Raw genomic sequence first — 113,824 nt, 5'->3', positions numbered from 1 at the left:
CTGATACCGCCCATGGAGTCCGCCCCTTGCGGATTCCGAGGGCGTTGCTGTGAATGTGCGAAAATTCTGACGTCAAAATCCATTTCCCTCTAAACCTCCTACGCTACTGGCTGTAAACTCCTACACGGCCGCCCACGTCGGGCCCTGCGAGCCACCGACCTCGACATGACCCGCACCCATGAAATCCGCCCCGACCTGGACGAAGGCATCGACCGCAAGGTGCTGGCCCAATTGCGCGCGCGATTCATGGCCCTCAACGAAGGCCGTATGGCCCGGGCCGTCGAGGGGCTGACGCCGCGCCAGCAAAGCGTGCTGAACCTGTTGCCGCTGTTCTTCCACGTCAACCACCCGCTGCTGCCCGGCTATGTATCGGGCAGTACACCAGCAGGCCTGTCGAATTTCGAGCCCGACCCGCAAGCCCTGGTAGAAGCCCAGCGCCTGACCCGCTCGTTCTCCTACAAGCCGCGCCACGGCAACCCGCCGCGGCCTATCCACGGCCTGTACCTGATGGGCAGCCTCGGCACCCTGGCCCAAGCCGATCAGAGCGATATGGACGTGTGGGTCTGCCACGCCGCGGACCTGACTGAAAGTGAGCTGGCCGAACTGCGCAAGAAATGCCAGCTGTTGGAAGCCTGGGCCCTGACCATGGGCGCCGAGGCGCACTTCTTCCTGATCGAACCGACACGCTTTGTGCTCGGTGAGCGCGACACGCAACTGAGTTCCGATGATTGCGGCACCACCCAGCATTACCTGCTGCTGGATGAGTTCTACCGCACCGCCATCTGGCTGGCCGGGCGTACGCCGATCTGGTGGCTGGTGCCGGTGTATGAAGAGACCCGCTATGCCGAATTCACCCACACGCTGATTTCCAAGCGCTTTATCCGCGCCGATGAAACCCTGGACCTTGGCCACTTGGCGCGCATCCCCCCGGGCGAATTCATCGGCGCCGGGCTGTGGCAACTGTTCAAGGGCATCGAGTCGCCCTACAAATCGGTGCTCAAGCTGCTGCTGACCGAGGTCTACGCCAGCGAACACCCGAACGTGCAGTGCCTGAGCCTGCGCTTCAAGCGTGCGGTATTCGCCAACCAGATGGACCTGGACGAGCTGGACCCTTACATCGTGGTGTACCGCCGCATCGAGGAATACCTCAAGGCCCGCAACGAGCCCGAGCGCCTGGAACTGGTGCGGCGCGCGCTGTACCTGAAGGTCAATCGCAAGCTCAGTGCCGGCCAGCGCACCACCAGCTGGCAAAGGCTGCTACTGGAGCGCCTGGCCCACGAATGGGGCTGGGACCAGCGCCAATTGGCGCTGCTGGACAGCCGTAGCCAATGGAAGGTGCGCCAGGTGGCCTCCGAGCGCCGGGCACTGGTCAGCGAGCTCAATTACAGTTATCGCTTCCTGACCCAGTTCGCACGGACCGAACAGACCGTCAGCCTGATCAACAAGCGCGACCTCAATGTGCTGGGTCGACGCCTGTACGCCGCGTTCGAACGCAAGGCCGGCAAAGTCGAGTTCATCAACCCGGGCATTGCCCCGGACCTGGCCGAAGACACCCTGACCCTGGTGCAATCGCCTAACCGCAAGGAGCCGGGCCAGCACCACTGGGGGCTGTACAACGGCAACCTCACGGCCCTGGAATGGGAGCACTTCGCGCCGATCAAGCGCAGCCGCGATCTGCTGGAGATGCTCACCTGGTGCCATCGCAACGGCGTGATCGACAGCAGCACGCGCCTGGCCTTGCACCCCGGCACCAGCGACATGACTGAGTTCGAGCTGTTCAACCTGCTGGGCAGCCTGCAACAAACCATCGCCCTGCCCCTGGCCAGCGTTGATGAAATCCGCCTGCTGCGCTCGGCGGTGCCCGAGGAGGTATTGCTGCTGATCAACGTCGGCGTCGACCCCCTCAAGCACCACCGCGACCTGAATATCCTGATGACCACCGAGCGCACCGACTCCCTGAGTTACGCCGGTGTGCGCGATAACCTGGTGCTGACCCTGGACCAGGTCACGCTCAATAGCTGGAACGAGGTGATGGTCAGCCGCTACGACGGCCCCCACGCCCTGCTCGACTGCTTGCGCGACTACCTCAACCAGTTGCCGCCAGACCACCTGCCACGCCTGCGCGTGCGCTGCTTCTGTCACAACCGTGCGCAATTCATTGCCCAGCGTGTGGAAGAAATCTTCGACACCGCGCAGAGCCTGCTGCTGGGTCAGGGCAACCACCGTTATTTGCTCCAGGTGCAGCAGCACTATCACGTCATGGAACTGATGCCAGGCCAGGCCACCCATGTGTCACTGGCGACCCAGGATGCGCTGATCGCCTACCTCAGCGAAGAACTGGCCAGCTACAGCCCGTTGCACCTGGACGCCATGGCCCTGGAGGACCATGACTTGGCACTGCTGCTGCCGATGGGCCTGGCCGACTGCGTGCAGGTGTTCTACCGGGTCAACGAAGGGTTCGCCGAGCTGTATGTGCTGGATGAATTCAACGCGCTCTGGCAGCAGCACTTGCCGTTCCATGATGAACAGAGCCTGCTGGCGCCCTTGCAGCGCTTCTTGCAGTCGATCATTTATCGCCGGGACGCGCTGTCGCCGCTGGACCCGCAAGAGCCGCTGGGCGCAGTGCAGATCCTGTATTACCAGCTATTGCCGTCGGGCAGTGGTCGCGCGCGCGGCATCGAGCCGCGGCCTGCGCCGTTGAACCCGGCGAACAAACCGTTTTATGACGTGCAGGCAATTATCGGCAAGGCAGCGCCGGGCCAGGTGGGGATCACCCTGTATTGCAATCAGCGGGAGTTTTCCGAGCTTGAGTTTGGCGACCAGCTGTTTGCAGTGGTCGCCCAGGAAATCGTCGGGCAACGCCGGGAAGTCGAACGTTACCGCTGCTACATCACCGACCTCGACCTCTCCGGCCTGCTCGGCGATGTGCAAAGCCCAAGCAACCTGTACCTGCGTTACAAGGCCGAACTTGAGCTGTCGCTTAACGAGGCACTGAGCCAGATTTAAAGAGGGAAGGCACCGCCGTCCTTGGGCTGGCCTTCCACGCTGAGCAACTCCAGCTTGAGGGTCTTGCCGCCGGGTGCCGGCCAGTCGATATGCTGGCCCACTTGCAGGCCCAGCAGGGCGCTGCCTACCGGCGCCAGGATCGAGATCTTGCCTTCGTCGGCGTTCGCGTCTTTCGGATAGACCAGGGTCAGGTGGTAGTCCTTGCCGCTGCCTTGCTCACGGCAATGCACGCTGGAGTTCATGGTCACGACACCCGCAGGCACTTCATCGTGACCAACCACGTCTTCGGCGCGGTCGAGTTCGGCTTGCAACGCTTCGACGCCGGGAGATTCGTCGCCCAGGCGGTCGATCAGTTGCTCCAGACGCTGCACGTCAAGACGGGTGAGGATGATGGACGGTGCGGTGGTCATGATTCAGGCAGACTCCTTTTTTCTGCACAAAAAAGCAAAACCCCGCCAGGAAAAGGCGGGGTTCTCACGGGCCTCGATGAGTTGAGGCGTACCCGGACACTACCACAGCGTCACAAATAAACAAGACGGCCTCAGGCGTTGGCCCGACGCTGCTCAGCCTCGGCACAGATCACTCGGCGCCGGGCATCGTCGGCGGAGCGCCATTCACGGATATCTTCCACGTGGCGAAAGCACCCGAGGCAGACCTTCTGCTCGTCCAGGCGACACAAACTGATACAAGGTGACGGCACCGCCGGGCTGACATTACTGAACAGCGGTTTCGGCGGACGTACGGCGACAGGCTGGGCCACGGTCAAATCTCGTCGAAGTCCAGCTCGACGCCGGCTTGTTCCAGGACCAGGCGCGCCAGTATTTCACCCAGCAGCTCTTCGCTTTTGTCGCATTGCCACTTGCCGCTTTCTTCGTCGTAGTCGAAGTGGATACCGCCCGAACGTGCAGCCAGCCACAACTGACGCAACGGCTCCTGGCGACTGAAGATCAGTTGGGTGCCGTTCTCGAACTTGACGGTCAGCACGCCGGCCGAGTTTTCCAGGTCCACGTCCAGGCCGCTGTCGTCGAAAATATCTTCCAGCGCCTGCTGGGTCGAATCCACCAGGTCGTGAAAACGGGCTTCGGTCAAACTCATTGTGGCAACCTCAAAAGTGTCTGGTTTTGCTCAAGCGCCGCACGATACGGGCGAGCCCCGCCGATTGCAAAGGATACCGATTTCAACACGATTGACGGCGTGAAATATCCTCAACCAGCGTAGTCCGCTTCCCAACTGTCTCGGCAAACCCCCGCCGGACGGGTATTCCAGCGCATAGGCAAGCTGGCGGGTGGTCGGTATACTCGGGCGCAATTAATGCATATTCAAGGATTTCGCCATGAAGCGCCTGATCTCTTCCCTTGCTGCGCTCGTCGCGGTCGCTTGCCTCGTTAGTGCCTGTGGTCAAAAAGGCCCGCTGTACCTGCCCGATGACAGCAAAGACCCGAATGAACAGGCTCAATCGTCGCAAAAACCAGCCAAAGCGCATAAGCACGACACCTACGAATAAGGGAACTCCATGGACGCTTTTAACTACCGGGACGGCGAGCTGTTCGCGGAAGGCGTGGCGTTGTCCGCGATTGCCGAGCGCTTTGGCACCCCGACCTATGTGTATTCCCGTGCGCATATCGAAGCCCAGTATCGCTCGTTCACCGACGCGCTCGATGGCGTGCCGCACCTGGTGTGTTACGCGGTCAAGGCCAACTCCAACCTGGGTGTACTGAATGTCCTGGCGCGCCTGGGCGCTGGTTTCGACATCGTCTCCCGTGGCGAGCTGGAACGTGTACTGGCTGCCGGCGGCAAGGCTGACAAGATCGTCTTCTCCGGCGTGGGCAAGACCCGCGAAGACATGCGCCGCGCCCTGGAAGTCGGCGTGCATTGCTTCAACATCGAATCCACCGACGAACTCGAGCGCCTGCAAGTCGTGGCCGCCGAGATGGGCGTTCGCGCGCCGATCTCCCTGCGCGTCAACCCGGACGTCGACGCCGGTACCCACCCGTACATTTCCACCGGTCTCAAAGAGAACAAGTTCGGCATCGCCATCGCCGACGCCGAAGATGTGTACATCCGCGCAGCCCAACTGCCGAACCTGGAAGTGCTGGGCGTCGACTGCCATATCGGCTCGCAACTGACCAGCCTGCCACCGTTCCTGGATGCGCTCGATCGCCTGTTGGCGCTGATCGATCGCCTCGGCGAATGCGGCATCTACCTGCACCACATCGATCTGGGCGGCGGTGTGGGCGTGCGTTACCGCGATGAAGAGCCGCCGCTGATTGCGGACTACATCCAAGCCGTGCGCGAGCGCATCGAAGGCCGCGACCTGACGCTGATGTTCGAGCCGGGCCGTTATATCGTCGCCAACGCGGGCGTGCTGCTGACCCAGGTCGAGTACCTCAAGCACACCGAGCACAAGGATTTCGCCATCGTCGACGCGGCGATGAACGACCTGATCCGCCCGGCGCTGTACCAGGCCTGGATGAATGTCACCGCCGTGACACCTCGCGACAGCGAAGCCCGCGCCTATGACATCGTTGGCCCGATCTGCGAGACCGGCGACTTCCTGGCCAAGGATCGTCAGTTGGCACTGGAAGAAGGCGATCTGCTGGCCGTGCATTCGGCCGGTGCCTACGGGTTTGTCATGAGTTCCAACTACAACACCCGCGGACGTACCGCCGAGGTGCTGGTGGACGGTGATCAAGCGTTTGAAGTGCGTCGCCGCGAGACGGTAGCCGAGTTGTATGCTGGCGAAAGCCTGCTGCCGGAGTAAGCCATGCTGCTGCGTTTTACCAAGATGCACGGGCTGGGCAACGATTTCATGGTCCTCGACCTGGTCAGCCAGCACGCGCATATCCTGCCCAAACACGCTAAACAGTGGGGCGACCGTCACACCGGCATTGGTTTCGACCAATTGCTGATCGTCGAGGCGCCGAGCAACCCAGAGGTGGATTTCCGTTACCGGATCTTCAACTCCGACGGGTCCGAAGTGGAACAGTGCGGCAACGGCGCGCGCTGCTTCGCACGCTTTGTGCTGGACAAGCGCCTGACCGCCAAGCGGCAGATTCGCGTCGAGACCAAAAGCGGCGTCATCGAGCTCGATATCCGCAGCGACGGCCAGATCAGGGTCAACATGGGCGAGCCACGCCTGGTGCCTGCGGACATTCCGTTCCAGGCCTCCGAGCAGGCCGCCAGCTATGCGCTGGACGTTGACGGCAAGACCGTCGACATCGCAGCCGTGTCCATGGGCAACCCCCATGCGGTGCTGCGGGTCAACGACATCAACAACGCGCCCGTGCATGAATTGGGGCCAAAGATCGAACACCACCCGCGCTTTCCGGCACGGGTCAACGTGGGCTTCCTGCAGGTGATCGACCGTTCCCGCGCGCAATTGCGTGTGTGGGAACGCGGCGCCGGCGAAACCCAGGCCTGCGGCACCGGTGCTTGCGCCGCGGCCGTGGCCGCGATCAGCCAGGGGTGGATGGATTCGCCACTGCTGATCGACCTGCCCGGCGGACGCTTGTCCATCGAGTGGGCAGGCCCTGGCCACCCGGTGATGATGACCGGGCCGGCCTCGCGCGTATACGAAGGACAGGTCCGTCTATGAGTGAGTCAAGCCAATGACCGATAAGCCTCAAGTACCCGCACAAGCAACCCCGAGCGACAGCCTGGAGGCCGCTACCGTCGCGGCGTACCTTGAGGCTAACCCGGACTTCTTCGTCGAGCACGAAGAGTTGCTGCCAGCCCTGCGTATTCCCCACCAGCGGGGTGATACCGTATCGCTGGTGGAGCGGCAGATGAAAATCCTGCGCGAGCGCAATATCGAAATGCGCCACAAGCTTTCGCACCTGATGGACGTCGCCCGCGACAATGATCGCCTGTTCGACAAGACCCGCCGCCTGATCCTGACCCTGATGGACGCTACCAGCCTGGAAGAAACGGTGATCGCCGTGGAAGACAGCCTGCGCCAGGACTTCCAGGTGCCGTTCGTGAGCCTGATCCTGTTCAGTGACAACCCGATGCCGGTGGGCCGCTGGGTCAGTGGTAGCGACGCCCAAACCGCCATCGGCGGGCTGCTGTCCGAAGGCAAGACCATCAGCGGCACGTTGCGTGAGCATGAGCTGGACTTCCTGTTTGGTGCCGAGCAGCGCAAACAGATCGGCTCCACCGCCGTGGTCGCCCTCAGCCATCAAGGCCTGCACGGCGTGTTGGCGATCGCCAGCCGCGATCCTCAGCACTACAAGAGTTCAGTCGGCACCCTGTTCTTGACCTACATCGCCGAAGTGCTGGGCCGCGTCCTGCCGCGCTTCACCACCGCCCTGCGCGCGGTGCGCTAGCCATGGAACGGCAACTGGACGCTTACTGCGCTCACCTGCGCAACGAGCGCCAGGTGTCGCCCCACACGCTGGAAGCCTACCGGCGGGACCTGAACAAGGTCCTGGCGTATTGCGAGAAACAACGGATCAGCAGCTGGAAGGCCCTGGATATCCAGAGCCTGCGCAGCCTGATCGCACGGCTGCACCAGGCAGGGCAATCCTCGCGCAGCCTGTCGCGCCTGCTCTCGGCGGTTCGCGGGCTCTATCACTACCTGAACCGTGAAGGCCTGTGCGATCACGACCCGGCCAACGGCCTGTCGCCGCCCAAGGGTGAGCGACGCCTGCCCAAGACCCTGGACACCGACCGTGCCTTGCAATTGCTGGATGGCGCCGTCGAGGACGACTTCCTGGCCCATCGCGACCAGGCGATCCTGGAGCTGTTCTACTCATCAGGGTTGCGTTTGTCGGAGCTGACCGGCCTGAACCTCGATCAACTGGACCTGGCGGACGGCCTGGTGCAGGTACTCGGCAAGGGCAGCAAGACCCGCGTCCTGCCGGTGGGCCGCAAAGCGCGCGAAGCCCTGCAGTTATGGCTCCCGCTGCGCCTGCTGACCAACCCGGCCGATGACGCGGTGTTTGTCAGCCAGCAAGGCCGACGCCTGGGGCCCCGGGCGATTCAGGTGCGGGTGAAAGCCGCCGGCGAGCGCGAGCTGGGGCAGAACCTGCATCCCCACATGCTGCGGCACTCTTTTGCCAGCCATATGCTGGAGTCGTCCCAGGACCTGCGCGCGGTTCAAGAGCTGCTCGGCCACTCCGACATCAAGACCACACAGATCTACACCCACCTGGACTTCCAACACCTGGCAACGGTGTACGACAGCGCCCATCCACGGGCCAAACGCATCAAGGGCGGCGACTCATGAGTATCAAGCTGATCACCTTCGACCTGGACGACACGCTCTGGGACAACGTACCCGTCATCATCAACGCCGAAGCGTCGATGCGCGAATGGCTGGCCACCCATGCAACCAAGGTAGGCGATCTGCCCTTGGAGCATTTCGCCAGCCTGCGTCAGCAAGTGCTGCAACGGCATCCCGAGCTCAAACACCGCATCAGCATCCTGCGCCACCGGGTGTTGATGCAGGCGTTTGAAGAAGCCGGTTACCCACAGCCGCAAGCCACGCAAATGGCGGATGTGTGTTTCGAGGCGTTCATCCATGCACGTCACCAGCTCACGATATTCCCGGAAGCCGAGCCGATGCTGCAAGCCCTGCGCCAGCACTTTTTGCTGGGGGTGATCACCAACGGCAATGCCGATGTGCAGCGTGTGGGCCTGGCGGATTACTTTCACTTTGCCTTGCGCGCTGAAGATATCGGCATCGCCAAGCCGGATGCGCGGTTGTTTCAGGAGGCGTTGCAGCGTGGTGGCGTGGATGCCAGTGCGGCGGTGCATATTGGCGATCATCCCGGGGATGACATCGCCGGGGCGCAGCAGGCGGGGCTGCGGGCAGTGTGGTTCAACCCGACGGGCAAGGTGTGGGAAGGGCACAAACGCCCGGATGCAGAGATTCGTAGCCTGAACGAGTTGCCGCCCTTGCTGCAGAGCTGGCAGTAACGCCGAAGATCAAAATAAGTGGGATCAAGCCCGCTCCCACGTTGATAGGGGGTGAAGCTTGAGAATTTGTTTCAGGCATGAAAAAGCCCGCAGCGACGGCGGGCTTTTCCTACAAGCAGGTGACTGACCTCAGATAGGTCGGCTGCCGTACTTGTTGTCCGGCTTCTTCGGTGGGTCTGCGACCACATTAGCCTCGACTTCCTGCACTTTACCGCCTTTAGCGAGGAACTCTTCCATCGCACGGGCCAGGGCATCACGCTCTTTGTTCTTGGCCTCAACGCTCGGCAATTCATCTACCGACACAGCCGCCTTGGCTTTGCCCTTGGCAGCCGGAACCGGTGCATCATCGCCACCGTCGTCGTCAGCAACGTCTTCCGCCGCCGCTTCAAGACCTTCTTCGGTGTCGTCTTCGTCACCTACTTCCAGTTCGTCGTTTTCCAGATCATCGTCGCTCATGTTCTACCTCATGACTTGCGAAAAGCAGATTAGTTATAGCCCAGCTTCACCCTCTGTCGACGGTTGCTGGAAAAAAATCAACATCCACTGGATAACCAGTGGCTTATGCCCCATCACCGTGCAAGGTGGCGAGGACTTTACGAGCACCGCCATGATCACGGTGCTCGCCCAGATAAACACCTTGCCAGGTCCCCATCGCCAAGCGGCCGGCCTTCACCGGCAAACTCAGCTGGCAGCCCAGGAGACTGGCCTTGAAGTGCGCCGGCAGGTCATCCGGACCTTCGTCGTTATGTTCGAACCCTGCGCGGCCTTGCGGCACCAGCGAGTTGAAATAACGCTCGAAGTCACGGCGAACCGCCGGGTCGGCATTCTCGTTGACGGTCAACGAGGCCGAGGTGTGCTGCAGCCACAAATGCAACAGGCCCACGCGACAGGCCTTCAATTCAGGCAAGCCGGCCAGCAACTCCTCGGTCACCAGGTGAAAGCCCCGGGGCTTGGCCCGCAGGGTAATCAGGGTCTGTTGCCACATAGAGTTCTCCGCCCATCGGCGCGCATTCTAGCGCGCTCTGGGAAAAAACAAAGTGCCGAATACGCCTACATGCCTGTAAGACATTGGCAGGCGGAAAAGTGCCAGGTGCGTCCCATTACAAACTGGGCGCAAAAACCGACACAGCTTGTTATGACTGACAAACGCCAGGCAAAAAAATGCCCGGCAAGCCGGGCATCTTTTTTTCGCGTACTTACAAGTTGTAGCCGCGCTCGTTGTGTTGCGCCAGGTCGAGGCCGACGGCCTCTTCTTCTTCGGTCACCCGCAGGCCCATGACCGCATCCAGCACCTTGAGGATGATGAAGGTCACGATAGCCGTGTAGATCACAGTAAAGCCGACGCCCTTGGCCTGGATCCAGACTTGTGCCGCCACGTCAGTCACGGTGCCGAAGCCGCCCAGTGCAGGGGCTGCGAACACACCGGTGAGGATCGCACCGACAATACCGCCGATACCGTGCACGCCGAACGCGTCCAGGGAGTCGTCGTAGCCCAGCTTGCGCTTGAGGCTGGTGGCGCAGAAGAAGCAGATCACACCGGCAACCAGGCCGATCACCAGGGCGCCCATTGGGCCCACGGTGCCAGCGGCTGGGGTGATGGCTACCAAGCCGGCTACCACACCCGAGGCGATGCCCAGTGCGCTTGGCTTACCATGGGTGATCCACTCGGCGAACATCCAGCCCAGCGCCGCCGCAGCGGTAGCGATCTGAGTGACCAGCATCGCCATGCCGGCAGTGCCGTTGGCCGCAGCAGCGGAACCGGCGTTGAAGCCGAACCAACCCACCCACAGCATGGCGGCGCCGATCAGGGTGTAACCCAGGTTGTGCGGTGCCATCGGGGTAGTCGGGAAGCCTTTGCGCTTGCCGAGCACGATGCACGCCACCAGGCCAGCCACACCGGCGTTGATGTGCACCACGGTGCCGCCAGCGAAGTCCAGCACGCCCCAGTCCCACAGCAGGCCACCGTTGCCGCTCCAGACCATGTGCGCGATCGGCGCATAGACCAAGGTGAACCAGATGGCCATGAAGATCAGCATCGCAGAGAACTTCATACGCTCAGCGAAGGCACCGACGATCAGCGCCGGAGTGATAATGGCGAAGGTCATCTGGAAGGTGATGAACACCGCTTCCGGGAACAACGCTGCCGGCCCGGTGATGCTGGCCGGGGTAACGCCCGCCAGGAACGCCTTGCCCATGCCGCCGAAGAAGGAGTTGAAGTTGACGACACCCTGCTCCATCCCGGTCGTATCGAACGCGATGCTGTAGCCATAGATGACCCACAACACGCTGATCAGGCCAGTAATGGCGAAGCACTGCATCATCACGGAAAGAATGTTTTTGGAGCGCACCATGCCGCCGTAGAACAGCGCCAGGCCTGGAATGGTCATGAACAGCACCAACGCAGTGGATGTGAGCATCCATGCGGTGTCGCCGGAATTGAGGACTGGAGCAGCCACTTCGTCTGCCGCCATGGCCAGGCTTGGCATTACGATGGACAACAGGGCTCCGAGCCCTGCGAATTTACGCAGAGTCATATTGTTTTCTCCTGGGGCGTTGGGGTTTGGCGGCTTAGATTGCGTCGGTATCGGTTTCGCCGGTACGGATGCGAATAGCCTGTTCCAGATTGACCACGAAGATCTTGCCGTCACCGATCTTGCCGGTGTTGGCGGCCTTGGTTATCGCCTCGATAACCCGGTCAAGATCCTTGTCGTCAATGGCGACATCAATCTTCACCTTCGGCAGGAAATCGACCACGTATTCCGCGCCACGATACAGCTCGGTGTGACCCTTCTGCCGACCGAAGCCTTTGACCTCAGTAACGGTAATGCCCTGCACGCCGATCTCGGACAACGACTCGCGTACATCGTCCAACTTGAACGGCTTGATGATGGCAGTGACTAGCTTCATGAAAACTCTCTCCCGAATTGGTGGACTTGCCCCAGGAAAACAAACCCGTCTCAAGTCTAAGCGCAGTGCCTGGCTTTGTAACGCGTCGTCGCCTCGGCATTTGCCTTTGCGACGCCAGCGAACCACTGGTGACGAAACCTGTACCCCTGATCCGTCGGCGCACTGCATTCGTCACAGCGACTGCATCAGTGCATGGGTCATGATCGTCTAAGCAGAAACCTTGCCAGCTCCGTAAAAATCACTGAAATCAGTCCTTTGCCCACTTATCCCCACCTATGGGGCTTTCAGGTGGCATCAATGCGCACAAAAACAGTGCGCGTCCGCCCGACCCCCTGCGCGAAAACCGTGCGCACAAGGACGTGAAAAGGACTATAGACGCTGCGTGATACACTGCCGGCCAACAGTTTTCCGGAATATTCCCCATGCTTGCGCCCAAAGACCTCCTCGACGCCCTGAGCGGCCATGCCTCACGCCTGTTCAGCGGTGACACGCCCCTGCCCCGCAATGAAATCGAAAGCCAATTCAAGGCATTGCTGCAAAGCGGTTTCAGCAAGCTCGACCTGGTAAGCCGCGAAGAATTCGACAGCCAGATGGTCGTGCTGGCCCGCACACGTGCACGGCTGGAAAGCCTCGAAGCAAAAGTCGCTGAGCTCGAAGCGCGGTTGAACCCGCCGACCGAATAACCGACATCAAGGGGTCCGTGGGGTACTTGCCGGACCTTGACCGGCGCCTGCTGAAAATACAGTTCAGCTTTTTGCTGGTGGTGCTCGGTGGCCGCTGCAACCAGCTGGCCGTAGCCTGGTGGACCTTGCAGCAAACCGGTTCTGCGCTCGCCTTCGCCAACATGATCGCCTGCGCCATCGCGGCGCAGGTGCTGGCCCGCCCCCTGCTAGGCTGGCTGGGTGACAAGTACAACAAGGTTCTGATCCTCAGGGTGGCCTCCCTCACCAGTCTGGTGACCACGCTGTTGATGGTTGTCCTGTCCGCTACGCAACTGTTCAACCCATGGAGCGTTGGCGCCCTGATGCTGCTCAGCAGTGCCGTCGCGGGCGTACGCGACCCGCTGCAATCCTCGATTATTCCGTTGTTTGCACGCGACGATCAGGTCTCACTGGCCGTTCGCACCAAAAGCATGCTCTCGTCCATATCCAATTTGCTCGGACCGATCCTGGCCAGCGCCTTGATTTTCAGCTTCGGCACCACGCTGGCGTTGACCATCGACTTCTTTGCGATGCTTGGCGCAGCAATGTTGATTGCATCGATTCCACTTCACCTCGGTGCCAGCGCCCCAGGTGAACATGCTCCGTCAGCCACCGGCTTGCGCATGATGTACTCGGGATTCAAGGCCGTTTACGGCGTCAAGGTCGAGTTCTACCTTGCCCTCGTGGCGATGCTCGTCAACTTTGCCCTGTTTCCGTTCTTTACCATCCTGCTGCCCCTCTACGTCAAAACGATCATCCACTACCCGGTCACCTACCTCGGCCTGCTGGACGCCTGTTTCGGCCTGGGCATCCTGGCAGGCAGCTACAAAATCACCGGCTGGCTGACCGAACGCGTGCCCCGCGACTTCTGTGTCGCGGCGGGCTTTGCACTGTTGGGGGGCAATATGTGGCTGGCCGGCACGCTCTCATCAATGGTTGCCGTACCGCTGGCATTTTTCTGCGGTGGGGTAGGCCTGATGCTGATCAACATTCCGACCTCTGCCGTCAGGTTGCTTGCCACCCCCAAGCAGCATCGCAATCGAATCTTCGCCACCGTGTCATTCCTGTCGGCCGCCGCCAGCCCGCTCGGCAGTTTCGCCATGAGTGGGCTGATTACACAGCTCGGCGTCGCACTCACCATGACGTCCCTGGGTGCAATGGTGCTGGGGTTGTCGTTGCTGGTGTTCCTGATCCCGGACTTCCGCGCATTCATGCGTGCACCCGACACGCAACTCAACGGTGCCTACCTGGATAAGTACCCCGACGCCTTTGCACGTTGATACGTCCTGTAAAAGTCTGAACCGTTGCGCCTGCAATCCCTCGACTACCTTTAAAAAACCGCAGGAAGCGGCGTCCATTTTTCAAGGAACGAGCATGTCCCTCGCCATCGTCCACAGCCGCGCCCAGATCGGCGTCGAAGCCCCCGCTGTCACTGTTGAAGTGCACATGGCCAATGGTCTGCCGTCCCTGACGCTGGTGGGGTTGCCAGAAACAGCGGTCAAGGAAAGCAAGGACCGCGTGCGCAGCGCCATTCTGAACTGCGCCCTGCAATACCCCGCCCGCCGCATCACCCTCAACCTTGCGCCCGCCGACCTGCCCAAGGACGGCGGGCGTTTTGACCTGGCGATTGCCCTGGGAATCCTGGCCGCCAGTGCGCAGGTACCGGCGCTGATGCTCGATGACGTGGAGTGCCTTGGGGAGCTGGCATTGTCCGGCGAAGTCCGTGCGGTCAAGGGCGTGCTGCCGGCGGCACTGGCGGCGCGCAAGGCCGGGCGCACCGTCATCGTGCCGCGGGCGAATGCCGAGGAGGCGTGCCTGGCGTCGGGGCTGAAGGTGATCGCGGTGGATCACTTGCTGCAAGTGGTGGCGCACCTCAATGGTCAGGTGCCAATTGAGCCTTACAAATCCGACGGCTTGCTGTACTTGAACAAACCGTACCCGGACCTGAGTGAAGTCCAGGGCCAACTGACGGCCAAGCGTGCGCTACTGATCGCGGCGGCCGGTGCGCATAACCTGCTGCTCAGTGGCCCGCCCGGCACCGGCAAGACGTTACTCGCCAGTCGCCTGCCCGGCTTGTTGCCGCCGCTAAGCGAGCAGGAAGCCCTTGAAGTCGCGGCGATTCAATCCGTGGTGAGCCTGGCGCCCTTGAGCCACTGGCCCCATCGACCGTTTCGCCAGCCGCACCATTCGGCATCGGGGCCGGCGCTGGTAGGCGGAGGGTCGAAGCCGCAACCGGGCGAAATCACCCTGGCGCACCATGGGGTGCTGTTCCTGGATGAATTACCGGAGTTTGACCGCAAGGTCTTGGAGGTACTGCGAGAACCCTTGGAGTCTGGGCAAATCGTGATTTCCCGCGCCCGTGACCGGGTGAGTTTCCCGGCACGCTTTCAACTGGTGGCGGCGATGAACCCCTGCCCCTGTGGCTATATGGGTGAACCGAGTGGGCGTTGTCGCTGTACGCCGGAGCAAATTCAACGCTATCGCAACAAGCTGTCCGGGCCGCTGATGGACCGGATCGACCTGCACCTGACCGTCGCTCGGGAAACCACTGCGCTGAATCCGGCCCAACAGGCTGGCGACAACACTGCAAAGGCTTCGGCTGACGTTGCCGAGGCGCGGGAGCGCCAGTTGCGGCGTCAGGGCTGTGCAAATGCCTTTCTCGATCTGCCTGGGCTACGCAAGCATTGCAAGCTGGCGAAGGTCGATGAAGGCTGGCTGGAGACTGCCTGCGAGCGCCTGACGCTGTCTTTGCGCGCGGCCCATCGCCTGCTCAAAGTGGCACGCACCTTGGCGGACTTGGAGCTTATGGACGACATCACGCGCGATCATCTGAAGGAGGCCCTGCAATATCGGCCGGCAGCGATCACTTAAGCCAGGCGCATAACCAAATGTGGGAGCGGGCTTGCTCGCGAATTCGACGGGGCAGCCAAGCCGGTGCTGACTGACACTCCGTATTCGCGAGCAAGCCCGCTCCCACTCTAGCCTGCGGTGACGACCAGATCAGGCTTCAACGAAAGCGGTCAACTTCATGGCGCAAGCTCGCTGCCAGCGTTTCCAGTTCCTTGGCAGTGATCGCCAGGTTCGACACCACCTCACGCTGCTCGCTGTTGGCCAGCGCGATGCTTTGCAGGTTGCTGCTGAGCAAGGTTGCGGTGCTGCTCTGCTCCTGGGTGGCCGTGGTGATCGCAGCAAATTGCTGGCCGGCCGAGCGGCTTTGCTCATCGATACGTGCCAGGGCGGAGGCCACATCGGCGTTGCGCGACAGACCTTCCTGCATCAACACGTTACCGTGCTCCATGGTGCTGATGGCGTTGCCGGTTTCCTGTTGGATACTCTGGATCATCCCGGAGATTTCGTCGGTGGCCTGGCGAGTGCGCGATGCCAGGTTGCGCACTTCGTCGGCAACCACGGCGAAACCACGGCCCTGCTCACCGGCCCGTGCCGCTTCAATGGCGGCATTGAGCGCCAGCAGGTTGGTCTGTTCGGCGATCGACGTGATCACGCCGACGATTCCGCCGATTTCCTGGGAGCGTTGGCCAAGGGTGTTGATCACCGTGGCGGTGCTGTTCAGCGCCGTGGCAATGTGTTCCAGGGAGGACGACGCTTCTTGCATGGAGGTACGCCCGATGCGGGTTTGCTGGGCGTTTTCCTGGGCCAGGCGTTCGGTGTTGCCCATGTTGTCGGCGATGTTCAGCGAGGTGGCGCTGAACTCTTCGACCGCGCCAGCCATGCTGGTAATCTCGCCGGACTGCTGCTCCATGCCTTCATAGGCCCCACCGGACAAACCAGACAACGCCTGGGCGCGGCTGTTGACCTCTTCGGCGGCGCTACGGATATGCGAGACCATGGTCGACAGCGCTTCACCCATCTGGTTGAAGCTGCGCGCCAACTGGCCGATTTCGTCATGGCTGGACACATTCAGGCGTGCGCTCAAGTCGCCGGCGCCCAGGGCTTCGGCCTGACGCACCAGGTCACTCAGGGGCTGCAACTTGCTGCGCAGTAGCCACACCGCCGCGCCCACCGCGAACAGCATCGCCAGCACACTGCCAATTACCAGGCGAATACCCACGGCCCAGGTGACTTCGCGGATTTCCGCCTTCGGCAGGCTGGCCACGACGGACCACGGTCCGCCTTCAAAAGGCACCGAGACGCTGTAGAAGTCTTCGTTCTTGTCACTCCAGAAGCGGCCCTTACCCGGGGTTTTCGTCAGGTCGAGCATCACCGCAATCGCCTGATCCAGCGCTTGTACACCGGCCGGCGGCACCAGCCAGCGTTTCTGCTCATCCAGCAAGGCCAGGGAACCGGTCTTGCCGATACGGAAGCGCTTGAGGTTTTCGAACTGGGCGTTCTGGGCATCGGTGTAGTCGAAGCCGACAAACAGCACCGCAATCACTTTGCCGGCCGCATCACGCACCGGGGTGTACTGGGTCATGTAGGACCGTTCGAACAGCACCGCACGGCCGACGTAACTCTGTCCGGCGAGCAGGCGTTGATACGCCGGATGCTGGTGATCCAGGGCGGTACCGATGGCGCGGTTGCCGTCCTGCTTGGTCAGCGATGTACTGATGCGGATGAAGTCTTCACCGCTGCGCACGAACACCGTGGCCACGCCGCCGGAGGTGTCCTTGAACTCATCGACCTCACTGAAATCGTTGTTCAACACGTCGCTGCCCAGGAACAGGCTGGGTGTCTGCACACCGGCCACGGTCACAGGCTGGTCAGCACGCATGCTCAAGCCGGCGCCGAAGCGCTTTTCAAACAACCCGCTCAAACGCTGGGTACTTTCGCGCAAGGTGCCGTGGAAGGTGTTGAGCTGGTCGGCGAGCAAACGCGCCTCGCTGGCCAGGTGTTCCTCTCGGGTGTCGAGGTTGGCGGAGTCGAGCGAACGCAAGGCAAACACGGTACTGCCGCTGATGACGACAGCCAGAATCACCGCTAGTGCGAGGCCTAGTTGTGAGGCTATCCGGGCGCGAGGTTGAGACATGAAGGCTCCTGGCCGAGGCCAGGATCATCCTGATCTCATAGCGCTGCTCGGCAAATTATCTAGTGGGAAACGTTGGTGCACGATGGTTCCAACACTCCTACTTCGGCTGGACGAGGCAATACTTGAGCGAATCACAGGGGTATCACGCAAACGATTGCATGACCCGTTTGCCGTCGCTCAATCAAGGCGTTCGACACGGGGCAATTCCATGGCCTTGACTTCCGCCTGCAGAAACTCCGCCAAACGCCGCAAACGCTCGCCGCCAGGACGGGTTTTTGGCCACACCAAGTAGTAATTTTCGCCACTGGCCACGGCGGTTGGCCAAGGCAGGCTCAGCCGTCCCTGGGCGACGTCTTCGGCCACCATCAGCAAGTCGCCCATGGACACGCCATAGCCCCGCGCGGCGGCGATCATGCCCAATTCGAGGGTGTCGAATACCTGCCCGCCCTTGAGCGACACCTGGGTAGACAGCCCCATGCGATCCAGCCAATTGCGCCAATCGCGGCGGTCGGGCGTGGGGTGCAGCAATTCGGCGGTGGCCAGGCGTGTGGCATCCCAGGGCCCATCCGCCAACAGGTTGGGGGCGCCAACCGGAATCAGAAATTCCGGGAATAGATAACTGGCCTCCCAGTCCGCCGGAAAGTGCCCAAAACTCAGCAGCACCGCACAGTCGAACGGCTCCTGGTTGAAGTCCACCTCGTCCACGTTCATCCAGGCGCTGGTCAGTTGCACTTCATTGCCCGGCTGTAACGCCCGAAAACGACTGAGCCGCGCCAGCAGCCAACGCATGGTCAGTGTCGACGGCGCCTTCATGCGCAGGATGTCATCTTCGGCATTCAGGGTATGGCAGGCCCGCTCCAGGGCGGCGAAACCTTCGCGAACACCGGGCAACAGCAGGCGTGCAGCTTCGGTGAGCTGCAGGGTGCGGCCGCTGCGCTGGAACAGGCGACAGGCGAAATGCTCCTCCAATGTGCGGATATGTCGGCTCACCGCACTTTGAGTAATGGACAACTCCTCCGCCGCGCGGGTGAAGGAGTTGTGCCGGGATGCCGCCTCAAACGCACGGAGGGCATACAGCGGAGGAAGACGACGCGACATCTGGGAAGACTCCTACAGGCAATGCGGTAACGTACCAGATTCATTCAGCATGAGTTTTACTCATGCGAGCAATCGCTTTTATCCCTTTGTGCATTGGGCTGGGAGCGCTGAGAATCAACCCTTGCGCAACCTTCTGACTTTTCGAGTGTGATGATCATGCAGCATCCGGCACGTACCGAACTCTGGGCCATTCTGCGGCTGTCGGGGCCGTTGATTGCCTCACAGTTGGCGCACATGCTGATGGTGCTGACCGACACCCTGATGATGGCCCGCCTTAGCCCCGAAGCCTTGGCCGGTGGCGGCTTGGGCGCGGCGAGCTATTCGTTCGTGTCGATTTTCTGCATTGGCGTAATTGCTGCGGTGGGCACCCTTGTGGCCATCCGTCACGGCGCGGGCGATATCGAAGGCGCCACCCGCCTGACCCAGGCCGGGCTGTGGCTGGCTTGGCTGATGGCCTTGGCCGCAGGCTTGCTGCTGTGGAACCTCAAGCCGCTGCTGCTGATGTTCGGCCAGACCGAAACCAATGTGCACTCGGCCGGGCAATTCCTGACGATCCTGCCGTTCGCCCTGCCTGGCTTCCTGAGCTTCATGGCCCTTCGCGGCTTCACCAGCGCGATTGGCCAGGCCAAGCCGGTGATGGTGATCAGCCTCGGCGGTGCAGTGGCTAATTACCTGCTCAACCATGCATTGATCGAAGGCATGTTCGGCCTGCCGAAACTGGGCCTGATGGGCATCGGCCTGGTCACGGCCGTCGTCGCCAACGGCATGGCGTTGGCGCTGATGTGGTACATCCACCGCAACCGTACCTATGCTGCCTACCCGCTGAGCACCGGCCTGCTGCGGCTCAATACCCAGTATCTGCGCGAGTTGTGGCGCCTGGGCCTGCCGATCGGTGGCACCTATGCGGTGGAAGTCGGGTTGTTTGCCTTTGCGGCGCTGTGCATGGGCACCATGGGCAGCACACAGTTGGCGGCGCATCAGGTCGCACTGCAGATCGTCTCGGTGGCGTTCATGGTGCCCGCGGGGATGTCCTATGCGGTGACCATGCGCATCGGCCAGCATTACGGCGCCGGGCGACTGCTGCAGGCACGCCTGGCCGGGCGCGTCGGCATAGGATTCGGCGCGGCGGTGATGTTGGGATTTGCCGCGATGCTGTGGCTGTTTTCCGATCCGCTGATCGGACTGCTCATCGACCACAACGACCCGGCGTTCCACGATGTGATCGTCCTGGCCGTCAGCCTGCTGGCCGTCGCCGCGTGGTTCGAGCTGTTCGACGGCGTGCAAACCATCGCCATGGGCTGCATTCGCGGGCTCAAAGACGCCAAGACCACCTTTCTGATCGGCGCGGGCTGCTACTGGTTGATCGGCGCACCGTCGGCCTGGCTGATGGCCTTCACCCTGGGCTGGGGACCGACTGGCGTGTGGTGGGGGCTGGCGCTGGGCCTGGCGTGCGCGGCGGTCAGCCTGACCTGGGCGTTTGAGGCGAAGATGAAGCGGATGATTCGGCGAGAGCCTGAAACCTACAGCACGTTGCACGCGGCCCAGCCGGACTGAAGGATGTCAGCGGTCGGTGTGGGAGCAGGCAAGCCAGCGCCCACCGCTGATTGGGTTCGCAACTCAACCCAGCAAGGCCTGCTGGCCTTTACCGAAAGTCAGGTACTCCACAAGCTCCGGTAGCGGCAACGGCTTGCTGATCAGATAGCCCTGGGCCTGGTCGCAGCCAAACAAGCGCAACAGCGCCAGTTGCTCCGGTGTTTCCACACCTTCGGCGACCACCTCCAGGTTGAGGTTGTGCGCCAGGTTGATCATGGCATGCACCAGCTTGCGGTTCTCTTCGCGCTCTTCCATGCCGCCGACAAAGCTCTTGTCGATCTTCAACAAGGCAATCGGCAGGCTGTTGAGGTGCACGAACGAAGAGAAGCCTGTACCGAAGTCATCCAGGGAGAACCGCACACCCAGGCGACCGAGGGCGTCCATGGTTTGCTTGACCAGGTCACTGCGACGCATCACGGCCGTTTCGGTGAGTTCGAACTCCAACCATTGCGCTTCCACCCCACGCTCGGCAATCAGCCGGCTGAGGGTCGAGAGCAACTGGCTGTCCTGGAACTGACGGAACGACAGGTTGACGGCCATGTGCAGCGGCGGCAGGCCGCGTTCACGCAGGTCCTGCATGTCACGCAGGGCCCGGGAGATCACCCAGTAGCCCAACGGCACGATCAGGCCACTCTGCTCGGCCAGGGGCACGAATTCACTCGGCGGCAACAGGCCACGCTCGCCATGACGCCAGCGCACCAGGGCCTCCAGGCCGACGATATGCCCGTCGTCCAAGTCCAGGCGCGGCTGGTAGTGCAACTCCAGCTCATCACGCCGCAAGGCGCGGCGCAGCTCGCTTTCCAGGTCGGCCAGGCTGCGCGCGTTGCGATTGATACGTTCGTTGAAGATATGAAAGGTGCAGCCCTGGGTGCTCTTGGCTTGCTGCATGGCGATATGGGCGTGCCACATCAGCGGGTCGGCCCCGGCGCGGGCGCGGGCATGCGCCACTCCCAGGCTGCAACCGATCAGCAGGCTTTCGCCATCCACCCAGTAGGGTTCGGCCATGACTTCGGTGATGCGCTCGGCCATCCACTCGGCGCGCTGGGGCGCCCGGCGGGTGTCGATCAGCAGGGCGAATTCGTCGCTGCCCAGGCGCGCCAGTTGGTCGCCGACCTCGAGCTGGCTCTTGAGCCGCGACACCACTTGCAGGATCAACCGATCGCCAGCCTGATGGCCGAGGGCATCGTTGGCGTGACGGAAGTTATCGAGGTCCAGGTGACCGAGGGCCAGGCCACGGCCTTCATTCTCGGCCAGGCGTGCGGTCAGCAGGGTCTGGAAGCCCTGGCGGTTGGCGATACCGGTGAGCGGGTCCTGTTCGGCCAAGCGTTGCAGGGTGTTTTCCAGCACGCCACGCTCGCGGACATGCCGCAGGCAGCGGCGTAATGTATCGGCGTCCAATACATCACGCACCAGCCAGTCGCTGACGCCAAGGGGCGAAACCAGGGGTTCCTGCTCCAGCAGCAACACACAGGGCAGGCTGCAACGGCCAGGCCCGGGCTGCAGGCTGGGCGTGGTCAACAGCACCGCGCTGTGGTCGTCATCGAACAGACGGCTCACGGAATCCCAGTTTGGCGCACTGATCAGCACAGCCCCATCGCCCATCGGCGCCAGGCACTCGCGCAATAACGCTGCCCACGCGGGCTCATCGGCCAGCAGCAGCAAACGCAAGGGTTCGACAGGCGTAGACAAGCTAGCTCCCTAGACTCTGCAAAAATTCGTGGCGGCGGGCATTATGACGTGCGCCCTGATAATCACCAATGATAGGGGTTATCAAACACGCGAACTGTAAACATTAGTCTCAAACAACCCCGACATCCTGCGGCAAAGTATCAAAACCGGCAAATTTAGATCGAGTGGTACGTCACACTGTCGTTCTGACAGGGCAGAATCCTGCCAGCCTGTTAAAATGCCCGCCCTTTTGAATAACGACTCCCTGAATTCCGTATGTCCCGACTCAATCCCCGGCAGCAAGAAGCCGTGAACTACGTCGGCGGCCCTCTATTGGTGCTCGCCGGTGCAGGCTCCGGCAAGACCAGTGTGATCACCCGCAAGATCGCACACCTGATCCAGCATTGCGGCATTCGCGCCCAGTACATTGTCGCCATGACGTTTACCAACAAGGCGGCGCGGGAAATGAAAGAGCGCGTCGGTACCCTGCTCAAGGGTGGCGAAGGCCGTGGCCTCACGGTGTGCACCTTCCACAACCTGGGGCTGAACATCATCCGCAAGGAACATGTGCGGCTGGGCTACAAGCCGGGCTTCTCGATCTTCGACGAGGCCGACGTGAAGTCGCTGATGACCGACATCATGCAAAAGGAATACGCAGGCGACGACGGCGTGGATGAGATCAAGAACATGATCGGCGCCTGGAAAAACGACCTGATCCTGCCCGCCCAAGCCCTGGAAAACGCACGCAACCCCAAGGAACAGACCGCCGCCATCGTCTACACCCACTATCAGCGCACGCTCAAGGCGTTCAACGCGGTGGACTTCGACGACCTGATCCTGCTGCCGGTGAAGCTGTTCGAGGAACACGCCGACATCCTCGAAAAATGGCAGAACAAGGTGCGCTACCTGCTGGTGGACGAATACCAGGACACCAACGCCAGCCAATACCTGCTGGTGAAAATGCTGATCGGCAAGCGTAACCAGTTCACCGTGGTAGGCGACGACGACCAGTCGATCTATGCCTGGCGTGGCGCCCGTCCGGAAAACCTGATGCTGCTCAAGGACGACTACCCGTCCCTGAAAGTGGTGATGCTGGAGCAGAACTACCGCTCCACCAGCCGCATCCTGCGGTGCGCCAACGTACTGATCTCGAACAACCCCCACGAGTTTGAAAAACAACTGTGGAGCGAGATGGGCCATGGCGATGAGATCCGCGTGATCCGCTGCCGCAACGAAGACGCCGAAGCCGAACGCGTGGCCGTGGAAATCCTCAGCCTGCACTTGCGCACCGACCGGCCCTACAGCGACTTTGCGATCCTGTACCGCGGCAACTACCAGGCCAAGCTGATCGAGCTGAAATTGCAACATCACCAGGTGCCGTATCGCCTGTCGGGCGGCAACAGCTTTTTCGGGCGCCAGGAAGTCAAGGACCTGATGGCGTATTTCCGGCTGATCGTGAACCCGGACGACGACAACGCCTTCCTGCGCGTGATCAACGTACCGCGCCGCGAAATCGGCTCCACCACGTTGGAAAAGCTCGGCAACTACGCCACGGAACGCAAGATCTCGATGTACGCCGCCACCGATGAAATCGGCCTGGGCGAACACCTGGACTCGCGCTTCACCGATCGCCTGTCGCGCTTCAAGCGCTTCATGGACAAGGTGCGCGAGCAGTGCGCCGGCGAAGACCCCATCAGCGCGCTGCGCAGCATGGTCATGGACATCGACTACGAAAACTGGCTGCGCACCAACAGCTCCAGCGACAAGGCTGCGGACTACCGCATGAGCAACGTCTGGTTCCTGATCGAGGCGCTGAAGAACACCCTGGAAAAAGACGAAGACGGCGAGATGACCGTCGAAGATGCCATCGGCAAGCTGGTGCTGCGCGACATGCTCGAGCGCCAGCAGGAAGAAGAAGACGGCGCCGAGGGTGTGCAGATGATGACCTTGCATGCCTCCAAGGGCCTGGAATTCCCCTACGTGTTCATCATGGGCATGGAAGAGGAAATCCTCCCGCACCGCTCCAGCATTGAAGCCGACACCATCGAAGAGGAACGCCGCCTGGCCTACGTGGGCATTACCCGCGCGCGCCAGACCCTGGCCTTCACCTTCGCCGCCAAGCGCAAGCAATACGGCGAAATCATCGATTGTGCCCCCAGCCGGTTCCTGGATGAACTGCCGCCGGACGACCTGGCCTGGGAAGGCAATGACGACACCCCGACCGAGGTGAAGGCCGTTCGCGGCAACACCGCCTTGGCGGATATACGCGCGATGTTAAAGCGCTAGAATCGACTACTTTTTAATCTACTTTCGGCGCGCACCGCGCCATTAGAGGAAGCTTTCCGTGGAAGCACTGCATAAGAAAATTCGCGAAGAAGGCATCGTGCTTTCCGACCAGGTACTCAAGGTCGACGCCTTTCTGAACCACCAGATCGACCCGGCACTGATGAAGCTGATCGGCGACGAATTCGCCGCATTGTTCAAGGACTCGGGCATCACCAAGATCGTCACCATCGAAGCCTCGGGCATCGCCCCTGCGATCATGACCGGCTTGAACCTGGGCGTACCGGTGATCTTCGCACGCAAGCAGCAATCCCTGACCTTGACGGAAAACCTGCTGTCGGCAACGGTGTATTCCTTCACCAAGAAGGTCGAAAGCACTGTCGCGATCTCCCCACGTCACCTGACCAGCAGCGACCGCGTGCTGGTGATCGATGACTTCCTGGCCAATGGCAAGGCGTCCCAGGCGCTGATCTCGATCATCAAGCAGGCCGGCGCAACCGTGGCAGGCTTGGGGATCGTCATCGAGAAGTCGTTCCAGGGCGGGCGTGCCGAGCTGGACGCACAGGGATACCGCGTGGAATCCCTGGCGCGGGTCAAATCCCTCGCCGGTGGTGTGGTCACGTTCATCGAGTAATCGATAACACCCTGATTGTTTGGGGCGGGCACCATCCAACAGGTGGGAGCGAGCTTGCCTGCGACAGCGGAGTGTCAGGCGACAGAGATGTCGCCGGTCAGGCCCTCATCGCAGGCAAGCCCGCTCCCACATTGGTTTTGGGGTGTTTTTAGTGCGCGGTGGCCTGGAGGCCGGCGAGCAGCAGGCGCTGATAGAGGTCTTCTTTCAAACCCTGCGGGTTATCCAACCGCATCCGCTCAAGATGCTTGGTATACGCCTGCGGCTCCGGCGCATCCAGCGCCGCCTTGCCCAACTCCAGAATCTCCGTGAGCTTGAATTTACTCTTGAGCCAGTTCAGCGCCCGCAGCAAGTCCCGCTCCTCATCCGTGAAGTCGCTGCCCAGCGGATATTCCGGGAACAGCCGGCGATGGCGCCCTTGAATAGCCTGCAGCCGCTCCGGCGTGTTGTCGGCAAAGCGCGGATCGAGCCTGAAATCCTTGGGCAACTTGCCCGCCTTTTGCGCCTGCTCGATCAAGTCATCCTGGAAGCGTGAGTCGGTGACATTGAGCAACGCTTCGATCACCTTGGCATCGGTCTGCCCACGCAAGTCGGCAATGCCGTACTCGGTGATGACAATATCCCGCAGGTGCCGAGGAATCGTGCAGTGGCCGTATTCCCACACGATGTTGGAACTGACCTCGCCCGCCGATTCGCGCCAGCTGCGCAAGATCAGGATCGAGCGAGCACCTTCCAGGGCATGGCCTTGGGCAACGAAATTGTATTGCCCGCCCACGCCGCTGAGCACGCCCCCGCCTTCAAGCTGGTCCGCCACGCCCGCCCCCAGCAAGGTCACCATGATCGCGCTGTTGATGAACCGCGCATCCAGGCGCTGCAGGCGCTTGAGTGCTTCCTGGCCGTACAGCTCGTTGATGTAGCTGATGCGGGTCATATTGAATTCGAGGCGCTTGGCGTGGGTCATTTCCTGCAGGCGCTGGTAAAAACTTCTCGGGCCCAGGAAGAACCCGCCGTGGATCGAGATGCCGTCGGGCTGCGCAGCATCGTCGAGCGTGCCGGCGTTAGCCTGCTCCTGCGTCGCCACATCCGGGTAGACCTTGCGGCGGATAATCCCCGCGTCCGCCAGCACCAGCAGGCCGTTGACGAACATTTCGCTGCAACCGTAGAGGCCACGGGCGAAAGGATCGACACCGCCTTCTCGGCTGATCAAGGGCGCCCATTGATACACATCGAGGTCTGTCAGCAACAGTCGGTACGCTTCGTTATCCGCCTGGCGCGCCAGCAGTGCGGCCGTCAGTGCATCGCCCATCGAGCCGATGCCGATCTGCAAGGTGCCGCCATCGCGTACCAGGGTACTGGCATGCAGGCCGATAAAGTGGTCCTGGAAACCCACCGGCATATTCGGCGTTGAGAACAGCGTGGTGCTGTCTTTTTCATCGATCAGGTAATCGAAGGCATCCATGCCCAGTTCGGCGTCGCCGGGCATGTAGGGCAAATCGCTGTGAACCTGACCCACGACCAGTACGGTTTCACCGGCCTCACGGCGCTTGGCGATCATAGGCAGCAGGTCGAGGGTAATGTCCGGGTTGCAACTCAAGCTCAGCCGATCAGGATGTTCGGAGCTGCTGGCGACCAATTGCGCCACCAGGTTCAGGCCTGCGGCGTTGATGTCGCGGGCGGCGTGGCTGTAGTTGCTGCTGACGTAGTCCTGCTGGGCCGACTCGCTGTGGAGCAGGCTGCCGGGCTGCATGAAGAACTGCTGCACGTGGATGTTTTTCGGCAGGCTGTCCTTGTGCAGGTCGGCGAGGAAGTCCAGCTCGGGGTAATCGCCAAACACTCGCTCGATAAACGGTTCGAGAAAGCGCTTCTGCAAGCCATCGCCCATCTTCGGGCGGCCCAGGCTCAACGCGGTATAGATCGTCAGCGCCCGCTCGGGCATCTTGGCGATCCGCCGATACAGCGCGTTAGCGAACAGGTTCGGCTTGCCCAGGCCAAGTGGCATGCCCATGTGGATATGCGCCGGCAACCGCTCCAGTACATCGTCAACTGCTTGCTCGATTGAACACAACTGCACCATCCGACCCTCCTGAACATTCCATGATTAGGGGTTGGACCGAGCTTGCCGGGTCTTTGCTGCAAAGAATAGCCTTGAGGCGTAAATAGCGGGCACAAAAAAGCCGCTCGTAAGCGGCATTTTTGGCGAAGATCGGCTGATTAGAGGCCGGACATCTTCTTGATGGCCCCTTTCAGGTCATCGTCCGAGCAGTCAGAGCAAGTGCCTTTTGGCGGCATGGCATTGATACCCGTAATCGCCTTGGCCAGGATGCCATCGAGGCCGCCCTGGTGGTCAGCACGCTCTTTCCAGGCGGCGGTGTCGCCGATTTTCGGCGCGCCCAGCAGGCCGGTGCCATGGCAAGCGTTGCAGTGCTTGGCGATGATCTCATCCGGCGTTTTCGCAGCGCCGCCGCCTGCGGCTACCGCCACTTCCATGCCTTTGCATTCCTGGCCCTGGACGCAAACCTGGCCGACAGGCTCCAGGCGCTTGGCAATCTCATCATTGGTCGCAGCTTGAGCGCTGACAGCCCATAGGGCCAGTACGGTTGCTGGTGCAGCCAGCATTTTCATAATTAGGTTCACGCGTTCACCCTCAATGGTGGCTATTCACGCCTGCGGCCACGGTTTCGCAGGCGGCGAAAGTATAACGGTTAGCCCGCCCGGCCGAAACAACCCTATTAAATAAAGGGAGATTCGGCCTCACGGATACTGCTGCGGGTGTCTCTGCAACGCTGGCAGGACGCCTCTTCTGTTAAAAGTTCGCGGGTGTGGCTGCGCTGATTAGTCGCGCCGGCACGTCGAACGGGTTGCGAAAACGGTGGGGCTTGGTGCTTTCAAAGTAGTAGCTATCGCCAGCTTCGAGCACAAAAGTTTCAAGACCGACCACCAACTCCAGGCGACCCTCCACCAGAATCCCGGTTTCCTCGCCTTCGTGGGTGAGCATTTCTTCGCCCGTGTCGGCGCCCGGTGGGTAGATTTCGTTGAGGAACGCAATCGCCCGGCTGGGGTGTGCGCGGCCTACCAGTTTCATGGTGACGGCGCCGTCAGAGATGTCGATGAGCTCATTGGCTTTATAGACGATCTGCGTCGGTATTTCCTGGAGGATTTCCTCGGAAAAGAACTCGACCATCGACATGGGGATGCCGCCCAGCACCTTGCGCAAGGAGCTGATCGAGGGGCTGACACTGTTTTTTTCGATCATCGAAATGGTGCTGTTGGTGACACCCGCGCGCTTGGCGAGCTCGCGCTGGGAAAGACCCTTCAGTTTACGGATGGATTGCAGTCGTTCGCCGACGTCCAATGCAGGAGCCTCCTAGGATTCAGGCTTTGTTGTAATTGAGCGTTATCATGGCGACAGCGTTCAGTATTTACAACACTTGGGCCTAAATCCCGGGCGCTTGCGTTCGTACCTGCCGGTCAAGCCCCGGAATAGAGCCTTGGCACGCGGCGCAGGTTGCAGAACAACTGATAGGGAATGGTCTCGGCAGCCACCGCGACTTCACTCGCGAGGATGTTCTTGCCCCACAGCTCCACCGTGGAACCGAGACCGGCCTGAGGCACGTCCGTCAGGTCGATGCACAGCATGTCCATGGACACGCGACCCAGCAATTGGCTGCGTTGCCCGGCGACCAGCACCGGTGTGCCCGTCGGTGCGTGGCGCGGGTAACCATCGGCATAACCCATGGCGACTACGCCGATCCGCATGGGTTTTGGCGTGATGAACTTGGCCCCATAGCCCACCGGCTCACCGGCCGGCAGTTCACGTACGCAGATAACCTTGGACTCCAGGGTCATCACCGGCTGCAAACGCGAGGCCACGGCCTGGTCTTCGCCAAAGGGCGTAGCGCCGTAGAGCATGATGCCGGGGCGCACCCAATCGCTGGACACCTCCGGCCAGCCCATCACCGACGGTGAGTTGCGCAGGCTGACCTCGGCCGACAAGCCCTGGCGCGCGGCGTCGAACACCGCCACCTGTTCATTACTGCGCACGCAGTCAAGTTCATCGGCGCGCGCAAAGTGGCTCATCAGCACGATCTTGGCCACTTTGCCGCTGGCCAGCAGGCGCTGATAGGCCTCCTGATAATCCTTGGGATGCAGGCCAACACGGTGCATGCCCGAGTCAAGCTTGAGCCAGATGGTCAGCGGCGTGTTCAAGGCGGCCTGCTCGATAGCCTCCAGTTGCCACAGCGAATGCACCACGCACCAGAAATCATGCTCGATGATCAGCGGCAGCTCGTCGGCCTCGAAAAAGCCTTCCAGCAGCAGCACCGGCGCGCGAATCCCGGCGGCACGCAGTTCCAGGGCTTCTTCGATGCAGGCCACGGCAAACCCGTCCGCCTCGGCTTCCAGCGCCTGGGCCACGCGCACGGCGCCATGGCCATAGGCATCGGCCTTGACCACGGCAAGGGCCTTGGCCCCCGTGACTTCACGGGCCAATTGATAGTTATGGCGCAGGGCTTGGAGGTCGATCAGGGCACGGGCAGGACGCATGGCGGCAGGCTTCTAGGCGGCAAGTGAAGAAAAAACCGGTACCGACCGACAGCTTCGGTACCGGGAGAGGGATCGTTGTTTAAGGCAGTGCCGCCACGACGGACAGCTCTACCAGGATCTGCGGTTCGCACAGCTTGGCTTCAACCGTGGCACGGGCCGGAGCAACGCCCTTGGGCAGCCACTTGTCCCACACCGCGTTCATGCCGGCGAAATCCGCGTCGATGTCTTTCATGTAGATCGTCACCGACAGCAGTTTGGTCTTGTCGGTGCCGGCCAGGTCCAGCAAGCGCTCGATATTGGCCAGGGTTTCACGGGTTTGCTGCTCAATCCCGGCGTTCATGTCGTCGCCGACTTGCCCGGCCAGGTACACGGTACCGCTGTGGACAACAATCTGGCTCATGCGCTCATTGGTGAGCTGGCGCTGGATTGACATGTTTTGCGGACTCCTGGTGGTTGCCATAACGGGAAATATCGAGGCCCTCAGCACTGATCTGCGGGGTTTTCTTCGCCATCAGGTCGGCGAGCAAACGCCCGGAGCCACAGGCCATGGTCCAACCAAGGGTGCCGTGGCCCGTATTCAGGAACAGGTTCTTGAATGGGGTGGCACCGACAATCGGCGTGCCGTCGGGTGTGGTCGGACGCAGGCCGGTCCAGAAACTGGCTTCGGTCAGATCGCCCCCCTGAGGATAAAGGTCGTTGACGATCATCTCCAGGGTTTCGCGTCGGCGCGGGTTCAGCGACAGGTCAAAACCGGCTATTTCAGCCATACCGCCAACGCGGATGCGGTTGTCGAAACGCGTGATCGCGACCTTGTAGGTTTCGTCGAGAATGGTCGAAGTCGGCGCCATCGCCGGGTTGGTGATCGGCACGGTCAGCGAGTAACCCTTGAGCGGGTACACCGGTGCCTTGATCCCCAGCGGCTTGAGCAACTTCGGCGAGTAGCTGCCCAGGGCCAGCACGTAGCGGTCGGCGGTTTCCAGCTTGCCATCGATCCATACGCCGTTGATGCGGTCACCGGCGTAGTCGAGGCGCTGGATGTCTTGTTCGAAGCGGAACTCCACGCCCAACTGCTTGCACATGTCGGCCAGGCGAGTGGTGAACATCTGGCAGTCACCGGTCTGGTCGTTAGGCAGGCGCAGGGCACCGGCAAGGATATCGGTGACGCTGGCCAGGGCCGGCTCAACCCGGGCAATACCGGCGCGGTCGAGCAGCTCGAACGGCACGCCAGACTCCTTCAACACGGCGATGTCCTTGGCAGCGCCATCAAGCTGTGCCTGGGTGCGGAACAGTTGCGTCGTACCGAGGCTGCGGCCTTCGTAGGCAATGCCGGTCTCGGCGCGCAGTTCGTCGAGGCAGTCGCGGCTGTACTCGGACAGGCGCACCATGCGCTCCTTGTTCACTGCATAGCGGCTGGCGGTGCAGTTGCGCAGCATCTGCGCCATCCACAGGTACTGATCGATATCGGCGGTGGCCTTGATCGCCAGCGGCGCATGACGTTGCAGCAGCCACTTGATGGCCTTGAGCGGCACGCCCGGCGCCGCCCAGGGCGAGGCATAGCCCGGGGACACCTGGCCGGCGTTGGCGAAACTGGTCTCCATGGCGGCAGCAGGCTGACGGTCGACCACGACGACTTCAAAGCCGGCCCGAGCCAAATAGTAGGCACTGGTCACACCAATGACGCCGCTACCCAAGACCAGAACGCGCATTTTTATATCCTCATCGCGGGCATGGCCGCTGACGTGTGTTGTTCGAGCAATGATGAGCGCAGTGTAAAAAACAATTGCCAGTGCATTTCACTATATAACTGCCTATATTTGGCGACAATTCTCGGCAAAAAACCTTTTCACAGAGGCGTATCCCCTATGCGTACCAACACCCAGACCAAGCGGGAGCTGGACAAGATCGACCGCAACATCCTGCGAATCCTGCAAACCGATGGGCGCATTTCGTTCACGGAGTTGGGAGAGAAGGTTGGGCTGTCGACAACGCCGTGCACTGAGCGGGTCCGCCGGCTGGAGCGCGAAGGGATCATCATGGGCTATAACGCACGCCTCAATCCCCAGCATTTGAAGGGCAGTTTGCTGGTATTTGTCGAGATCAGCCTCGATTACAAATCCGGCGACACGTTCGAGGAATTCCGCCGCGCGGTGCTGAAACTGCCCCATGTGCTGGAGTGCCACTTGGTGTCGGGTGATTTCGACTACTTGGTGAAGGCGCGGATTTCCGAGATGGCGTCGTACCGCAAATTGCTTGGCGATATCCTGCTCAAGCTGCCCCATGTGCGCGAGTCGAAGAGTTATATCGTGATGGAAGAGGTGAAGGAGAGCCTGAACCTGCCGATCCCGGATTGACTAGCGCAACACGGTCAACTGTGGGAGCTGGCTTGCCTGCGATGGTGTTACATCAGCCAGCCTCTGTTTCGACTGGCACGCCACAATTGCAGGCAGGCCAGCCCCACATTGTTGACCGCGTACGTTCGCTAGACCAGCACCTGCCGGGTGCTGGCCATGTATTCGTGGATCTGTTTTTCCACCCGTGGGTGAATCAGCTCGACAGGCCTGCGCCCATTGGGGCACGGCAAGGTCTTGGTGGTGCCGAACAGCCTGCAGATCAGCGGGCGTTCGTCATACACCGTGCAACCCATCGGCCCCAGGTGCACGCAATTCAGCTCATCCATGGCCGCATCTTGCTCGGCAGCGGTCTTGCGCGGCAGGCGCGACATTTCTTCGGGCGAGGTGGTCACCGGACCACAGCAATCGTGGCATCCAGGGACGCACTCGAACGATGGAATCTGCCTGCGCAGTGCGCTGATCTTCTGACTGTTGCAACTCATCGAAACACATACCGAACGGCGAATAGGCGTGGATTCTGCCGCAAAACGCCCTGCGCAGACAGCTTCGTCCGACCGCTGTATCCTGCGTCAAATTTTCCAAACAGGGATGCTCCCCATGACCGCCAGCGCCCGGCACACCCCGTCCTACTACGCCGCCAGCAGCGTACCCCAACCCGATTACCCGATGTTGACGGGCGAAATGACGGCGGATGTGTGCGTGGTGGGAGGCGGTTTTTCCGGGCTGAACACGGCATTGGAGCTGGCCGAACGCGGTTTCAGCGTGGTGCTGCTGGAAGCGCGCAAGATCGCCTGGGGCGCCAGCGGGCGTAACGGCGGCCAGTTGATTCGCGGCGTCGGCCATGGCCTGGACCAGTTTGCCAATGTGATCGGCACCGAGGGTGTACGCCAGATGAAACTGATGGGCCTGGAAGCCGTGGAGATTGTGCGTGAGCGCGTCGAACGCTTCCAGATCCCCTGCGACCTGACCTGGGGTTATTGCGACCTCGCCAACAAACCGCGCGACCTGCAAGGCCTGGCCGAAGACGCCGAAGAACTGCGCAGCCTCGGTTACCGCCATGAAGTGCGTCTGCTGCAGGCCAGCGAAATGGGCAGCGTGATCGGCTCCTCGCGCTACGTGGGCGGCATGATCGACATGGGCTCCGGCCACCTGCACCCGCTCAACCTGGCCCTCGGCGAAGCCACCGCCGCGCAGCAATTGGGCGTGAAACTGTTCGAACAGTCTGAAGTCACGCGCATCGACTACGGCCCCGAAGTCAACGTGCACACCGCCAAGGGCAACGTACGCGCCAAGACCCTGGTACTGGCCTGCAATGCCTACCTCAATGGCCTCAACCCGCACCTGAGCGGCAAAGTGCTCCCCGCCGGCAGCTATATCATCGCCACTGAGCCCTTGAGCGAAGCCCAGGCCGCCAACCTGCTGCCGCAGAACATGGCAGTGTGCGACCAGCGTGTCACAGTGGACTACTTCCGGCTTTCCGCCGACCGGCGCCTGCTGTTCGGCGGTGCCTGCCATTATTCGGGTCGCGACCCCAAGGACATCGGCGCCTATATGCGTCCGAAAATGTTGCAGGTATTCCCGCAACTGGCGGATGTGAACATCGACTACCAATGGGGCGGCATGATCGGCATCGGTGCCAATCGCTTGCCGCAGATCGGTCGCCTGGCCGACCAACCCAACGTGTATTACGCCCAGGCCTACGCCGGCCATGGTCTCAACGCCACGCACCTGGCGGGCAAGCTGCTGGCCGAAGCCATCAGTGGCCAGCAACAGGGGCGTTTCGACCTGTTCGCCCAGGTGCCGCATATCACGTTCCCAGGCGGCAAGCATCTGCGCTCACCGCTGTTGGCATTGGGGATGCTCTGGCACCGACTCAAAGAGCTGGTCTGATCAATCGCGCCAGAACGGCTTCAGACCTTCCTGGCGCGCCTGTTCAGCGGTCAGCCCAACATCACGCAGTTGCTCGCGGGTCAGCTGCAATAACGCCTTGCGCGTGTGAAGCCGCCGCCAGAACAGGCTCCAGCGGCTGATGTCGCGTGGCGCCGTCGCCCGTACTTGCTCGGCCTCCAATTCCTGACTGTGTAACGTCAGCCGCACATCGCTCATACCGTTCATTTTGCTGCCCCTCATTGGCATGGTTGCCTTGAGTGCCAAGCATGGGCGTGCGGCCAAAACCATTACAGATTCAACCGACCTTTATTAAATCCATACAGATACTGCCACTGAAGGGCTGAATCCTGTATTTTCTCCTTATCTGTACTGGTCCCCTGGGAGCGACCGCCATGACTCTTTATGTGAATCTCGCCGAGTTGCTGGGCACGCGTATCGAACAGGGCTTCTATCGCCCCGGCGATCGTTTGCCCTCTGTACGGGCGTTGAGCGTGGAACATGGGGTCAGCCTGAGCACTGTGCAGCAGGCCTATCGCTTGCTGGAAGACAACGGCCTGGCGATGCCCAAGCCGAAATCCGGCTACTTCGTCCCGGTCGGCCGTGAGCTGCCGGCCCTGCCCGAAGTCGGCCGCCCGGCCCAACGACCGGTTGAAATTTCCCAGTGGGACCAGGTGCTGGAGTTGATACGCGCAGTGCCGCGCAAAGATGTCATACAGATGGGCCGCGGTATGCCGGATGTGTTGTCGCCCACGATAAAGCCGTTGCTGCGTAGCCTCGCCCGCGTGAGCCGCCGTCAAGACCTGCCCGGCCTGTATTACGACAATATTCTCGGCTGTATGGAATTGCGCGAGCAGATCGCGCGCCTGTCATTGGATTCCGGCTGCCAGCTGACAGCCGAGGACATCGTGATCACTACCGGCTGTCATGAGGCGCTGTCCGCCAGCATCCATGCCATTTGTGAGCCGGGAGATATCGTCGCGGTGGATTCGCCAAGCTTTCACGGCGCCATGCAGACCCTCAAGGGCCTGGGCATGAAGGCCCTGGAAATCCCTACCGACCCGATCACCGGCATCAGTCTCGAAGCCCTGGAACTGGCCTTGGAACAGTGGCCGATCAAGGTCATCCAGCTGACACCCAACTGCAACAACCCCCTGGGCTACATCATGCCGGAGGCCCGCAAACGAGCGCTGCTGACCCTGGCCCAGCGCTTTGACGTGGCAATCATCGAAGACGACGTGTATGGCGAACTGGCCTACAGCTACCCGCGCCCGCGCACTATCAAGTCCTTCGACGAAGATGGCCGAGTATTGCTGTGCAGCTCGTTCTCGAAAACCCTGGCCCCCGGATTGCGCATCGGCTGGGTTGCGCCTGGCCGCTATCTGGAACGGGTGCTGCATATGAAATACATCAGCACCGGCTCTACCGCCACGCAGCCGCAGATCGCGATTGCCGAGTTCCTCAAAGGCGGTCACTTCGAACCCCACTTGCGACGGATGCGCACGCAATACCAGCGCAATCGCGACTTGATGCTGGACTGGGTCAGCCGCTACTTCCCGGCAGGCACCCGCGCCAGCCGGCCCCAGGGCAGTTTCATGCTGTGGATCGAGCTGCCCGAAGGCTTTGATACGCTCAAGCTCAACCGCGTGTTGATAGAGCAAGGCGTACAGGTGGCGGTAGGCAGCATCTTTTCAGCCTCGGGCAAGTACCGGAACTGCCTGCGCATGAACTACGCTGCCAAGCCAACCGCGCAGATTGAAGAAGCCGTGCGCAAGGTCGGCGCAGCGGCGAGCAAGATGCTCGCTGAGGCGGCCGACTGACCTTTCGCGGGAAATTGCCGTCATATGCCGACAAACGCCCCCATCTGGAAGCCACTCCCTTGATGACTCAACGGCTATTACCGTTTTTCCTGTTGGGAGCCCTGGCCCTGGGTGGCTGTGCCACTGTCAGCGCACCGCGCATCCCCAGTGACGCCCTCCCCGCCGCACAGTCGTCGTTCGGTCGTTCGATCCAGGCCCAGGCCGCGCCGTACCAGGGGCGTTCGGGTTTCCGCCTCCTGCCCAACAGCAGCGAAGCGTTCATGGCCCGCGCCGAATTGATCCGCAACGCCCAGACCAGCCTCGACCTCCAGTACTACATCGTGCACGACGGCATCAGCACCCGTATGCTGGTGGACGAACTGCTCAAGGCTGCCGACCGTGGCGTGCGGGTACGCATCCTGCTGGACGACACCACCAGCGACGGCCTCGACCAGATCATCGCTACCCTTGCCGCCCACCCCAAGATCGAGATACGCCTGTTCAACCCCTTGCACCTGGGGCGCAGCAGAGGCGTCACGCGCGCCATGGGGCGACTGTTCAACCTGTCGCTGCAACATCGGCGCATGCACAACAAGCTGTGGCTGGCGGACAACAGCGTGGCCATCGTCGGCGGGCGCAACCTGGGGGATGAGTATTTCGATGCCGAGCCCAACCTGAACTTCACCGATATCGACATGCTCAGCGTGGGGCCGGTGGCCGAGCAACTGGGACACAGTTTCGACCAGTACTGGAACAGCGCACTGAGCAAGCCCATCGATGACTTCGTCTCCGATATGCCATCCAAAGGCGACCTGGCCGCTGCGCGCATGCGCCTGGAAGCGTCGCTGGCCGAATCGCGCCAGCAGAATCACGCGCTTTACAACCGCTTGCGCACCTACCAGACCCAACCACGCATGGACACCTGGCGCCGCGAGCTGATCTGGGCCTGGAACCAAGCGCTGTGGGATGCGCCGAGCAAGGTACTGGCCAAGTCCGACCCCGACCCTCGGCTGCTGCTCACGACCCAACTGGCGCCGGAGCTGGAGGGCGTCACCCATGAGCTGATGATGATCTCGGCCTACTTCGTGCCAGGGCAACCGGGGCTGGTGTACCTGACCGGGCGCGCCGATGCCGGTGTGGCGGTGAGCCTGCTGACCAACTCCCTCGAAGCCACTGACGTCCCTGCCGTGCACGGTGGTTATGCACCCTACCGCAAGGCGCTGCTGGAACACGGGGTCAAGCTCTACGAATTGCGCCGCCAACCAGGCGACCCCGGCGCAGGCAGCGGGCCACACCTGTTCCGGCGCGGCACCTTCCGCGGCTCGGACTCCAGCTTGCATAGCAAGGCAATGATCTTTGACCGGGAAAAGTCGTTTATCGGCTCGTTCAACTTCGACCCACGCTCGGTGCTGTGGAACACCGAAGTCGGTGTGCTGGTCGACAGCCCGGAGCTGGCGGAGCACGTGCGCAACCTGGCCCTGCAAGGCATGGCGCCGGCCCTGAGCTACGAGGCGAAACTGCAGGACGGCCAAATCGTGTGGGTGACCGAAGATAACGGCCAGTTGCACACCCTGACCCGCGAGCCGGGCAGTTGGTGGCGACGGTTCAATGCCTGGTTCGCCACCTCCGTCGGCCTGGAACGCATGCTCTGAAAACCACACAGGTCAACCGTGGGAGCTGGCTCCCACAGTGAAATGCATGTGCGGGTCAGGCCGGCTGTGCTGCGCCAAACGCCCCCTGGCGCAGCAACAACAGCACCAGGCCCAGGGCACCGGCAGCCATCAGCAACGGCAGTGCATGCCCGCTGATCCACTGGCTGCCGGCGCCGGCTACCAGCGGGCCGATCAGGCAACCGATACCCCACAACTGCGCCACGTGGGCGTTGGCGCGAACCAGCGCATCGTCGCGGTAACGCTCGCCGATCAGGATCAACGACAGGGTAAATAAGCCACCGGCACTCGCGCCGAACACGACCCATACCGGCCAGATCAACAGCGTGTGCATCAGCAGCGGGATCGCCAGGCTCGATGCCAGCAACAACACAGCACAACTCAGGAATAACGTGCGCCGCGGCAGGTAGTCGGCCAGCGCACCAATGGGCAGTTGCAGCAGCGCATCACCGACCACGACCGTGCTGACCATGGCCAGGGCAATCTCGGCGGTGAAACCCTGTTGCAGGCAGTACACCGGCAGCAGCGTCAGGATCATCGCCTCGAATGCGGCAAACAACGCCACCGCCCAGGCAATCGCGGGCAGGCTCAGGCAGAAGCGCCACAGTTGCGCGAACGTCACGCTGAAGGACTCGGCGGTTGGCGCACCGGAACGGCCCAGCAACAGCAGCGGCGCCATCACCAACAGGCCCACGCCCACCCAGAAGCCGTAGTCATGGTCGGTGCCGATCAAGCCCAACAGCAATGGGCCCGATAGCTGGCTCAAGGCATAACTGCAGCCGTAGAGCGCCACCAGCCGACCGCGCCACTGCTCCACGACCAACTGGTTGATCCAGCTTTCGCCGAGGATAAACACAATGGTGAGGATCACCCCGATCATCAGCCGCAGCACCAACCACACCGGGTAATTGGGCAGGACCGCCAGCAAGCCGATGGACACCGCGCCCGCCCACAGGCACAGGCGCATGAGGTTGGCCGTGCCGAGCCATGAAGCCAGGCGACTGGAAATCTTCGCACCGAGCAGTACACCAAAGGCCGGCATCGCCGCCATTACGCCGATGGCGAAACTGCCGTAACCCCAGCTTTCGAGACGCAGGGACACCAGCGGCATGCTGACGCCCAGGGCCAGACCGACGCTGAGCACTGAAGCCAGGACGGCGAAATAAGTCGCCCAACGCATGTCCACGCTCCTGTGGATAATTTTTCCGGGTTGCAAAACGAACGGTAGGAGCGGGCTTGCCCGCGATGCAGGCACCTCAGCGTGTCAGGCACACCTCGGTGATGCTATCGCAGGCCAGCCAGCTCCCACACAAGCTCGCTCCTACAGGGACCAGCGGTGTTGCTTAGAGCTTGATCCAGGTCGCCTTCAGCTCGGTGTACTTATCGAACGCATGCAGCGACTTGTCGCGACCGTTACCCGACTGCTTGAAACCACCAAACGGCGCAGTCATGTCGCCGCCGTCATACTGGTTGACCCACACGCTACCGGCGCGCAGGGCCTTGGCGGTCAGGTGCGCCTTCGAGATATCCGCCGTCCACACCGCCGCGGCCAGGCCGTATTGAGTGTCGTTGGCGATGGCGACCGCTTCCTCGGCGCTGTCGAAGGTGATTACCGACAGGACTGGACCAAAGATCTCTTCCTGGGCGATCTTCATCGCGTTGGTCACACCGTCGAAAATCGTCGGCTCGACGTAGGTGCCGCCCGTTTCTTCCAGGGTGCGCTTGCCACCCGCCACCAGCTTGGCGCCATCGGCATGGCCAGCTTCGATGTACGAAAGCACGGTGTTCATCTGCTGGGTGTCCACCAGCGCACCCACGTTGGTGGCCGGGTCAAGCGGGTTGCCTGGTTTCCAGCCCTTGAGGGCCTCGATCACCAGCGGCAGGAATGTGTCCTTGATAGAGCGTTCCACCAGCAGGCGCGAACCTGCGGTGCAGACTTCGCCCTGGTTAAAGGCAATGGCACCGGCTGCGGATTCGGCCGCGGCTTGCAGGTCCGGCGCATCGGCAAACACGATGTTCGGGCTCTTACCGCCCGCTTCCAGCCATACACGCTTCATGTTCGATTCGCCGGAGCGGATCAACAGTTGCTTGGCGATCTTGGTGGAACCGGTGAACACCAGGGTATCGACGTCCATGTGCAGCGCCAGCGCGTTGCCGACGGTGTGGCCGTAGCCCGGCAGCACGTTGAACACGCCTTTTGGAATACCGGCTTCAACGGCCAGGGCTGCGATGCGGATGGCCGTCAGCGGGGACTTCTCGGACGGCTTGAGGATCACGGAGTTACCGGTGGACAGCGCCGGGCCGAGCTTCCAGCAGGCCATCATCAGTGGGAAGTTCCACGGCACGATGGCGCCGACAACGCCAACCGGCTCACGGGTCACCAGGCCCAGTTGGTCGTGTGGGGTTGCGGCGACTTCGTCGTAGATTTTGTCGATGGCTTCGCCGCTCCAGCTCAGGGCATTCGCCGCGCCGGGTACGTCGATGTTCAGGGAGTCGCTGATCGGCTTGCCCATGTCCAGGGTCTCGAGCAGCGCCAGCTCTTCGGCATTGGCCTTGAGCAACGCGGCGAAACGGATCATGGCGGATTTGCGCTTGGCCGGCGCCAGGCGCGACCACACACCGGAATTGAACGTGGCGCGAGCGTTTTCCACGGCGCGCTGGGCATCGGCGACATCACAGCTGGCAACAGTGGCCAGGAGGCGACCATCGACCGGGCTGATGCATTCGAAGGTGTCACCGGAAACAGCGGCGGTGTATTCGCCATTGATGTAGGCGCGGCCTTCGATCTTAAGATCCTTGGCGCGTTGCTCCCAGTCGGCACGGGTCAGGGTGGTCATGCGAGTGTCCTCCTCTTATTGAATACAAGGGCCAGGCGATGTGCCCCGGCAACCTCAAAGAATGCTTGCCCGGTCAGCCAGCTGTTCGGCTCAAGGCAGCTGCCACCCTAAACCAGCGGCTGGGGATGTTTCAATATATTTGACATAACGCCAGCAAACGCCCTTGCGATGTTCATTTTAATAAACATAGACTTTGGACTCTCCAACCGCAGGCCAGACGGGACACGCACATGAGCATCCAGGACATCGTCGACTTCAGCCAAGCCAGCACGGCCCCAGACCGCTACCGTCCGGCCGCCGAGAAAATCCTCAAGGGCGATCCCGAGCAAACCCTCTACAACCATTACAACAGCCCGTGCGGCCAGATGAGTGCAGGGGTGTGGGAAGGTGAAGTCGGGCAATGGAAGGTCAATTACACCGAGCATGAGTACTGCGAGATTGTGCAGGGCGTATCCGTACTGCGTGATGACGATGGCAACGCCAAGACCTTGCGCGCGGGTGACCGCTTCGTGATCCCGGCCGGGTTCAGCGGCACTTGGGAAGTGCTGGAGCCTTGCCGCAAGATCTACGTGGTGTTCGAACAAAAAGCCTGATCAGCAAATCGCAGGCAAAAAAAAGCCCGGATCGTGAGATACGGGCTTTTTTTCACAAGGAAGAAAATCAATTACTTGATTTTGCCTTCTTTGTAGATCACGTGCTTGCGAACGCGCGGGTCGAACATTTTCTTTTCGAGCTTGTCCGGGGTAGTACGCTTGTTCTTGTCGGTAGTGTAGAAGTGACCAGTACCGGCGCTAGAGATCATTCGAATCAATTCACGCATGATATAGCTCCTTAGATTGTGCCAGCGCGGCGCAATTCAGCCAGCACGACAGTGATGCCACGCTTGTCGATGATGCGCATGCCTTTGGCAGATACGCGCAGACGGACGAAACGTTTCTCTTCTTCAACCCAGAAGCGGTGATGCTGCAGGTTCGGCAGGAAACGACGACGGGTTTTGTTATTTGCGTGGGAAATGTTATTCCCAGTCACCGGACCCTTACCGGTAACTTGACAGACTCTCGACATGCCTCAGCCCTCTAAAACCACATGCCCAACCCGGCATGGGTTGGCCGCTTAATCTCTCAGTCATTTGGCGCCAGGCGCCGCGTTTCTTTAGGGTCTTACCGGCTACACCTACAAGCGAAGGAACCGGGCCCCTAGAAAAGAGCGCTGCTTTATACCAGAAAGACCCCAGTGCAACAACAGCCCGTGTGTTTTTACTGGCGTAAATCTTGGCGGCAGACGCCTGAACCGTTGCCAGGAGGGGCCGCTGTCACAGCCGACCGCTCGTCGCACAGAATGATTTACAGCGCACGCAAGCACGGTGAAGTGCACGACGAAACGCGCTGAGGTGCCATCAAAACAGCATTTGCAGGAAAAGCACAGGCAAAAATGGGCTAGTCATTTACCTATCAGACCACTACGGTAGGACTTTTCCAGACTGCACTCGCAGATGGGCCTTCGATCTGCAAAGGAAACCGAACATGCGCCTCGCTGCCCTACCGCTATTGCTAGCCCCTCTATTTATCGCCCCGCTGGCCTCAGCCGCCAGCACCTTGAGCGTGTGCACCGAGGCCAGCCCCGAGGGGTTCGATGTGGTGCAATACAACTCGCTGACCACCACCAACGCCTCGGCCGACGTGCTGATGAACCGCCTGGTGGACTACGACGCAGCCAACGGTAAGCTGGTGCCAAGCCTGGCGGACAGTTGGGAAGTCTCGCCGGATGGCCTGACCTATACCTTCAAGCTACACCCGCAGGTGAAATTCCATCGCACCGAGTACTTCACCCCAAGCCGCACCCTGACCGCCGAAGACGTGCGCTTCAGCTTCGAGCGCATGCTCGACCCGGCTAACCCATGGCACAAGATCGCCCAGAGCGGCTTCCCCCACGCCCAGTCACTGCAGCTGCCGACGCTGGTGAAGAAAATCGACGCACTTGACCCACTGACCGTGCGCTTCACCCTGGACCATGCCGACTCCACGTTCCTCGCCGCGCTGAGCATGGGCTTTGCCTCTATCTACCCGGCGGAATATGCCGACAAGCTGCTCAAGGCCGGCACGCCAGAGAAGCTCAACAGCCAGCCGATCGGCACCGGGCCGTTCATCTTCAGCCGTTTCCAGAAAGATGCCGTGGTGCGCTACAAGGCCAACCCAGACTACTTCGCCGGCAAACCGGCGGTGGATAACCTGATCTTCGCCATTACCCCGGACGCCAACGTGCGCCTGCAGAAGTTGCACCGCGACGAATGCCAGATCGCCCTGTCGCCCAAGCCGCTGGACGTGGGCGAGGCCGAAAAAGACCCGGCGCTCAAGGTGGAGAAAACCGCGGCGTTCATGACCGCCTTCGTCGCCATCAATAGCCAGCACCCGCCCCTGGACAAGCCGGAAGTACGCCAGGCGATCAACCTGGCGTTCGACAAGGGCAGCTATCTCAAGGCCGTGTTTGAAGGCACCGCCGAAGCCGCCAATGGCCCTTACCCGCCCAACACCTGGAGCTATGCCAAGGACCTGCCTGGTTATCCACAGGACCTCGCCAAGGCCAAGGCGCTGCTGGACCGTGCCGCCCTCAAGGACGGTTTCAAGACCACCATTTGGACCCGCCCTACCGGCAGCCTGCTAAACCCAAACCCGAACCTCGGCGCACAGCTGCTGCAGGCTGACCTGGCCAAGGTCGGCATCCAGGCCGAGATCCGCGTGATCGAATGGGGCGAGCTGATTCGCCGCGCCAAAGCCGGTGAACACGACCTGCTGTTCATGGGCTGGGCCGGCGACAATGGCGACCCGGATAACTTCCTGACCCCGCAGTTCTCCTGCGCGGCGGTGAAGTCCGGCACCAACTTCGCCCGCTACTGCGACCCTGCGCTGGACAAGCTGATCAGCGCCGGCAAGACCACCAGCGAGCAAGGCGTGCGCAGCAAGCTGTACCAGCAGGCCCAGGCGCAGATCCAGCAGCAGGCGCTGTGGCTGCCGCTTGCGCACCCAACGGCGTTTGCCCTGGCCCGCAAGAACGTCGAGGGCTACCAGGTAAGCCCGTTCGGGCGCCAAGATTTCTCGAAAGTCAGCATCAAGCCCTAAGCTGCAAGCTGCAAGCCCGTCTTCAGGCTTGCAGCTGCCTCTCCTACATCCAACCGTACTCCGCCATCGACAACGGGTCGCCGTCCCCGACGATGATGTGATCCAGCACCCGCACATCCACCACCTCCAGGGCTTTCTGCAGCAACTTGGTCAACTTTCGATCAGCTGCGCTCGGCTCAAGGCTGCCGGAAGGATGGTTATGACACAGGATCAGCGCCGCCGCGTTGTAGGCCAACGCGCGCTTGACCACTTGCCGGGGGTAAACCATCGCGGCATCAATGGTGCCTTGTGACAACGCCTCGAAACCCAGCACCCTATGCCTTGAATCAAGAAACAGGCAGCCGAAGATCTCATGGGGCTCATGGCGCAGCATGGCCTTCAGATAGTCGCGCACGGCCATCGGACTCTCCAGCACCGAGTCATGTCGCAGGCGCTCGGCCATGTGCCGCTTGGCCATTTCCAGCACAGCCTGCAACTGCGCAAACTTTGCCGGCCCCAACCCCAGTTGCTGGTTGAACAGCGCCTGACTGGCCTCCAGCAGCGGGCGCAAGCCGCCGAATTGCGCCAACAGATGGCGCGCCAGGTCCACCGCGCTCCTGCCGGAAACCCCAGTACGCAGGAAGATCGCCAGCAGCTCGGCATCCGACAGACTCGCCGCGCCCCATTCCAAAAGTTTCTCCCGCGGCCGCTCTGTCGCCGGCCAATCGCGAATACTCATCTCACCTCCCTTCCATATGCGCCATGTGCACCGCTGCTGCCTCGCGGACGCTGTGTTATCGTAGGCCCTCTTTTTTGCATGCGATTTCCCCTGGGGAGGGGGCATCGCAGGCGTCACTGAACTGGCATCACTGAACTGGAAAGGCAAACCAATGCAGCGTCTGTATCGGAAACGCATCGTTCTCGGCGTTGGCGGCGGCATTGCCGCCTACAAGAGCGCAGAGCTGGTCCGCAGGCTTCTGGACCAAGGCGCCGAAGTGCGCGTGGTCATGACGCGCGGCGGCAGTGAGTTCATTACTCCACTGACCATGCAGGCCTTGTCCGGGCACCCGGTTCACCTCGATCTGCTGGACCCTGCGGCCGAAGCCGCCATGGGCCATATCGAGCTGGCCAAGTGGGCCGACCTGGTGCTGATCGCCCCGGCCACCGCCGACCTGATCGCCCGCCTGGCCCAGGGCATCGCCGATGACCTGCTGACCACCCTGGTACTGGCCACCGACGCCACCGTCGCCATCGCCCCGGCCATGAACCAGGCCATGTGGCGCGACCCGGCCACCCAAGCCAACACCCAACTCCTGCAAAGCCGAGGCCTCAAGGTGTTCGGCCCGGCGTCCGGCAGCCAGGCCTGCGGCGACGTCGGCATGGGCCGCATGCTCGAAGCCACCGACTTGGCGCTGTGCGCCGCCGAGTGTTTCCAGCACCTGGCCCTGACCGGCAAGCACGTGCTGATCACGGCCGGCCCGACTCAGGAAAACATCGACCCGGTGCGCTACATCACCAACCATAGCTCAGGAAAAATGGGCTTTGCCCTGGCCGAAGCGGCGGTCGAGGCAGGCGCACGTGTGACCTTGATCACCGGCCCGGTGCATTTGCCGACGCCTGATCGGGTCACGCGAATCGACGTAGTCAGCGCCCGCGACATGTTGGCGGCCTGTGAAGCCGCCATTCCGTGCGACCTGTTCATCGCCTCGGCTGCAGTTGCGGACTACCGCCCGGAAGTCGTCGCCCCGCAAAAACTCAAGAAAGACCCTACAAGCGGTGACGGCCTGCTCCTGCAAATGGTGCGCAACCCGGACATCCTGGCGACCATCGCCACCCGTGCGGACCGTCCGTTCAGTGTCGGCTTCGCCGCCGAGACCGAGCACCTGCTGGACTACGCCGCACGCAAATTGAAAGACAAAAACCTCGACCTGATCGTTGCCAATGATGTCGCCAACCCGAGCATCGGCTTCAACAGTGAGGAAAATGCGATCAGCGTGATCGATCGCGAGCTGCACGCCACCGTTTTCGCCCAGACCAGCAAGGGCAAGATTGCCCGCCAACTGATCTCTTTTATCGCCCAACGGCTGAACCAGGTTTAATTTCCATGCACGCTTTGCAAGCCAAGATCCTCGACCCACGCATCGGCACCGAATTCCCGCTGCCAGCCTACGCCACCCCGGGCTCCGCCGGCCTCGACCTGCGCGCCATGCTCAAGGAAGACACCGTCCTTGAGCCAGGCCAGACCATCCTGATTCCAACCGGCCTGTCGATCTACGTCGGTGACCCAGGCCTGGCGGCACTGATCCTGCCGCGCTCCGGCCTGGGTCACAAACACGGCATCGTGCTGGGTAATCTGGTAGGCCTGATCGACTCGGACTATCAGGGTGAGCTGATGGTGTCTTGCTGGAACCGTGGCCAGACCGCCTTCAACATCGCCGTCGGCGAGCGCATTGCCCAACTGGTGCTGGTGCCGGTGGTGCAGGCACACTTTGAGTTGGTGGAGAAATTTGACGAAACACAACGTGGCGCAGGCGGGTTTGGGCATTCCGGCAGCCACTGACTAAGCTGAAACTGGCCGGGCACCCTGCCCGGCCCGACGCCACCGCAAGGCTTTTCAGGACGAAGAATGCGCGGACTTTATCAGCGAGATTTCCCCATAGAAATCAAAGTGTTACGCAGAAAGGAAGAAGGGGCCAGCGCTCCGATGGCATTTTTGCACCACGAACTCTCTGCCGAAAACACCGTCATACCCTTCAGTTTGAGCCTGCCGGTCAGCCACATTAAGGCCAGCCTTGCCCCCTTCAGATGGAGTTTCCCCCCGCGATGAGTACCGCAGCCCGAGTAGCCCCGACATTCCCCGACAGCATCTTTCGCGCCTATGACATTCGTGGCGTGGTGCCCAAGACCCTCACGGCCGAAACCGCCTACTGGATTGGCCGCGCCATCGGCTCCCAGAGCCTGGCTCAGGATGAACCCAACGTTTCGGTCGGCCGTGACGGGCGACTGTCCGGCCCGGAGCTGGTGGAACAACTGATCCAGGGCCTGGCCGACAGCGGTTGCCATGTGAGTGACGTCGGCCTGGTGCCGACGCCTGCGCTGTACTACGCAGCCAACGTACTGGCAGGCAAGTCCGGGGTGATGCTGACCGGCAGCCATAACCCGTCGGACTACAACGGTTTCAAGATCGTCATCGCGGGCGACACGCTGGCCAACGAACAGATCCAGGCCCTGCACAACCGCCTGAAAACCAACGACCTGACCAGCGGTAAGGGCACCATCACCAAAGTTGACATCCTGCAGCGCTACTCTGACGAAATCACCCGTGACGTCAAACTCGCGCGCCGCTTGAAAGTGGTGGTGGACTGCGGCAACGGCGCCGCCGGCGTGATCGCCCCGCAGTTGCTGGAAGCCCTGAATTGCGAAGTGATTCCTTTGTTCTGCGAGGTCGACGGCCACTTCCCCAACCACCACCCGGACCCGGGCAAGCCGGAAAACCTGGTAGACCTGATCGCCAAGGTCAAGGAAACCGGGGCGGACGTCGGCCTGGCCTTTGACGGCGACGGCGACCGTGTGGGTGTGGTGACGGAAACCGGCGAAATCGTGTTCCCGGATCGCCTGCTGATGCTGTTTGCCCGTGACGTGGTGGCGCGCAACCCCAACGCCGAGATCATCTTCGACGTGAAGTGCACCCGCCGCCTTACCCCGCTGATCAAGGAATATGGCGGTCGCCCGCTAATGTGGAAGACGGGTCACTCGTTGATCAAAAAGAAGATGAAGGAAACCGGCGCGCTGTTGGCCGGCGAAATGAGCGGCCACGTGTTCTTCAAGGAGCGCTGGTTCGGCTTTGACGACGGCATTTACAGCGCGGCGCGCCTGCTGGAGATCCTCAGCAAGGAAAAATCCACCGCCGAAGAGCTGTTCCAGACCTTCCCGAACGATATTTCTACGCCAGAGATCAATATCCATGTGACCGAGGAGAGCAAATTCAGCATCATTGACGCACTGCACGATGCGCAATGGGGTGAAGGCGCCAACCTGACTACCATTGATGGTGTGCGAGTCGATTACGCCAAAGGCTGGGGCCTGGTTCGCGCGTCCAACACCACACCGGTGCTGGTCCTGCGTTTCGAGGCGGATACCGAGGCTGAGTTGCAGCGCATCAAGGACGTGTTCCACGCCCAGTTGAAACGTGTTGCCCCTGATCTCCAATTACCGTTCTGATTTTTTACCGGAGCCCTGAATGACCCTCGAACGCGAAGCCGCTGCCAACACTGCCAAGGTCCTTTCCGAAGCGTTGCCTTACATCCGACGCTACGTCGGCAAGACGCTGGTGATCAAGTACGGCGGCAATGCCATGGAAAGCGACGAGCTGAAAACCGGCTTTGCCCGCGACATCGTGTTGATGAAAGCGGTGGGGATCAACCCGGTGGTGGTCCACGGTGGCGGCCCGCAAATCGGCGACCTGCTCAAGCGCTTGTCGATCGAGAGTCACTTCATCGATGGCATGCGCGTCACTGACGCGCAGACCATGGACGTGGTGGAAATGGTCCTGGGTGGCCAGGTCAACAAGGACATCGTCAACCTGATCAACCGCCACGGCGGCAGCGCCATTGGCCTGACCGGCAAGGACGCGGAGCTGATCCGCGCGAAAAAACTGACCGTAACCCGTCAGACCCCGGAAATGACCCAGCCGGAAATCATCGACATCGGCCAAGTAGGCGAAGTGATCGGCATCAACACCGACCTGCTGAACCTGCTGGTCAAGGGCGACTTCATTCCGGTGATCGCGCCGATCGGCGTAGGCGCCAATGGCGAGTCCTACAACATCAACGCCGACCTGGTGGCCGGCAAGGTGGCCGAAGCATTGAAAGCTGAAAAGCTGATGCTGCTGACCAACATCGCCGGCTTGATGGACAAGGAAGGCAAGGTGTTGACCGGCCTGACGACCCAGCAGGTCGACGAGCTGATCGCCGACGGCACCATCTACGGCGGCATGCTGCCGAAGATCCGTTGCGCACTGGAAGCGGTGCAAGGCGGCGTGGGCAGCTCGCTGATCATCGATGGCCGGGTACCGAATGCGGTGCTGCTGGAGATCTTCACCGACACCGGCATGGGCACGCTGATCAGTAACCGCAAGCGTCCTTAAACGCTGAAAACAAAAAGGCCCCGCTCAACAGGATTGAGCGGGGCCTTTTTTATGCACTCGCTACTGCAGGACGGTGGGTCAGACGCCGAACTGCTCGCGGTATGCACGCACCGCCGGCAGGTGTTGCTTGAGCTGCGGGTCATCTTCCAGGAACTGCAGCACCTGGTTCAGCGACACGATGCTTACCACAGGAATGCCAAAATCGCGCTCAACTTCCTGGATGGCTGACAATTCACCGTTGCCGCGCTCCTGGCGGTTCAGCGCGATCAGCACGCCGGCGGCCTTGGCGCCTTCCTGCGACGCGATGATCTGCATCACTTCGCGGATGGCCGTACCGGCGGTGATCACGTCGTCGATGATCAGCACATCGCCCTTGAGCGGCGCCCCCACCAGGCTGCCACCTTCGCCGTGGGCCTTGGCTTCCTTGCGGTTGAAGCACCATGGCAGGTCCTGCCCGTGATGTTCAGCCAGGGCCACAGCGGTAGCGGCGGCCAGGGGGATGCCCTTGTACGCCGGGCCGAAGAGGACGTCGAACGGAATACCGCTTTCAACGATGGCGGCCGCATAGAAACGACCCAGCTGAGCCAGGGCCGAACCGGAGTTGAACAAGCCGGCATTGAAGAAGTACGGACTGGTGCGCCCGGACTTCAGGGTGAACTCACCGAAGCGCAAAACGCCGCGATCGATGGCAAAACGAATGAAATCGCGTTGATACGCCTGCATGAAAAAAGCCTCAGATACCACGGATTTAGCTAATTAGGTAGACGGCGTGTATCATACACGCACGCGATTTTTGGGGCCATTTATGCGGATCATCAGTGTGAACGTTAATGGTATTCAGGCTGCAGTCGAGCGTGGTTTGCTCAGTTGGCTGCAAGCCCAGAATGCCGACGTCATCTGCCTGCAGGATACCCGCGCCTCCGCCTTTGAACTGGACGACCCAGCCTTCCAACTGGATGGCTACTTCCTTTATGCCTGCGATGCCGAAGTGCCCACCCAAGGTGGCGTGGCTTTGTATTCGCGGTTGCAACCCAAGGCGGTCATCAGCGGCCTCGGCTTCGAGACAGCCGACCGCTACGGGCGCTACCTGCAAGCCGATTTCGACAAGGTCAGCATCGCGACCTTGCTGCTTCCTTCGGGGCAGAACGGCGATGAAGACTTGAACCAGAAGTTCAAGCTAATGGACGATTTCGCCCGTTACCTGGATAAACAGCGACGCAAACGTCGCGAGTACATTTATTGTGGCTCGCTGTACGTGGCGCAACAGAAGCTGGATATCAAGAACTGGCGCGACAGCCAGCAATCCCCGGGCTTCCTGGCGCCTGAACGCGCCTGGATGGACGAGATTGTCGGCAACATGGGCTATGTGGATGCCCTGCGCGAAGTCAGTCGCGAAGGTGACCAGTACAGCTGGTGGCCAGATAACGAACAGGCTGAGATGCTCAACCTGGGCTGGCGCTTCGACTACCAGTTGCTGACCCCAGGCCTGCGCCGGTTCGTTCGCAGCGCACGCCTGCCGCGCCAGCCACGCTTCTCGCAGCATGCGCCGCTGATAGTGGACTACGACTGGACACTGACCATCTGAGGTCTTTTTCCAGGCACAAAAAAACCGACATCGCTGTCGGTTTTTTTGTGCCTGCTCGTTATTTGATCACGCGCCAGGTCAAGGGGTAGCGATACGCGATGCCCTTGTTGGCCTTGATGCTGCCAATGATGGTCAGCACCACCGTGGCGATCGCCAGGGCGAACATCAGGAAAAAGCCAATCACTGCGAAGGCAAGCACAATGCAAGCGATCCAGGCAATGGCCACGGTGATCTGGAAGTTCAGGGCTTCCTTGCCCTGATCATCAACGAACGGGTCCACTTCTTTCTTCATCTGCCACAGGATCAGTGGCCCCACGACGCTGCCGAAGGGGAACACGAAACCCAGAAACGCCGCGAGATGGCACAACATTGCCCCCTGGCGCACTTCGTAGGAAGGCGTAGGCACCGGCATCTGGTTGTTGTCATTCATGGCGTTTCTCCTTGAGACGGGCTCAGTCCGCCAGGGCGGCGTTCTGCAGCTCGAAGATTTCGGTCATGCCTTTCTGGGCCAGGGCGAGCATGGCGTTCAGGTCGGCCGGCTGGAAGGGTGCGCCTTCAGCAGTGCCCTGCACTTCGATGAAACCACCGGTGCTGGTCATGACCACGTTCAGGTCGGTCTCGGCAGCCGAGTCTTCCAGGTAGTCCAGGTCCAGCACTGGCTCGCCCTGATACATGCCTACCGACACAGCGGCGATCATCTGCTTGAGCGGATCGCCTGCTTTCAGGCCGCCACGCTTCTTGATCACTTTCAGTGCATCAACCAGGGCAACCATGGCGCCGGTGATGGACGCGGTACGGGTGCCGCCATCGGCCTGGATAACGTCGCAGTCGACGTACAGCGTCACGTCGCCCAGCTTGGACATGTCCAGGGCTGCGCGCAGCGAACGACCGATCAGTCGCTGGATTTCCAGGGTACGGCCGCCTTGCTTGCCACGGCTGGCTTCACGCTGGTTACGCTCGCCGGTCGCGCGCGGCAGCATGCCGTACTCGGCCGTCAGCCAGCCCTGGCCCTGGCCTTTAAGGAAGCGCGGCACGCCGTTTTCAACGCTGACGGTGCAGATGACCTTGGTATCGCCAAACTCGACCAGTACAGACCCCTCGGCGTGTTTGGTGTAGTTGCGGGTGATGCGGATCGAGCGGAGCTGATCGGCAGCGCGACCACTTGGACGTTTCATAGGGAGACACCTGTACTGAGGACGAAAAACTGCCGAGCATTATAGAGCCGTGAGCCGATTCGGGGCACTGCTAAAAAATCCAGTTACGAATGCTCGGGTTTGGGCGCGCTTGTCCCACTGCGCTACAATCCTGCGCCTTCTTAACCATCAGCCCGTGTTTGCGGGACTGCAACGCGAGGTACCTCCATGGTGCACAGCATGACCGCCTTCGCCCGCGTCGAAAAAGCCGGCGCACAAGGCACCCTGAGCTGGGAACTGCGCTCGGTCAACAGCCGTTACCTGGAGCCGCACCTGCGCCTGCCGGAGTCGTTCCGCGACCTCGAAGGCGCCGTCCGTGAAGCGCTGCGCCAGGGCATTTCCCGTGGCAAGCTGGAATGCACCCTGCGCTTTACCGAAGAAACCACCGGCAAGCCGCTGCAGGTCGATCGCGACCGTGCCGCGCAACTGGTGGCCGCCGCCGAAACCATCGCCAGCCTGATCAAGCAGCCGGCCGCGCTCAACCCCTTGGAAGTGCTGGCCTGGCCCGGCGTGCTAGTGGCCGACGCCACCGACCCGCAGGCGCTCAACGCCCAAGCCCTGGCCTTGTTCAATCAGGGCCTGAAGGAGCTCAAGGCCGGCCGCGAGCGCGAAGGCGCGGAATTGGCGCGCTTGATCAACGAGCGCCTGACCTCGATCGAAGAGGACGTCGTGACCCTGCGCGAGCTGGTGCCGCAGATGCTCGCCACCCAGCGCCAGAAGGTACTCGACCGCTTCACAGACATGAAGGCCGACCTCGATCCGGTGCGCCTGGAGCAGGAAATGGTCCTGCTGGCACAGAAGAGCGATGTCGCCGAAGAACTCGACCGCCTGAGCACCCACATACTTGAAGTGCGCCGCGTACTCAAGTCCGGTGGTGCCGCCGGTCGGCGCCTGGACTTCCTGATGCAGGAACTCAACCGCGAAGCCAATACACTGGGCTCCAAGGCGTTCGATCCGCGCAGCACCAACGCTGCGGTCAACCTCAAAGTGTTGATCGAGCAGATGCGCGAACAAGTACAGAATATTGAGTAAGGCAACCTCCATGACCCACAGCACCGGCACCCTTTACATCATTTCCGCCCCTTCGGGCGCGGGCAAGAGCAGCCTGGTCAAGGCCCTGACCGACGCTGACGAGCAGATCCGCATCTCGGTCTCGCACACCACCCGCGCCATGCGCCCGGGTGAGGTGAACGGCGTGCACTATCACTTCGTCGAGCGCACCGAGTTCGTCAAGATGATCGAACACGGCGATTTCCTGGAACGCGCCGAAGTGTTCGGCAACCTCTATGGCACTTCGCAGAGTCACTTGCAGCAGACCCTGGACGAAGGCCACGACCTGATCCTGGAAATTGACTGGCAGGGCGCCGAACAAGTGCGCCAGTTGATGCCCAAGGCACGTTCGATCTTTATTTTGCCGCCGTCCCTGGAAGCGTTGCACCAGCGCCTGACCAACCGTGGCCAGGACAGCGACGAGATCATTGAAGGCCGCATGCGTGAAGCCGTCAGCGAAATGAGCCACTACGTCGACTACGACTACCTGATCATTAATGACGATTTTGCCCACGCACTGGACGATTTGAAGGCGATTTTTCGCGCCAACCAGCTCCAGCAAAAGCGCCAGCAGCAGCGTTTCGGCAAATTACTCGCTGAACTGCTCGGTTGATTGGCTCTTCCCAAAACCGCTGCAAGGGCTTTACATTGGCACTTGTAGCGGTTTTGCGAGGGCCTGCGAAAAATCAGCGCTTCCCTAAACGCTGGTGATTTTTTAAACTGTTTAGTCCGCTCGCCCAACCGGGCAGCGCGCATCTTGCATTCGCTCCGAGGAATACCATGGCCCGCGTAACCGTTGAAGACTGCCTAGAACACGTGGATAACCGCTTTGAGCTGGTCATGCTCTCTACCAAGCGTGCCCGTCAACTGGCCACTGGCGGCAAAGAGCCCCTGGTCCAGTGGGAAAACGACAAGCCTACCGTTGTAGCCCTGCGTGAAATCGCTGAAGGCCTGATGAGCTACGAGTTCATCGCCAACGCCGAAATCGTTGAAGACGAACCGCTGTTTGCAGCGTTCGAGGACGAGTCCAACGAGGCCGTCTAAGCCTATGCCTGGTCGACGTAGCACGGCGCGGGGTCACAGCCTTCGGCAGGAGTTAACACTTTGCCGAGCATAGACGCCCTCGCCGATCGCTTATCGACCTACCTCGGCCCAGACCAGGTCAACCTGGTCCGCCGAGCGTATTTCTACGCCGAACAAGCCCACGACGGCCAACGCCGCCGCAGCGGCGAGGCGTATGTCACCCATCCTCTTGCGGTGGCAAATATTCTTGCCGACATGCACATGGACCATCAGAGCCTGATGGCCGCGATGCTGCATGACGTGATCGAAGACACCGGCATCGCCAAGGAAGCGCTCAGCGCACAATTTGGCGAAACCGTGGCCGAACTGGTCGACGGGGTCAGCAAACTGACCCAGATGAACTTCGAGACCAAGGCCGAAGCCCAGGCGGAAAACTTCCAGAAAATGGCCATGGCCATGGCACGCGACATCCGCGTGATCCTGGTCAAGCTGGCCGACCGGCTGCACAACATGCGCACGCTGGAAGTGCTGTCCGGCGAAAAACGCCGGCGCATCGCCAAGGAAACCCTGGAAATCTACGCGCCCATCGCCAATCGCCTGGGCATGCACGCCATTCGCATCGAATTCGAAGACCTCGGCTTCAAGGCCATGCACCCGATGCGCTCGGCGCGCATCTACCAGGCGGTCAAGCGCGCTCGTGGCAACCGCAAGGAAATCGTCAACAAGATCGAAGAATCCCTGAGCCATTGCCTGGCGATCGACGAGATCGAGGGCGAGGTCAGTGGCCGGCAGAAGCACATCTACGGCATCTACAAGAAGATGCGTGGCAAGCGCCGGGCCTTCAACGAGATCATGGACGTGTACGCGTTCCGGATCATCGTCGACAAGGTCGACACCTGCTACCGCGTGCTCGGCGCTGTACATAATTTGTACAAGCCGCTGCCGGGCCGCTTCAAGGACTACATCGCGATTCCCAAGGCCAACGGCTACCAGTCGCTGCATACCACGCTGTTCGGCATGCACGGGGTGCCGATCGAGATCCAGATCCGCACCCGCGAAATGGAAGAGATGGCCAATAACGGCATTGCCGCCCATTGGCTGTACAAATCCAGCGGCGACGAGCAACCCAAAGGCACCCATGCCCGCGCCCGCCAGTGGGTCAAGGGCGTGCTGGAAATGCAGCAACGGGCGGGCAACTCCCTCGAATTCATCGAAAGTGTGAAGATCGACCTGTTCCCGGACGAGGTCTACGTGTTCACGCCCAAAGGGCGGATCATGGAGCTGCCCAAAGGCTCCACGGCGGTCGACTTTGCCTACGCCGTGCACACCGACGTGGGCAACAGCTGCATCGCCTGCCGGATCAATCGTCGTCTCGCGCCGCTGTCCGAACCGCTGCAAAGCGGCTCCACGGTCGAGATCGTCAGCGCACCGGGCGCGCGCCCGAATCCGGCATGGCTCAACTTCGTGGTCACCGGCAAAGCGCGCACGCACATCCGTCACGCCCTCAAGCTGCAACGCCGCTCCGAGTCGATCAGCCTGGGCGAACGCCTGCTTAACAAGGTGCTCAACGGTTTCGACAGCGCGCTGGACAAGATTCCTGCAGAGCGCGTGCAAGCGATGCTCCACGAGTATCGCCAGGAAACCATCGAGGACCTGCTGGAAGATATCGGCCTGGGCAACCGCATGGCCTATGTGGTCGCCCGCCGCCTGCTCGGTGAAGGCGAACAGCTGCCAAGCCCCGAGGGCCCGCTGGCGATTCGCGGCACCGAGGGCTTGGTGCTCAGCTACGCCAAGTGCTGCACGCCGATCCCGGGCGACCCGATTGTCGGCCACTTGTCGGCGGGCAAAGGCATGGTCGTGCACCTGGACAATTGCCGCAACATCACCGAAATCCGCCACAACCCGGAAAAATGCATCCAGCTCTCATGGGCCAAGGATGTCACCGGCGAGTTCAACGTCGAGCTGCGGGTGGAGCTGGAGCACCAGCGCGGCCTGATCGCCCTGCTGGCCAGCAGCGTCAACGCGGCCGACGGCAATATCGAGAAAATCAGCATGGACGAGCGCGATGGTCGCATCAGCGTGGTCCAACTGGTGGTCAGCGTGCACGACCGCGTGCACCTGGCCCGCGTGATCAAGAAACTGCGCGCCTTGACCGGGGTCATCCGCATCACCCGCATGCGTGCATAACCCACTCATTACAAGGAGTCATTCATGACCAAGACTGTTATCACCAGCGACAAAGCCCCTGCTGCCATCGGCACCTACTCCCAGGCGATCAAGGCGGGCAACACCGTCTACATGTCCGGCCAGATCCCGCTGGACCCAAAGACCATGGAACTGGTGGAAGGCTTTGAAGCACAGACCGTACAGGTCTTCGAAAACCTCAAGTCGGTTGCCGAAGCAGCCGGCGGCTCGTTCAAGGACATCGTCAAGCTGAACATCTTCCTCACCGACCTGAGCCACTTTGCCAAGGTCAACGAGATCATGGGCAAGTACTTCGAACAGCCGTATCCAGCCCGTGCCGCCATCGGCGTTGCTGCCCTGCCAAAGGGTGCGCAGGTTGAGATGGACGCGATTCTGGTCATCGAGTAAAACACCCGGCGCAGCCCCCACAGGCTGCGCCGACTTCGTTTCGAAAGGATTTCATGATGCGCAAAGCGCTTGTAGCCTCATCAATGCTCGCCCTGATGCTCGGCGGCTGTGCCAGCAACCCTGCCGACCTGGATGTGAGCGGCACCTGGATCAATCAGGTGGCCATCGATGCGGCAGCCAAGGGCGGGCCTTTGCGTGAAGCCCTGCAGAGCTTTGGCCCGAACCTCGAATGGGAGGTCAATACCAAGGGCTCGCAGGCCCGCTACTACAACGGTTTTGAAGTAGCTGAAGGTAAGTTGCTGGGTGAAAAATCCGGCGCCTGGAGCGTGGATTTCTACGGCAGCTCCGCCACCGAACTCAAGCGCAAAGGCAAACAACTGCTGCAAGTGGCCAACGACAACGAGCCTGAACAGCTGTTTGCCCGCGCCAAAGAACCCGCGCCAGACGGGGCGCCCATCGGCGCCAACTTCGAACGTGCGCTGTACGCGGCCTACATGGGCGGTGACTGGAAGATCGCGGACGGCTTCGGTAGCGGCGCCATCGTACAGTTCCAGGCCAACGGCAAGGTCGCCGGCCTGCCGAATGTCGATCAGTACTCGCTATGCCTGGCAGGTGATTGCGCGTCCATGAGCGGCGGCTACGACAGCATCTGGCTGCAGTTGAATGGCCAGGGCAACCCGTGGATCTTTATCCGCAAGGGCAAACAACTGGAGATCTTCCAGGCGATCAACACTGCGCAGGCAGACGAAGTACCTTCGTTTACGCCAGGCCCACGCCAGTGGCTGCTTGAAAAGCAATAAGTAGCCGAACACAGACCCAAATGTGGGAGCGGGCTTGCTCGCGAAAGCGGTGCATCAGGCACACATTCAGTGACTGACACTGCGCCTTCGCGAACACGCCCGCTCCCACATTTTTCAGCGCATTTCAGCCTTTGAGGATCGCCGCGTAGCCTTCCCGGTAAGTCGGGTACGTCGGCACCCAACCCAGCGCCTTGATACGCGCATTGCTGCATTGCTTGCTACCGGCGCGCCGCACACTGGCGTCATCGGCCCATTCAGTCACACCCAGGTACTCGCGCAACCAGTCCACCACTTCGGCCAGTGGCGCGGGCGCATCGTCGACGCCGATGTAGACCTTGTCCAACGAACCGCCCTTTTCTACATGCCGCAACAAAAAGGCCAGCAAACCCGCCGCGTCATCTGCGTGAATGCGGTTGCCATATAAAGGTGGGTCGATTGCTACGCGATAGCCTTGTCGAACCTGGGTCAGCAGCCACTCGCGACCTGGGCCGTAAATGCCGGTCAGGCGCACAATGCTGGCCGGGATGCCGCTGTCGAGCGCCACTTGCTCAGCCTCCAGCATCACCTGCCCTGAGTAACCTTTTGCTTTAGTCTCCGACGTTTCGTCGACCCACTCGCCATTCTGCTGTCCGTAGACGCTGCTGCTGGATACAAACAGCAGGTGCTTGGGCTCCTGGCCGTAGTCACCCAGCCACTCCAACACATGTTTGAGCCCTTGCACGTAAGCGGCGCGGTAGCCGGCTTCGTCGTGATCCGTCGCCGCAGCGCAGTACACCAGGTAATCCACCCCGCCGATCGGCCAGGTCTCAGGGCAATCCTTCTTGAACAAGTCGCCGGCGATGCCGATCACGCCGTCGGGCAGCCGCGAAATATCGCGGCGCAGGCCATGAACCTCCCATTCCGAGGCGAGCAACTGGCTAGCCAGCCGACTACCCACGTCGCCACAACCGGCAATTACAACAGAAGGCGCTGACATCACAAAACTCCGTACTGAAAGGTCTAGGTTAGCCTTCGCAGGTGACCGCCGGCTAGAAAAAGGGCAAATAAAGTAACTGTATTACTTTTGTTAACAAGAATTACTTGCAATAATAACCGCCCATTTGTCCTCGACCTCGGGTCTGGAAGGACGATCACTCATTTTTTTTACTCAGGTCCGGCCAGCATGACACGTAATACAACCCCCGCTTCGCCAACCAAGCTTCACAGCCCATCCCGCGCCTGGCGCGCGATTGCTGCGTTGCTGTTCAGCGTACTGCTGGCACCGACCGCCGCCTTCGCGGATGCCTCCGCTCCCGCTACACCGGCTGCAGCCGAGCAAAACGCCACGGCGCCGGCAGCCCCTGCCCCTGCGCCCGCTGCCACCGACCCGGCCCAGGCCGCTGACCCTGCTGCCGCCGACGACACAGGTGTGGTGCTGGAAGGCGACAACACCCTGGGCATGGCCCACGACCTGTCGCCATGGGGCATGTACCAGAACGCTGACGTCGTGGTGAAGGCGGTCATGATCGGCCTGGCCATCGCCTCGATCATCACCTGGACCATCTGGATCGCCAAAGGCTTCGAGCTGTTGGGCGCCAAACGTCGCCTGCGCAATGAAATCGTCCACCTGAAGAAGGCCACCACCCTCAAGGAAGCCAGCGAAAGCGCGACCAAGAAAGGCACCCTGGCCAACACCCTGGTGCACGACGCGCTCGAAGAAATGCGCCTGTCGGCCAACGCTCGCGAAAAAGAAGGTATCAAGGAACGTGTTGCGTTCCGCCTGGAGCGCCTGGTGGCGGCCTGCGGCCGTAACATGAGCAGCGGCACCGGCGTGCTGGCGACCATTGGTTCCACCGCACCTTTCGTCGGCCTGTTCGGCACCGTGTGGGGCATCATGAACAGCTTCATCGGCATCGCCAAAACCCAGACCACCAACCTCGCCGTCGTTGCCCCTGGCATCGCCGAAGCCCTGCTGGCGACTGCCCTGGGCCTGGTTGCCGCGATTCCTGCGGTGGTGATCTACAACGTCTTCGCCCGTTCGATTGCCGGCTACAAGGCCCAGGTATCGGACGCATCGGCAGAAGTGCTGCTGCTGGTCAGCCGCGACCTCGATCACCTGCCTACCGAGCGCAGCTCGCAACCGCACATGGTGAAAGTGGGGTAATCGGCCATGGGCCTGCATTTGAATCAAGGCGACGACGAACTCGTCGAGAACCACGAAATCAACGTCACGCCATTTATCGACGTGATGCTGGTGCTGCTGATCATCTTCATGGTGGCGGCACCGCTGGCGACCGTGGACATCAAGGTTGACCTGCCCGCGTCCAGCGCCAAGCCGGCGCCGCGACCAGAGAAACCGATCTTCCTCAGCGTCAAGGCGGACCAACGCCTGTTCCTGGGCGAAGAGGAAGTCAAGACTGAAACCCTGGGGCCGGTGCTCGACGCCAAGACCCAAGGCAAGAAAGACACGACGATCTTCTTCCAGGCTGACAAGGGCGTGGACTACGGCGACCTGATGAGCGTGATGGATGCCCTGCGGGCAGCCGGCTACCTCAAGGTAGGCCTGGTCGGACTTGAGACGGCAGCCAAGAAATGATCACGACGCGCCACAAACTGACGCGTTATGGCACCAGCCTCGCCGTCGTACTGGGCGTGCATGCCGTCGCGATCGCTATCGCGCTTCATTGGTCAGCGCCGCGCACGGTGCAGTTGCCACCGGCTGCCATGGTCATCGACCTGGCGCCGATGCCAGCGCCACCACCGCCGGCACCGCCCAAGGTGGTAACGCCGCCGCAACCGCCTGCACCGGTGGAAGAGCTGCCCCTGCCGAAACTGGCCGAGGCGCCCAAGCCAACGATCCAGGTGCCCAAGCCGGTCAAGCCCAAGCCCAAACCGCAGCCGCCCAAGCCGGTGGAGAAGAAGATCGAGCCGCCCAAGGAGAAACCCTCCGAGGACCCGCCGAGCGACGCTCCGCCGACCCAGGCGCCCGCTGAAAAATCGGCCCAGCCCGTACCTGGCCCGTCGCCGCAACAGATCGCTGCCAAAGCGTCCTGGGAAGGCACCCTGCTGGCCCACTTGCAGAAGTACAAGAAGTACCCGCCAGGTGCCCAGGCCCGTGGCAAGGAAGGCCTGAACCGCCTGAAGTTCGTGGTGGATGCCGACGGTAACGTGCTGTCCTATGAATTGGTGGGCCGCTCCGGCAACGCCGACCTGGACCGCGCCACACTGGACATGATCCGTCGTGCCCAGCCACTGCCCAAGCCTCCAGCGGACATGCTCAAGGGCGGTAGCATCGAGATCGTTGCACCCTTCGTGTACAACATCGAGAAACGCCGCCGCTAAGGGTTGCAGGCGCCAGCTTGTATGGGAGCTGGCTTGCCTGCGATAGCATCACCTCGGTGCAATTGATAGACCGAGGTGCCTGCATCGCGGGCAAGCCCAGATTGGTTTTATCGCATCAGCAAAATCACCGATATTCCCCGCTCAATCCCCACCAAAGTTCTGATAACGTGCGTCTATCGATTGCAGCCGGTATGCTTGGCCTGCAACCTCATGGACGCCCGCTATGACTCTTACAGAATTACGCTACATCGTTACCCTCGCCCAAGAGCAGCACTTCGGCCACGCGGCCGAGCGTTGCCACGTCAGCCAGCCGACGCTGTCGGTGGGCGTGAAAAAGCTTGAAGACGAACTCGGTGTGCTGATTTTCGAGCGCAGCAAGAGCGCCGTGCGCCTCACCCCTGTGGGCGAAGGCATTGTTGCCCAGGCCCAGAAGGTGCTCGAGCAAGCGCAGAGCATTCGCGAATTGGCCCAGGCCGGCAAGAACCAGCTGACCGCACCGCTCAAAGTCGGCGCCATCTACACCGTCGGCCCGTACCTGTTCCCGCACTTGATCCCGCAACTGCACCGCGTCGCGCCGCAGATGCCGCTGTATATCGAAGAAAACTTCACCCACGTGCTGCGCGACAAGCTGCGCAACGGCGAGTTGGACGCGATCATCATCGCCCTGCCGTTCAATGAAGCCGACGTGCTGACCCTGCCGCTCTACGACGAGCCGTTCTACGTGCTGATGCCGGCCTCCCACCCGTGGACGCAGAAAGACACCATCGATGCCGGCCTGCTCAACGACAAGAGCCTGCTGCTGCTCGGCGAGGGTCACTGCTTCCGCGACCAGGTGCTCGAAGCCTGCCCAACCCTGACCAAGGGCAACGACGGCGCCAAGCACACTACCGTGGAGTCCAGCTCGCTGGAAACCATTCGCCACATGGTCGCGTCCGGCCTGGGCATTTCGATCCTGCCGCTGTCGGCGGTGGACAGCCATCACTACGCCCCAGGCGTCATTGAAGTGCGCCCACTCACGCCGCCGGTGCCCTTCCGCACCGTGGCGATTGCCTGGCGCGCCAGCTTTCCGCGGCCCAAGGCCATTGAGATCCTTGCTGACTCGATCCGCCTGTGTTCGGTGGCCAAGCCGCCTGCTGCGAGCTAAGCAAGGGTATGACTGAGCTGTCGCAGGTGTCGGTGACGGCACTCAAGGGTGTCGGTGAAGCCATGGCCGAGAAGCTGGCCAAGGTCGGCCTGGAGAACCTCCAGGACGTGTTGTTCCACCTGCCCCTGCGTTATCAGGACCGTACCCGCGTAGTGCCCATCGGCCAGTTGCGCCCTGGGCAGGACGCGGTAGTCGAAGGCACCGTCAGCGGCGCAGACGTAGTGATGGGCAAGCGCCGCAGCCTGGTGGTGCGTCTGCAGGACGGCACCGGTGGCCTGAGCCTGCGCTTCTACCATTTCAGCAATGCGCAGAAGGAAGGCCTCAAGCGCGGCACCCGCGTGCGCTGCTACGGCGAAGCTCGCCCCGGCGCCTCAGGCCTGGAGATCTATCACCCGGAATACCGCGCCATCACTGGCGATGAACCTCCGCCGGTAGACACCACGCTCACGCCGATCTACCCGCTCACCGAAGGCCTGACCCAGCAACGCCTGCGCCAACTGTGCATGCAGACACTGACCCTGCTCGGCCCGACAAGCCTGCCCGACTGGCTGCCCGTGGAGCTGGCCCGCGACTATCAACTGGCGCCGCTGGACGATGCGATTCGCTACCTGCATCACCCACCTGCCGACGCCGATGTCGACGAACTGGCCCTCGGTCATCACTGGGCCCAGCACCGCCTGGCCTTTGAAGAACTGCTGACCCACCAACTGTCCCAGCAACGCCTGCGCGAGAGCATGCGCTCCCTGCGTGCGCCGGCGATGCCCAAGGCCACACGCTTGCCTGCGCAATACCTGGCCAACCTCGGCTTCGCGCCGACCGGTGCCCAGCAACGCGTCGGTAATGAAATCGCCTACGACCTCAGCCAGCAGGAGCCCATGCTGCGGCTGATCCAGGGCGACGTCGGCGCGGGCAAGACCGTGGTCGCCGCCCTCGCCGCCCTGCAAGCGCTGGAAGCCGGCTACCAGGTAGCGCTGATGGCGCCTACCGAGATCCTTGCCGAGCAGCACTTCATCACCTTCAAGCGCTGGCTTGAACCGCTGGGCCTGGAAGTGGCGTGGCTGGCCGGCAAGCTCAAGGGCAAGAACCGCGCGGCAGCACTTGAACAAATCGCCGGTGGCGCACCGATGGTGGTGGGCACTCACGCGCTGTTCCAGGACGAAGTGCAGTTCAAGAACCTGGCCCTGGTGATCATCGACGAACAGCACCGGTTCGGCGTGCAACAGCGCCTGGCCCTGCGCCAGAAAGGCGTGGGCGGACGCATGAACCCACACCAGTTGATCATGACCGCCACCCCGATCCCCCGCACCCTGGCCATGAGCGCCTACGCCGACCTCGATACCTCGATCCTCGACGAACTGCCACCCGGCCGTACACCGGTCAACACCGTGCTGGTCACCGATACCCGGCGTGTCGAAGTGATCGAGCGCGTACGCGGCGCCTGTGCCGAAGGTCGCCAGGCCTACTGGGTATGCACCCTGATCGAAGAGTCCGAAGAGCTGACGTGCCAGGCCGCCGAAACCACCTTTGAGGACCTGACCAGCGCCCTCGGTGAACTCAAGGTCGGGCTCATCCACGGGCGCATGAAACCCGCTGAAAAGGCTGCGGTGATGGCCGAATTCAAGGCCGGCAACCTGCAACTGCTGGTGGCCACCACGGTGATTGAAGTGGGCGTGGACGTACCCAATGCCAGCCTGATGATCATCGAAAACCCCGAACGACTGGGCCTGGCGCAGCTGCACCAGCTGCGTGGGCGTGTCGGCCGGGGCAGCGCCGCCAGCCATTGCGTGCTGCTGTACCACCCGCCGCTGTCACAGATCGGTCGCCAGCGACTGGGCATCATGCGCGAAACCAATGACGGTTTTGTCATCGCCGAAAAAGACCTCGAGCTACGTGGTCCCGGCGAAATGCTCGGCACCCGCCAGACCGGCTTGCTGCAATTCAAGGTCGCCGACCTCATGCGCGACGCCGATCTGCTCCCGGCTGTGCGCGATGCGGCGCAAGCGCTGCTGGAGCGCTGGCCGGATCATGTCAGCCCGTTGTTGAACCGTTGGTTGCGCCACGGCCAGCAATACGGCCAGGTCTGACCCTCCCCCCGCAGTCGCCGGCTTGCCGGCCATGGCGCCCGAAAGCACGCCCCCACAGCCAACCGCGTCACAAACCGCAGTTAGTCGACCAACATATGTATCAAGCTGGTTATACTTCGTTGAATGTAAGAAATTGGATCAGGCCATGTCAGAAGTTGCCCTCGCCACAGCCCCACTGACCGCCCCGCCGGTCATTCGGGCTCTGCTCGCAAAACTCGCCATCCCCTACGCGGAAGTCGCCGATCTACCGGGCCTGAATCCTGCGCAAAAGGTCCAGGCGGTGTTGCTGGAAGATGCGGTGGGCGCACTGATGGTGCTGTTCCCGCAAAGCCAGTTGCTCGACCTCAACCGCCTCGCCGAACTCACCGGTCGCCGCCTCACCGCCGTGTCGCCGGATCGCGTCGAGCGCATGCTCGGCAAACATGACCTGAGCCTGTTGCCGGGCCTGCCGCCCCTGACCAGCTCGCCATGCCTGTATGAAGGCAGTCTGCTTGATGAGCCGAGCCTGCTGGTACATTCGGGTGAAGCCGGGCTGCTGCTGGAAATCGCCACCGACGCCTTCAGGACCTTGCTCACCAAGGCCAGCGCCGGCCACTTTGGCGAGCCGCTGAGCAATATCCGCCCCAACCTCGACCGCCCCAATGATGACCGCGAGGAAATCACCCAGGCGATGCAGGCGTTCACTGCCCGCCGCATCCAGCAGCGCCTGGAAGCGACCATCGAGATCCCGCCGTTGGCCGATACCGCGCAGAAGATCATCAAGCTGCGCGTCGACCCCAATGCCACCATTGACGACATCACCGGCGTGGTGGAAACCGACCCGGCGCTGGCCGCGCAAGTGGTGAGCTGGGCCGCCTCGCCGTACTACGCGTCGCCGGGCAAGATCCGCTCCGTTGAAGACGCCATCGTGCGTGTGCTGGGCTTTGACCTGGTGATCAACCTGGCGCTGGGCCTGGCCCTGGGCAAGACCCTCAGCCTGCCCAAGGACCATCCGCACCAGTCCACGCCGTACTGGCACCAGTCGATCTACACCGCCGCCGTGATCGAAGGCCTGACCCGCGCCATGCCGCGTGCCCAGCGCCCGGAAGCCGGCCTGACGTACCTTGCCGGCCTGCTCCACAACTTCGGTTACCTGCTGCTGGCCCACGTGTTCCCGCCGCACTTCTCACTGATCTGCCGTCACCTGGAGGTCAACCCGCACCTGTGCCACAGCTATGTCGAGCAACACTTGCTGGGCATCAGCCGCGAGCAGATCGGTGCCTGGCTGATGCGCTACTGGGACATGCCGGACGAACTGTCCACCGCCCTGCGCTTCCAGCACGATCCGACCTACGACGGCCAGTACGCCGAGTACCCGAACCTGGTGTGCCTGGCCGTACGTCTTTTGCGCAGCCGCGGTATCGGCTCCGGGCCGGATGAGGCGATTCCGGATGCGCTGCTTGAGCGCCTGGGCTTGAGCCGTGACAAGGCCGAGGAAGTGGTGGGTAAAGTGTTGGATGCTGAAGTGCTGTTGCGCGAACTGGCGTCCCAGTTCAGCCAGGGCTGAGGGTGTCACCTGATACAGCTATCGCAGGCAAGCCAGCGCCCACATTTTGATGTGTGAACACCGTCAAATATGGGCGCTGGCTTGGCTGCGATGAATCCAACTCGGTCCAGCTGAAAACCCTACTTCTTTTTCTTCGGCTTCAAATACTTGGTCAACCCCTGGAACCAGATTACCAGCGCCGGGTTGCCCTTGATCTGAATCGACTTGTCCTGAATCCCCGTCATGAACGCCAGTTGCTTGTTCTTTGCCTGCATCGTGGCGAAGCCGTAGGCGGCGTCCTTGAACGCAATGGCAAACGCCGGCGCCGGGTGCACGCCCGAGCGGCTGGTGATGCGCTGGTCCTTGACGATGAAGTGACGGGCAACCTTGCCGTCGAGGGTCTGCAGCTGGAAGGCCAGGTCTTTGTCACCCAGTTGCTGCTGGAAGGCGGGATTGGTGCGGCTGGCTTTGCCCATCATCAGGCCCAGCACCCACAGGAGAAGACGAAATTTCATGCACACGGCCTCGGTGTAATTATTGAGTGGCCGCAGCAGTTTAACGATTTGCTAAAGGAACGCCACCGATCTAGCGCATTAGCGGAAGATCGGCTGGCGTTTGACGCTTATAGCAGCATGTTACTTAAACGTTTGGGCAAGGTACCGGTGCCCAGTCGGCCAGGTTCGGATCGCGGCAGCTGCCTTCGAGCTGTGCCTTGCCGGCGCTGGCGACCTGCTTGCTTTCAGCTTGCTTGGCCTGCACGGTCTGGATGCTCTTCTCGGTGGTCACCGCTTCTTGTGGCACCGCTGGCAGCACTTTCTTTTTCGCTGGTTTGACGACTTTCTTGCCTTTGGCCGGCGGCGTGACCGGTGTGGTGTCGGCAGTGGCGACGGTGACAACGTCGTTACGCTGCACACCCACTTGTTGCAGGTCTTTCTCGTAGGCCTGGGTGTAGTTGTTCAGGTCTTCGCTGGCTTTGCCGTTGACCGCGACGATCAGGTCATTGGACTCCTTCAGGCCCGCAACGATTTCCGCCAGGCGCTTGCGGCCTTCGGTGTCATTGACGGTCTTGGCCTTGCGATCGGCCACGAGCTTGGTGAACGCGCTCTGGTAGCACTGCTGCGACGCTTTGGCGTATGCGGTGCTGCGGTCGATGTCGGACGCGCTTTTGTTGAAGTCGGTGGAGTAAGACGCAATGCGCTGGTTGTCATCGCTGATCTGCTTCTGACGCTCGGTGTAGTAACCCGCCGCACCGCCAGCCAGGGCCCCGCCGGCTGCACCGATGGCGGCGTTGCGGCCACGCTTGTCGGAGTCGCCGGTCAGCGCGCCCAGCAGTGCGCCACCGGCCGCGCCGATGGCCGCACCGGTCACCACCGACTTGGTCATGTCCGAATCGGTCGCGCGCAAGTGCTGCACTGGCTCGTAGCAGTTCGGGTAGTACTCGACCTTGGTGCTCGACGCGACCTTGGAGGACGGCGACGTGGCACAACCGGTCAATACAGTGCTGAAACCAGCCGCGATCAGCAGCAAGTGACGCTTGGAAACCGCCTTACGGGAAAAAAGCATAGGTGTGTTCTCTTTTAAGTTTGACTTGCCCAGCACGGCCCACCGCCGCCTGAGTCCCTTCCAAGCTCGCCCTACAGCCAGCGCTCATCGCTGACCGCTCGCTGCGAGCAATTCCTTCAAGATCGTTGCCGGGTCGGCCCGCTGTTGCTTGCGGTAGTTACCGACATGGCGAACGAACAGTGTTGCGCGCGTCACCAGGCTCTTGCCGAGCACCGGCTTGCGATCCAACTCTTCCTTGATCCGCTGAAACTGCGCCTGTATCACCGCATCCGTGTAGCGCGTGCCGGTGGCCAGGTTGTCGATATAGATCGCCACTGCGCCATCCAGCGCGCTGCGGCCATTGGTGATGGCCATTTCAAACAGCTGCGCGCTGGCCTGGTCCTTGTTGTCCAGGGCCTGCTGGCGGCTCTTCTGCAGGTTGGCCAGGCGAATGTTGTAGTTGGCGATGGTCTCGGCCACCAGCGCGGCCGACTGAATCAGGTTGCCCGCGGCTTCTTCGCGTTGCTGGGCGATCAGCGAGACGTTGCGCTTGAGCTCCTCGTTGACCAGCCCAAGCTCGGCTTGCAGCTTGGGGTCGACGCTGGCGGCGATGATGCTGTCCAGGCGTTTGGTCGGGTCCTGGGCGTCGTCGATGGCATCGGTCAGTGACGCCAGTCGGCCCTCTTTCTGCCATTGAGCGAACAGTTCCTTGTAGCGCGAACGCGGCGCCGACAGCGCGCCGATCGCCACGCGAAAACCGGTGGTCTCGTTGCTTTGCTCGGTGCCATCGGCGGCGAACAGCGGATATTCACGGCGCATGCCGGTGAACAGCGTGCCCTCGCCTTCGAGGTAGTTGCCGCCCTTGACCACAAACCCGCCATAGGTGCCCTGGCGACGCCCGGCGTGCACCAGCTGGAAAGATTCCTGGACCATTTCCGCCGCGTTGCCGATCACATCGAACAGGCCGATCGGGTTGGGCAATTTGGTGCCGATGGGCATCAGGCGCGCGGCTTGGCCGGTGCCGCCGGCCACCTGGTTGAACACCGCGTAATCGCCGAGCGGGCCGTCGCTGTCACTGCCTTCGACACGGCGGGGGAACAGGCGCCCTTCCAAGTCCTGGCGGCTGACCGCATGGCCGCCGCGGGCGGCGAATTCCCATTCCACTTCGGTGGGCAGGCGCACAAAACCGAGACCACCATCATCCGCTGAAGAACCGCGACCACTGACCGGTAGCCGCTCACGGTGGTATTTCATCAGCCAGGCGCTGTACACCGCCGAGAAGCGCTCGGCTTCGAAGCGCGACAGCTTCACCTTGGGCAAGCGTCCGGCCATGCCGGTCGGTGCATCGCACGCCGGTGCGGGTTCGCCACTGGCCAGCGACTGCGCCTGGGACATCACCTGGGCGTATTGACGGGCGGTCACTTCGTACTTGCCGATGAAGTACAGCATGGGCTTGAGCGGGGTCTTGGCGTCGGTCTTCGGCATCAAGGGCGCGATGACTTTGTTCCAATCTTTGGGCAGGTCCTTGAGGGTGAACTGGCCGTTGATGAAGTCGCGGCGGTAGCCGGAAATAAACGACTGCTGATAACCCGCCTCGCCTTCGGCGAAGGGGTAGCCGAGGCTGATCTCGCGGTCATCCAGGGTGCCCTGGGCCAGCACATAGGCGTAGCGGAACACCATGTTGCCTTCGCACGGCAGTGGCAGGCTGACGTCGCCTTCCAACGGCTTGGGGTTGTCGAGCTTGTCACTCGCCTCATCGGCCCAGGCCATCGAGGCCAGGGTCAGCGCCACGCAGGCGCCCAGTAACTTATACATCTCTGATTCCTTCAGAAGCCTGGATCCGCGCCACTCGCCAACCACCGCAGGCCGCCGCCACGGCGCTGACGCCGAGGACTGCAACCAGGGCCAGGCCGTAATGACGTGCCAGCAGGTGACTGGCGTGTTCGCCCGGCACCTGCACAAAAAGCTTATTCAACGCTGCCTCGGCCAGGCCATACAGCCCGGCACTGAGCACGCCAGCCAAACCTGCGCTGTACAGCGCCTGCACCACCACGAACAACAGCAGCCCGCCTGTGGAAAACCCCAGCAGGCGCAGCACCGACAATTCCCGCCGCTTGCGGGCGACGGCGGCCAGGGCACCGGCAAAGATCGCCGCAAACGCCCCCCCCAACGCCAACCCGCAGATCACCCAGAACACGATCGACAGGTTGCGGCTCAACGACTGCACCTGTGCGATGGTCTGTGCCTGGGTCGACACCAACAGGTTCTGCCCCGCGAAGTACACCCGCAGCGGCTCCACATCGACCAGGTTGCGGGCATACAAGCGGAACGCCGGGTAGACCCGTTGCTCACTCACCCCCACCGCCTCACCGTTCCACCCCAACGCCGGCACCGCAAGGCCGTCGCGATAGTCTTCCGCCGCTTCAAGCAATGTCAGATCGGCGAACAGACCGTCACGGGCAAAGGCTTCCAGCGGCAGTACCGCCAGCACCCGCACGCGCGTGCGCTGGGCTTCCACGCGTCCCGCCACTTGCCGTGCAAAACGGGTGTCCAGCCAATCCCCTGGCCGCGCCGCGAGCTTCTCGGCGGCGGTGTGGCTCAGCACGATCTGGTCCAGGCCCTGTGGCACCGGCAGACCGGCCACCAACGGATCACCCGAGGCGGTCGGTAGCATCTCCAGGGCCAGCGAGCCCACCTGCGCCGTCGCCGCAATCTGCCGTGTACGCGGCAGCGCAAACGCTACGTCGCTGCGCTGGCCGAGCTGCTCGATAAAGGCGCTGCTGAATCGACCACCGCCCAGCGGAATAATTTCACGGGTGGCAGGGTCGGTCTCCAAACGTTCGGTCAAACTGCTAACCAGTCCAAATTTCAGGCCGAATAACACCAGCAACGGCGCGATCACCGCCACCAGCGCGAGCACCGAACAGGCGGACAGCCAGGCATCGTTTCGATAGTCCTGCCAGGCCAGCGACGCCACCAGACCGATGCGCATCAGCACGCCTCCCCAAGGGTGGCAGTGACACCGCCGTCGGTGTCGCGACGGCAACTGATGCGCCGCACCTGCAAGCCACTGGCCCGTGCCAAGGGCTCGTCATGGGTGGCAATCACGCAGGCCGCACGATGTTCGCGAGCCTGGGCCAGCAGCGCCTGCATCACGCGCTCGGCATTCAAAGGGTCGAGGGACGCCGTCGGCTCGTCCGCCAGCACCAGGTGCGGCGCATGGGCCAGCGCGCGGGCACAGCTGACGCGCTGGCGCTGGCCCACCGAGAGCGCCGCCGGCTTCTTGGCCAACTGGTCGCTGATCTCCAACTGCTCGGCCAGGCGCGCCACGCTGCCGTCGTCTTTCAAGCCCAGCAGTTGCCGGGACAAGGCGATATTCGCGCGCACATCGAGAAAACCCAGCAGGCCGCCAGTTTGCAGCACATACCCCAGATACTGGCTACGCAGCGCGGCCAGCGTGGATTGCTGGTCGCCGCGCCATAGCCCGGCGATGTCGTGCCGATGGAATTCGAACTGCCCGACCTGGTCCGGCGCCAATACCAGCGCCAGCAGGTCCAGCAAGGTGCTCTTGCCGCAACCGCTGGGCCCGACAATCGCCAATTGCTCACCCTCACGCAGCGTCAGCGCCGGAATCACCAGGCTATAGCGCTGGCTACCGACACCCCGGCTCTTGTGCACCGCGCTCAGGTTCAGCATCACGGCAACGTCGACAACGGCACGCGGTACAACGCATCGCCCGGCTCGGCGTCGCCGAAACGGACCCAGTTGGCCACGTCATTGTGGAAGGTTTCGTAGAGACGGATCTTCGAATCCAGCTCGTCAATAAAGTCTTCCTGCTCGGCCACGCTCAACGACAACCACAAGTCCTGGGTCATGTTCAGCGACTTGCTGCGATACGGCAGGCCTTCCAGGTATTCGCCGAGGATGCCGCCGTCGGCCAGGTTGCCGCCCTTGCGCAGGGCTTGTGGATCACGGCTCATGTAGGCCGAGGCGCTGGCGATCTCCTGGAAGAAGTCCTTGGGCGAGGTCTGGGTCTTGCGCGCCGCGTCGACAATCAACTTCAGCGACTGCTGCAGATCGTTGAGCTGCAACTTGGTCAGCATCACGCACACCTGGAACGCCGGCAGTGCCGGGTTGGTCAGGTCACGGTCGGCGGTCCAGGCGCTGACCAGTTGCGGCGCCTGGCTGGCGATTTTGCGACCGAGGAAATCCATGTGCATGGCATAACCCACCGCTGCGGACTTGTCCGCCAGGCTCGGTGCGCTGTTGAGCAATGGCACCGGCTGCGGCGTGTTGCTGCGCACCTGGTGCACGAGGTTGGCGAACACCGTGCCGATCTCATCCACACGCTCACCCAGCTTGCGCACATCGCCACCGGGCACCGACGTGTAGAGGTCGCCAATCTGCGGGTTGGCGTCAGCGGTGAGGATGCGGTACTGGCTCTCGGCACCGGCATGGGTTTTCTTGCCGGCGTCGGTGCGCAGGTGCAGGGCGTAGATCTTGATCTGCTTGCCCAGCGCAGCCTGGCGCACTTCGGCTTCGTTCATCTGGGTAGCGGCAAACGGGTCGTTCTTGCGCAGCGCACCGGCGTCGGTGACCAGCAGGATGATGCGCCCACCGTAGCCGGACCAATCCATGCCATCCACCGCCTGCATCACGCCGGCGAACGCGTCTTCGTTGAAGGAATGGCTGGACACCGTGGACGCCTTGACCTGGCGCGCCATGTCGAGAAAACGCTGCGGGTCGCGCCCCTGCTCGAGGCTGATCAAGGTCTTGGCCACGTATTCCAGGCCTGGGGTTTTCTTGATGCTGCTGCGAAACCCAACCATCCCGAAGCTGACACTGTCCAGCTCACCGCGCTCGGCAATCCGGGTCTGCAGCTCGTGCACGACGTCGCGAACCTGGTCGATATAGGGCTGCATCGACACGGTGGTGTCCACCACCAACACCACCGCCGTGCGGAAGGCATCGGCGTTGGCATTGATCACCGGGGTCGAGGGCTTGGAGGCTGCGCTGCTGCCGGGGTCGATGGAAGCCACGTTGAGCAACTGCACCGGCTGGCCGTTTTCGTCGAAGCTCTCTTTGGAGTCGAAGATCGGCAACAGGTAGAACTGGTTCTGCGGCACCGCGCTGGCGCTCGGTTCCAGGGCCAGGATCTGGCTGTTGTCTTCGCTGTTTTTCTGCGCCTTGGCCAGCACGCCTTTGGCTGCTGAAGGATCGGCCAGCAGTTTCTCGACTTCTGCGGATTGGCGCAGGAACATCACCGGCGCCCGGCCCGAGCGTTCGGTGAACTTCAACACCAGGCTCTGTTTCCAGTCGCTGACTTGCGACGCCGGCAACCAACCGTCACTGCGGCCATCGGTGGCGGCACCGACGCGCACCCACGGGCTGCCGTCGATGTCCTTGCGCTGGTAAACGTAAAGCACGGAAAACGCTGGCAGGGCTTTGCCCGGCGCACTGCCTGCGTCAGCTGAAAGCCTGGCGCCCGGCTTGCTGAGCACGCGTTGGAACAGGGTCTTCTTGCCCGCCATCAGCAACGGACGCTGGCCGCCATCGACCTCGGCTACCGCAGGGGGTGGCGTGACTGGCGGCAGCACCGCAGCGGGCGGCTTGGCAACGGGCTCATCGCTACCGCTCAACCACCAGTAACTGGCCCCGCCGATGGCCAAGGCAACCGCCACCGCCACGGCGGCCAGCGCCAACACCGGACCACGACGCTGCTCGGACACGGCATGGTGTTGCGTCGGTGTCACCACTGGTTGGCGCACGACGGGTTGGGGCTGCGGTTTATCGGTCGGAATATCGATCGTGACCGGGGTCATGCCTGCCAGATCGAAGCTCAGTGGGATGGGCAGCGGTCGTACCAGGGTGGCCTCCGGCGACTCTGCCGGCAGGTTATCCAGCGCCCGCAACAAGGCCGCCGCATCCGGGAAACGCTCCGCCGGGTCCTTGGCCAACAGCTTGCGCAGCACCTCCTGGTAACGGCCGTGGTGCACCGGCAGTTCCGGTAACGGCTCGGTCAGGTGGGCCAGCGCCGTGGACAGCGCATCGGTGCCGTTATAGGGCAGCTTGCCGACCAGGATTTCATACAACACCACACCCAATGCATACAGGTCGGCACGGCCATCGATCTCCTGGCCCCGCGCCTGTTCGGGGCTCATGTAGCTCGGCGTGCCCACGGCGAACCCGGCCTGGGTGAACTGGGTGCGATCATCCAGCGACTTGGCGATCCCGAAGTCGGACAGCACCGCCGTGCCATCGGCGCGGAACAGAATGTTCGCCGGTTTGACATCGCGGTGCACCAGGCCTTGAGCGTGGGCATAACCCAGCGCCGAGGCGATCTGGCGGATCAGCGTCACGCCCTGCTCCGGGGTCATGCCAGCAGCGATGCGCTCCTTGAGCGTACCGTTGGGCAGGTATTCCATGGCCATGTAGTACAGCTCACCGACGTTGCCGATGTCATGGATGGTCACCGTGTGCGGGTGTGACAAGCGCGCCAGGGTCTTGCCCTCGCGCAGGAAGCGCTCGCAAAAACTCGGGTCTGCCGCCAGCGCCGCCGCCATCACCTTCAACGCCACCTTGCGCTCCAGCGAGCGCTGGGTCGCCAGGTACACACTGGCCATGGCGCCTTCGCCGATCTCGCCTTCGATGTCATAACCCGGGATGACGATGTTCATGGCGATACCTTCACGACAATGGCGGTGATGTTATCCGGCGCGCCTCGGTTGAGCCCCAGGTGCACCAGGCTGCGCACGATTTCATCCGGAGCGTCGTGACTGAGGACTTCGCGGATCTCATGGTCTTCGACGGTCTTGTTCAGGCCGTCACTGCACAGCAGGTAGCTGTCACCGGGGGCGATCAACAGGTCGACCACCGCCAGGTCCAAGTGGGCTTCCACACCAATGGCGCGGGTGACGATATTGGCGCGCGGGTGTGTACGGGCGTCGGCTTCGCTGAGCAGGCCGCTGTCTTGCAGGTCCTGGACGTAGCTGTGGTCGCGGGAGATGCCTTCGAGCAGGCCGTCGCGCAGGCGATACAAGCGACTGTCACCGGCCCACAGGCACACACCGCGCAAGCCACGGGCAGCCAACAGCACCACGGTGCTGCCCATCATGGTCACGCCACGGTTGGCGGTTTCTTCACGTACGGCCGTGTTGATGCGAAGCAGGTCGTTGCGCAGCGCCGCCGTGTATTCATCCAGCGAGCGCCCCACCGGCACGCTGCGCAGGCTGTCGACGATCAGGCTGCTCACATAGTCCCCCGCCGCATGCCCGCCCATGCCATCGGCCACTACCCACAGGCGGTTTTCCGGCAGGTCGAGGCAGGCGTCTTCGTTGACCTGGCGCACCATGCCCACATGGCTCTTGCTCGCGGATTTATACGTCGACCCCATCTACACCACACCTTCTTGTCCGAGCAAAAACTGCGCAAAATCGCCGGTGGCAGGCAGGCCCTGACACCGCAACAAACCAGGGGAAATCGCCTGCGAACCCCGGCCCCACCACAGGCTCGCACCGTCGCAGGCCTGTTCGGCGAGCGCGGTCATGCGCTGGTGCGGCAGGGTGGCGGCCACCCGCTGCAAACCGGCAAAACGGCTATCCACCGCGCGCGGTTCACTTGCCGGGAGACCCAGGCTATCGAGGCCTTCATTGAAGCGTTCGAAGGTGGCACCGGTATCCAGGGTGCTGAGCAACAGCGTTTCGACCTGCTCGAACCAGGTGTCCGGCCCGCCCACCAGCGAGGCAGGATTGGTGTCGTGGTCGAGCAACGCCACTACCGCCAAGGGGAAATAGCGCCCCACCCGGTCGATGCTCGGCATCACCACACCCGCCGCCGCATCCGGCCCGCACACCCCCGGCGCCAGCACAAAGCGCCAGAGCGGGCTGACCAGGTAGGTGTTGAGCCAGTCACTACCGAGGCTGTTCTGGCTGGCAAGCAAACCCGCCGCCAGCCAGCTGTCCCATGGGCCAATGAAACTCTGGGGCAAGGCGCGGCTGACAAAATCGCCCCGGCTGGCCAACTTGCCGTAGAAACCCAGCGACGTCATAGCCGCTCCGGCAGGCTGAAGCCGCTGAGCACGCGGCTCTTGAACGGGTTGAAGGCACTGTTGGCGCGCAGCTCGTAGGCGATGCTCGCGCCATCGACGCGCAGGCGCAGGTTGAAACGGTCCGGCGAATTACCGGCGGTAAGGTCCGACTGTTCCAGCAAGCGGAACCAGGCCCACGGCCCGTCCAGGGTCACGCCCGAACGGCCACTGGCCGACGGCGGCATGATGGAGATACGCACCACGCCGATGCTGCCGGGGTTCGGCCATTGCATCGCCACCGGACGGCTCGGGCCGTGGTCGTAGCTCAATTGCTGTCCGTCGAGGTCAAGCAGGAACTGGGTGATGGTCGGGTCCATCGACACCGGCTTGAGTTCGAAACGCACGACGGGTTGAGTGCCTCCGGCGCGGAAGAACGCATCGCGGATCGACGCGGCACGCTGGAAGGTCTGCAGCACACCCGGTGCAATCCCGAGTTTCTGTGCCGCACCCGGCTGCCAGCGCCAAGTCTGCGCGGAAGTGTCCACGTAAGGTTGCAGGTACTTGCGGAAGTAATTGTCCATCACCCCGCCCACGCCGAAGAACTGACCGAAGTCGTCCAGGGTGGCATCCCGCGCACTGCCCGGCGACATCGGGTAACGGCCGGCCAGGGACTGGCGATACACGTTGACCACTTCGCTGACCCAGGCCGCGTTCAACTGGTTACGTACGCCGCCCATCATGCTGTTGGTGGTGGAGTTGACCACCGACTTGACCATGCCCTGTACCAGCGCAGGCTGGCGCTCGGCATTCAGGCTGACCCGCGTGGCCGCGGCCGCCGCCTGGTTCTTCGCCTCGCCGAGCAAGGCGTCGCCGCTGGCACCGACCATGGCACTGACCTGCACATACAGCGCATTCATGTCGGTAAGCAGGCCATCGATGGCCGCCGGCTCGCCTTCGTTCTTGCTGACGATGCCGTTGAGTTCGGCAAAGTGCGCGGTCACCGGATCATCCGCCGCCGCAGGCGCATTCGCAGTCGGTTGCTCCTGGCCGAGCAGGCTGCCCAGGCGCTCCTTGAGCTTGTCGACACCCCCTTCCACCGGCACGCCCTTGGCCGCCAGTTGGCGTTCCTCGGCTTGCAGATCGGTTTCCCTGGCCACGGCCACCAGCAGTTTTTTCAGCGGTGAGGTCGGGCCGGAGATCACCCGCAGCACGTCGGCCGCCTGGGCCACGCTGGTGATCGGGACAAAGTCGATGTCCGCCAGCAACGCATCCCACTGGCGCTGGTAGTCCTGGAAATACAGGCGCCGCACATCCGCAGCCAGGCTCACCACGTTCTGCTGGTCGGCCTGCGCTTGGCCCAGCACCCATTGCTCTTCAGCCAGGGTACCGGTCTGGTTCAGGCTGCTCGCCAGGAACGCCTGGCGATAGCCCTTGGCGGTGAAAAACCCGCTCAGCGGCTCACCCAACGGCTTGCCGCTTTTGCGGCTGAACACCAGCGCCGCGTCACGGCCGGCGGCTTCGTTGATGCGAAAGTCCGGGATGCCTTCGGGCAGTTTCTGGCGCTTGACCCGGTCATACACCCGCTGGGCTACTGGCAGTTGTTGCAACTGGCGACGTAGGTCATCGATCAAGCGTGCGTCCAGACGTGCACTCGGTGGATGGCGTTCGAACAGCGACTGCAAGTGCCCGGCCAGTGCCTGGCGCTGATCGGCCGGCAGGTCGCGTGGCAGGTTGCGGTCCCAGTCGAGGGCGATCCAGGCCTTGATGAAATCCGGGTCGTAATGCTCGGTGTCGGCGAGCATCAAGTACGCCTTGAGGCCTTCGTAGAGGAAATCGGAATTGCCGCCGCCGTGCAGCTGCTCTTCGATGCGCGTCACCAGGCGTGGCGCGAACACCGCGATCAACAGCTTGCGGTAGACACTGGCAGACTCGGCTTCGAGCATATCGCCCTGGTACAGCCCCAGCCCCTCGGACCAGCTCGGCGAGTCGCCCGCCAGGTTCTTCACGGCGTTGAGCAATGGCAGGACCGCGAGGACTTCGCGCTGTGCCGGGCTCAGGTTCTGCACAGTCTGGCCCAGTGGAGCGACTTTCTGGTCAACCTGGGCGATATACGCCTGGTTGGCACGGTAACTCACCCACCACAAGCCACTGACCACCACGACCAACGCCACGGTGGCAGCCAGCACACCGCGTGCAATCCACTTGCGTCGACGCTCGACCTTCGGGTTCACCCCCACCAGGCCGCGCTCGGCAAAGGCCACCGCAGTGAAGAGTTTTTCGATGAAGTAACTGCGCCCTGTACCGCTCTGGCGCGCCAGGTGCTGGCGGTCCAGGTTCATGCTCTGGGCCATCGCGCCGATCAGACGGTCGATCGGGCTGCCCTCCTGGGTGCCACTGGTGAAGTACACACCCCGCAGCAATACGCGCTCTTCAAAGGCATTGGGCTTGAACACGCCTTCGAGGAAGCTTTGCAGGCAATCTTTCAACGCGCCGAACTGCTGCGGGAAGCCGTAGATCAGGTCGCGCCGCGCCGGGTCGCGCTCCTGTTGCAGGCGCTCGACCAGGCGTTCGTTGAGGCGCTGCTCCAGGCCGGCGAACTCACTTTGCAGGTGCGCCAGCGGGCTGTCGCTGTTTTTGCCGTCGTCCAGGGCAAAGGTCATGCCCCACACTTGGGCGCGCTCTTCCTTGCTGAGGTTGTCGAAGAACTCCATGAAGCCCGGCACCAGGTCGAGCTTGGTCAGCATCAGGTAGATCGGGAAGCGCACGCCCAATTGGGTGTACAGCTCCTGGATGCGCAGGCGGATGGCAGCGGCATGGGCGGCGCGTTCGGCGTCGGTGCCCAACAACAGGTCCGACAGGCTGATGGCGATGAAAGCGCCATCGATCGGGCGGCGCGAGCGCTGCTTTTTCAGCAGGTCGAGGAAGCCCAGCCACGCGGCTTTATCCACCGTGGAGTTGCTGTCCTGGGTGGTGTAGCGGCCGGCGGTGTCGAGCAACACCGCTTGGTCGGTAAACCACCAGTCGCAGTTGCGCGTACCGCCGACACCACGCACGGCTCCGGCGCCCAACTGCGCGGCCAGCGGGAAATGCAGCCCGGAGTTGACCAGCGCAGTGGTCTTGCCCGAACCCGGTGGGCCAATGATCACGTACCACGGCAGCTCGTAGAGGTTGCGGCGTTCATCGCCACCCAGCTTGGCCTTTTTCAGCAGTGCCAGGGCCTCGTCCATGCGCTGGCGCAGGGTGGTGAGTTCTTCGGCGGTAGCGACGCTGTTGGGGTCGGCCGGGGTTTCGGCGGCCAGGCTGCGCATCACTTCGGCGGCCTGGCGACGGGCCTGGACGATGCGGAACACGCGGTAGGCGAGCCACACCGCGAACACCAGGATGATCAGCGCCCAACGCCGGCCTTCCGGCACCAGCACATCGAGCAACGGCCCGACAAACCAGATGATCAGGCTCAGGGCGATCAGGCCCAGCACGGGAATCACCCAGCGAATCATGAAACTGAAAAACGCCTTCACTCGACGCCCTCCGCCAATACGGTGATTTCAACCCGACGATTGCGGGCACGGCCTTCGGCGGTGGCATTGGTCGCCACCGGCTCGGTGTCGCTTCGCCCCTCGGCGCTGAAGCGGTCCGCCTGGCCAGTCTTGGCCGCGAGGATCTCCAACACCGACTTGGCCCGCGCTTCGGACAGCGCCCAGTTGGACGGGAAACGCAGCGTGGCAATTGGGCGGTTGTCGCTGTGCCCGGTCACGCGCACCTGGCCCTTGACCTTGCGGATGGCGTCGGCGATGCGCAGCATCAGTGGCTGGTAGTCATCGACGATGCTGGAGCTGGCAGACGCAAACAGTTCATCGCCACGGATGGTGACCACCGAACGGTCGACCGCATCTTCCACGGCGACACGCCCGGCCTTGATGTCTTGCACCAGGAAGCCCGCCAGGCGCGGGCGCTCAATAACTTTGGGCTGCGCCACCGGACGGTCGATGGCCTGCACCGGGATCTCGCCCAGGGCATGGATATTCTTGAACACCGGCTCGGCATCCGACGCCAACTTGAGGCGCAAGCCAAACAGCAACGCCAGCAGCAGCGCGACGCCAATGGCCACGGCGATCCACGGCGGCATGAATTGCGCCAGGCGATCGCGGGCCACGGTCACGCCGCGCCAGTGCGGCGACAGTTCACGCTCGCGTTCGCCACGGGCACTGCGAATGGCCGCGGCGGTGCGTTCACGCAGGGCTTCCAACTGGCTGCGACCGTCGTTCATCACGCGGTAGCGGCCTTCGAAACCCAGGCACATGCACAGGTACAACAGCTCCAGCAGGTACAGGCGTTCCCGAGGGCTTTGCAGGCAGTGGTCGAGCAACTGGAAGACCTTTTCACCGCCCCAGGCTTCGTTGTGCACGGTGATCAGCAGGCTCTGCTTGCCCCAGTCACTGGTGCTGCCCCAGGGCGTGCTCAATACCGCTTCATCCAGCGCAGTGCACAGCGCGTAACGCGCCAGCAGCACTTCGTTGCGCGCAATGCCGGCCGCTTCGGCGCGCTCTTCAAACTGGCGCAGGTAAGCCAACAACTGCGCGCGCAGGCTGGCCGGTGCCGGGTGGGCAATGGTGTTGCGCAGGCGTGTCAGCAGCGCCAGCAACGGCCCGGCAGCGCTTTCCAGCGGGTTGAGGCCCTGGCTCTTGCCGGTGAGCATCGGCGCCGCCGGCATGGCCAGAGGCGAAGGTTCGGCACGCGCAGGTTCCGGCGCCCGGCCACCCGGACGCGGCATGAACTGGGTGCGGTCATCGTCATTGGGATGCATCGCGGATTATCCTCGGATCGCCCAGAAGGCCAGGTTCAAGCCCGGGAACTGCCCGGCGATATGGAAGGCGAAGCCACCGGAGTTGCCCAACTGCTGCCAGTGCTCGCTGCCGCGATCCAACTCGTAGTAGGTCGAGCCTGCGTGGTACGGCAGTTGGCGTGGCGCCACCGGCAGAGGCAACAGACTGATGCCCGGCAGTTGCAGGTTGACCAGGTCGCGGATGTGCTCCACCGAGCCGACTTTGCTCTGCTGGCCGAAGCGCGCGCGCAGGGTTTCGCCGGGGACATCGGCGCGCACTACCAGGATGAAACTGGCGTTGTCGAGCAGGGTCTTGTCGGCCAGCATCGCCACGTGCACGCCGTAGGCTTTCTCGACAATCGGGATCGGCGTGGCCTTGCTGTCGATCAGCATCGACAGCGCTTCACGCAGTGCGGCCATCACCGGGGCAAAGCTCAGCGCCAGGTCGTCGTGCTGGTACTGCGGGTATTCCTGAGGGCGACGGCCCGAGGTCGAGAAGGTCGAGAACTCACCGGCCAGGCTCACCAATTCACTGAAGAAGCGCTCCGGGTGCAAAGGGCTCAACTGGCTCAGATGCTGGATCAGCGGTTGGGCACGGTTGACCAGTTGCAGCAGCATGAAGTCGGCAATCTCCGACGCACCACCGGCGCCCGACGCGACCACACGCCCCGCCAGGGCTTCGCCGCGCTGATGCAGCAGGCCAAGCAGTTCGCTGCGAAAGGCGCTCAGCGGCTTGCTCGCGGCGACGTCCAGGACCGGCGGGATATAGGTGTCGTCGAGCACCAGCGCACGGTCGGCGCGCTTTTCCTTGATGCGCACCAGGCCGATGGCAGCGTAATCGCTGATGCCATCCTGGGCGGTCAGCAGGCGCAAGGCTCGGGAGCCCACGGCTACCGGGGCGCGGTTTTCGAACGGTGCGTTGTCATCACGCACTTCCCGCACCTGGCTCACATAACGCGCGGCTTCCAGGGCCTCGCCTTCATCCACCGTGTCGCGGGCGCCGGCACGCTTGAGCGGCAGCGCCAGGTACACCAGGCCGTCGCGCAGGTTGTCGTCGATGTTCAGCGGGCTTGGCGCCAGGTCGTCCTGGGGAATGTTGAACGGCGTACCGTCGGGCAACAGACCGCGCGCCGACACGATCGCCAGCTTGCCCTGGGCCAGCAGGCCCTGGTCGATCAGCAGCTCGGAAAACCCCCAGGCACCCGCCGACAACGGACGGCTGCGGGCGTCGATCAGGTTCTCCAGGTAACGGTCATGCTGCTGGAAGTGCTGCGTTCCGATGAACATGCCTTCCGACCAGACCACGCGATTGTTCCAGGACATGGGGGCTCCGATTGCTTCTTATTGGGCAGGGCTGGATGGGGTGGCCACGACGTCGGCGCGCACGGCACGCACATCGAGGCTGATCTGGTATTCGGTGTATTGGCGCGCGGGCACGTTGATCACCGTGCGCCATTGCGCGCGGTCCAACTCGCGATAGCCCACTAGCAAGCCAATCTGGCGCGTGGAAGGGTCGAGATCGCGCTGGAGGCTCAGCTGCTCGCCGGGTTGCACCATCACCTCGTCCTGGTCCAGCAGGTCCAGGCCCAGGGTCGATTGCGCCCGGTCAGCGAGGGCGAAGTAATCGGAGCGGGCGAAGGTGGCGGCGTTCTTCAGTTCGAAGATGCGCACCCGCACTGGGGCAGCCTGGCCGTTGGCGCCGGGGTTAAGCCCGCTGATCGCATGAAAGTGCAGCTCGACGGCGGCAGTATTCGCGTCTGCCTCGGCGGCGGTTTCGGGGTTGGCGGCGTCTTTGGCACACGCCGTCAGCAGCAGCAAAGTGGCGACTGCGAGTAAAAACCTGGGAATCATCCTGCGTCCTCAATGACGTACTTAGCTATCCGTTAATCCATGTGTTGCGGTGCGACTTTATCGACGCTGTCGTGCGCTGTGTTCTTCGTAGGCTCGGCTGAATTCGCGGCCGAACAGGTCCTGGAAGTCTTCCTGGGCCTCGCGGGAAATATTGCTGTAGAGCTCGGTAAACTGCTGCCAGTACTGGGCCTGCCGGGAGCCATTGAACAGGCTCGACAGCCCCCCAGGCTTGCCCATGCGCTCTTCCAGTTGCGCCGGTTCGAAGCGGCTGAGCAGGTGCTTGATCGCGGCTTCCACGCCGGCCATCACCGCCAGTTGGTGGGCGCGCAGATCATTGAAACTGTCGCGTACGGCGAGGTCCGGTGCCATAAACGCCTGGTTGCCGTGGCGAAGCAAAAGCAGCAACGCTTCGTCGGCATTCGGGGCAAATTTCAACGGATTGTTTTCCGCCGGCTGGATCATCGTCTGCTGCATGCGAAACTCGCCCTTGAGGCTGGCACGGGCACGCAACACGTCGATCAGGCCCTCGACCATCAGGCGGTAGCTACGGCCGATGTTTTCCATCTGGGCCTGCGCCTGGGCCTTGTCCAGGCGCAATTGATCAAGGCCCGCGCCGCGCAGGAAGGCTTGCAGAAGATCGGGTTGTTGGCTATCTGCAACGGGGAGCGCAGGCTCGACCACAGGTGGCGGCTGGATGATCTGTGGTGGGGGCGGCGGCGCACTGGCAACGGGCGCTGGCGTGTCGCCAAACAGGTCCCAGTCTTCGGGAATCACCGAGCCCGAGACCACGGGCGTCTCGGCCACGGGCACGACGACCGGCGTCGGCGGGCGGAAGTCGTGTTGCTCGGAAGGCACGTGGTCCGGCGCGGTCGGCGGCGGCACGGCGGTGGGGCTGAGAAAATCAAACAGGTCCGGCAGCGTATCCATCGCGGAGGCTCCCTGGAACTGCGGCGCGATCACTGGCGCCTGGGCTGGCGCGGGCTTGTTCACCACGGCACCCATCAACGCTTCAAAGCTGTTCGGTGAATCGCCGGCAAACGGCTGGCTGTCGGCGACCTGCACGTTGAAGTCGATGCGCGCCTGGATCTCGTAATCGCCGATACGGATCAGCTCACCATCTTGCAGTGGCTCACTGTTACCCCGGCGCATGCGAATACCGGCTTTAACCAACTCCACACCGTTTGTGCTGTTGTCGGTTAAATAATAACGACCCTCTTTGTATTGAATAACGCAATGTTGCGAGGAGACCAGGCGCTCTGGGTCAGGCAAAACCCAGTCATTATCCGAGCTGCGGCCGATAGCCATCACGCCCTGGTTCATGGACTTTTCGGAGCACTGCCCAGGGGTAATCTTGTGATAACTAGTGATAGTCAAACACAGCGACATCTTGCCTCCTTGCTGATACTTCGCGCACGGTCGATTCCAGGGACAGCGCCTCCCGGGATATCGCCATCGGTCGAACAATCGACCGTCTAAAACCTGCCAATGCCAGCATGATCGCTGATCTTAACTGGGCTCTATGACAAAAATCCTGTCCCGGTGCGTCGTTCGACTCACCAGTCGCGCAGGTTGTTAAGCACCGCACATCTGTCACAGAGGGCGAATAGCTTACCTTGACAAGGCCTAAGTACTACACCAAAAATGCACAACTTCTTGAATACCAGTGATGGCACATTAATGGCGCCTCGCTTATATGACCAAGAAAACATGCAAAGTTCCTCGCGCAACTAATGCATGAATTGCCCGCCATCTAACGGGCTGATAGGGAGATCAAATTCAGTGGATGTGCCGTTGCTGCTCACCGCCGTTTCCGCGACTTCGCCCTGTGGCGAAGACATGGAATATGACGCGCAATTTCTGCAGTTGGAGCGTGATGCCAAGGGCCAACCCGAGCGCAGCATGGGCGACTCGATCCTGCCCGCTGAACCGCCGGAATGGCGCAGCATCCAGCAGCAAAGCCTCGACTTGCTCGCACGCAGCAAAGACCTGCGTATCACCCATTTCCTGTTGCAAAGCGCCCTCGCCCTCCAGGGTGTGGCCGGCCTGGCGCAAGCGCTGACGCTGATCGATGCCTTGCTGCGCGACTACTGGGCCGACCTGCATCCGCGCCTGGACGCCGACGACGATAACGATCCCACCGTGCGCATCAACGCCCTCACCGGCTTGACCTGCGACACCAATATTCGCCTGCTGCGCGAAAGTGTCCTCACACGCTCACGCACCTTCGGCCCCGTGACCCTGCGCGCGGCGCTCAACGCCAGTGGCCTGTTGAGCTTTCCCGATGAACAGCTCGGCGCCCAGCAGCTCAACGCCGCGTTCCTCGACAGCGACCCCGAGCAACTGCAGGCTACCCGCGACGCCCTGATTGCAGCGCGTGCGGCGTGCGAAGCCATCGAACAACAGGTCAACGACCAGGTCGGTTCCGCCCAGGGCGTGGACCTCAGTGCCCTGAAGCAACCGCTCAAGCAGGCGTTGCAGATACTCAATCAAGCGGTGCCAGGCACCGCCGGCACCAGCGAACCCGAGGCCGTCAGTGACGACAATGCCCCCTCGGCCGACGTCGCCGCCGCCCCCGCAGCACCGCGCCCCGTTGGCGATATCGCCAGCCGCGACGATGTGCTGCGCAGCCTCGACAAGATCCTTGCGTACTACACCCGGCACGAGCCTTCGAGCCCGCTGCCGGTGCTGTTGAACCGGGCGAAGAATCTGGTGCACGCCGACTTCGCGGCCATCGTGCGCAATCTGATTCCCGACGGCATGTCCCAATTTGAAAACCTGCGTGGCCCGGACGGCGAGTAAGCCGCTCGACTGCGCAGTAACAACACCGTCGCTCAAGCGACCAGGAGCAGCAACGTGGCGAAGCAAAGTTCTCAGAAATTCATCGCGCGCAACCGCGCGCCTCGAGTGCAGATCGAGTACGACGTCGAGCTCTACGGCGCCGAGAAAAAGGTCCAGCTGCCCTTCGTGATGGGCGTGATGGCCGACCTCGCCGGCAAGCCTGCCGAGCCTTTGGCGCCGGTGGCCGACCGCAAATTCCTTGAAGTGGACGTCGATAACTTCGACTCGCGCCTCAAGGCCATGCAGCCGCGCGTAGCGTTCCACGTCCCTAACGAGCTGACCGGCGAAGGCAACCTGAGCCTGGACATCACCTTCGAAAGCATGGACGACTTCAGCCCGGCCGCCGTGGCCCGCAAAGTCGACTCGCTGAACCAACTGCTCGAAGCCCGCACCCAGCTGGCCAACCTGCTGACCTACATGGACGGCAAGACTGGCGCTGAAGAAATCATCATGAAGGCGATCAAGGACCCGGCACTGCTCCAGGCACTTGCCAGCGCGCCCAAGCCTGCAGGGGACCAGTAATCATGACTGACAATACCGCCCGCGAAGGCTCCCAGATCCTGGGTGCCACCGAAGAAGCCAGCGAGTTCGCGAACCTGCTGCTGCAAGAATTCAAGCCCAAGACCGAGCGTGCCCGCGAAGCCGTGGAAACTGCCGTGCGCACCCTGGCCGAACAGGCGCTGGCGCAAACCGACCTGGTGTCCAATGACGCGATCAAGTCGATCGAATCGATCATTGCCGCCATCGACGCCAAGCTGACCGCCCAGGTCAACCAGATCATCCACCACCAGGATTTCCAGCAACTGGAAAGCGCCTGGCGTGGCCTGCACTACCTGGTCAACAACACCGAGAGCGATGAGCAGCTCAAGATCCGCGTGCTCAACATCTCCAAGCCGGACCTGCACAAGACCCTGAAGAAATTCAAGGGCACCGCATGGGACCAGAGCCCGATCTTCAAGAAGATGTACGAAGAAGAATACGGCCAGTTCGGTGGCGAGCCCTACGGCTGCCTGGTGGGCGACTACTACTTCGACCAGTCGCCACCCGACGTGGAACTGCTCGGCGAGCTGTCGAAAGTCTGCGCCGCCATGCACTCCCCGTTCATCGCCGCAGCGTCGCCGACCGTGATGGGCATGGGCTCGTGGCAGGAACTGTCGAACCCACGCGACCTGACCAAGATCTTCACCACCCCGGAATACGCAGGCTGGCGTTCGCTGCGTGAATCGGAAGACTCACGCTACATCGGCCTGACCATGCCGCGCTTCCTGGCACGCCTGCCGTACGGCGCCAAGACTGACCCGGTGGAAGCGTTCGCCTTCGAAGAAAACACCGACGGTGCCGACAGCTCCAAGTACACCTGGGCCAACGCCGCGTACGCGATGGCCGTGAACATCAACCGTTCGTTCAAGCACTATGGCTGGTGCTCGCGCATCCGTGGCATCGAGTCCGGCGGCGAAGTGGAAAACCTGCCGGCCCACACGTTCCCGACCGACGACGGTGGCGTGGACATGAAGTGCCCGACCGAAATCGCCATCAGCGACCGCCGCGAAGCGGAACTGGCGAAGAACGGTTTCATGCCGCTGCTGCACAAGAAAAACACCGACTTCGCCGCATTCATTGGTGCGCAGTCGCTGCAGAAACCGGCCGAATACGATGACCCGGACGCCACCGCCAACGCCAACCTGGCCGCACGCCTGCCGTACCTGTTCGCCACCTGCCGTTTCGCCCACTACTTGAAGTGCATCGTGCGCGACAAGATCGGCTCCTTCAAAGAGAAGGACGAGATGCAGCGCTGGTTGCAGGACTGGATCCTCAACTACGTGGACGGTGACCCTGCGCACTCCACCGAAACCACCAAGGCCCAGCACCCGTTGGCTGCCGCCGAAGTGATCGTGGAAGAAGTGGAAGGCAACCCGGGTTACTACAACTCCAAGTTCTACCTGCGCCCGCACTACCAGCTCGAAGGGCTGACCGTGTCGCTGCGCCTGGTATCGAAGCTGCCTTCGGCGAAAAGCGCGTAAACCCCGCATGAGCCGGCTCTTTTGTGGGAGCCGGGCTTGCCCGCGATTGCATCACCGCGGTCTGCCAGCCAGGCCGCGGTGATGCAATCGCAGGCAAGCCAGTTCCCACAGAAAAGCATTGCCCATTGGGCTTAAACAAATATCGTGGCTGAGACCACACAGGGAGAAAACATGGCTGTTGATATTTTCATCAAGATCGGCGACATCAAGGGCGAGTCCATGGACAAGGCCCACAAGGACGAAATCGACGTGCTGAACTGGAGCTGGGGCATGGCCCAGTCCGGCAACATGCACGTGGGTGGTGGTGGTGGCGCGGGCAAGGTGAATATCCAGGACCTGTCGCTGACCAAGTACGTCGACAAGGCCTCGCCGAACCTGATGATGCACTGCGCCAGCGGCAAGCACATCGACAAGGTCAAGCTGACCGTGCGCAAGGCCGGCGGCGAAAGCCAGGTCGAGTACATGGTGATCAACCTGGAAGAAGTGCTGGTCACCTCGCTGAGCACGGGCGGTTCGGGTACCGATGACCGACTGACCGAGAACGTCACCCTGAACTTTGCCCAAGTGATGGTCGACTACCAGCCGCAGAAAGCCGACGGCACCAAAGACGGCGGCGCGATCAAGTTCGGCTGGAACATCCGCTCTAACACCAAGCGCTGATAGCTCTGGTGGCCGTGGCTGCGCGCCACGGCCCCAGGCCTCCCCGCTCACCAACCGTCCCCCTCACAACCCGTCCGTGGAGCTGCTTTGGTGGTAACTGAAATCGCTTCCCGCGACCGTCTGCAACCGTCCCTGCTGGACCGGCTGACTGACGACGACCCGACCAACCCCAAGGAAAGCGCCGACAAACGCGTGCTGTCCCTGACCCAATTGAAAGCCTCGGTACTGCGCGACCTGGCGTGGCTGCTCAACACCACGTCGTTGCTTGATGCCGATGCCACGCTGCACACCCAGGCCGGCACCTCCGTGGTTAATTACGGCCTGCCGGCGCTGGCGGGCAACAGCGTTTCCAGTGTCGACATCAAGGCCCTGGAAGCCCTGATCTACCAGGCCATCGCCACCTTTGAGCCACGCATCCTGCGCCATACGCTGCGGGTCAAGGCGCGTGTCGGCCATGGCGAGATGAATCACAACGCCCTGAGTTTCGAAATCGAAGGCGACCTGTGGGCACAGCCGGTGCCGTTGCGCCTGTTGCTGCAAACCGACCTCGACCTGGAATCCGGGCATGTGCGTGTGGTCAACGCCGACCAGCGGAGGCGCCCATGAACCCGCGCCTGCTGGAGCTGTACAACCAGGAACTGCACCATGTGCGCGAAAGCGCCGCGGAGTTCGCCAAGGAATACCCGAAGATCGCCAGTCGGCTGACCCTGTCCGGCATGGACTGCGCCGACCCGTACGTTGAGCGCCTGCTCGAGGGTTTCGCCTACCTCACCGCCCGCGTGCAGCTCAAGCTCGACGCCGAATACCCGACCTTCACCCATAACCTGCTGGAAATCGCCTACCCGCACTACCTGGCGCCGACGCCGTCGATGACCGTGGTGCAATTGCAGACCGACCCCGACGAAGGCTCGCTGACCAGCGGTTTCCCGTTGCCCCGCGACACCGTATTGCGTGCCGCCCTGGGCCGTGAAACCCAGACCTGCTGCGAGTACCGCACCGCGCACCCGGTGACGTTGTGGCCGCTGCAGGTCAGCAATGCCGAGTACTTCGGCAACCCCGCCGCCGTGTTGGGCCGGTTGGCGGCCAGTGAGCCGAAAGCCAAGGCCGGCCTGCGCCTCACCTTGCGCACCGGCGCCGAATTGCCCTTCAACAGCCTCGACCTGGATAACCTGCCGCTGTACCTCAGCGGTGCCGACGAACAACCGTTCCGCCTTTACGAGCAACTGCTGGGTAACGCCTGTGCAGTGTTTGCACGCAAGCCTGGCGGAGACTGGGTAGAGCGCCTGCCGCAAGATGCCCTGCGCTCTCGGGGTTTTGATGACGCCGACGCGGCCATGCCCGTGGTGGCGCGTGCGTTCCAGGGCTATCGCCTGCTGCAGGAATACTTCGCCCTGCCCCACCGTTTCCTGTTCGTCGAGTTCGCCGAGCTCGGCCGCGCGGTCAAGCGTTGCGACGGCCAGGAACTGGAGCTGATCGTGCTGTTCGACCGCCACGAGCCGAGCCTGGAAGGCAGCGTCGGCGCGGCGCAGTTCCTGCCGTTCTGCACCCCGGCGATCAACCTGTTTCCCAAGCGCGTAGACCGTATCCACCTGTCCGACCGGGTGAACGAACACCATGTGATCGCCGACCGTACGCGGCCGATGGATTTCGAGATTCATTCGTTGAGTGGCATCACCGGCCATGGCACCGGGCCGGAACAGCCGTTCTTGCCGTTCTATGCGGTGCGCGACCCGTCGCGCTATGGCCGCGACCAGGCCTATTACACCGTGCGCCGCGAGCCGCGCGTGTTGTCCAGCGACCAACGCCGCAACGGCCCGCGTTCCACGTACGTGGGCAGTGAAACCTTTGTCAGCCTGGTGGACAGCGGGCAAGCGCCTTACCGTCATGATCTGCGCCAGCTCGGCGTGACCGCGCTGTGCACCAACCGTGACCTGCCGTTGTTCATGAGCGTGGGCAACGGCAAGACTGACTTCACCCTGGCCGACAGCGCCCCGGTATTGGCCGTGCGCTGCGTGGCCGGCCCGAGCCGACCGCGCGCCAGCCACGCACATGACGCCAAGGCCTGGCGCCTGATCAGCCAGTTGTCGCTCAACTATCTGTCCCTGAGCGAACAGGGCCAGGGCGCGGCAGCCTTGCGCGAACTGCTGCGCCTGTATGGCGACAGCAACGACGCCGCCCTGCAATTGCAGATCGAAGGGCTGCGCGACGTCAGCAGCAAAGCGGTGACCCGCCGGCTGCCGATGCCCGGCCCGATCGTGTTTGGGCGCGGCCTGGAGATCACCCTGGAATTCGATGAAAACGCGTTTCGCGGCACCGGCGTGTTCCTGCTCGGTGCAGTGCTGGAACGCTTCCTGGCACGCTACGTGTCGATCAACAGTTTTACCGAGACGGTGATCCGTACCACCGAACGCGGCGAGATCATGCGATGGAAAGCCAAGCCCGGACGTCGTCCGACCCTGTGAGTACCCTGGATGCGATGCATCAGGAGCCCTGGGAATACGATTTCTTCCAGGCGTTGCGGCGTATCGAGTGCGAATCGCCTGAGCTGCCGCGCCTGGGCCATTCCCTGCGCCTGGCCGATGACCCGTTGCGCCTGGGGCAACAGGCGGATTGCACGTTCGCCCCGGCCACGCTGGCATCGGTCGATCCCGGTGGCGACGGCAAGCCGGCGCGGCTTGAGCAGTTCTTCTTTGGCCTCGGCGGCCCCAATGGCCCGCTGCCGCTGCATATCACCGAGTATGTACGCGAACGTCAGCGCAACAATGCCGACAGCACCAGCAAACAATTCCTGGACGTGTTCCACCACCGCCTGCTGAGCCTGTTTTACCGGGCCTGGGCCGAGGCGCGGCCGACGGTCAGCCACGACCGCCCGGACGATGACTACTGGTCTGCACGCCTCGCCGCCCTGAGTGGCCGTGGCATGCCGAGCCTGCTGAACCAGGGGCTCATCCCGGATACCGCGAAGCTGCATTACAGCGGCCACCTCTCGGCGCAAACCCGCTACCCGGACGGTTTGAAAGCCATTCTCGGCGAGTTCTTCGGCCTGCCGGTAGAGATCGAAGAGTACGTCGGCCAGTGGTTGGAGCTGCCTGAACGCAGCCGCGTGGGCGTGAGCGCCAACCGCCTGGGCGTGGACGTTTGCCTGGGCAGCTTCGTGTGGGACCGCCAGCACAAATTCCGTATCCGCCTGGGCCCCCTCAAGCTGGATGACTACATGGGCATGCTGCCCGGCCGCCAGGCTTTCAACGAGCTGGTGGCGTGGGTGGCCGAGTACCTGGGCCATGAACTGGACTGGGACCTGAACCTGGTTCTGCAACAACCCGAAGTGCCAGCGCTGCAACTCAACGGCCAGTTCCGCCTGGGCTTCAATACCTGGCTCGGCAAGCCCGAGCATGACGCCAACGACCTAATCCTGGCCCGGCACTACGCCGACCACGCCACCACCTCAAGGAATCCAGAGCATGGGTGAAATCAGTCGCGCCGCACTGTTCGGCAAACTCAACAGCGTGGCCTACAAGGCCATCGAAGCCGCCACCGTGTTCTGCAAACTGCGGGGCAACCCGTATGTGGAACTGGCCCACTGGTTTCACCAGTTGCTGCAACTGCAGGACTCGGACCTGCACCGCATCATCCGTCAGTTCAACGTCGAACCGGCGCGCCTGGCCCGTGACCTGACCGAAGCCCTGGACCGCCTGCCGCGCGGTTCGACGTCGATCACTGACCTGTCGTCCCATGTGGAAGAAGCGGTAGAGCGCGGCTGGGTCTACGGCAGCCTGATGTTCGGCGAAAGCCAGGTGCGCACCGGCTATCTGGTACTCGGCATTCTCAAGACCCCAAGCCTGCGCCATGCGTTGCTGGGCCTGTCTTCCGAGTTCGACAAGATCAAGGCCGAAGCCCTGAGCGAGCGTTTCGATGAATACGTCGGCGACTCGCCGGAAAATGCCTTGAGCGCCAGCGACGGTTTCAATGCCGGCGCCGTGCCAGGTGAGGCCAGCGGCGCGATGGCGCCGAGCGCGATGGGCAAGCAGGAAGCGCTCAAGCGCTTCACGGTGGACCTGACCGAACAGGCCCGTAGCGGCAAACTCGACCCGATTGTTGGCCGCGATGAAGAGATCCGCCAACTGGTCGACATCCTCATGCGTCGTCGCCAGAACAACCCGATCCTCACCGGTGAAGCCGGCGTGGGCAAGACCGCCGTGGTCGAAGGCTTCGCCCTGCGCATCGTCGCCGGCGACGTGCCTCCGGCACTCAAAGACGTGGAACTGCGCAGCCTCGACGTAGGCCTGCTGCAAGCCGGCGCGAGCATGAAAGGCGAGTTCGAACAGCGCCTGCGCCAGGTTATCGAAGATGTACAGGCCTCGGCCAAGCCGATCATCCTGTTTATCGACGAAGCCCACACCCTGGTGGGTGCCGGTGGCGCTGCCGGCACGGGCGACGCGGCCAACCTGCTCAAGCCTGCGCTGGCACGCGGCACTTTGCGCACTGTGGCCGCGACCACCTGGGCCGAGTACAAGAAACACATCGAGAAAGACCCGGCCCTGACCCGCCGCTTCCAAGTGGTGCAGGTTGCCGAGCCATCGGAAGACAAGGCGCTGCTGATGATGCGCGGCGTGGCGTCGACCATGGAAAAACACCATCAGGTGCAGATCCTCGACGAGGCCCTGGAAGCGTCGGTGAAGCTGTCTCACCGCTACATTCCGGCGCGCCAGTTGCCGGACAAGTCCGTGAGCCTGCTGGACACCGCCTGCGCCCGCGTCGCCATCAGCTTGCACGCAGTGCCGGCCGAAGTGGACGACAGCCGCCGCCGCATCGAGGCCCTGGAAACCGAGCTGCAAATCATCGCGCGCGAGCATGCCATCGGCATTGCGATTGGTGCTCGCCAGAGCAACAGCGAAGCCTTGCTGACGGCCGAGCGCGAGCGCCTGGCGACTCTGGAAAGCCGTTGGGCCGAAGAGAAAGCACTGGTGGATGAACTGCTCGCCACCCGCGCAACGCTGCGCGAAAAAGCCGGTGTGGTGGACAGCGCTTCCGGTCACAGCGACAGCGATGAACTGCGTGCACAACTGGTCGACCTGCAACAGCGTCTCACCGCCCTGCAAGGCGAAACCCCACTGATCCTGCCAACCGTGGACTACCAGGCCGTGGCCTCGGTGGTTGCCGACTGGACCGGCATCCCGGTGGGCCGCATGGCCCGCAACGAGCTGGAAACCGTGCTCAACCTCGACCAGCACCTGAAGAAACGCATCATCGGCCAGGACCACGCCCTGCAGATGATCGCCAAGCGCATCCAGACGTCTCGCGCCGGCCTCGACAACCCGAGCAAGCCCATTGGTGTGTTCATGCTGGCCGGCACCTCGGGCGTGGGCAAGACCGAAACCGCTCTGGCACTGGCCGAAGCCATGTACGGCGGCGAGCAGAATGTCATCACCATCAACATGAGCGAATTCCAGGAAGCCCACACGGTATCGACCCTCAAGGGCGCACCGCCGGGCTATATCGGCTACGGCGAAGGCGGCGTATTGACCGAAGCGGTGCGGCGCAAGCCCTATAGCGTGGTGCTGCTGGACGAGGTGGAAAAGGCCCACCCGGACGTGCACGAGATCTTCTTCCAGGTGTTCGACAAGGGCGTGATGGAAGACGGCGAAGGTCGGGTGATCGACTTCAAGAACACCCTGATCCTGCTGACGACCAACGCCGGCACCGAGTTGATTTCCCAGGTCTGCAAAGACCCGGCGAACGTGCCGGAGCCGGAAGACATCGCCAAGGCCCTGCGCCAGCCGCTGTTGGAGATTTTCCCGCCGGCGCTGCTCGGTCGCCTGGTGACCATTCCTTACTACCCATTGAGCGACGAGATGCTCAAGGCGATCACCCGCCTGCAACTCAACCGCATCAAGAAGCGCGTGGAGGGTACGCACAAGGTCGCCTTCGACTACGACGACGCGGTGGTCGACCTGATCGTCTCGCGCTGCACCGAAACCGAGAGCGGTGGGCGCATGATCGACACCATCCTCACCAACAGCCTGCTGCCGGACATGAGCCGTGAATTCCTCACGCGCATGCTCGAAGGCAAGGCGCTGGCGGGTGTGCGCATCAGCAGCCGGGATAACGAATTGCACTACCAGTTCAACGATTGACCTGACGGAATGCGATTAAAACTGTGGGAGCGGGCTTGCTCGCGAAGGCGGTGTGTCAGTTGACGCATCCGGTGGCTGATTCACCGCATTCGCGAGCAAGCCCGCTCCCACATTTGGAGCCGGTTCCTACAGTTATTAAGCAATTTACGGGTTAACCGATGCTATTCAACCAAGCCTCACGCCTGGCCAAGATCACCAGCCCCCTGGGGCCGGATGTGTTGCTGCTCAATGAAATGGGCGGCGGCGAAGAGCTGGGGCGGCTGTTCAACTACGAGCTGCAACTGACGTCCCTGGACGCCAACATCGACCTCAACCAGTTGCTCGGCAAGCCCATGAGCGTGGGCCTGCAACTGGCGGACGGCGGCGAGCGGCACTTCCACGGCATCGTCGCGCGGTGCAGCCAGAACATCGACCAAGGTCAGTTCGCCAGTTACCAAGTCACGCTGCGGCCTTGGTTATGGCTGCTCAGCCGCACCTCCGATTGCCGGATTTTCCAGAACCTGAGCATCCCGCAGATCATCAAGCAGGTGTTCCGTGACCTGGGTTTTTCCGACTTCGAAGACGCCCTGAGCCGGCCGTACCGCGAGTGGGAATACTGCGTGCAGTACCGCGAGACCAGCTTCGACTTCGTCAGCCGCCTGATGGAGCAGGAAGGCATCTACTACTTCTTCCGCCACGAGCAGGACCGCCATGTGCTGGTGCTGGCCGACGCCTACGGCGCCCACACCACGGTGCCGGGCTACGCGTCGATCCCCTACTACCCCAAGGACGAGCAGCAGCGCGAACGCGACCACATGCACAACTGGCACCTGGTGCAGGAGGTGCAGCCCGGCTCGCTGGAGCTCAACGACTACGACTTCCAGCGCCCCAGCGCCAGCATCGACGTGCGCTCGGCCATGCCGCGCCCGCACACTGCCGGTGACTACCCGCTGTACGACTACCCCGGCACCTACGTGCAAAGCGAAGACGGCGAACACTACGCCCGCACCCGCATCGAAGCCCTGCAAACCCTGCACGAACAGATCGAGTTCAGCGGCAATGCACGGGGCCTGGGTTCGGGGCATTTGTTCAGCCTCACCGGCTTCAGCCGCCAGGACCAGAACCGCGAATACCTGATCGTCGGCTGCCGCTACTACATCGTCCAGGAAAGCCTGGAAAGCGGCGGCGGCTCGGGCTCGGCGCAGTTTGAAAGCAGCCTGACCTGCATCGACGCCCAGCAAAGCTTCCGCCCGCTGGCCAACACCCACCGCCCTATCGTCAAAGGCCCGCAGACCGCGCTGGTGGTCGGCCCCAAAGGCGAAGAAATCTGGACCGACCAATACGGTCGCGTGAAGGTGCACTTCTACTGGGACCGTCACGACCAATCCAACGAAAACAGCTCGTGCTGGATTCGCGTGTCGCAATCCTGGGCCGGCAAGAACTGGGGCTCGATGCAGATCCCACGGATCGGCCAGGAAGTGATTGTGAGCTTCCTCGAGGGCGACCCCGATCGGCCGATCATCACCGGCCGCGTGTACAACGCCGAGCAGACAGTGCCCTACGACCTGCCGGAAAACGCCACCCAGAGCGGCATGAAAAGCCGCTCGAGCAAGGGCGGCACACCCGCCAACTTCAATGAAATCCGCATGGAGGACAAGAAGGGGTTGGAGCAGTTGTATATCCATGCCGAGCGGAATCAGGACATTGTCGTCGAAGTCGACGAAAGCCACTCTGTGGGGCATGACCGGAATAAGAGCATTGGGCATGACGAGGTAGTAACGGTCGGCAACGACCGCGTGCGTGCGGTCAAGCATGACGACATGCTCATGGTGGGGTTCAGCAAGACCGATGCCATCAGTAAGAGCTACCTGATTGAAGTGGGTGAAAACCTGCGTCTGGTCTGTGGCAAGAGCGTGCTGGAGCTCAACGCCAGCGGGCAGATCAACCTCACCGGCGTGCAGATTAACGTGTACTCCGAAGGCAGCTCCGAGATCAACACCGGGGGCAACTTGCACCTGAACATTGGCGGTAAGGGCGGCACTACGCCCATGGGCCAAGGGGTCAAAGGCGAAATCGACGCTGCCGTCAATTCCATGTTTCCCAAGCCGCCTTCCGGCCAATAACGAGATCCGAGTTTCATGACCTATCGACTCAATGAACTGCAATTCACACTGCCCAGCGATGAGGTGCAGGATGCGTCCATCAATATCCTGAAGTTCGCCGCGCTAGGCACATCCTTGATCGTCAGCCGTAGCCTGCTCGGCGATGGTGAAACACTGCAAAGCAACTTCGACGGCCAACTGGCCAAACTCGAGAAACAGGTGCAAGACTTGCGCTACCAACCGGCGCAGGTAGTTCGCGTGGGCGCGGCGCAGGATGTCGATGCCATCGAAGTACATAACCAGTTCAGCAAGGGCGCCGAGCGTATCTATCAATACCAGTTGGCGCTGGTTGTACCGGGCACCCAGCAGATGCTTGCCCTGAGCTATGTCAAAGCCCAGCCCCTGGGCGATGCAGAAAATGTCCACTGGGCAACGATCAAAAACACCCTGCTGCTGAATCCGAAGCCTTGAAGCCCTTCCTCCATGTCTGACGCACTTTGGGCGGCACGCCTCGGCGACGGCCTGCTACACACCTCGGTTATGGCCGACATCCTGGGCGGCGTGCTGGAAATCGCCGCCAACATCGCTATTACAGCGGTAGCCACTGCTGCGATCGTGGCCGCGACCGGTATTACCGTCGTTACCGGCGGCCTGGGCTGTTTTGTGCTCGGCGCGGTGGTGGGAATCATCGTCGGTATCGGCATGAGCAAGACGGGGGCGGACAAGGGGCTGACAAAGGTTTGCGACTGGATAGGCAACGCTTTGTTTCCGCCGGTGGTGATGGCGACGATCGCCACCGGCTCACACAACACCTTCACCAACGGCATACCCTCTGCACGTGCCGCAGGTGCTATCGGTCCGGTCAGCTCGCAACCCGCCGAAGGTGGCAGTCCCGAAGAAGCCAGCTACCTGGACATGGCCAAGGGTTTTTTCTCGCAGATGTGGCGTCCCACAGTAGCGGTTCCTGCGCCAGGCGCAGTACCCAAACCGCTGGATATCGTGATCTGCACCAAGCATCCGCCGATGCCGCCGCAGTTTATTGCCGAAGGCTCCAGCAAGGTCACTATCAACGGTCAGCCGGCCGCCCGTAGCGGTGACCGCAGCACCTGCGACGCCTCGATTGTCGAGTCGGGGATGATCTCCAGCAACGTGCGCATTGGCGGTAGTCCGGTAGTGGTCCGCGAGATTCGCAGCGGCAAGACGCCGGGTGTCGGGCTGGCGGTAACCGCGCTGTTGATGCTGCGCGGCGGTGGTTCGAAGTTCTTCAGCAAGCTGCCGTGCATGGTGGTGGGCGGACTGGTGTCGTGGGGCACCAGCCAGGTTACCAACGCCATTTCCTCTGCCGTAGTCGGCTCGCCCAACCCGGTGCATAGCTCGACGGGCGCGAAAATACTTGATGGCGAGGATGACCTGGACTTCGTCCTGCCCGGCCTTCTCCCTATCGAATGGCAGCGCTACTACAGCAGCCGAGACGAACGTCGAAATGGCCTGTTCGGCGCTAGCTGGAGCGTGATCTACGAAGTGTTTGTCGAGATTGGCGCACACCCCGAAGGTGGCGAGCGACTGGTCTATACCGATGAGCAAGCGCGCCAGATCGACATGGGTGCGATCCCGCTGGGTGGAGCTGTATTCAGCGCCGGTGAAGGCTTGAGCGTGCGGCGCAATACCAATGGCCAACTACTGATTGAAAGCGTTGATGGGCTCTATCGGCTGTTCGAGCCAACACCAGGCACTCCCTCGCAACTGCGCCTCAGCCAGTTAGGGGATCGCAATGACAACCGCATTTTTCTCAACTATGACGACCAGGGTCGGCTGAGCCAATTACGAGATACTTTCGACCATGTGCGCGTCGAACTCGGCTACAGCCAACAATGGCCGGCGCGGGTAGAGCGAGTCGATCGCGTTTACCCCGACCATAGTCGAGAAACCCTCGTCAGCTATGCCTACGACACTCGCGGCGACCTGGCTGAAGTTCGCGACGCCGCCGCAAACGTACAACGTCGTTTTGCCTATGACGCCGGCCAGCGGATGATCGAGCACCAACTGCCCACCGGGCTACGTTGCTACTACCACTGGGAATGCGTGGAAGATAGCGAGTGGCGTGTGGTGCGGCACTGGACCGATGAAGGTGACGAGTACCGGTTCGACTATGACCTGTCGGCCGGTGTGACCCGAATTACGGACGGCTTGCAACGCGTCAGCACACGCCGCTGGAACCCGCAGTACCAGATCACCGAGTACACCGACAATCTGGGGAAGACTTGGCAATTCGAATGGAATGAGGATCGTCAGTTGCTCAGCGCGACTGACCCACAAGGCGGCAAATGGCAGTTCGGCTACGACGAGTCCGGGAACCTGTGCAGCACTCAGGATCCGTTGGGGCGTATTGAATCCACATTGTGGCTGGAACATTGGTCACTGCCGTTGGTGGAGACCGATGCGGCAGGCCAAGCGTGGCAATATCAGTACGACCAACGAGGCAATTGCGTCAGTGAAATCGACCCCTTGGGGCATGTCACACAGTATCGCTACGACACGTTTGGTCAGGTGGTGGAGATCATCGACGCCACGGGTAAAAGCAAAACCCTGCGCTGGAATGAAACCGGACAGTTAATTCAGCATGTCGATTGTTCGGGGTACCCCACAGCGTTTGAGTACGACCGCCAGGGCCACTTGCAGGTAGTCATCGACGCCTTGGGTGAACGGCAGCGTTATCAACACGACAGCCAAGGCCGCCTGCTGCAAACCGAAATGCCGGACGGCCGCATCGAACAGTACCTGCGCGACACCAGCGGTCTGTTGATCGGCTATACCGACGCTGCGGGCCACACCACTCGCTACCAATACGGCCGTCGCGGGCAAGTGCGCCAACGAATAGATGCCCACGGCCGGCAGATTGAGTTCCGCTACGACGCCTACGGGCACCTCCAAACCTTGACCAATGAAAATGGTGAGAGTTACCGCTTTACCTGGGACCCGTGCGACCGTCTCGTGGAGCAACAAGACCTCGACGGCAGCGCCCGACGTTATGCCTATGACCTTCTGGATAACGTAGCCGCCGTTGAGTACGTGCCCAACGGGCAGACACCTGAGCCTTCAATTGTGCATCGACTCGAACGAGATGCAGTGGGCCGCTTGCTGCTGAAACAAACCGATGATGGTCGCACCGAATACGCCTACGACCCGTTGGACCAACTCACCGCTGTCACCTTCATCGGCAATGACGAAACCACCCAGGCACTGGCCTTCGCCTACGACGCGCGCGGCCAGTTGCTCATCGAACAAAGCGCCGCCGGCAGCCTGAACTACCACTACGATGAACTCGGCAACCTGATCCAGACGCAGTTGCCCGACGGACGCTGGCTCAACCGCCTTTACTACGGCAGCGGCCACCTGCACCAGATCAACCTCGACGGCCGCGTCATCTGCGACTTCGAACGCGACCGCCTGCACCGTGAAGTTCTGCGTACCCAAGGCCAGATCACCACACGCAGCGAATATGACCGCAGCGGCCGCCTGCGCTCAAGGATACGCCGCCCCAATGGCCAGCCCACGCAACTGCCGGCCGCCCAGCAAAAACACTTCGACTATGACCCGGCCGATAACCTGATCGGCCGCCTGGAGCGTGACCGCGATAACCGTCGGGATCAGCACCAACGGCTCCATTACGACGCGACCGGGCGCATCATCGCCAGCCAGGACGACATTCAAGGTCAGCGCGAAACCTTCGCCTACGATGCCGCCGCCAACCTGCTGGACGGCCCACAGGCCAATGCGGGCCTGGTGGTGCATAACAAGCTGTTGACCTATCAGGACAAACGTTACCGCTACGACGGTTTCGGTCGCATGATCGAAAAGCGCAGTGCAGCGCGTGGCGTACAGTATTTCGCCTATGACGCTGAGCATCGCCTGATCGAAGTCCGTAGCCAGAAGGATGGTCGCGAAACGGTCGTGAACATGACCTATGACCCGCTCGGCCGGCGCATCGCTAAAACCGAACATGACAGCAACGGCTACCCGTTGGGCGAAACCCGCTTTGATTGGGAGGGGTTGCGCCTGTTGCAGGAACATCGGCACAGCCAAACCAGCCTCTATATCTATGAAGAAGATGGCTATGCACCGCTGGCTCGAGTGGACGGCACGGGCGAGCATCAAAGTGTGCGCTATTACCACAACGACCTGAACGGATTGCCTGAGCAACTGACCGAAGCTGATGGGAAAACGGTGTGGCAGGCGCGGTATCAGGTGTGGGGGAATGCGGCCGAAGAAGTGCGTGAGGCGTACTTTATCGAAGAGCAGAATTTGCGGTTCCAGGGGCAGTATCTGGATCGGGAGGTTGGGCTGCACTACAACACATTTCGGTTTTATGATCCGGATGTGGGGCGGTTTACGACGCCGGATCCGATTGGGTTGATGGGTGGACTCAATCTGTACCAGTACGCGCCAAACCCCATTGGCTGGATTGACCCGTGGGGGTGGGCAGGTGACCCAGCGAAAGCGACCCACATCACCTACGTCGGCGTAAAAGACGGTAAACCTTATGTGGGTTACGCCAGCAAACCTGGACTGGGGCACTCTGCCCAGGATGTGTTGAACTATCGTTATCCTAACAAGGACATTTTCGACGTAGCACCGCGTGCCGTATTCAAAGGAAACGGACAAGAAGGTAAAGATATTGCACGTGGTTTAGAACAAAGGATTTATGAGGACAAATTGAAAGAAGGACCTGTCGCCAATAAGCAAAGGCCCGTAGGTCCGAAAAACAAAAGGCGGGATATTTACTTAGCTGCCGCTGATAAACATAGAGGTGTTAAGCCTCAAAAGCCCACTAGCAAACCTAAAGGTCCTGGAAGATGTTGAAAAAAATCACTTGGGAAGAGGGCAAGGTGTTCAGTTTGAAACTGAAAGAAGACTTGTACACTCTTGTCCAGATGCGTGCAGACTACTATCTTCAATTCTTTGATCTAACATGTGCTCAAGATGAATGGAAAGGTATGGATCTTGGAAAAGCCAATACCTTATTCTTTATCTTCACCTCGACCAAGGCATTGAAAAGTTTAGCTGTCAGCACACCGTCACCGGATGAGATAACCATTGATAAACGCCCTCCGGAAAAAAAAATGCTGAGAGCCATCATTGGCGGTAACTATGGAGCCGACTTGATCGAACTACCCGACTCTCTTGAGGAGTTGGAGGCTAAGGTTCTGAAGAATAATCTAACGCTCAGCGATGACTTAGAAACAATATACAAATATGAGCTTTCCGGCATGGTCGGTGATCCGGAAAAATTGCGAGAACGCTTGATAAATTATTTCGATAACGGAATAAACTGGGATAAGTCAAAGGAATTTTTATTCAAAGGCATCTCATTGCCCTCTGCAAAAAACATATGAAAAATAAAGAACTACAAAACTTTAAAACATATCACCTTAACCTGGGCAGCGAAGAAAAATTTGCTGCCAAGGTAAAGATCCTTTACGACAGGCTTATCGATAACCTAATGCTTCTTCCCGAAAAAGAAACTCAACTAGTTATTCTGGAAAACTTCAAACAGTGCATACTCAACATCAACAACTTCGAGGACGAAATAGAAACTGTTGAGCGCGAATCTGTGCTTGAGCATATTTATGCTATAGGGGAGATCGTGGGCCTAGACCCAACTTCAGAGTACGCAGAGGAGTGGCGAGGTGATTGGTGAAGAAAAAGGAGACAGATTCATTTAAGGATCGCCTAGCCAAGTAAGTAAAAAAATAAAATACATCCGTCCCCTTTATCGAAAGGTTTCCCGAAGTCTTCACGCGGTTTGTACAACAAAGCAATGAAAACCAACCTGCGTAAGGGATGCGGAAGATGAGCCTGATTAAAATCGTTGATTTGATAGAGAATTCTGACTGCACGACAACGCCTTCTACTGGGTTGCCGAGCAATCTCGTCCCCGATGACTTGGCCGATTTTTATAAGCATTACAGCAGCGCTGTTTTCTATCCAAAGGCACAGTACAGCTTCACAATTCTGGCGCCAGAGCTTGAACGTTCCGACTTTGTCGTTATGAACGAAGACTTGGACGACCAGACTCAGCTAACTGGTATGCACTAGTTAAATGCGAAGACCAAGTAATCTCTATAGATCTGACTCCAGGCCCGAAATTTGGGTACTGCTACGACTCATTCTGGGACAGCTATCCTACTGCTGACGAGAGCACCTTGGTTGCAAAATCATTTACTGAGCTGGTCGAAAAAATCATTAACTCCAGAGGTAGCAATCTTTTCTGGATACCTGGGCATACTTGATGAGGGATTGCCGTAATCGCCTCGAGCTGGATTGTATCTACTGACGATCCATACGGTGGTGCAAAAGACCAGGAACTCGTCGAAGGCATTCGTTAAAGCACTTAATAAGCGGCCACAAAAAAAGGGCACCCGACCCAGTCGGCGTGCCCATTTTCCTACCTCCCCGCCCCCTGTCGAGACGGCACTGCTTACGCGTTAACGGTGTCTTTAAGCGACTTGCCCGGCTTGAACGCAACGGTGTTGCTCGCCTTGATCTTCACAGGCTCACCGGTTTGCGGGTTTTTGCCGGTACGGGCGCCACGGTGGCGTTGCAGGAAGGTGCCGAAGCCCACCAGGGTGACGCTGTCCTTGCGGTGCAGGGCGCCGGTGATTTCTTCGAGAACGGCGTTGAGGACGCGGTTGGCCTGTTCTTTGGTGAGATCCGCTTTTTCAGCGATGGCGGCTGCGAGTTCTGGTTTACGCATATGTGAAGCCTCTTTGACGGTTTTTTGTTGTTATGTCCGTGCTGCTCGTCTGTGGAGCAGCGCCCAAAGCGCCGCAGGCTCTACTCTGCGGCAGACGGGAGTGAGGATGGCATGCCCTCGCACGCTCCGCCAGTCTCGCGGCGACCTTTCTCGGGGGAAAAACGTGCTTATTCCGACAGAACGACCGGTATTTACGCCAGCAACGGCGGAAGTTCTTTGTTGAGGGCGAGTTTTTCCATCACGGCGCTGCCGGTCAGCGCGTAACCCAGCAGGCGGCCGCTGGCGTCGCGGCACAGGGCCTTGATGTCGGCACCCTGGCCTTCGACGCTCCACACCCCTTCGGTGCCCCGTGGCGGTGGCGAAACCACCAGCGGGCAGACCGGGGTTTTCACGGTGACCGGCATCGGGCCATAGCTGACAGCTGTGGCGTTGCCGGCCAGGGTCTGGGCCAGGGCACGGGCGCAGCTCATCAGCGGCATGACGTACAGCAGGTTGAGGCCATCGACCTCGGCGCAGTCGCCCAGGGCGTAGATATTGGCGTGGGAGGTCTTGAGGTGGCGGTCCACCATGATCCCACGGTTGGTCTGCAGACCGGCGGCGGCGGCCAGGTCGACACGCGGGCGCAGGCCGATGGCCGAGACCACCAGGTCGCAGTGCACCACTTCACCGTCCGACAGGTGCGCTTCGAGGCCGTCAGCGTTGCGTTGCAGGCGGTTGAGCACCGGGCCCAGGTGGAAACGCGCGCCCAGCCCTTCCAAGCCGGCCTGTACCGCTGCGGCCGCCGCCGGGTGCAGCAGGGTCGGCATGACTTGCTCGCACGGCGCCACCAGGTCGATTTCATAACCGCCGAGGATCAGGTCGTTGGCGAATTCACAGCCGATCAGGCCGGCGCCAAGCAGCAGCACGCGGCGTTTGCCGGCGGCGGCGGCACGAAAGCGTGCGTAGTCTTCGAGGTCATTGATCGGGAAAATCAGCTCAGCCGCATCGCCTTCAACCGGCACACGCACGGTTTCTGCGCCCCAGGCCAGGATCAGGTCGCGGTAGGCCACCGCTTCCTCGCCGATCCACAGGCGCTTGTGACCAGGGTCGATACCGCTGACGCGGGTATGGGTGCGCACTTCGGCCTTGAGTTGCTCGGCCATGGCGCCAGGTTCAGCCATGCTCAAGCCATCGGCTTCCTTGTTCTTGCCAAAGCCGGTGGAGAGCATGGGCTTGGAGTAGGAGCGCCCGTCATCCGCGGTGATCAGCAGCAATGGGGTCTCGCTGTCGAGCTTGCGAAACTCCCGGGCCACGTTGTAACCGGCCAATCCTGTGCCGATGATCACGACAGGTGCGTTCATTCCTTTCTCCTTCTAGTACTTATCTGAAAACCGAAAATTAGCCGATTTCGATCATTTCGAAATCCATTTTGCCCACGCCGCAGTCTGGGCACAGCCAGTCTTCGGGGACGTCTTCCCAACGGGTGCCAGGCAGAATTCCGTCATCCGGCCAGCCGTCTTTCTCGTCATAGATCAGGCCACAGACTACACATTGCCACTTCTTCATCACTTGCTTCCTCAGGGTCCAGGCATCTTGGCCGACGGTCGATAGACCCGCGTTGCCGTGCGGCTCAGGGCGTTTTGTACTGATCGGGGGCGGCAGATGCAAGCACGATCGACGCAAACAGCCGGTTCAGTCCGGCAAAACCCCGGGACGCCATGGTAAGCTCGCCGCCTCTTTTGCTGCCAATACTGACTCACCGTGCCGCACTCAATCGTCCCTCCCGATGCTTGCCAATGGCTGATCCAGAGCCTTCTGAGCCCTGCGCCCGCACCCTTGATCCTCAATTGGCTGTTCAACGAAGACTCGCTGACGCGGCGACTGACGTGGCTGTCCAACGATGGTTTCAGCGTCACGCCACTGTTCGAGGGCTGGCAGCCGCTGCGCGATGATGAATGCGCCGCCCTGGCGCTGGCACCGGCCAGTATCGGTTGGGTGCGCGAGGTGTATCTGCGTGGGCATGGCCAACCGTGGGTGTTCGCGCGCAGTGTGGCGGCGCGCAGTGCCTTGCAGGGGGACGGCTTGCACATGGATGAATTGGGCAGCCGCTCGCTGGGCGAACTGTTGTTCTGCGACAGGGCGTTCACCCGCCAGGCGATCGAAGTGTGCCATTACCCACGAACCTGGTTGCCCACCGCCGATCAGGTCGACGGGCTGTGGGCACGCCGCTCACGCTTCGATCGCGGCCCTTTGAGCGTGCTGGTCGCGGAGATCTTTTTGCCTGGCTTCTGGCACGCGCTGCACGCCCATCCGGAGAACTGCTGATGTATCAACGTCTGCTCAAGTCCCTGAACCACCTGAACCCCAGGGCCTGGGATTTCATTCAGTTGACGCGCATGGACAAACCCATCGGCATCTACCTGCTGCTGTGGCCAACGCTATGGGCGCTGTGGATCGCCGGCAAAGGCTCGCCGTCCTTGGTCAATATCGTGATTTTCGTACTGGGTGTGGTACTGACCCGCGCCGGCGGCTGCGTGATCAATGACTGGGCCGACCGCAAGGTCGACGGCCATGTAAAACGCACCGAACAGCGCCCACTGGTGAGCGGCAAGATCAGTTCGAAAGAAGCCCTGGTGTTTTTTGCGGTGCTGATGGGCATCAGTTTCCTGCTGGTATTGCTGACGAACGCCACCACCATCCTGCTGTCCCTCGGTGGCCTGGCCCTGGCGGCGAGCTACCCGTTCATGAAGCGCTACACCTATTACCCGCAGGTGGTGTTAGGGGCTGCGTTTTCGTGGGGCATGCCGATGGCGTTCACCGCCGAAACCGGCAACCTGCCCGCCGCTGCGTGGCTGTTGTATATCGCCAACCTGCTGTGGACCGTGGGCTACGACACTTATTACGCCATGACCGACCGTGATGATGACTTGAAAATCGGCGTGAAATCCACCGCCATTCTGTTCGGTGAAGCCGACCGCGTGATCATCCTGACCCTGCAGGGCCTTTCACTGGCGTGCCTATTGCTGGCGGGCGCACGGTTCGAGCTGGGGGGCTGGTTTCACCTGGGGTTGTTGGCGGCGGCGGGCTGTTTCGCCTGGGAGTTCTGGTACACCCGGGACAAGGACCGCCTGAAGTGCTTCAAGGCATTCCTGCACAACCACTGGGCAGGGTTGGCGATATTTGTCGGGATTGTGGCGGACTACGCGTTTCGCTGAATTTTTTGTGACAGCTGGGCTGACGCCTTCGCGGGCAAGTCGAATCGTCGCACCGCCGCTCCCACATTTGGAATGCCTTCCCCTGTGAGAGCGGGGTTGCCCGCGAAGGCGTCAGCGGCGCCGCAGGATCAGGGCTTGATGACGTGCCACGCCCCACCCTTGCCATCACCCGTCATATCACCGGTCTTCTTGTCATCCTTGTAGGTGTAGACAGGTTTACCGTCATAGGCCCACTGGCTGGTCTGGTCGTCGCGGGTGATGACTGTCCACTTGCCCATCGACTTGTCGGTGGACTCCGCCTTCAACGGCGGCCAATTGGTCGCGCACTGGTCCTTGCACACTGACTTGCCGTCAGCATCCTTATCGAAGGTGTAGAGGGTCATGCCCTTGTGGTCGACCAGCATCCCGTCTTTAGTCATCGCTGGCTCCGCCGCAAATGCCAGGGTCGGCAGCGTCAACGCCGCCGTTACCAGCAGGGCTTTCCAGGAAATCGTGCTGTAAGTCATCGGAACCTTCCTTTTTCGGTTGTCAGGATTCGGACCCAAAGCGTAGTCCAGAGAGGCACGAATTGCCCAAGCGACTAAATTACTGTCACACGACTGCAATAATTCCGTTATCTAATGCGGCGCAAGACAGTTAAATGACAAGAGGATTTTTGAGCATGGTTGGCAGGAGCATTCTGATTGTTGACGACGAAGCGCCCATCCGCGAGATGATCGCCGTTGCGTTGGAAATGGCCGGCTACGACTGCCTGGAGGCGGAGAACTCCCAGCAGGCCCATGCCATTATCGTCGACCGCAAGCCAGACCTGATCCTGCTGGACTGGATGCTGCCCGGCACCTCCGGCATCGAACTGGCCCGCCGCCTCAAGCGTGACGAGCTGACGGGGGACATCCCGATCATCATGCTCACCGCCAAGGGCGAAGAGGACAACAAGATCCAGGGCCTGGAAGTCGGTGCCGATGACTACATCACCAAGCCGTTTTCCCCACGCGAGCTGGTCGCGCGCCTGAAGGCCGTGCTGCGCCGTGCTGGCCCGACCGATGGCGAAGCGCCGATCGAAGTCGGCGGCCTGCTGCTGGACCCGATCAGCCACCGCGTGACCATTGACGGCAAGCCGGCCGAGATGGGCCCGACTGAATACCGCCTGCTGCAATTCTTCATGACCCACCAGGAACGCGCCTACACCCGTGGCCAACTGCTGGACCAGGTGTGGGGCGGCAACGTGTACGTGGAAGAGCGCACCGTGGACGTGCATATCCGCCGCCTGCGCAAAGCCTTGGGCGATGCCTATGAGAACCTGGTACAAACCGTGCGCGGCACCGGCTATAGGTTTTCAACCAAAGGTTGAGCTACAAGCAATTAGCCACAGGCCGCAAGTTCAAAGCGGGACTGCATTAGCTTGGAGCTTGCAGCTTGAAACTTGAAACTGCTCCGAAGGACGCACCTTGAACCAAAACTGGCATGGCACCTTGATCCGCCACATGCTTTTGCTGATCACCGGCTGCCTGTTGGTGGGCCTGGTCAGTGGTTATTACGGCTGGAGCCTGGCAGCCGGCATTGCCTTGTACCTGGGCTGGACCCTCAAGCAACTGCTGCGCCTGCATGAATGGCTACGCCAGCACAAACCCGACGAAGCACCTCCCGACGGCTATGGCCTGTGGGGCGAGGTGTTCGACAGCATCTACCACCTGCAGCGCCGCGACCAGCGGGTGCGCGGGCGCCTGCAAGCCGTTATCGACCGGGTGCAGGAGTCTACCGCCGCGCTGAAGGATGCGGTGATCATGCTCGACAGCGACGGCAACCTGGAATGGTGGAACCGCGCCGCCGAGACCCTCCTGGGCCTCAAGACACCCCAGGACAGCGGCCAGCCGGTGACCAACCTGGTGCGCCACCCGCGCTTCAAGGAGTACTTCGAGCAGGAGAGCTACGAAGAAGCCCTGGAAATCCCCTCGCCCACCAATGACCGCGTACGCATCCAGCTGTACCTGACACGCTACGGCAACAACGAACACCTGATGCTGGTACGCGACGTCACCCGCATCCACCAGCTGGAACAGATGCGCAAAGACTTCGTCGCCAACGTCTCCCATGAGTTGCGCACACCGCTGACGGTGATCTGCGGCTACCTGGAGACGCTGCTGGACAATGTCGACGAGATCAACCCGCGCTGGAGCCGTGCCCTGCAGCAAATGCAGCAGCAAGGTTCACGCATGCAGACACTGCTCAACGACCTGCTGTTGCTGGCCAAGCTGGAGGCAACCGACTACCCCTCGGACAACCACCCAGTGGCGGTGCAGGGCCTGTTGCAGACCATCAAGAACGACGCCCTGGCCCTTTCCGGCCAACGTGAGCAGCAGATCACCCTGGAAGCCGACCCGACTGTCCTGCTCAAAGGCAGCGAAGGTGAGTTGCGCAGTGCGTTTTCCAACCTGGTGTTCAACGCCGTGAAGTACACCCAGGACAAAGGCAATATCCGCATTCGCTGGTGGGCCGACGCACAGGGCGCACACTTGAGCGTGCAGGACTCCGGCATCGGCATCGACGCCAAGCACCTGCCGCGCCTGACCGAGCGGTTCTACCGCGTCGACTCCAGCCGCAACTCCAACACCGGCGGCACCGGACTCGGCCTGGCGATCGTCAAGCACGTGCTGCTGCGCCACCGTGCGCGCCTGGAAATCAGCAGCGTGCTGGGCCATGGCAGTACGTTCACCTGCCATTTTCCGCCGACTCAGGTGACCCGTTCGCGGGGGGTTGGCAATGATGAATAAGCTCAAATGACAACGATCTACCGTGGGAACTGGCTCGCCTGCGATAGCGTCGGGACAGCCAATAGAAATACCGCCTGACACTCCGCTATCGCAGGTAAGCCAGCTCCCACACAGGTTCAGCGACACGCTTCTTCAAGTCCCGCCCGGCAGTGGGCACTAGGCAAGCGCCCGATCAGCCGCTACATTGGCCGACTTGCGCCTGCTTTTCAGGCCTACCTGCCACCTCTTATTGAACATACGGAACCTGCAAAACCCCATCATGGACCCTTCCCCTGGTATCACCTTCGCGACACTCTTCGCCGACTTCGGCATGATTCTTTTTGCACTGATCCTGGTACTGCTCAACGGTTTCTTCGTTGCGGCGGAATTTGCCATGGTCAAACTGCGCGCCACCCGTGTCGAGGCCATCGCCCACAAGAACGGCTGGCGCGGGCAGATCCTGCGCACCGTGCACAGCCAGCTCGACGCCTACCTGTCGGCCTGCCAGCTGGGCATCACCCTCGCCTCCCTGGGCCTGGGCTGGGTCGGTGAGCCGGCCTTTGCGCATATCCTCGAGCCGCTGCTGGGCGCCGTGGGTGTCGAGTCGCCGGAAGTGATCAAGGGCGTGTCGTTCTTTGCCGCCTTTTTCGTGATTTCCTACCTGCACATCGTGGTCGGTGAGCTGGCGCCCAAGTCATGGGCGATTCGCAAGCCCGAGCTGCTGTCGCTGTGGACGGCGGTCCCGCTGTACCTGTTCTACTGGGCCATGTACCCGGCGATCTACCTGCTCAACGCCAGCGCCAACGCCATCCTGCGCATCGCCGGGCAAGGCGAGCCTGGCCCGCACCATGAGCATCATTACAGCCGCGAAGAACTCAAGCTGATCCTGCACTCCAGCCGTGGCCAGGACCCCAGCGACCAAGGCATGCGTGTACTGGCTTCCGCCGTGGAAATGGGCGAGCTGGAAGTAGTGGACTGGGCCAACTCCCGGGAAGACCTGGTCACCCTGGACTTCAATGCCCCGCTCAAGGAAATCCTCGCGCTGTTCCGTCGTCACAAATTCAGCCGCTACCCGGTGTATGACGCGGTGCGCAATGAGTTCGTGGGCCTGTTGCACATCAAGGACCTGCTACTGGAACTGGCAGCCCTGGACCACATTCCCGAGTCGTTCAACCTGGCTGAGCTGACTCGCCCGCTGGAGCGTGTATCGCGGCACATGCCGCTGTCGCAATTGCTGGAGCAGTTCCGCAAGGGCGGCGCGCATTTCGCCCTGGTGGAGGAAGCCGACGGCAAGATCATCGGCTACCTCACCATGGAGGACGTGCTGGAAGTGCTGGTGGGTGATATCCAGGACGAACACCGCAAGGCCGAACGCGGCATCCTGGCCTATCAGCCGGGCAAGCTGCTGGTGCGTGGCGACACCCCGCTGTTCAAGGTGGAGCGCCTGCTGGGCGTGGACCTGGACCACATCGAAGCCGAAACCCTGGCCGGCCTGATCTACGACACCCTCAAGCGCGTGCCGGAAGAGGAAGAAGTGCTGGAAGTCGAAGGTTTGCGGATCATCATCAAGAAGATGAAAGGGCCGAAGATCGTATTGGCCAAGGTCCTGCTGCTGGATTGATCGTCAATTGCCCAATGCAACATTGGGCAATGCGCCGACCGGCGGGTTGATCTCATCCGGGATCGACATCACTGCGCAGAGGGTCATGGCGTGAGCCTGCCGGGATCATTGAACGGCAGGCTAGCAAGGGATCATGACAACGGTGGATGCCGCTCCCACGCTGGATAGATTTCGCCCTACAGATCAAGCACCCGGTACAAAATGCTTCTGCGCCGTACCCCGTGCGATCAGGCGGGAGATGTAATCGAGCTTCTGCGCGTCCTGGTCGATAAACCGGAAGGTCAGCTGCAACCAATCGCTGTCAGGCTTGGGTTCGAAGGCGACGATGGCATGCAGGTAGCCGTTGAGACGTGCCACTTCGGCGTTGTCACCTTGCTCCAGGTCGAGCACGGCGCTTTCCAGTACCTGAGGCAGGACTTCGCCGCGACGCACCACCAACAGCGCTTCCTTGATGCTCAGCGCCTTGATCACACACTGCTGGGTACCGCTGGACAGGCGCAGTTGGCCCTGGCCACGACCGCCGGCCGGCGCGGCCGTAGCGGGAGCTTGCACCGGTGGGCTGTTGAGCAAGCCTTTGCTAGGCGCTGGTGCGGCGGCAACCGGCGCTGCACGCACGGCTTCGGGCTTGCCGCCGGTCAGGGCACTGAGGGAGTCGTTGCCGAAAGCCGAGTTCATCTTGGTTGGCGCGCTGGCGATGAGGGCGTCGAGGCGGCCGATCTTGTGCAGGGCCTGCTTGACCTTGTTCAGCAACTGCTCGTTGGTGAACGGCTTGCTGACGTAGCCGGAAACACCGGCCTGGATCGCCTGGACCACGTTCTCCTTGTCGCCACGGCTGGTCACCATCACGAATGGCATGGCTTTGAGATGCGCCTGTTCGCGACACCAGGTCAACAGTTCCAGCCCGGACATCTCCGGCATTTCCCAGTCGCACAGCACCAGGTCGAACGTCTCGCGCATCAGGATGGCCTGGGCCTTTTTGCCGTTCACCGCATCTTCGATCTTGATGCCTGGGAAGTAGTTGCGCAGGCACTTCTTCACCAAGTCGCGGATAAACGAGGCGTCATCCACCACCAACACACTGACTTTACTCATCGACCCTATATCCTATAAAAACCGCGGCACGCAGAACGCCTGACTGATGGCATTTTGCCAAAACTCTGTAGTCACGGCGGGACTTTCTTTCGCCCGGCGTGTAATAAATTCAGCAACCACAAACAAAAACGCCCGGCCAAAGGCCGGGCGTTAATTTCTCGGGCAACCTTACTTATCGTCCGTTTCGCCCGGAACATTAGGGATTAGATCGGCCGAACCTTCAACTTCGGCCTTCATGCGCTTGAGGCCCATGTGCCGTACGTCGGTCCCGCGCACCAGGTAAATCACCAGTTCCGAGATATTGCGCGCGTGGTCGCCGATGCGCTCCAGCGAACGCAGTACCCAGATAATGCTCAAGACCCGCGAGATAGAGCGTGGGTCTTCCATCATGTAGGTCGCAAGCTCACGCAGCGCGGTTTTGTATTCGCGGTCGATGATCTTGTCGTACTGGGCCACCGACAGCGCAAGTTCAGCGTCGAAGCGCGCAAACGCGTCGAGAGCGTCGCGCACCATGTTGCGCACCTGGTCGCCAATGTGGCGCACTTCCACGTAACCACGCGGCGCTTCGCCTTCTTCGCACAACTGGATGGCGCGACGGGCGATTTTGGTCGCTTCGTCACCGATGCGCTCCAGGTCGATCACCGACTTGGAAATGCTGATGATCAGACGCAGGTCGGACGCTGCCGGCTGGCGACGGGCAAGAATGCGCAGGCATTCTTCGTCGATGTTGCGTTCCATCTGGTTGATCTGGTCGTCGATCTCGCGCACTTGCTGGGCCAGGCCCGAGTCAGCCTCGATCAGCGCGGTGACGGCGTCGTTGACTTGCTTCTCCACCAGCCCGCCCATTGCCAGGAGGTGGCTGCGCACTTCCTCCAGCTCGGCGTTGAACTGCGCGGAGATGTGATGGGTTAAGCCTTCCTTCGAAATCATGGTTTTGCTCCGCAAAAGCTGTAAGCCGCAAGCTACAAGCTGCAAGCTGATGTGTGTCGTTGATCAAACTGCTTTTACTTGCCGCTGGAAACGCGCGGCTTGCAGCAGGGGCTAGCCGTACCGGCCCGTAATGTAGTCTTCGGTCTGCTTCTTCGCCGGGTTGGTAAACAGGGTATCGGTGTCGCCGAATTCCACCAGCTTGCCCATGTACATGAACGCGGTGTAGTCGGAAACCCGCGCCGCCTGCTGCATGTTGTGGGTCACGATGACGATGGTGAACTTGGACTTGAGCTCGTAGATCAGCTCTTCGACTTTCAGCGTCGAGATCGGGTCGAGTGCCGAGCAGGGTTCATCGAGCAGCAGCACTTCCGGCTCCACGGCGATGGTCCGTGCGATCACCAGACGTTGCTGCTGGCCACCGGACAGGCCGAGGGCCGACTCGTGCAGGCGGTCCTTGACTTCATCCCACAGCGCCGCCCCCTTGAGGGCCCACTCGACGGCTTCGTCGAGGATGCGCTTCTTGTTGATACCCTGGATGCGCAGACCGTAGACCACGTTTTCGTAGATGGTCTTGGGGAACGGGTTGGGCTTCTGGAACACCATGCCCACTCGACGACGCAGCTCGGCCACGTCTTCGCCCTTGCGGTAGATGTTGGTGCCGTAGAGGTTGATGGCACCGTCTACGCGGCAGCCGTCCACCAGGTCGTTCATGCGGTTGAAGGTACGCAGCAGCGTCGACTTGCCGCAGCCCGACGGGCCGATAAAGGCGGTCACGCGCTGCTTGGGGATGTTCATGCTGACGTCGAACAGCGCCTGCTTTTCACCGTAGTACAGGCTCAGGCCAGGCACTTCGATGGCCACCGTTTCCTGGGCCAGGCTCAGGCTCTGCTTGTCGCGACCCAGGGCAGACATGTTGATGCCGTGGGAATGAGTGTCGTGTTGCATGGGATGCTCCCTGTGCTACCAATTCGTTGTGTTGAACCGCCTGTGGCGGCCTACTCAAATGCTGTGTCTGGCGCGGCCCGCTTAGCTGTCCAACGCTTTGTATTTTTCGCGCAGGTGGTTACGAATCCACACCGCCGACAAGTTGAGCGTGGCGATCACCAGCACCAGCAACAAGGCGGTGGCATACACCAGCGGCCGTGCGGCTTCGACGTTGGGGCTTTGGAAGCCGACGTCATAGATATGGAAGCCCAGGTGCATGATTTTCTGGTCCAGGTGCAGGTACGGGTAGTTGCCGTCCAGCGGCAGCGACGGTGCCAGTTTCACCACGCCTACCAGCATCAGCGGCGCCACTTCACCGGCCGCGCGGGCTACGGCGAGGATCATGCCGGTCATCATCGCCGGGCTGGCCATCGGCAGCACGATCTTCCACAGCGTTTCCGCCTTGGTCGCGCCGAGTGCCAGGGAGCCTTCACGCACGGTCCGAGGAATCCGCGCCAGGCCTTCTTCCGTGGCCACGATCACCACCGGCACCGCCAACAGCGCCAGGGTCAACGAGGCCCACAGCAGGCCCGGAGTACCGAAGGTCGGGGCCGGCAGGGCCTCGGCGAAGAACAGGCGGTCAACCGAGCCACCCAATACATAGACGAAGAAGCCCAGGCCGAACACGCCGTAGACGATGGCCGGTACGCCCGCCAGGTTGTTCACGGCGATGCGGATGATCCGCGTCAGGGTGTTCTGCTTGGCGTATTCACGCAGGTACACCGCCGCCAGCACGCCGAACGGGGTGACGATCATCGCCATGATCAGGGTCATCATCACGGTGCCGAAGATGGCCGGGAAGATCCCGCCTTCGGTGTTGGCTTCCCGTGGGTCATCACTGAGGAATTCCCAGACCTTGCTGAAGTAGAAACCGATCTTGGTCATCGTGCCCATGGCGTTAGGCTGGTAGGCGTGCACCACTTTGCCGATGCCGATTTCGACTTCCTTGCCGTTGCCGTCACGGGCGGTCAGGGAGTCGCGGTTGAACTGGGCATGCAGGTCGGCCAGGCGCGCCTCGATGTCCTGGTAGCGGGCATTCAGCTCGGCGCGGTCGGCGTCCATGTCGGCTTGGGCGGCGGCGTCGAGCTTGCCTTCCAGCTCCAGTTTGCGACCGTGCAGGCGGATGCGCTCCAGCCCGGCGTTGATCGCGCCGATGTCGGATTTTTCCAGGGTCTTGAGCTGGGCGGCGAGCTTGTTGACGCGATCGACGCGTGCCTGCAGCTCCGGCCACGCGGCGTCGCCTTCAGCGATGACCTTGCCATCCTGCTTGACGTTGACCAGGGTGCCGTAGAAGTTGCCCCACTCACGACGCTCGATGGTCATCAGGTTCGCGGGCGTGGTCTGGTCCTTGAGCCACTCGCCGACGATCCAGGTGAAGTCGTTGCCGTTCAAGTCGCGGTTGCCAACCTTGATCAGCTCGCGGGTCATGAACTCCGGGCCCGCATCGGGCACCGGCAGGCCAGCGCTTTTCAGGCGCTCGCGAGGTACTTCTTCTTTCTGCACCACTTCGCCGATGACGATGTGGTTTTCCTGGCCCGGTACGTTGTAGTTGGCCTGGATCAGGTCAGCTGGCCAGAAGTGGCCCAAGCCACGCACTGCAATCACGGCCAGCAAGCCAATGGTCATGATGACCGCGATGGACACCGCGCCACCGCTGATCCAGACACCAGGGGCGCCGCTCTTGAACCATCCATTCAGGGAGTTCTGTTTCACAGACTTCTACCTTTCTTAAAGCGACGAGTATTTCTTGCGCAGACGCTGACGGATCAGCTCGGCGAGGGTGTTCATGATGAAGGTAAACAACAGCAGCACCAGCGCCGAGAGGAACAGCACGCGGTAGTGACTGCCGCCCACTTCCGACTCGGGCATTTCCACCGCGACGTTGGCGGCGAGCGTGCGCAGGCCTTCGAACAGGTTCATCTCCATCACCGGGGTATTACCGGTGGCCATCAACACGATCATGGTCTCGCCGACAGCACGGCCCATGCCGATCATCAACGCCGAGAAGATGCCCGGGCTGGCGGTGAGAATGACCACGCGGGTCATGGTCTGCCACGGCGTGGCACCCAGCGCCAGGGAGCCCAGGGTCA

General features: G+C 61.7%; 103 protein-coding genes and 1 pseudogene (1 of these 104 only partly in view). 55 read left to right on the top strand and 49 right to left on the bottom strand.

What is annotated here, in order from left to right; genetic code table 11:
- Positions 1-165: 165 nt before the first annotated feature.
- Positions 166-3,006, top strand: coding sequence for a class I adenylate cyclase (locus CQ002_RS01570; protein ID WP_034110228.1), 2,841 nt, complete (start codon positions 166-168; stop codon positions 3,004-3,006).
- On the opposite strand, the gene rnk is transcribed toward CQ002_RS01570, so the two are convergent.
- The 3 genes from rnk to cyaY form a co-directional block, all read right to left on the bottom strand.
- Complete coding sequence (gene rnk, locus CQ002_RS01565; protein WP_010207444.1) at positions 3,003-3,416, bottom strand: nucleoside diphosphate kinase regulator; 414 nt, start codon at positions 3,414-3,416, stop codon at positions 3,003-3,005. The genes CQ002_RS01570 and rnk overlap by 4 nt on opposite strands.
- Before the next feature lie 131 nt (positions 3,417-3,547).
- On the bottom strand, positions 3,548-3,766 hold the full coding sequence (locus CQ002_RS01560; protein ID WP_034110690.1) for a DUF1289 domain-containing protein: 219 nt from the start codon (positions 3,764-3,766) through the stop codon (positions 3,548-3,550).
- A gap of 2 nt (positions 3,767-3,768) precedes the next feature.
- On the bottom strand, positions 3,769-4,101 hold the full coding sequence (gene cyaY, locus CQ002_RS01555; RefSeq protein WP_034110230.1) for an iron donor protein CyaY: 333 nt from the start codon (positions 4,099-4,101) through the stop codon (positions 3,769-3,771).
- 238 nt (positions 4,102-4,339) lie between these two features.
- Between cyaY and CQ002_RS01550 the strand changes: the two genes are divergently transcribed.
- From CQ002_RS01550 to CQ002_RS01525, 6 genes are read left to right on the top strand one after another with little or no spacing between them, the layout of a single operon-like run.
- Positions 4,340-4,510, top strand: a complete 171-nt coding sequence (locus CQ002_RS01550) for a lipoprotein (RefSeq protein WP_034110232.1) — start codon at positions 4,340-4,342, stop codon at positions 4,508-4,510.
- Positions 4,511-4,519: 9 nt separating this feature from the next.
- Positions 4,520-5,767 (top strand): diaminopimelate decarboxylase, encoded by a 1,248-nt coding sequence (gene lysA, locus CQ002_RS01545; protein WP_034110234.1) that lies wholly within the window; start codon positions 4,520-4,522, stop codon positions 5,765-5,767.
- Positions 5,768-5,770: 3 nt separating this feature from the next.
- Positions 5,771-6,601, top strand: coding sequence for a diaminopimelate epimerase (gene dapF, locus CQ002_RS01540; RefSeq protein ID WP_105163047.1), 831 nt, complete (start codon positions 5,771-5,773; stop codon positions 6,599-6,601).
- Positions 6,602-6,614: 13 nt separating this feature from the next.
- Positions 6,615-7,331, top strand: a complete 717-nt coding sequence (locus CQ002_RS01535; protein ID WP_034110236.1) for a DUF484 family protein — start codon at positions 6,615-6,617, stop codon at positions 7,329-7,331.
- A gap of 2 nt (positions 7,332-7,333) precedes the next feature.
- A complete protein-coding gene (xerC, locus tag CQ002_RS01530; RefSeq protein ID WP_034110237.1) occupies positions 7,334-8,233 on the top strand; it encodes a tyrosine recombinase XerC in 900 nt (299 codons plus the stop codon).
- Positions 8,230-8,925 (top strand): HAD family hydrolase, encoded by a 696-nt coding sequence (locus CQ002_RS01525; protein WP_034110239.1) that lies wholly within the window; start codon positions 8,230-8,232, stop codon positions 8,923-8,925. Before xerC ends, CQ002_RS01525 begins: the two co-directional genes overlap by 4 nt.
- 129 nt (positions 8,926-9,054) lie before the next feature.
- On the opposite strand, the gene sutA is transcribed toward CQ002_RS01525, so the two are convergent.
- From sutA to glnK, 4 genes are all read right to left on the bottom strand, one after another.
- Positions 9,055-9,381: a transcriptional regulator SutA gene (gene sutA, locus CQ002_RS01520; RefSeq protein WP_015886504.1), complete on the bottom strand. Its 327-nt coding sequence runs from the start codon at positions 9,379-9,381 to the stop codon at positions 9,055-9,057.
- A 103-nt stretch (positions 9,382-9,484) separates the two neighbouring features.
- Entirely contained in the window at positions 9,485-9,910 is a 426-nt protein-coding gene (locus CQ002_RS01515) for a secondary thiamine-phosphate synthase enzyme YjbQ (protein WP_034110241.1), read from the bottom strand.
- 211 nt (positions 9,911-10,121) lie between these two features.
- On the bottom strand, positions 10,122-11,459 hold the full coding sequence (locus CQ002_RS01510) for an ammonium transporter (RefSeq protein WP_034110242.1): 1,338 nt from the start codon (positions 11,457-11,459) through the stop codon (positions 10,122-10,124).
- 34 nt (positions 11,460-11,493) lie between these two features.
- The gene (glnK, locus tag CQ002_RS01505; RefSeq protein WP_002555808.1) at positions 11,494-11,832 is read right to left on the bottom strand and encodes a P-II family nitrogen regulator; all 339 of its coding nucleotides are present in this window, start codon (positions 11,830-11,832) and stop codon (positions 11,494-11,496) included.
- Positions 11,833-12,254: 422 nt separating this feature from the next.
- Between glnK and CQ002_RS01500 the strand changes: the two genes are divergently transcribed.
- The 3 genes from CQ002_RS01500 (at position 12,255) to CQ002_RS01490 (ending at position 15,404) form a co-directional block, all read left to right on the top strand.
- On the top strand, positions 12,255-12,515 hold the full coding sequence (locus CQ002_RS01500) for an accessory factor UbiK family protein (protein WP_034110243.1): 261 nt from the start codon (positions 12,255-12,257) through the stop codon (positions 12,513-12,515).
- 26 nt (positions 12,516-12,541) lie between these two features.
- Positions 12,542-13,813 (top strand): MFS transporter, encoded by a 1,272-nt coding sequence (locus CQ002_RS01495; RefSeq protein ID WP_052211163.1) that lies wholly within the window; start codon positions 12,542-12,544, stop codon positions 13,811-13,813.
- A 94-nt stretch (positions 13,814-13,907) separates the two neighbouring features.
- The gene (locus tag CQ002_RS01490) at positions 13,908-15,404 is read left to right on the top strand and encodes a YifB family Mg chelatase-like AAA ATPase (RefSeq protein WP_034110245.1); all 1,497 of its coding nucleotides are present in this window, start codon (positions 13,908-13,910) and stop codon (positions 15,402-15,404) included.
- Between the two features lie 136 nt (positions 15,405-15,540).
- Here the strand turns inward: CQ002_RS01490 and CQ002_RS01485 are convergent, their stop codons facing one another.
- Complete coding sequence (locus CQ002_RS01485; RefSeq protein WP_098467570.1) at positions 15,541-17,517, bottom strand: methyl-accepting chemotaxis protein; 1,977 nt, start codon at positions 17,515-17,517, stop codon at positions 15,541-15,543.
- A 177-nt stretch (positions 17,518-17,694) separates the two neighbouring features.
- Complete coding sequence (locus CQ002_RS01480; RefSeq protein WP_034110247.1) at positions 17,695-18,615, bottom strand: LysR substrate-binding domain-containing protein; 921 nt, start codon at positions 18,613-18,615, stop codon at positions 17,695-17,697.
- 150 nt (positions 18,616-18,765) lie between these two features.
- On the opposite strand from CQ002_RS01480, the gene CQ002_RS01475 reads away from it, so the two are divergent.
- Positions 18,766-20,169 (top strand): NorM family multidrug efflux MATE transporter, encoded by a 1,404-nt coding sequence (locus CQ002_RS01475; protein ID WP_034110248.1) that lies wholly within the window; start codon positions 18,766-18,768, stop codon positions 20,167-20,169.
- Between the two features lie 63 nt (positions 20,170-20,232).
- On the opposite strand, the gene CQ002_RS01470 is transcribed toward CQ002_RS01475, so the two are convergent.
- On the bottom strand, positions 20,233-21,897 hold the full coding sequence (locus CQ002_RS01470; protein ID WP_034110249.1) for a bifunctional diguanylate cyclase/phosphodiesterase: 1,665 nt from the start codon (positions 21,895-21,897) through the stop codon (positions 20,233-20,235).
- A gap of 255 nt (positions 21,898-22,152) precedes the next feature.
- On the opposite strand from CQ002_RS01470, the gene rep reads away from it, so the two are divergent.
- Both rep and CQ002_RS01460 read left to right on the top strand, forming a co-directional pair.
- On the top strand, positions 22,153-24,162 hold the full coding sequence (gene rep / locus CQ002_RS01465; protein ID WP_034110251.1) for a DNA helicase Rep: 2,010 nt from the start codon (positions 22,153-22,155) through the stop codon (positions 24,160-24,162).
- A 58-nt stretch (positions 24,163-24,220) separates the two neighbouring features.
- Entirely contained in the window at positions 24,221-24,793 is a 573-nt protein-coding gene (locus CQ002_RS01460; RefSeq protein ID WP_010207474.1) for a xanthine phosphoribosyltransferase, read from the top strand.
- 148 nt (positions 24,794-24,941) lie between these two features.
- Here the strand turns inward: CQ002_RS01460 and CQ002_RS01455 are convergent, their stop codons facing one another.
- The 6 genes from CQ002_RS01455 to dadA all read right to left on the bottom strand — a co-directional run bounded on the left by CQ002_RS01455 (position 24,942) and on the right by dadA (position 31,038).
- Positions 24,942-26,864, bottom strand: coding sequence for an acetyl-CoA hydrolase/transferase C-terminal domain-containing protein (locus CQ002_RS01455; RefSeq protein WP_105163048.1), 1,923 nt, complete (start codon positions 26,862-26,864; stop codon positions 24,942-24,944).
- A 137-nt stretch (positions 26,865-27,001) separates the two neighbouring features.
- Entirely contained in the window at positions 27,002-27,412 is a 411-nt protein-coding gene (locus tag CQ002_RS01450) for a cytochrome c5 family protein (RefSeq protein ID WP_069078558.1), read from the bottom strand.
- Positions 27,413-27,593: 181 nt separating this feature from the next.
- Complete coding sequence (locus CQ002_RS01445; RefSeq protein WP_003176893.1) at positions 27,594-28,142, bottom strand: cupin domain-containing protein; 549 nt, start codon at positions 28,140-28,142, stop codon at positions 27,594-27,596.
- A gap of 116 nt (positions 28,143-28,258) precedes the next feature.
- Positions 28,259-29,332, bottom strand: a complete 1,074-nt coding sequence (alr, locus tag CQ002_RS01440; RefSeq protein WP_105163049.1) for an alanine racemase — start codon at positions 29,330-29,332, stop codon at positions 28,259-28,261.
- Positions 29,333-29,411: 79 nt separating this feature from the next.
- Positions 29,412-29,765 carry a RidA family protein gene (locus tag CQ002_RS01435; RefSeq protein ID WP_105163050.1) on the bottom strand — a complete coding sequence of 118 codons (354 nt, stop codon included), beginning with the start codon at positions 29,763-29,765 and terminating at the stop codon, positions 29,412-29,414.
- Positions 29,737-31,038, bottom strand: coding sequence for a D-amino acid dehydrogenase (gene dadA / locus CQ002_RS01430; RefSeq protein ID WP_034110261.1), 1,302 nt, complete (start codon positions 31,036-31,038; stop codon positions 29,737-29,739). The genes CQ002_RS01435 and dadA overlap by 29 nt, the downstream gene beginning before the upstream one ends.
- A 156-nt stretch (positions 31,039-31,194) precedes the next feature.
- Between dadA and CQ002_RS01425 the strand changes: the two genes are divergently transcribed.
- Positions 31,195-31,683 (top strand): Lrp/AsnC ligand binding domain-containing protein, encoded by a 489-nt coding sequence (locus CQ002_RS01425; protein WP_003176896.1) that lies wholly within the window; start codon positions 31,195-31,197, stop codon positions 31,681-31,683.
- Positions 31,684-31,811: 128 nt separating this feature from the next.
- Here the strand turns inward: CQ002_RS01425 and CQ002_RS01420 are convergent, their stop codons facing one another.
- Positions 31,812-32,165, bottom strand: a complete 354-nt coding sequence (locus tag CQ002_RS01420) for a YkgJ family cysteine cluster protein (protein ID WP_034110263.1) — start codon at positions 32,163-32,165, stop codon at positions 31,812-31,814.
- A 115-nt stretch (positions 32,166-32,280) separates the two neighbouring features.
- On the opposite strand from CQ002_RS01420, the gene CQ002_RS01415 reads away from it, so the two are divergent.
- Complete coding sequence (locus tag CQ002_RS01415; RefSeq protein ID WP_069078560.1) at positions 32,281-33,573, top strand: FAD-binding oxidoreductase; 1,293 nt, start codon at positions 32,281-32,283, stop codon at positions 33,571-33,573.
- On the opposite strand, the gene CQ002_RS01410 is transcribed toward CQ002_RS01415, so the two are convergent.
- Positions 33,574-33,798, bottom strand: coding sequence for a DUF1127 domain-containing protein (locus CQ002_RS01410; RefSeq protein ID WP_034110266.1), 225 nt, complete (start codon positions 33,796-33,798; stop codon positions 33,574-33,576). It lies immediately after the preceding gene.
- 167 nt (positions 33,799-33,965) lie between these two features.
- Between CQ002_RS01410 and CQ002_RS01405 the strand changes: the two genes are divergently transcribed.
- Both CQ002_RS01405 and CQ002_RS01400 read left to right on the top strand, forming a co-directional pair.
- Positions 33,966-35,390: a PLP-dependent aminotransferase family protein gene (locus tag CQ002_RS01405; protein ID WP_105163051.1), complete on the top strand. Its 1,425-nt coding sequence runs from the start codon at positions 33,966-33,968 to the stop codon at positions 35,388-35,390.
- A 62-nt stretch (positions 35,391-35,452) separates the two neighbouring features.
- Positions 35,453-37,021 (top strand): phospholipase D family protein, encoded by a 1,569-nt coding sequence (locus tag CQ002_RS01400; protein WP_105163052.1) that lies wholly within the window; start codon positions 35,453-35,455, stop codon positions 37,019-37,021.
- Between the two features lie 55 nt (positions 37,022-37,076).
- Here the strand turns inward: CQ002_RS01400 and CQ002_RS01395 are convergent, their stop codons facing one another.
- On the bottom strand, positions 37,077-38,219 hold the full coding sequence (locus tag CQ002_RS01395) for an MFS transporter (RefSeq protein WP_034110271.1): 1,143 nt from the start codon (positions 38,217-38,219) through the stop codon (positions 37,077-37,079).
- A 163-nt stretch (positions 38,220-38,382) separates the two neighbouring features.
- Positions 38,383-39,876, bottom strand: a complete 1,494-nt coding sequence (locus tag CQ002_RS01390; RefSeq protein ID WP_034110273.1) for an aldehyde dehydrogenase — start codon at positions 39,874-39,876, stop codon at positions 38,383-38,385.
- Positions 39,877-40,106: 230 nt separating this feature from the next.
- Here CQ002_RS01390 and CQ002_RS01385 point away from each other — a divergent pair, with 230 nt between their 5' ends.
- On the top strand, positions 40,107-40,469 hold the full coding sequence (locus tag CQ002_RS01385; RefSeq protein ID WP_034110275.1) for a cupin domain-containing protein: 363 nt from the start codon (positions 40,107-40,109) through the stop codon (positions 40,467-40,469).
- Between the two features lie 71 nt (positions 40,470-40,540).
- Here CQ002_RS01385 and rpmG read toward each other — a convergent pair whose 3' ends face one another.
- Both rpmG and rpmB read right to left on the bottom strand, forming a co-directional pair.
- A complete protein-coding gene (rpmG, locus tag CQ002_RS01380; protein ID WP_003176906.1) occupies positions 40,541-40,696 on the bottom strand; it encodes a 50S ribosomal protein L33 in 156 nt (51 codons plus the stop codon).
- Between the two features lie 11 nt (positions 40,697-40,707).
- Positions 40,708-40,941: a 50S ribosomal protein L28 gene (gene rpmB, locus CQ002_RS01375; protein WP_010207494.1), complete on the bottom strand. Its 234-nt coding sequence runs from the start codon at positions 40,939-40,941 to the stop codon at positions 40,708-40,710.
- Positions 40,942-41,399: 458 nt separating this feature from the next.
- On the opposite strand from rpmB, the gene CQ002_RS01370 reads away from it, so the two are divergent.
- Complete coding sequence (locus CQ002_RS01370; protein ID WP_105163053.1) at positions 41,400-42,992, top strand: ABC transporter substrate-binding protein; 1,593 nt, start codon at positions 41,400-41,402, stop codon at positions 42,990-42,992.
- A gap of 43 nt (positions 42,993-43,035) precedes the next feature.
- Here the strand turns inward: CQ002_RS01370 and radC are convergent, their stop codons facing one another.
- Positions 43,036-43,710 (bottom strand): DNA repair protein RadC, encoded by a 675-nt coding sequence (radC, locus tag CQ002_RS01365; RefSeq protein WP_034110278.1) that lies wholly within the window; start codon positions 43,708-43,710, stop codon positions 43,036-43,038.
- A gap of 151 nt (positions 43,711-43,861) precedes the next feature.
- On the opposite strand from radC, the gene coaBC reads away from it, so the two are divergent.
- From coaBC to argB, 4 genes and pseudogenes are all read left to right on the top strand, one after another.
- On the top strand, positions 43,862-45,070 hold the full coding sequence (gene coaBC / locus CQ002_RS01360; RefSeq protein ID WP_010207499.1) for a bifunctional phosphopantothenoylcysteine decarboxylase/phosphopantothenate--cysteine ligase CoaBC: 1,209 nt from the start codon (positions 43,862-43,864) through the stop codon (positions 45,068-45,070).
- Between the two features lie 5 nt (positions 45,071-45,075).
- Positions 45,076-45,531: a dUTP diphosphatase gene (dut, locus tag CQ002_RS01355; protein ID WP_105163054.1), complete on the top strand. Its 456-nt coding sequence runs from the start codon at positions 45,076-45,078 to the stop codon at positions 45,529-45,531.
- Positions 45,532-45,770: 239 nt separating this feature from the next.
- Positions 45,771-47,192, top strand: a pseudogene (locus CQ002_RS01345) (phosphomannomutase/phosphoglucomutase); the annotation flags it as partial.
- A 19-nt stretch (positions 47,193-47,211) separates the two neighbouring features.
- On the top strand, positions 47,212-48,117 hold the full coding sequence (gene argB / locus CQ002_RS01340; RefSeq protein ID WP_034110286.1) for an acetylglutamate kinase: 906 nt from the start codon (positions 47,212-47,214) through the stop codon (positions 48,115-48,117).
- 78 nt (positions 48,118-48,195) lie between these two features.
- On the opposite strand, the gene pyrE is transcribed toward argB, so the two are convergent.
- Positions 48,196-48,840, bottom strand: a complete 645-nt coding sequence (gene pyrE, locus CQ002_RS01335; RefSeq protein WP_016969926.1) for an orotate phosphoribosyltransferase — start codon at positions 48,838-48,840, stop codon at positions 48,196-48,198.
- Positions 48,841-48,922: 82 nt separating this feature from the next.
- Here pyrE and CQ002_RS01330 point away from each other — a divergent pair, with 82 nt between their 5' ends.
- Complete coding sequence (locus CQ002_RS01330) at positions 48,923-49,702, top strand: exodeoxyribonuclease III (RefSeq protein ID WP_003195493.1); 780 nt, start codon at positions 48,923-48,925, stop codon at positions 49,700-49,702.
- A gap of 58 nt (positions 49,703-49,760) precedes the next feature.
- Here the strand turns inward: CQ002_RS01330 and CQ002_RS01325 are convergent, their stop codons facing one another.
- Together CQ002_RS01325 and rph are read right to left on the bottom strand one after the other, a co-directional pair.
- Complete coding sequence (locus CQ002_RS01325) at positions 49,761-50,132, bottom strand: DUF4870 domain-containing protein (protein WP_034110287.1); 372 nt, start codon at positions 50,130-50,132, stop codon at positions 49,761-49,763.
- A gap of 22 nt (positions 50,133-50,154) precedes the next feature.
- Positions 50,155-50,877: a ribonuclease PH gene (rph, locus tag CQ002_RS01320; protein WP_010207511.1), complete on the bottom strand. Its 723-nt coding sequence runs from the start codon at positions 50,875-50,877 to the stop codon at positions 50,155-50,157.
- A 186-nt stretch (positions 50,878-51,063) separates the two neighbouring features.
- On the opposite strand from rph, the gene CQ002_RS01315 reads away from it, so the two are divergent.
- The 6 genes from CQ002_RS01315 (at position 51,064) to CQ002_RS01290 (ending at position 56,360) form a co-directional block, all read left to right on the top strand.
- On the top strand, positions 51,064-51,927 hold the full coding sequence (locus CQ002_RS01315) for a YicC/YloC family endoribonuclease (protein WP_034110288.1): 864 nt from the start codon (positions 51,064-51,066) through the stop codon (positions 51,925-51,927).
- Between the two features lie 10 nt (positions 51,928-51,937).
- Positions 51,938-52,558: a guanylate kinase gene (gene gmk, locus CQ002_RS01310; protein ID WP_003213284.1), complete on the top strand. Its 621-nt coding sequence runs from the start codon at positions 51,938-51,940 to the stop codon at positions 52,556-52,558.
- Positions 52,559-52,725: 167 nt separating this feature from the next.
- Positions 52,726-52,989 (top strand): DNA-directed RNA polymerase subunit omega, encoded by a 264-nt coding sequence (gene rpoZ, locus CQ002_RS01305; RefSeq protein WP_003176920.1) that lies wholly within the window; start codon positions 52,726-52,728, stop codon positions 52,987-52,989.
- 60 nt (positions 52,990-53,049) lie between these two features.
- Positions 53,050-55,155: a bifunctional GTP diphosphokinase/guanosine-3',5'-bis pyrophosphate 3'-pyrophosphohydrolase gene (gene spoT / locus CQ002_RS01300; RefSeq protein ID WP_017735756.1), complete on the top strand. Its 2,106-nt coding sequence runs from the start codon at positions 53,050-53,052 to the stop codon at positions 55,153-55,155.
- A 24-nt stretch (positions 55,156-55,179) separates the two neighbouring features.
- Complete coding sequence (locus tag CQ002_RS01295) at positions 55,180-55,560, top strand: RidA family protein (RefSeq protein ID WP_003176922.1); 381 nt, start codon at positions 55,180-55,182, stop codon at positions 55,558-55,560.
- A 56-nt stretch (positions 55,561-55,616) separates the two neighbouring features.
- On the top strand, positions 55,617-56,360 hold the full coding sequence (locus CQ002_RS01290; protein ID WP_034110292.1) for a hypothetical protein: 744 nt from the start codon (positions 55,617-55,619) through the stop codon (positions 56,358-56,360).
- 124 nt (positions 56,361-56,484) lie between these two features.
- On the opposite strand, the gene CQ002_RS01285 is transcribed toward CQ002_RS01290, so the two are convergent.
- Entirely contained in the window at positions 56,485-57,336 is an 852-nt protein-coding gene (locus CQ002_RS01285; RefSeq protein WP_069078563.1) for an SDR family oxidoreductase, read from the bottom strand.
- A 186-nt stretch (positions 57,337-57,522) separates the two neighbouring features.
- On the opposite strand from CQ002_RS01285, the gene exbB reads away from it, so the two are divergent.
- The 6 genes from exbB to CQ002_RS01255 all read left to right on the top strand — a co-directional run bounded on the left by exbB (position 57,523) and on the right by CQ002_RS01255 (position 64,455).
- Positions 57,523-58,503: a tonB-system energizer ExbB gene (exbB, locus tag CQ002_RS01280; protein ID WP_034110296.1), complete on the top strand. Its 981-nt coding sequence runs from the start codon at positions 57,523-57,525 to the stop codon at positions 58,501-58,503.
- Positions 58,504-58,509: 6 nt separating this feature from the next.
- Entirely contained in the window at positions 58,510-58,935 is a 426-nt protein-coding gene (exbD, locus tag CQ002_RS01275) for a TonB system transport protein ExbD (RefSeq protein WP_017526806.1), read from the top strand.
- Positions 58,932-59,681, top strand: coding sequence for an energy transducer TonB (locus CQ002_RS01270; RefSeq protein ID WP_017526805.1), 750 nt, complete (start codon positions 58,932-58,934; stop codon positions 59,679-59,681). Before exbD ends, CQ002_RS01270 begins: the two co-directional genes overlap by 4 nt.
- Positions 59,682-59,904: 223 nt before the next feature.
- Positions 59,905-60,825, top strand: a complete 921-nt coding sequence (locus CQ002_RS01265) for a hydrogen peroxide-inducible genes activator (RefSeq protein ID WP_015886540.1) — start codon at positions 59,905-59,907, stop codon at positions 60,823-60,825.
- 8 nt (positions 60,826-60,833) lie between these two features.
- Positions 60,834-62,909, top strand: coding sequence for an ATP-dependent DNA helicase RecG (gene recG, locus CQ002_RS01260; RefSeq protein WP_034110692.1), 2,076 nt, complete (start codon positions 60,834-60,836; stop codon positions 62,907-62,909).
- 145 nt (positions 62,910-63,054) lie between these two features.
- Positions 63,055-64,455, top strand: a complete 1,401-nt coding sequence (locus tag CQ002_RS01255) for an aminoacyl-tRNA deacylase and HDOD domain-containing protein (protein ID WP_034110297.1) — start codon at positions 63,055-63,057, stop codon at positions 64,453-64,455.
- A gap of 119 nt (positions 64,456-64,574) precedes the next feature.
- On the opposite strand, the gene CQ002_RS01250 is transcribed toward CQ002_RS01255, so the two are convergent.
- The 13 genes from CQ002_RS01250 to tagH form a co-directional block, all read right to left on the bottom strand.
- Positions 64,575-64,949: a hypothetical protein gene (locus tag CQ002_RS01250; RefSeq protein ID WP_003195530.1), complete on the bottom strand. Its 375-nt coding sequence runs from the start codon at positions 64,947-64,949 to the stop codon at positions 64,575-64,577.
- A 124-nt stretch (positions 64,950-65,073) separates the two neighbouring features.
- Entirely contained in the window at positions 65,074-65,997 is a 924-nt protein-coding gene (gene tagQ / locus CQ002_RS01245) for a type VI secretion system-associated lipoprotein TagQ (protein WP_034110298.1), read from the bottom strand.
- Positions 65,998-66,081: 84 nt separating this feature from the next.
- On the bottom strand, positions 66,082-67,791 hold the full coding sequence (locus tag CQ002_RS01240; RefSeq protein WP_034110299.1) for an SUMF1/EgtB/PvdO family nonheme iron enzyme: 1,710 nt from the start codon (positions 67,789-67,791) through the stop codon (positions 66,082-66,084).
- Complete coding sequence (locus tag CQ002_RS01235; RefSeq protein WP_105163055.1) at positions 67,784-68,968, bottom strand: ABC transporter permease; 1,185 nt, start codon at positions 68,966-68,968, stop codon at positions 67,784-67,786. The genes CQ002_RS01240 and CQ002_RS01235 overlap by 8 nt, the downstream gene beginning before the upstream one ends.
- A complete protein-coding gene (locus CQ002_RS01230; protein WP_105163056.1) occupies positions 68,968-69,672 on the bottom strand; it encodes an ABC transporter ATP-binding protein in 705 nt (234 codons plus the stop codon). Before CQ002_RS01230 ends, CQ002_RS01235 begins: the two co-directional genes overlap by 1 nt.
- Positions 69,672-72,653 carry a serine/threonine-protein kinase gene (locus tag CQ002_RS01225; protein ID WP_105163057.1) on the bottom strand — a complete coding sequence of 994 codons (2,982 nt, stop codon included), beginning with the start codon at positions 72,651-72,653 and terminating at the stop codon, positions 69,672-69,674. Before CQ002_RS01225 ends, CQ002_RS01230 begins: the two co-directional genes overlap by 1 nt.
- The gene (locus CQ002_RS01220; RefSeq protein WP_034110307.1) at positions 72,650-73,369 is read right to left on the bottom strand and encodes a PP2C family serine/threonine-protein phosphatase; all 720 of its coding nucleotides are present in this window, start codon (positions 73,367-73,369) and stop codon (positions 72,650-72,652) included. The genes CQ002_RS01225 and CQ002_RS01220 overlap by 4 nt, the downstream gene beginning before the upstream one ends.
- A complete protein-coding gene (gene tagF / locus CQ002_RS01215) occupies positions 73,370-74,023 on the bottom strand; it encodes a type VI secretion system-associated protein TagF (protein ID WP_105163058.1) in 654 nt (217 codons plus the stop codon).
- Positions 74,020-77,520 carry a type VI secretion system membrane subunit TssM gene (gene tssM / locus CQ002_RS01210; RefSeq protein ID WP_034110310.1) on the bottom strand — a complete coding sequence of 1,167 codons (3,501 nt, stop codon included), beginning with the start codon at positions 77,518-77,520 and terminating at the stop codon, positions 74,020-74,022. The genes tagF and tssM overlap by 4 nt, the downstream gene beginning before the upstream one ends.
- Positions 77,517-78,806, bottom strand: coding sequence for a DotU family type VI secretion system protein (locus CQ002_RS01205; RefSeq protein WP_105163059.1), 1,290 nt, complete (start codon positions 78,804-78,806; stop codon positions 77,517-77,519). Before CQ002_RS01205 ends, tssM begins: the two co-directional genes overlap by 4 nt.
- Before the next feature lie 6 nt (positions 78,807-78,812).
- On the bottom strand, positions 78,813-80,147 hold the full coding sequence (gene tssK, locus CQ002_RS01200; protein ID WP_034110314.1) for a type VI secretion system baseplate subunit TssK: 1,335 nt from the start codon (positions 80,145-80,147) through the stop codon (positions 78,813-78,815).
- Positions 80,148-80,165: 18 nt separating this feature from the next.
- The gene (gene tssJ / locus CQ002_RS01195) at positions 80,166-80,675 is read right to left on the bottom strand and encodes a type VI secretion system lipoprotein TssJ (protein ID WP_034110316.1); all 510 of its coding nucleotides are present in this window, start codon (positions 80,673-80,675) and stop codon (positions 80,166-80,168) included.
- Between the two features lie 57 nt (positions 80,676-80,732).
- Positions 80,733-82,061: a type VI secretion system-associated FHA domain protein TagH gene (gene tagH, locus CQ002_RS01190; protein ID WP_098467587.1), complete on the bottom strand. Its 1,329-nt coding sequence runs from the start codon at positions 82,059-82,061 to the stop codon at positions 80,733-80,735.
- 393 nt (positions 82,062-82,454) lie between these two features.
- Between tagH and tssA the strand changes: the two genes are divergently transcribed.
- The 14 genes from tssA (at position 82,455) to CQ002_RS01120 (ending at position 100,505) form a co-directional block, all read left to right on the top strand.
- On the top strand, positions 82,455-83,474 hold the full coding sequence (tssA, locus tag CQ002_RS01185) for a type VI secretion system protein TssA (RefSeq protein ID WP_105163060.1): 1,020 nt from the start codon (positions 82,455-82,457) through the stop codon (positions 83,472-83,474).
- Positions 83,475-83,528: 54 nt separating this feature from the next.
- Positions 83,529-84,035, top strand: coding sequence for a type VI secretion system contractile sheath small subunit (tssB, locus tag CQ002_RS01180; RefSeq protein WP_010207547.1), 507 nt, complete (start codon positions 83,529-83,531; stop codon positions 84,033-84,035).
- A 2-nt stretch (positions 84,036-84,037) separates the two neighbouring features.
- Positions 84,038-85,534, top strand: a complete 1,497-nt coding sequence (tssC, locus tag CQ002_RS01175) for a type VI secretion system contractile sheath large subunit (protein ID WP_010207548.1) — start codon at positions 84,038-84,040, stop codon at positions 85,532-85,534.
- Positions 85,535-85,705: 171 nt separating this feature from the next.
- Entirely contained in the window at positions 85,706-86,194 is a 489-nt protein-coding gene (locus CQ002_RS01170; RefSeq protein WP_005792512.1) for a type VI secretion system tube protein Hcp, read from the top strand.
- Positions 86,195-86,284: 90 nt separating this feature from the next.
- On the top strand, positions 86,285-86,800 hold the full coding sequence (tssE, locus tag CQ002_RS01165; protein ID WP_027608263.1) for a type VI secretion system baseplate subunit TssE: 516 nt from the start codon (positions 86,285-86,287) through the stop codon (positions 86,798-86,800).
- Positions 86,797-88,656 carry a type VI secretion system baseplate subunit TssF gene (tssF, locus tag CQ002_RS01160; protein ID WP_105163061.1) on the top strand — a complete coding sequence of 620 codons (1,860 nt, stop codon included), beginning with the start codon at positions 86,797-86,799 and terminating at the stop codon, positions 88,654-88,656. The genes tssE and tssF overlap by 4 nt, the downstream gene beginning before the upstream one ends.
- Positions 88,620-89,663 carry a type VI secretion system baseplate subunit TssG gene (gene tssG / locus CQ002_RS01155; RefSeq protein ID WP_105163062.1) on the top strand — a complete coding sequence of 348 codons (1,044 nt, stop codon included), beginning with the start codon at positions 88,620-88,622 and terminating at the stop codon, positions 89,661-89,663. The genes tssF and tssG overlap by 37 nt, the downstream gene beginning before the upstream one ends.
- A complete protein-coding gene (tssH, locus tag CQ002_RS01150) occupies positions 89,656-92,328 on the top strand; it encodes a type VI secretion system ATPase TssH (RefSeq protein WP_105163063.1) in 2,673 nt (890 codons plus the stop codon). Before tssG ends, tssH begins: the two co-directional genes overlap by 8 nt.
- Before the next feature lie 158 nt (positions 92,329-92,486).
- Complete coding sequence (locus CQ002_RS01145) at positions 92,487-94,430, top strand: type VI secretion system Vgr family protein (protein ID WP_034110327.1); 1,944 nt, start codon at positions 92,487-92,489, stop codon at positions 94,428-94,430.
- A 15-nt stretch (positions 94,431-94,445) separates the two neighbouring features.
- A complete protein-coding gene (locus CQ002_RS01140; RefSeq protein WP_105163064.1) occupies positions 94,446-94,880 on the top strand; it encodes a DcrB-related protein in 435 nt (144 codons plus the stop codon).
- 12 nt (positions 94,881-94,892) lie between these two features.
- Positions 94,893-99,269 (top strand): RHS repeat-associated core domain-containing protein, encoded by a 4,377-nt coding sequence (locus CQ002_RS01135; RefSeq protein WP_105163065.1) that lies wholly within the window; start codon positions 94,893-94,895, stop codon positions 99,267-99,269.
- A complete protein-coding gene (locus CQ002_RS01130) occupies positions 99,263-99,802 on the top strand; it encodes a hypothetical protein (RefSeq protein ID WP_034110330.1) in 540 nt (179 codons plus the stop codon). Before CQ002_RS01135 ends, CQ002_RS01130 begins: the two co-directional genes overlap by 7 nt.
- Positions 99,799-100,107 (top strand): hypothetical protein, encoded by a 309-nt coding sequence (locus CQ002_RS01125; RefSeq protein WP_034110332.1) that lies wholly within the window; start codon positions 99,799-99,801, stop codon positions 100,105-100,107. Before CQ002_RS01130 ends, CQ002_RS01125 begins: the two co-directional genes overlap by 4 nt.
- A gap of 152 nt (positions 100,108-100,259) precedes the next feature.
- A complete protein-coding gene (locus CQ002_RS01120; RefSeq protein WP_146117449.1) occupies positions 100,260-100,505 on the top strand; it encodes a hypothetical protein in 246 nt (81 codons plus the stop codon).
- A gap of 382 nt (positions 100,506-100,887) precedes the next feature.
- Here CQ002_RS01120 and CQ002_RS01115 read toward each other — a convergent pair whose 3' ends face one another.
- From CQ002_RS01115 to CQ002_RS01105, 3 genes are all read right to left on the bottom strand, one after another.
- Positions 100,888-101,163: an HU family DNA-binding protein gene (locus CQ002_RS01115; protein ID WP_003176958.1), complete on the bottom strand. Its 276-nt coding sequence runs from the start codon at positions 101,161-101,163 to the stop codon at positions 100,888-100,890.
- A 191-nt stretch (positions 101,164-101,354) separates the two neighbouring features.
- Positions 101,355-102,503, bottom strand: a complete 1,149-nt coding sequence (locus CQ002_RS01110) for an NAD(P)/FAD-dependent oxidoreductase (RefSeq protein ID WP_105163067.1) — start codon at positions 102,501-102,503, stop codon at positions 101,355-101,357.
- Between the two features lie 37 nt (positions 102,504-102,540).
- Positions 102,541-102,708, bottom strand: a complete 168-nt coding sequence (locus CQ002_RS01105; protein WP_015886569.1) for a rubredoxin — start codon at positions 102,706-102,708, stop codon at positions 102,541-102,543.
- Between the two features lie 195 nt (positions 102,709-102,903).
- Between CQ002_RS01105 and CQ002_RS01100 the strand changes: the two genes are divergently transcribed.
- Positions 102,904-103,467 carry a chorismate lyase gene (locus CQ002_RS01100; protein ID WP_034110339.1) on the top strand — a complete coding sequence of 188 codons (564 nt, stop codon included), beginning with the start codon at positions 102,904-102,906 and terminating at the stop codon, positions 103,465-103,467.
- The gene (gene ubiA / locus CQ002_RS01095; RefSeq protein ID WP_034110341.1) at positions 103,467-104,357 is read left to right on the top strand and encodes a 4-hydroxybenzoate octaprenyltransferase; all 891 of its coding nucleotides are present in this window, start codon (positions 103,467-103,469) and stop codon (positions 104,355-104,357) included. Before CQ002_RS01100 ends, ubiA begins: the two co-directional genes overlap by 1 nt.
- A gap of 128 nt (positions 104,358-104,485) precedes the next feature.
- Here the strand turns inward: ubiA and CQ002_RS01090 are convergent, their stop codons facing one another.
- Positions 104,486-104,863 (bottom strand): hypothetical protein, encoded by a 378-nt coding sequence (locus tag CQ002_RS01090; protein ID WP_034110343.1) that lies wholly within the window; start codon positions 104,861-104,863, stop codon positions 104,486-104,488.
- A gap of 155 nt (positions 104,864-105,018) precedes the next feature.
- Here CQ002_RS01090 and phoB point away from each other — a divergent pair, with 155 nt between their 5' ends.
- The 3 genes from phoB (at position 105,019) to CQ002_RS01075 (ending at position 108,728) form a co-directional block, all read left to right on the top strand.
- Positions 105,019-105,708: a phosphate regulon transcriptional regulator PhoB gene (gene phoB, locus CQ002_RS01085; RefSeq protein WP_003176964.1), complete on the top strand. Its 690-nt coding sequence runs from the start codon at positions 105,019-105,021 to the stop codon at positions 105,706-105,708.
- Positions 105,709-105,841: 133 nt separating this feature from the next.
- Complete coding sequence (gene phoR, locus CQ002_RS01080; protein ID WP_234010497.1) at positions 105,842-107,128, top strand: phosphate regulon sensor histidine kinase PhoR; 1,287 nt, start codon at positions 105,842-105,844, stop codon at positions 107,126-107,128.
- Positions 107,129-107,387: 259 nt separating this feature from the next.
- The gene (locus CQ002_RS01075; protein ID WP_034110347.1) at positions 107,388-108,728 is read left to right on the top strand and encodes a hemolysin family protein; all 1,341 of its coding nucleotides are present in this window, start codon (positions 107,388-107,390) and stop codon (positions 108,726-108,728) included.
- Positions 108,729-108,911: 183 nt separating this feature from the next.
- Here CQ002_RS01075 and CQ002_RS01070 read toward each other — a convergent pair whose 3' ends face one another.
- The 5 genes from CQ002_RS01070 to CQ002_RS01050 all read right to left on the bottom strand — a co-directional run.
- The gene (locus CQ002_RS01070; RefSeq protein ID WP_034110355.1) at positions 108,912-109,820 is read right to left on the bottom strand and encodes a response regulator; all 909 of its coding nucleotides are present in this window, start codon (positions 109,818-109,820) and stop codon (positions 108,912-108,914) included.
- 168 nt (positions 109,821-109,988) lie between these two features.
- Positions 109,989-110,750, bottom strand: coding sequence for a phosphate signaling complex protein PhoU (gene phoU / locus CQ002_RS01065; protein WP_025856390.1), 762 nt, complete (start codon positions 110,748-110,750; stop codon positions 109,989-109,991).
- Positions 110,751-110,861: 111 nt separating this feature from the next.
- Positions 110,862-111,695: a phosphate ABC transporter ATP-binding protein PstB gene (gene pstB, locus CQ002_RS01060; protein WP_015886578.1), complete on the bottom strand. Its 834-nt coding sequence runs from the start codon at positions 111,693-111,695 to the stop codon at positions 110,862-110,864.
- An 81-nt stretch (positions 111,696-111,776) separates the two neighbouring features.
- Positions 111,777-113,447, bottom strand: coding sequence for a phosphate ABC transporter permease PstA (gene pstA, locus CQ002_RS01055; protein WP_034110365.1), 1,671 nt, complete (start codon positions 113,445-113,447; stop codon positions 111,777-111,779).
- Between the two features lie 15 nt (positions 113,448-113,462).
- A protein-coding gene (locus CQ002_RS01050) for an ABC transporter permease subunit (protein WP_174555889.1) crosses the window boundary here: on the bottom strand, positions 113,463-113,824 show its end. The gene runs 1,672 nt beyond the window's last position; 362 of the gene's 2,034 nt are visible here — the last part of the coding sequence; its start codon lies beyond the right edge, outside the window; the stop codon is at positions 113,463-113,465.

It is taken from the genome of Pseudomonas sp. MYb13 (genome assembly GCF_002980075.1).
Taxonomy (GTDB): domain Bacteria; phylum Pseudomonadota; class Gammaproteobacteria; order Pseudomonadales; family Pseudomonadaceae; genus Aquipseudomonas; species Aquipseudomonas lurida.
This window is presented reverse-complemented; position numbering and strand designations above follow the sequence as displayed.

What these genes read in the sequence shown, in the direction of transcription:
- CQ002_RS01570 (WP_034110228.1), top strand. Translation starts at nt 166, where the DNA reads ATGACCCGCACCCATGAAATCCGCCCCGACCTGGACGAAGGCATCGAC.
- rnk (WP_010207444.1), bottom strand. Translation starts at nt 3,416, where the DNA reads ATGACCACCGCACCGTCCATCATCCTCACCCGTCTTGACGTGCAGCGT.
- cyaY (WP_034110230.1), bottom strand. Translation starts at nt 4,101, where the DNA reads ATGAGTTTGACCGAAGCCCGTTTTCACGACCTGGTGGATTCGACCCAG.
- CQ002_RS01550 (WP_034110232.1), top strand. Translation starts at nt 4,340, where the DNA reads ATGAAGCGCCTGATCTCTTCCCTTGCTGCGCTCGTCGCGGTCGCTTGC.
- lysA (WP_034110234.1), top strand. Translation starts at nt 4,520, where the DNA reads ATGGACGCTTTTAACTACCGGGACGGCGAGCTGTTCGCGGAAGGCGTG.
- dapF (WP_105163047.1), top strand. Translation starts at nt 5,771, where the DNA reads ATGCTGCTGCGTTTTACCAAGATGCACGGGCTGGGCAACGATTTCATG.
- CQ002_RS01535 (WP_034110236.1), top strand. Translation starts at nt 6,615, where the DNA reads ATGACCGATAAGCCTCAAGTACCCGCACAAGCAACCCCGAGCGACAGC.
- xerC (WP_034110237.1), top strand. Translation starts at nt 7,334, where the DNA reads ATGGAACGGCAACTGGACGCTTACTGCGCTCACCTGCGCAACGAGCGC.
- CQ002_RS01525 (WP_034110239.1), top strand. Translation starts at nt 8,230, where the DNA reads ATGAGTATCAAGCTGATCACCTTCGACCTGGACGACACGCTCTGGGAC.
- sutA (WP_015886504.1), bottom strand. Translation starts at nt 9,381, where the DNA reads ATGAGCGACGATGATCTGGAAAACGACGAACTGGAAGTAGGTGACGAA.
- CQ002_RS01515 (WP_034110241.1), bottom strand. Translation starts at nt 9,910, where the DNA reads ATGTGGCAACAGACCCTGATTACCCTGCGGGCCAAGCCCCGGGGCTTT.
- CQ002_RS01510 (WP_034110242.1), bottom strand. Translation starts at nt 11,459, where the DNA reads ATGACTCTGCGTAAATTCGCAGGGCTCGGAGCCCTGTTGTCCATCGTA.
- glnK (WP_002555808.1), bottom strand. Translation starts at nt 11,832, where the DNA reads ATGAAGCTAGTCACTGCCATCATCAAGCCGTTCAAGTTGGACGATGTA.
- CQ002_RS01500 (WP_034110243.1), top strand. Translation starts at nt 12,255, where the DNA reads ATGCTTGCGCCCAAAGACCTCCTCGACGCCCTGAGCGGCCATGCCTCA.
- CQ002_RS01490 (WP_034110245.1), top strand. Translation starts at nt 13,908, where the DNA reads ATGTCCCTCGCCATCGTCCACAGCCGCGCCCAGATCGGCGTCGAAGCC.
- CQ002_RS01485 (WP_098467570.1), bottom strand. Translation starts at nt 17,517, where the DNA reads ATGTCTCAACCTCGCGCCCGGATAGCCTCACAACTAGGCCTCGCACTA.
- CQ002_RS01480 (WP_034110247.1), bottom strand. Translation starts at nt 18,615, where the DNA reads ATGTCGCGTCGTCTTCCTCCGCTGTATGCCCTCCGTGCGTTTGAGGCG.
- CQ002_RS01475 (WP_034110248.1), top strand. Translation starts at nt 18,766, where the DNA reads ATGATCATGCAGCATCCGGCACGTACCGAACTCTGGGCCATTCTGCGG.
- rep (WP_034110251.1), top strand. Translation starts at nt 22,153, where the DNA reads ATGTCCCGACTCAATCCCCGGCAGCAAGAAGCCGTGAACTACGTCGGC.
- CQ002_RS01455 (WP_105163048.1), bottom strand. Translation starts at nt 26,864, where the DNA reads ATGGTGCAGTTGTGTTCAATCGAGCAAGCAGTTGACGATGTACTGGAG.
- CQ002_RS01450 (WP_069078558.1), bottom strand. Translation starts at nt 27,412, where the DNA reads ATGAAAATGCTGGCTGCACCAGCAACCGTACTGGCCCTATGGGCTGTC.
- alr (WP_105163049.1), bottom strand. Translation starts at nt 29,332, where the DNA reads ATGCGTCCTGCCCGTGCCCTGATCGACCTCCAAGCCCTGCGCCATAAC.
- CQ002_RS01435 (WP_105163050.1), bottom strand. Translation starts at nt 29,765, where the DNA reads ATGTCAATCCAGCGCCAGCTCACCAATGAGCGCATGAGCCAGATTGTT.
- dadA (WP_034110261.1), bottom strand. Translation starts at nt 31,038, where the DNA reads ATGCGCGTTCTGGTCTTGGGTAGCGGCGTCATTGGTGTGACCAGTGCC.
- CQ002_RS01425 (WP_003176896.1), top strand. Translation starts at nt 31,195, where the DNA reads ATGCGTACCAACACCCAGACCAAGCGGGAGCTGGACAAGATCGACCGC.
- CQ002_RS01420 (WP_034110263.1), bottom strand. Translation starts at nt 32,165, where the DNA reads ATGAGTTGCAACAGTCAGAAGATCAGCGCACTGCGCAGGCAGATTCCA.
- CQ002_RS01415 (WP_069078560.1), top strand. Translation starts at nt 32,281, where the DNA reads ATGACCGCCAGCGCCCGGCACACCCCGTCCTACTACGCCGCCAGCAGC.
- CQ002_RS01410 (WP_034110266.1), bottom strand. Translation starts at nt 33,798, where the DNA reads ATGAACGGTATGAGCGATGTGCGGCTGACGTTACACAGTCAGGAATTG.
- CQ002_RS01405 (WP_105163051.1), top strand. Translation starts at nt 33,966, where the DNA reads ATGACTCTTTATGTGAATCTCGCCGAGTTGCTGGGCACGCGTATCGAA.
- CQ002_RS01400 (WP_105163052.1), top strand. Translation starts at nt 35,453, where the DNA reads ATGACTCAACGGCTATTACCGTTTTTCCTGTTGGGAGCCCTGGCCCTG.
- CQ002_RS01395 (WP_034110271.1), bottom strand. Translation starts at nt 38,219, where the DNA reads ATGCGTTGGGCGACTTATTTCGCCGTCCTGGCTTCAGTGCTCAGCGTC.
- CQ002_RS01390 (WP_034110273.1), bottom strand. Translation starts at nt 39,876, where the DNA reads ATGACCACCCTGACCCGTGCCGACTGGGAGCAACGCGCCAAGGATCTT.
- CQ002_RS01385 (WP_034110275.1), top strand. Translation starts at nt 40,107, where the DNA reads ATGAGCATCCAGGACATCGTCGACTTCAGCCAAGCCAGCACGGCCCCA.
- rpmG (WP_003176906.1), bottom strand. Translation starts at nt 40,696, where the DNA reads ATGCGTGAATTGATTCGAATGATCTCTAGCGCCGGTACTGGTCACTTC.
- rpmB (WP_010207494.1), bottom strand. Translation starts at nt 40,941, where the DNA reads ATGTCGAGAGTCTGTCAAGTTACCGGTAAGGGTCCGGTGACTGGGAAT.
- CQ002_RS01370 (WP_105163053.1), top strand. Translation starts at nt 41,400, where the DNA reads ATGCGCCTCGCTGCCCTACCGCTATTGCTAGCCCCTCTATTTATCGCC.
- radC (WP_034110278.1), bottom strand. Translation starts at nt 43,710, where the DNA reads ATGAGTATTCGCGATTGGCCGGCGACAGAGCGGCCGCGGGAGAAACTT.
- coaBC (WP_010207499.1), top strand. Translation starts at nt 43,862, where the DNA reads ATGCAGCGTCTGTATCGGAAACGCATCGTTCTCGGCGTTGGCGGCGGC.
- dut (WP_105163054.1), top strand. Translation starts at nt 45,076, where the DNA reads ATGCACGCTTTGCAAGCCAAGATCCTCGACCCACGCATCGGCACCGAA.
- argB (WP_034110286.1), top strand. Translation starts at nt 47,212, where the DNA reads ATGACCCTCGAACGCGAAGCCGCTGCCAACACTGCCAAGGTCCTTTCC.
- pyrE (WP_016969926.1), bottom strand. Translation starts at nt 48,840, where the DNA reads ATGCAGGCGTATCAACGCGATTTCATTCGTTTTGCCATCGATCGCGGC.
- CQ002_RS01330 (WP_003195493.1), top strand. Translation starts at nt 48,923, where the DNA reads ATGCGGATCATCAGTGTGAACGTTAATGGTATTCAGGCTGCAGTCGAG.
- CQ002_RS01325 (WP_034110287.1), bottom strand. Translation starts at nt 50,132, where the DNA reads ATGAATGACAACAACCAGATGCCGGTGCCTACGCCTTCCTACGAAGTG.
- rph (WP_010207511.1), bottom strand. Translation starts at nt 50,877, where the DNA reads ATGAAACGTCCAAGTGGTCGCGCTGCCGATCAGCTCCGCTCGATCCGC.
- CQ002_RS01315 (WP_034110288.1), top strand. Translation starts at nt 51,064, where the DNA reads ATGGTGCACAGCATGACCGCCTTCGCCCGCGTCGAAAAAGCCGGCGCA.
- gmk (WP_003213284.1), top strand. Translation starts at nt 51,938, where the DNA reads ATGACCCACAGCACCGGCACCCTTTACATCATTTCCGCCCCTTCGGGC.
- rpoZ (WP_003176920.1), top strand. Translation starts at nt 52,726, where the DNA reads ATGGCCCGCGTAACCGTTGAAGACTGCCTAGAACACGTGGATAACCGC.
- CQ002_RS01295 (WP_003176922.1), top strand. Translation starts at nt 55,180, where the DNA reads ATGACCAAGACTGTTATCACCAGCGACAAAGCCCCTGCTGCCATCGGC.
- CQ002_RS01290 (WP_034110292.1), top strand. Translation starts at nt 55,617, where the DNA reads ATGCGCAAAGCGCTTGTAGCCTCATCAATGCTCGCCCTGATGCTCGGC.
- CQ002_RS01285 (WP_069078563.1), bottom strand. Translation starts at nt 57,336, where the DNA reads ATGTCAGCGCCTTCTGTTGTAATTGCCGGTTGTGGCGACGTGGGTAGT.
- exbB (WP_034110296.1), top strand. Translation starts at nt 57,523, where the DNA reads ATGACACGTAATACAACCCCCGCTTCGCCAACCAAGCTTCACAGCCCA.
- exbD (WP_017526806.1), top strand. Translation starts at nt 58,510, where the DNA reads ATGGGCCTGCATTTGAATCAAGGCGACGACGAACTCGTCGAGAACCAC.
- CQ002_RS01270 (WP_017526805.1), top strand. Translation starts at nt 58,932, where the DNA reads ATGATCACGACGCGCCACAAACTGACGCGTTATGGCACCAGCCTCGCC.
- CQ002_RS01265 (WP_015886540.1), top strand. Translation starts at nt 59,905, where the DNA reads ATGACTCTTACAGAATTACGCTACATCGTTACCCTCGCCCAAGAGCAG.
- recG (WP_034110692.1), top strand. Translation starts at nt 60,834, where the DNA reads ATGACTGAGCTGTCGCAGGTGTCGGTGACGGCACTCAAGGGTGTCGGT.
- CQ002_RS01255 (WP_034110297.1), top strand. Translation starts at nt 63,055, where the DNA reads ATGTCAGAAGTTGCCCTCGCCACAGCCCCACTGACCGCCCCGCCGGTC.
- CQ002_RS01250 (WP_003195530.1), bottom strand. Translation starts at nt 64,949, where the DNA reads ATGAAATTTCGTCTTCTCCTGTGGGTGCTGGGCCTGATGATGGGCAAA.
- tagQ (WP_034110298.1), bottom strand. Translation starts at nt 65,997, where the DNA reads ATGCTTTTTTCCCGTAAGGCGGTTTCCAAGCGTCACTTGCTGCTGATC.
- CQ002_RS01240 (WP_034110299.1), bottom strand. Translation starts at nt 67,791, where the DNA reads ATGTATAAGTTACTGGGCGCCTGCGTGGCGCTGACCCTGGCCTCGATG.
- CQ002_RS01235 (WP_105163055.1), bottom strand. Translation starts at nt 68,968, where the DNA reads ATGCGCATCGGTCTGGTGGCGTCGCTGGCCTGGCAGGACTATCGAAAC.
- CQ002_RS01230 (WP_105163056.1), bottom strand. Translation starts at nt 69,672, where the DNA reads ATGCTGAACCTGAGCGCGGTGCACAAGAGCCGGGGTGTCGGTAGCCAG.
- CQ002_RS01225 (WP_105163057.1), bottom strand. Translation starts at nt 72,653, where the DNA reads ATGAACATCGTCATCCCGGGTTATGACATCGAAGGCGAGATCGGCGAA.
- CQ002_RS01220 (WP_034110307.1), bottom strand. Translation starts at nt 73,369, where the DNA reads ATGGGGTCGACGTATAAATCCGCGAGCAAGAGCCATGTGGGCATGGTG.
- tagF (WP_105163058.1), bottom strand. Translation starts at nt 74,023, where the DNA reads ATGACGTCGCTGGGTTTCTACGGCAAGTTGGCCAGCCGGGGCGATTTT.
- CQ002_RS01205 (WP_105163059.1), bottom strand. Translation starts at nt 78,806, where the DNA reads ATGCATCCCAATGACGATGACCGCACCCAGTTCATGCCGCGTCCGGGT.
- tssK (WP_034110314.1), bottom strand. Translation starts at nt 80,147, where the DNA reads ATGTCCTGGAACAATCGCGTGGTCTGGTCGGAAGGCATGTTCATCGGA.
- tssJ (WP_034110316.1), bottom strand. Translation starts at nt 80,675, where the DNA reads ATGATTCCCAGGTTTTTACTCGCAGTCGCCACTTTGCTGCTGCTGACG.
- tagH (WP_098467587.1), bottom strand. Translation starts at nt 82,061, where the DNA reads ATGTCGCTGTGTTTGACTATCACTAGTTATCACAAGATTACCCCTGGG.
- tssC (WP_010207548.1), top strand. Translation starts at nt 84,038, where the DNA reads ATGACTGACAATACCGCCCGCGAAGGCTCCCAGATCCTGGGTGCCACC.
- CQ002_RS01170 (WP_005792512.1), top strand. Translation starts at nt 85,706, where the DNA reads ATGGCTGTTGATATTTTCATCAAGATCGGCGACATCAAGGGCGAGTCC.
- tssF (WP_105163061.1), top strand. Translation starts at nt 86,797, where the DNA reads ATGAACCCGCGCCTGCTGGAGCTGTACAACCAGGAACTGCACCATGTG.
- tssG (WP_105163062.1), top strand. Translation starts at nt 88,620, where the DNA reads ATGGAAAGCCAAGCCCGGACGTCGTCCGACCCTGTGAGTACCCTGGAT.
- tssH (WP_105163063.1), top strand. Translation starts at nt 89,656, where the DNA reads ATGGGTGAAATCAGTCGCGCCGCACTGTTCGGCAAACTCAACAGCGTG.
- CQ002_RS01145 (WP_034110327.1), top strand. Translation starts at nt 92,487, where the DNA reads ATGCTATTCAACCAAGCCTCACGCCTGGCCAAGATCACCAGCCCCCTG.
- CQ002_RS01140 (WP_105163064.1), top strand. Translation starts at nt 94,446, where the DNA reads ATGACCTATCGACTCAATGAACTGCAATTCACACTGCCCAGCGATGAG.
- CQ002_RS01135 (WP_105163065.1), top strand. Translation starts at nt 94,893, where the DNA reads ATGTCTGACGCACTTTGGGCGGCACGCCTCGGCGACGGCCTGCTACAC.
- CQ002_RS01130 (WP_034110330.1), top strand. Translation starts at nt 99,263, where the DNA reads ATGTTGAAAAAAATCACTTGGGAAGAGGGCAAGGTGTTCAGTTTGAAA.
- CQ002_RS01125 (WP_034110332.1), top strand. Translation starts at nt 99,799, where the DNA reads ATGAAAAATAAAGAACTACAAAACTTTAAAACATATCACCTTAACCTG.
- CQ002_RS01120 (WP_146117449.1), top strand. Translation starts at nt 100,260, where the DNA reads ATGAGCCTGATTAAAATCGTTGATTTGATAGAGAATTCTGACTGCACG.
- CQ002_RS01115 (WP_003176958.1), bottom strand. Translation starts at nt 101,163, where the DNA reads ATGCGTAAACCAGAACTCGCAGCCGCCATCGCTGAAAAAGCGGATCTC.
- CQ002_RS01110 (WP_105163067.1), bottom strand. Translation starts at nt 102,503, where the DNA reads ATGAACGCACCTGTCGTGATCATCGGCACAGGATTGGCCGGTTACAAC.
- CQ002_RS01105 (WP_015886569.1), bottom strand. Translation starts at nt 102,708, where the DNA reads ATGAAGAAGTGGCAATGTGTAGTCTGTGGCCTGATCTATGACGAGAAA.
- ubiA (WP_034110341.1), top strand. Translation starts at nt 103,467, where the DNA reads ATGTATCAACGTCTGCTCAAGTCCCTGAACCACCTGAACCCCAGGGCC.
- CQ002_RS01090 (WP_034110343.1), bottom strand. Translation starts at nt 104,863, where the DNA reads ATGACTTACAGCACGATTTCCTGGAAAGCCCTGCTGGTAACGGCGGCG.
- phoB (WP_003176964.1), top strand. Translation starts at nt 105,019, where the DNA reads ATGGTTGGCAGGAGCATTCTGATTGTTGACGACGAAGCGCCCATCCGC.
- phoR (WP_234010497.1), top strand. Translation starts at nt 105,842, where the DNA reads ATGCTTTTGCTGATCACCGGCTGCCTGTTGGTGGGCCTGGTCAGTGGT.
- CQ002_RS01075 (WP_034110347.1), top strand. Translation starts at nt 107,388, where the DNA reads ATGGACCCTTCCCCTGGTATCACCTTCGCGACACTCTTCGCCGACTTC.
- CQ002_RS01070 (WP_034110355.1), bottom strand. Translation starts at nt 109,820, where the DNA reads ATGAGTAAAGTCAGTGTGTTGGTGGTGGATGACGCCTCGTTTATCCGC.
- phoU (WP_025856390.1), bottom strand. Translation starts at nt 110,750, where the DNA reads ATGATTTCGAAGGAAGGCTTAACCCATCACATCTCCGCGCAGTTCAAC.
- pstB (WP_015886578.1), bottom strand. Translation starts at nt 111,695, where the DNA reads ATGCAACACGACACTCATTCCCACGGCATCAACATGTCTGCCCTGGGT.